This window comes from Sphingobium sp. B11D3B (genome assembly GCF_025961735.1).
Lineage (GTDB): Bacteria > Pseudomonadota > Alphaproteobacteria > Sphingomonadales > Sphingomonadaceae > Sphingobium.
This window is the reverse complement of the sequence record NZ_JAOQOF010000001.1, coordinates 285337-400679: the sequence shown is the minus strand read 5'-3', so window position 1 is coordinate 400679 and position 115343 is coordinate 285337. Positions and strand designations below refer to the sequence as shown.

104 protein-coding genes, 1 tRNA gene and 1 pseudogene (2 of these 106 only partly in view) are annotated in these 115343 nt (G+C 63.7%); 59 read left to right on the top strand and 47 right to left on the bottom strand.

Going from position 1 to position 115343, the window contains the following annotated elements; all coding sequences use genetic code 11:
• From M2333_RS01900 to M2333_RS01875, 6 genes and pseudogenes are all read left to right on the top strand, one after another.
• On the top strand, positions 1–1271 hold the 3' portion of the coding sequence (locus tag M2333_RS01900) for a UdgX family uracil-DNA binding protein (RefSeq protein WP_264612542.1). 121 nt of this gene lie to the left of the window's left edge; 1271 of the gene's 1392 nt are visible here — the last part of the coding sequence; its start codon lies beyond the left edge, outside the window; it ends in the stop codon at positions 1269–1271.
• Between the two features lie 320 nt (positions 1272–1591).
• Positions 1592–1927, top strand: a pseudogene (locus M2333_RS01895) (DEAD/DEAH box helicase); the annotation flags it as partial.
• Between the two features lie 147 nt (positions 1928–2074).
• The gene (locus M2333_RS01890) at positions 2075–4339 is read left to right on the top strand and encodes a TonB-dependent receptor (protein ID WP_264610690.1); all 2265 of its coding nucleotides are present in this window, start codon (positions 2075–2077) and stop codon (positions 4337–4339) included.
• Positions 4340–4344: 5 nt separating this feature from the next.
• Positions 4345–4914 carry a hypothetical protein gene (locus M2333_RS01885; protein ID WP_264572289.1) on the top strand — a complete coding sequence of 190 codons (570 nt, stop codon included), beginning with the start codon at positions 4345–4347 and terminating at the stop codon, positions 4912–4914.
• Positions 4911–6407: a PepSY-associated TM helix domain-containing protein gene (locus M2333_RS01880; RefSeq protein WP_264610689.1), complete on the top strand. Its 1497-nt coding sequence runs from the start codon at positions 4911–4913 to the stop codon at positions 6405–6407. The genes M2333_RS01885 and M2333_RS01880 overlap by 4 nt, the downstream gene beginning before the upstream one ends.
• A gap of 337 nt (positions 6408–6744) precedes the next feature.
• Positions 6745–7245: a phage baseplate assembly protein V gene (locus tag M2333_RS01875; RefSeq protein WP_264610688.1), complete on the top strand. Its 501-nt coding sequence runs from the start codon at positions 6745–6747 to the stop codon at positions 7243–7245.
• Positions 7246–7385: 140 nt separating this feature from the next.
• Here M2333_RS01875 and M2333_RS01870 read toward each other — a convergent pair whose 3' ends face one another.
• Positions 7386–7772: a winged helix-turn-helix transcriptional regulator gene (locus M2333_RS01870; protein WP_264610687.1), complete on the bottom strand. Its 387-nt coding sequence runs from the start codon at positions 7770–7772 to the stop codon at positions 7386–7388.
• A gap of 86 nt (positions 7773–7858) precedes the next feature.
• Between M2333_RS01870 and M2333_RS01865 the strand changes: the two genes are divergently transcribed.
• From M2333_RS01865 to M2333_RS01845, 5 genes are all read left to right on the top strand, one after another.
• Entirely contained in the window at positions 7859–8476 is a 618-nt protein-coding gene (locus M2333_RS01865) for an FMN-dependent NADH-azoreductase (RefSeq protein ID WP_264610686.1), read from the top strand.
• A 44-nt stretch (positions 8477–8520) separates the two neighbouring features.
• Positions 8521–9153: a DsbA family oxidoreductase gene (locus M2333_RS01860; RefSeq protein WP_264610685.1), complete on the top strand. Its 633-nt coding sequence runs from the start codon at positions 8521–8523 to the stop codon at positions 9151–9153.
• 1089 nt (positions 9154–10242) lie between these two features.
• Positions 10243–11619, top strand: coding sequence for an aminotransferase class III-fold pyridoxal phosphate-dependent enzyme (locus tag M2333_RS01855; RefSeq protein WP_264610684.1), 1377 nt, complete (start codon positions 10243–10245; stop codon positions 11617–11619).
• Complete coding sequence (locus tag M2333_RS01850) at positions 11606–12331, top strand: haloacid dehalogenase type II (RefSeq protein WP_264610683.1); 726 nt, start codon at positions 11606–11608, stop codon at positions 12329–12331. Before M2333_RS01855 ends, M2333_RS01850 begins: the two co-directional genes overlap by 14 nt.
• Before the next feature lie 28 nt (positions 12332–12359).
• Entirely contained in the window at positions 12360–12854 is a 495-nt protein-coding gene (locus M2333_RS01845; protein ID WP_264570976.1) for an Lrp/AsnC family transcriptional regulator, read from the top strand.
• 47 nt (positions 12855–12901) lie between these two features.
• Here the strand turns inward: M2333_RS01845 and M2333_RS01840 are convergent, their stop codons facing one another.
• Both M2333_RS01840 and M2333_RS01835 read right to left on the bottom strand, forming a co-directional pair.
• Complete coding sequence (locus M2333_RS01840; RefSeq protein ID WP_264570977.1) at positions 12902–13972, bottom strand: tartrate dehydrogenase; 1071 nt, start codon at positions 13970–13972, stop codon at positions 12902–12904.
• 29 nt (positions 13973–14001) lie between these two features.
• Positions 14002–15486 (bottom strand): NAD-dependent succinate-semialdehyde dehydrogenase, encoded by a 1485-nt coding sequence (locus M2333_RS01835; RefSeq protein ID WP_264610682.1) that lies wholly within the window; start codon positions 15484–15486, stop codon positions 14002–14004.
• Between the two features lie 175 nt (positions 15487–15661).
• Between M2333_RS01835 and M2333_RS01830 the strand changes: the two genes are divergently transcribed.
• Positions 15662–16006, top strand: a complete 345-nt coding sequence (locus tag M2333_RS01830; protein ID WP_264570979.1) for a tRNA-binding protein — start codon at positions 15662–15664, stop codon at positions 16004–16006.
• Positions 16007–16163: 157 nt separating this feature from the next.
• Here the strand turns inward: M2333_RS01830 and M2333_RS01825 are convergent, their stop codons facing one another.
• The gene (locus M2333_RS01825) at positions 16164–18704 is read right to left on the bottom strand and encodes a TonB-dependent receptor plug domain-containing protein (protein WP_264610681.1); all 2541 of its coding nucleotides are present in this window, start codon (positions 18702–18704) and stop codon (positions 16164–16166) included.
• A gap of 719 nt (positions 18705–19423) precedes the next feature.
• Here M2333_RS01825 and M2333_RS01820 point away from each other — a divergent pair.
• Together M2333_RS01820 and M2333_RS01815 are read left to right on the top strand one after the other, a co-directional pair.
• Positions 19424–21421 (top strand): NAD(P)/FAD-dependent oxidoreductase, encoded by a 1998-nt coding sequence (locus M2333_RS01820; RefSeq protein WP_264610680.1) that lies wholly within the window; start codon positions 19424–19426, stop codon positions 21419–21421.
• A gap of 47 nt (positions 21422–21468) precedes the next feature.
• On the top strand, positions 21469–22875 hold the full coding sequence (locus M2333_RS01815; protein ID WP_264610679.1) for an amino acid permease: 1407 nt from the start codon (positions 21469–21471) through the stop codon (positions 22873–22875).
• Between the two features lie 80 nt (positions 22876–22955).
• Here the strand turns inward: M2333_RS01815 and M2333_RS01810 are convergent, their stop codons facing one another.
• The 3 genes from M2333_RS01810 to M2333_RS01800 form a co-directional block, all read right to left on the bottom strand.
• Positions 22956–23321, bottom strand: a complete 366-nt coding sequence (locus M2333_RS01810) for a c-type cytochrome (protein WP_264570983.1) — start codon at positions 23319–23321, stop codon at positions 22956–22958.
• A gap of 11 nt (positions 23322–23332) precedes the next feature.
• A complete protein-coding gene (locus M2333_RS01805; protein WP_264610678.1) occupies positions 23333–23848 on the bottom strand; it encodes a hypothetical protein in 516 nt (171 codons plus the stop codon).
• Between the two features lie 123 nt (positions 23849–23971).
• The gene (locus M2333_RS01800) at positions 23972–24439 is read right to left on the bottom strand and encodes an Lrp/AsnC family transcriptional regulator (protein ID WP_264610677.1); all 468 of its coding nucleotides are present in this window, start codon (positions 24437–24439) and stop codon (positions 23972–23974) included.
• Positions 24440–24576: 137 nt separating this feature from the next.
• Here M2333_RS01800 and alr point away from each other — a divergent pair, with 137 nt between their 5' ends.
• Genes alr through M2333_RS01785 form a run of 3 tightly spaced genes read left to right on the top strand, consistent with a single transcriptional unit; the run spans position 24577 to position 27354 of the window.
• Positions 24577–25716, top strand: a complete 1140-nt coding sequence (gene alr, locus M2333_RS01795; RefSeq protein ID WP_264610676.1) for an alanine racemase — start codon at positions 24577–24579, stop codon at positions 25714–25716.
• Positions 25713–26969: a D-amino acid dehydrogenase gene (locus M2333_RS01790; protein ID WP_264610675.1), complete on the top strand. Its 1257-nt coding sequence runs from the start codon at positions 25713–25715 to the stop codon at positions 26967–26969. The genes alr and M2333_RS01790 overlap by 4 nt, the downstream gene beginning before the upstream one ends.
• 37 nt (positions 26970–27006) lie before the next feature.
• Positions 27007–27354, top strand: a complete 348-nt coding sequence (locus M2333_RS01785) for a RidA family protein (protein WP_264610674.1) — start codon at positions 27007–27009, stop codon at positions 27352–27354.
• A 387-nt stretch (positions 27355–27741) separates the two neighbouring features.
• Here M2333_RS01785 and M2333_RS01780 read toward each other — a convergent pair whose 3' ends face one another.
• Positions 27742–28056: a MarR family winged helix-turn-helix transcriptional regulator gene (locus M2333_RS01780; protein ID WP_264570991.1), complete on the bottom strand. Its 315-nt coding sequence runs from the start codon at positions 28054–28056 to the stop codon at positions 27742–27744.
• Between the two features lie 43 nt (positions 28057–28099).
• Between M2333_RS01780 and M2333_RS01775 the strand changes: the two genes are divergently transcribed.
• Positions 28100–29323, top strand: a complete 1224-nt coding sequence (locus M2333_RS01775; RefSeq protein ID WP_264610673.1) for a helix-turn-helix domain-containing protein — start codon at positions 28100–28102, stop codon at positions 29321–29323.
• Between the two features lie 15 nt (positions 29324–29338).
• Here M2333_RS01775 and M2333_RS01770 read toward each other — a convergent pair whose 3' ends face one another.
• The 8 genes from M2333_RS01770 to M2333_RS01735 form a co-directional block, all read right to left on the bottom strand.
• Positions 29339–30163 (bottom strand): SDR family NAD(P)-dependent oxidoreductase, encoded by an 825-nt coding sequence (locus tag M2333_RS01770; RefSeq protein WP_264570993.1) that lies wholly within the window; start codon positions 30161–30163, stop codon positions 29339–29341.
• Between the two features lie 38 nt (positions 30164–30201).
• The gene (locus tag M2333_RS01765; protein ID WP_264570994.1) at positions 30202–31077 is read right to left on the bottom strand and encodes a sugar phosphate isomerase/epimerase family protein; all 876 of its coding nucleotides are present in this window, start codon (positions 31075–31077) and stop codon (positions 30202–30204) included.
• A gap of 31 nt (positions 31078–31108) precedes the next feature.
• Complete coding sequence (locus tag M2333_RS01760) at positions 31109–33304, bottom strand: TonB-dependent receptor (RefSeq protein WP_264610672.1); 2196 nt, start codon at positions 33302–33304, stop codon at positions 31109–31111.
• A 163-nt stretch (positions 33305–33467) separates the two neighbouring features.
• The gene (locus tag M2333_RS01755) at positions 33468–34826 is read right to left on the bottom strand and encodes an aminomethyl transferase family protein (RefSeq protein ID WP_264610671.1); all 1359 of its coding nucleotides are present in this window, start codon (positions 34824–34826) and stop codon (positions 33468–33470) included.
• Between the two features lie 40 nt (positions 34827–34866).
• On the bottom strand, positions 34867–36258 hold the full coding sequence (locus M2333_RS01750) for an MFS transporter (RefSeq protein WP_264610670.1): 1392 nt from the start codon (positions 36256–36258) through the stop codon (positions 34867–34869).
• Positions 36259–36299: 41 nt separating this feature from the next.
• Positions 36300–36539 carry a lipoyl domain-containing protein gene (locus tag M2333_RS01745; RefSeq protein WP_264570998.1) on the bottom strand — a complete coding sequence of 80 codons (240 nt, stop codon included), beginning with the start codon at positions 36537–36539 and terminating at the stop codon, positions 36300–36302.
• Entirely contained in the window at positions 36536–37525 is a 990-nt protein-coding gene (locus M2333_RS01740; protein WP_264610669.1) for an alpha-ketoacid dehydrogenase subunit beta, read from the bottom strand. The genes M2333_RS01745 and M2333_RS01740 overlap by 4 nt, the downstream gene beginning before the upstream one ends.
• A 12-nt stretch (positions 37526–37537) precedes the next feature.
• Positions 37538–38548, bottom strand: a complete 1011-nt coding sequence (locus tag M2333_RS01735) for a thiamine pyrophosphate-dependent dehydrogenase E1 component subunit alpha (protein WP_264610668.1) — start codon at positions 38546–38548, stop codon at positions 37538–37540.
• A 472-nt stretch (positions 38549–39020) separates the two neighbouring features.
• On the opposite strand from M2333_RS01735, the gene M2333_RS01730 reads away from it, so the two are divergent.
• The 3 genes from M2333_RS01730 (at position 39021) to M2333_RS01720 (ending at position 41759) form a co-directional block, all read left to right on the top strand.
• Positions 39021–39848 (top strand): SDR family NAD(P)-dependent oxidoreductase, encoded by an 828-nt coding sequence (locus M2333_RS01730; RefSeq protein ID WP_264610667.1) that lies wholly within the window; start codon positions 39021–39023, stop codon positions 39846–39848.
• Between the two features lie 31 nt (positions 39849–39879).
• Positions 39880–40656, top strand: coding sequence for an SDR family NAD(P)-dependent oxidoreductase (locus M2333_RS01725; RefSeq protein ID WP_264610666.1), 777 nt, complete (start codon positions 39880–39882; stop codon positions 40654–40656).
• Positions 40657–40751: 95 nt separating this feature from the next.
• Entirely contained in the window at positions 40752–41759 is a 1008-nt protein-coding gene (locus M2333_RS01720) for an alcohol dehydrogenase catalytic domain-containing protein (protein WP_264610665.1), read from the top strand.
• A gap of 410 nt (positions 41760–42169) precedes the next feature.
• Here M2333_RS01720 and M2333_RS01715 read toward each other — a convergent pair.
• A tRNA-Ser gene (locus M2333_RS01715) sits at positions 42170–42259 on the bottom strand.
• A 143-nt stretch (positions 42260–42402) separates the two neighbouring features.
• Here M2333_RS01715 and hspQ point away from each other — a divergent pair.
• Positions 42403–42798, top strand: coding sequence for a heat shock protein HspQ (gene hspQ, locus M2333_RS01710; protein WP_264571004.1), 396 nt, complete (start codon positions 42403–42405; stop codon positions 42796–42798).
• Positions 42799–42843: 45 nt separating this feature from the next.
• On the opposite strand, the gene M2333_RS01705 is transcribed toward hspQ, so the two are convergent.
• Positions 42844–43683 (bottom strand): ABC transporter permease, encoded by an 840-nt coding sequence (locus M2333_RS01705; RefSeq protein ID WP_264610664.1) that lies wholly within the window; start codon positions 43681–43683, stop codon positions 42844–42846.
• Positions 43684–43817: 134 nt separating this feature from the next.
• On the opposite strand from M2333_RS01705, the gene M2333_RS01700 reads away from it, so the two are divergent.
• A complete protein-coding gene (locus M2333_RS01700) occupies positions 43818–44519 on the top strand; it encodes a GcrA family cell cycle regulator (RefSeq protein ID WP_264610663.1) in 702 nt (233 codons plus the stop codon).
• A 112-nt stretch (positions 44520–44631) separates the two neighbouring features.
• Here the strand turns inward: M2333_RS01700 and M2333_RS01695 are convergent, their stop codons facing one another.
• Positions 44632–45483, bottom strand: coding sequence for an outer membrane protein (locus tag M2333_RS01695; RefSeq protein WP_264585518.1), 852 nt, complete (start codon positions 45481–45483; stop codon positions 44632–44634).
• 353 nt (positions 45484–45836) lie between these two features.
• On the opposite strand from M2333_RS01695, the gene parE reads away from it, so the two are divergent.
• Both parE and M2333_RS01685 read left to right on the top strand, forming a co-directional pair.
• The gene (gene parE, locus M2333_RS01690; RefSeq protein WP_264579516.1) at positions 45837–47816 is read left to right on the top strand and encodes a DNA topoisomerase IV subunit B; all 1980 of its coding nucleotides are present in this window, start codon (positions 45837–45839) and stop codon (positions 47814–47816) included.
• A 96-nt stretch (positions 47817–47912) separates the two neighbouring features.
• Positions 47913–49352, top strand: a complete 1440-nt coding sequence (locus M2333_RS01685) for a L,D-transpeptidase family protein (protein ID WP_264610662.1) — start codon at positions 47913–47915, stop codon at positions 49350–49352.
• Positions 49353–49377: 25 nt separating this feature from the next.
• On the opposite strand, the gene M2333_RS01680 is transcribed toward M2333_RS01685, so the two are convergent.
• From M2333_RS01680 to uvrB, 10 genes are all read right to left on the bottom strand, one after another.
• Positions 49378–49647 (bottom strand): hypothetical protein, encoded by a 270-nt coding sequence (locus M2333_RS01680; protein ID WP_181560308.1) that lies wholly within the window; start codon positions 49645–49647, stop codon positions 49378–49380.
• A 5-nt stretch (positions 49648–49652) separates the two neighbouring features.
• Positions 49653–50213, bottom strand: a complete 561-nt coding sequence (locus M2333_RS01675) for a type 1 glutamine amidotransferase domain-containing protein (RefSeq protein WP_264610661.1) — start codon at positions 50211–50213, stop codon at positions 49653–49655.
• A gap of 150 nt (positions 50214–50363) precedes the next feature.
• Complete coding sequence (locus tag M2333_RS01670) at positions 50364–52367, bottom strand: TonB-dependent receptor family protein (protein WP_264610660.1); 2004 nt, start codon at positions 52365–52367, stop codon at positions 50364–50366.
• Positions 52368–52407: 40 nt separating this feature from the next.
• On the bottom strand, positions 52408–53031 hold the full coding sequence (locus M2333_RS01665; RefSeq protein ID WP_264610659.1) for an SCO family protein: 624 nt from the start codon (positions 53029–53031) through the stop codon (positions 52408–52410).
• A complete protein-coding gene (locus M2333_RS01660) occupies positions 53018–53488 on the bottom strand; it encodes a copper chaperone PCu(A)C (protein ID WP_264610658.1) in 471 nt (156 codons plus the stop codon). Before M2333_RS01660 ends, M2333_RS01665 begins: the two co-directional genes overlap by 14 nt.
• A gap of 67 nt (positions 53489–53555) precedes the next feature.
• Positions 53556–53942: a DUF2946 family protein gene (locus M2333_RS01655; RefSeq protein WP_413716516.1), complete on the bottom strand. Its 387-nt coding sequence runs from the start codon at positions 53940–53942 to the stop codon at positions 53556–53558.
• 91 nt (positions 53943–54033) lie between these two features.
• Complete coding sequence (locus M2333_RS01650; RefSeq protein WP_264573347.1) at positions 54034–55275, bottom strand: DUF445 domain-containing protein; 1242 nt, start codon at positions 55273–55275, stop codon at positions 54034–54036.
• Positions 55276–55406: 131 nt separating this feature from the next.
• Entirely contained in the window at positions 55407–58547 is a 3141-nt protein-coding gene (locus M2333_RS01645) for an efflux RND transporter permease subunit (RefSeq protein WP_264610656.1), read from the bottom strand.
• 98 nt (positions 58548–58645) lie between these two features.
• Positions 58646–59839, bottom strand: a complete 1194-nt coding sequence (locus tag M2333_RS01640) for an efflux RND transporter periplasmic adaptor subunit (RefSeq protein WP_264575285.1) — start codon at positions 59837–59839, stop codon at positions 58646–58648.
• Between the two features lie 288 nt (positions 59840–60127).
• A complete protein-coding gene (gene uvrB / locus M2333_RS01635) occupies positions 60128–62323 on the bottom strand; it encodes an excinuclease ABC subunit UvrB (RefSeq protein WP_264612541.1) in 2196 nt (731 codons plus the stop codon).
• Positions 62324–62554: 231 nt separating this feature from the next.
• Here uvrB and M2333_RS01630 point away from each other — a divergent pair, with 231 nt between their 5' ends.
• The 5 genes from M2333_RS01630 to M2333_RS01610 all read left to right on the top strand — a co-directional run bounded on the left by M2333_RS01630 (position 62555) and on the right by M2333_RS01610 (position 67424).
• The gene (locus tag M2333_RS01630) at positions 62555–63109 is read left to right on the top strand and encodes a DUF3617 domain-containing protein (RefSeq protein WP_264610655.1); all 555 of its coding nucleotides are present in this window, start codon (positions 62555–62557) and stop codon (positions 63107–63109) included.
• Between the two features lie 85 nt (positions 63110–63194).
• Entirely contained in the window at positions 63195–64034 is an 840-nt protein-coding gene (locus M2333_RS01625; RefSeq protein ID WP_264610654.1) for a 2OG-Fe(II) oxygenase, read from the top strand.
• Between the two features lie 125 nt (positions 64035–64159).
• Entirely contained in the window at positions 64160–64579 is a 420-nt protein-coding gene (locus M2333_RS01620) for a VOC family protein (protein WP_264610653.1), read from the top strand.
• A 69-nt stretch (positions 64580–64648) separates the two neighbouring features.
• Positions 64649–66526 carry an ABC-F family ATP-binding cassette domain-containing protein gene (locus M2333_RS01615; protein ID WP_264579525.1) on the top strand — a complete coding sequence of 626 codons (1878 nt, stop codon included), beginning with the start codon at positions 64649–64651 and terminating at the stop codon, positions 66524–66526.
• A gap of 16 nt (positions 66527–66542) precedes the next feature.
• Positions 66543–67424 (top strand): arylamine N-acetyltransferase family protein, encoded by an 882-nt coding sequence (locus tag M2333_RS01610; RefSeq protein WP_264610652.1) that lies wholly within the window; start codon positions 66543–66545, stop codon positions 67422–67424.
• A gap of 130 nt (positions 67425–67554) precedes the next feature.
• On the opposite strand, the gene M2333_RS01605 is transcribed toward M2333_RS01610, so the two are convergent.
• Positions 67555–67800 (bottom strand): GlsB/YeaQ/YmgE family stress response membrane protein, encoded by a 246-nt coding sequence (locus M2333_RS01605; RefSeq protein ID WP_181560320.1) that lies wholly within the window; start codon positions 67798–67800, stop codon positions 67555–67557.
• 172 nt (positions 67801–67972) lie between these two features.
• Here M2333_RS01605 and M2333_RS01600 point away from each other — a divergent pair, with 172 nt between their 5' ends.
• The 3 genes from M2333_RS01600 (at position 67973) to M2333_RS01590 (ending at position 71948) form a co-directional block, all read left to right on the top strand.
• Positions 67973–69496, top strand: a complete 1524-nt coding sequence (locus M2333_RS01600) for a fumarate hydratase (RefSeq protein WP_264594070.1) — start codon at positions 67973–67975, stop codon at positions 69494–69496.
• 25 nt (positions 69497–69521) lie between these two features.
• Positions 69522–70445 carry an EamA family transporter gene (locus tag M2333_RS01595; RefSeq protein ID WP_264610651.1) on the top strand — a complete coding sequence of 308 codons (924 nt, stop codon included), beginning with the start codon at positions 69522–69524 and terminating at the stop codon, positions 70443–70445.
• A gap of 90 nt (positions 70446–70535) precedes the next feature.
• Positions 70536–71948, top strand: a complete 1413-nt coding sequence (locus M2333_RS01590) for a methyl-accepting chemotaxis protein (RefSeq protein WP_264612540.1) — start codon at positions 70536–70538, stop codon at positions 71946–71948.
• A 4-nt stretch (positions 71949–71952) separates the two neighbouring features.
• Here the strand turns inward: M2333_RS01590 and M2333_RS01585 are convergent, their stop codons facing one another.
• Together M2333_RS01585 and M2333_RS01580 are read right to left on the bottom strand one after the other, a co-directional pair.
• On the bottom strand, positions 71953–73107 hold the full coding sequence (locus M2333_RS01585; protein ID WP_264610650.1) for a Bcr/CflA family efflux MFS transporter: 1155 nt from the start codon (positions 73105–73107) through the stop codon (positions 71953–71955).
• Between the two features lie 100 nt (positions 73108–73207).
• The gene (locus M2333_RS01580) at positions 73208–73759 is read right to left on the bottom strand and encodes a hypothetical protein (RefSeq protein WP_264610649.1); all 552 of its coding nucleotides are present in this window, start codon (positions 73757–73759) and stop codon (positions 73208–73210) included.
• A 533-nt stretch (positions 73760–74292) separates the two neighbouring features.
• On the opposite strand from M2333_RS01580, the gene M2333_RS01575 reads away from it, so the two are divergent.
• The 4 genes from M2333_RS01575 (at position 74293) to M2333_RS01560 (ending at position 77657) form a co-directional block, all read left to right on the top strand.
• The gene (locus M2333_RS01575; protein WP_181561483.1) at positions 74293–76161 is read left to right on the top strand and encodes a ribonucleoside-diphosphate reductase subunit alpha; all 1869 of its coding nucleotides are present in this window, start codon (positions 74293–74295) and stop codon (positions 76159–76161) included.
• A 261-nt stretch (positions 76162–76422) separates the two neighbouring features.
• On the top strand, positions 76423–76848 hold the full coding sequence (locus M2333_RS01570; RefSeq protein WP_264610648.1) for an OsmC family protein: 426 nt from the start codon (positions 76423–76425) through the stop codon (positions 76846–76848).
• Positions 76849–76956: 108 nt separating this feature from the next.
• Positions 76957–77301 (top strand): glycine zipper 2TM domain-containing protein, encoded by a 345-nt coding sequence (locus tag M2333_RS01565; protein WP_181560327.1) that lies wholly within the window; start codon positions 76957–76959, stop codon positions 77299–77301.
• 59 nt (positions 77302–77360) lie between these two features.
• Complete coding sequence (locus M2333_RS01560; protein ID WP_264610647.1) at positions 77361–77657, top strand: hypothetical protein; 297 nt, start codon at positions 77361–77363, stop codon at positions 77655–77657.
• 53 nt (positions 77658–77710) lie between these two features.
• Here the strand turns inward: M2333_RS01560 and M2333_RS01555 are convergent, their stop codons facing one another.
• On the bottom strand, positions 77711–78124 hold the full coding sequence (locus M2333_RS01555; RefSeq protein WP_413716467.1) for a low affinity iron permease family protein: 414 nt from the start codon (positions 78122–78124) through the stop codon (positions 77711–77713).
• Positions 78125–78293: 169 nt separating this feature from the next.
• Between M2333_RS01555 and M2333_RS01550 the strand changes: the two genes are divergently transcribed.
• The 6 genes from M2333_RS01550 to M2333_RS01525 all read left to right on the top strand — a co-directional run bounded on the left by M2333_RS01550 (position 78294) and on the right by M2333_RS01525 (position 83172).
• Entirely contained in the window at positions 78294–78617 is a 324-nt protein-coding gene (locus tag M2333_RS01550; RefSeq protein WP_264610646.1) for a hypothetical protein, read from the top strand.
• 177 nt (positions 78618–78794) lie between these two features.
• The gene (sucC, locus tag M2333_RS01545; protein ID WP_264571029.1) at positions 78795–79991 is read left to right on the top strand and encodes an ADP-forming succinate--CoA ligase subunit beta; all 1197 of its coding nucleotides are present in this window, start codon (positions 78795–78797) and stop codon (positions 79989–79991) included.
• Entirely contained in the window at positions 79991–80440 is a 450-nt protein-coding gene (locus M2333_RS01540) for a GFA family protein (protein WP_264604922.1), read from the top strand. The genes sucC and M2333_RS01540 overlap by 1 nt, the downstream gene beginning before the upstream one ends.
• Positions 80441–80489: 49 nt before the next feature.
• The gene (locus M2333_RS01535) at positions 80490–81236 is read left to right on the top strand and encodes an electron transfer flavoprotein subunit beta/FixA family protein (RefSeq protein ID WP_181560332.1); all 747 of its coding nucleotides are present in this window, start codon (positions 80490–80492) and stop codon (positions 81234–81236) included.
• A 107-nt stretch (positions 81237–81343) separates the two neighbouring features.
• The gene (locus M2333_RS01530) at positions 81344–82273 is read left to right on the top strand and encodes an electron transfer flavoprotein subunit alpha/FixB family protein (protein ID WP_264610645.1); all 930 of its coding nucleotides are present in this window, start codon (positions 81344–81346) and stop codon (positions 82271–82273) included.
• Positions 82274–82506: 233 nt separating this feature from the next.
• Complete coding sequence (locus tag M2333_RS01525; RefSeq protein ID WP_264610644.1) at positions 82507–83172, top strand: DUF1345 domain-containing protein; 666 nt, start codon at positions 82507–82509, stop codon at positions 83170–83172.
• Between the two features lie 325 nt (positions 83173–83497).
• Here M2333_RS01525 and M2333_RS01520 read toward each other — a convergent pair whose 3' ends face one another.
• Together M2333_RS01520 and M2333_RS01515 are read right to left on the bottom strand one after the other, a co-directional pair.
• Positions 83498–84283 carry a 3-hydroxybutyrate dehydrogenase gene (locus tag M2333_RS01520; RefSeq protein ID WP_181560335.1) on the bottom strand — a complete coding sequence of 262 codons (786 nt, stop codon included), beginning with the start codon at positions 84281–84283 and terminating at the stop codon, positions 83498–83500.
• The gene (locus M2333_RS01515) at positions 84280–85458 is read right to left on the bottom strand and encodes a patatin-like phospholipase family protein (RefSeq protein WP_264610643.1); all 1179 of its coding nucleotides are present in this window, start codon (positions 85456–85458) and stop codon (positions 84280–84282) included. The genes M2333_RS01520 and M2333_RS01515 overlap by 4 nt, the downstream gene beginning before the upstream one ends.
• A 194-nt stretch (positions 85459–85652) precedes the next feature.
• Between M2333_RS01515 and M2333_RS01510 the strand changes: the two genes are divergently transcribed.
• Positions 85653–86537, top strand: coding sequence for a neutral zinc metallopeptidase (locus tag M2333_RS01510; RefSeq protein ID WP_264610642.1), 885 nt, complete (start codon positions 85653–85655; stop codon positions 86535–86537).
• An 832-nt stretch (positions 86538–87369) separates the two neighbouring features.
• Here M2333_RS01510 and dksA read toward each other — a convergent pair.
• Positions 87370–87831, bottom strand: coding sequence for an RNA polymerase-binding protein DksA (gene dksA, locus M2333_RS01505; RefSeq protein WP_181560338.1), 462 nt, complete (start codon positions 87829–87831; stop codon positions 87370–87372).
• 262 nt (positions 87832–88093) lie between these two features.
• Between dksA and serS the strand changes: the two genes are divergently transcribed.
• From serS to rimO, 4 genes are all read left to right on the top strand, one after another.
• On the top strand, positions 88094–89371 hold the full coding sequence (serS, locus tag M2333_RS01500) for a serine--tRNA ligase (RefSeq protein WP_264610641.1): 1278 nt from the start codon (positions 88094–88096) through the stop codon (positions 89369–89371).
• On the top strand, positions 89371–90144 hold the full coding sequence (gene surE / locus M2333_RS01495) for a 5'/3'-nucleotidase SurE (protein WP_264571037.1): 774 nt from the start codon (positions 89371–89373) through the stop codon (positions 90142–90144). The genes serS and surE overlap by 1 nt, the downstream gene beginning before the upstream one ends.
• Before the next feature lie 103 nt (positions 90145–90247).
• Positions 90248–91306 carry a potassium channel family protein gene (locus M2333_RS01490; RefSeq protein ID WP_264610640.1) on the top strand — a complete coding sequence of 353 codons (1059 nt, stop codon included), beginning with the start codon at positions 90248–90250 and terminating at the stop codon, positions 91304–91306.
• A 66-nt stretch (positions 91307–91372) separates the two neighbouring features.
• Positions 91373–92743, top strand: a complete 1371-nt coding sequence (gene rimO / locus M2333_RS01485; protein ID WP_264610639.1) for a 30S ribosomal protein S12 methylthiotransferase RimO — start codon at positions 91373–91375, stop codon at positions 92741–92743.
• A gap of 160 nt (positions 92744–92903) precedes the next feature.
• On the opposite strand, the gene M2333_RS01480 is transcribed toward rimO, so the two are convergent.
• Complete coding sequence (locus M2333_RS01480) at positions 92904–93731, bottom strand: DUF3298 and DUF4163 domain-containing protein (RefSeq protein WP_264610638.1); 828 nt, start codon at positions 93729–93731, stop codon at positions 92904–92906.
• Positions 93732–93814: 83 nt separating this feature from the next.
• Here M2333_RS01480 and M2333_RS01475 point away from each other — a divergent pair, with 83 nt between their 5' ends.
• The 5 genes from M2333_RS01475 (at position 93815) to M2333_RS01455 (ending at position 98227) form a co-directional block, all read left to right on the top strand.
• Positions 93815–95215 (top strand): leucyl aminopeptidase family protein, encoded by a 1401-nt coding sequence (locus tag M2333_RS01475; protein ID WP_264610637.1) that lies wholly within the window; start codon positions 93815–93817, stop codon positions 95213–95215.
• A 92-nt stretch (positions 95216–95307) separates the two neighbouring features.
• A complete protein-coding gene (locus M2333_RS01470; RefSeq protein WP_264610636.1) occupies positions 95308–96213 on the top strand; it encodes a C40 family peptidase in 906 nt (301 codons plus the stop codon).
• Positions 96210–97136, top strand: coding sequence for an N-acetyl-gamma-glutamyl-phosphate reductase (argC, locus tag M2333_RS01465; RefSeq protein ID WP_264610635.1), 927 nt, complete (start codon positions 96210–96212; stop codon positions 97134–97136). Before M2333_RS01470 ends, argC begins: the two co-directional genes overlap by 4 nt.
• 241 nt (positions 97137–97377) lie before the next feature.
• Positions 97378–97908 (top strand): peptide-methionine (S)-S-oxide reductase MsrA, encoded by a 531-nt coding sequence (gene msrA / locus M2333_RS01460; RefSeq protein ID WP_264610634.1) that lies wholly within the window; start codon positions 97378–97380, stop codon positions 97906–97908.
• 97 nt (positions 97909–98005) lie between these two features.
• Positions 98006–98227 carry a hypothetical protein gene (locus M2333_RS01455; protein WP_264571045.1) on the top strand — a complete coding sequence of 74 codons (222 nt, stop codon included), beginning with the start codon at positions 98006–98008 and terminating at the stop codon, positions 98225–98227.
• A gap of 54 nt (positions 98228–98281) precedes the next feature.
• Here M2333_RS01455 and M2333_RS01450 read toward each other — a convergent pair whose 3' ends face one another.
• Together M2333_RS01450 and M2333_RS01445 are read right to left on the bottom strand one after the other, a co-directional pair.
• The gene (locus tag M2333_RS01450) at positions 98282–100084 is read right to left on the bottom strand and encodes a glycosyltransferase (RefSeq protein WP_264610633.1); all 1803 of its coding nucleotides are present in this window, start codon (positions 100082–100084) and stop codon (positions 98282–98284) included.
• A gap of 357 nt (positions 100085–100441) precedes the next feature.
• Positions 100442–101398, bottom strand: coding sequence for an L-threonylcarbamoyladenylate synthase (locus M2333_RS01445; protein ID WP_264610632.1), 957 nt, complete (start codon positions 101396–101398; stop codon positions 100442–100444).
• 164 nt (positions 101399–101562) lie between these two features.
• Here M2333_RS01445 and M2333_RS01440 point away from each other — a divergent pair, with 164 nt between their 5' ends.
• Complete coding sequence (locus M2333_RS01440; RefSeq protein WP_264612538.1) at positions 101563–102384, top strand: ATP-binding protein; 822 nt, start codon at positions 101563–101565, stop codon at positions 102382–102384.
• Between the two features lie 133 nt (positions 102385–102517).
• Here the strand turns inward: M2333_RS01440 and M2333_RS01435 are convergent, their stop codons facing one another.
• Together M2333_RS01435 and M2333_RS01430 are read right to left on the bottom strand one after the other, a co-directional pair.
• Positions 102518–103885, bottom strand: coding sequence for a PQQ-dependent sugar dehydrogenase (locus M2333_RS01435; RefSeq protein WP_264610631.1), 1368 nt, complete (start codon positions 103883–103885; stop codon positions 102518–102520).
• A gap of 73 nt (positions 103886–103958) precedes the next feature.
• Positions 103959–104141: a hypothetical protein gene (locus M2333_RS01430; RefSeq protein WP_181561599.1), complete on the bottom strand. Its 183-nt coding sequence runs from the start codon at positions 104139–104141 to the stop codon at positions 103959–103961.
• 240 nt (positions 104142–104381) lie between these two features.
• Here M2333_RS01430 and M2333_RS01425 point away from each other — a divergent pair, with 240 nt between their 5' ends.
• Positions 104382–104576: a hypothetical protein gene (locus M2333_RS01425; protein WP_264573379.1), complete on the top strand. Its 195-nt coding sequence runs from the start codon at positions 104382–104384 to the stop codon at positions 104574–104576.
• A 101-nt stretch (positions 104577–104677) separates the two neighbouring features.
• On the opposite strand, the gene M2333_RS01420 is transcribed toward M2333_RS01425, so the two are convergent.
• The 5 genes from M2333_RS01420 to M2333_RS01400 form a co-directional block, all read right to left on the bottom strand.
• Positions 104678–106363 (bottom strand): long-chain-fatty-acid--CoA ligase, encoded by a 1686-nt coding sequence (locus tag M2333_RS01420; RefSeq protein ID WP_264610630.1) that lies wholly within the window; start codon positions 106361–106363, stop codon positions 104678–104680.
• 125 nt (positions 106364–106488) lie between these two features.
• Positions 106489–107145 carry a DUF1013 domain-containing protein gene (locus M2333_RS01415; RefSeq protein ID WP_181561486.1) on the bottom strand — a complete coding sequence of 219 codons (657 nt, stop codon included), beginning with the start codon at positions 107143–107145 and terminating at the stop codon, positions 106489–106491.
• A 167-nt stretch (positions 107146–107312) separates the two neighbouring features.
• Positions 107313–108371 carry a glycosyltransferase family 4 protein gene (locus M2333_RS01410; protein ID WP_264610629.1) on the bottom strand — a complete coding sequence of 353 codons (1059 nt, stop codon included), beginning with the start codon at positions 108369–108371 and terminating at the stop codon, positions 107313–107315.
• Entirely contained in the window at positions 108368–109207 is an 840-nt protein-coding gene (locus M2333_RS01405) for a UDP-2,3-diacylglucosamine diphosphatase (protein WP_264610628.1), read from the bottom strand. Before M2333_RS01405 ends, M2333_RS01410 begins: the two co-directional genes overlap by 4 nt.
• Before the next feature lie 103 nt (positions 109208–109310).
• The gene (locus M2333_RS01400) at positions 109311–110291 is read right to left on the bottom strand and encodes an NAD(P)H-quinone oxidoreductase (RefSeq protein ID WP_264612537.1); all 981 of its coding nucleotides are present in this window, start codon (positions 110289–110291) and stop codon (positions 109311–109313) included.
• Between the two features lie 190 nt (positions 110292–110481).
• On the opposite strand from M2333_RS01400, the gene M2333_RS01395 reads away from it, so the two are divergent.
• From M2333_RS01395 to M2333_RS01380, 4 genes are all read left to right on the top strand, one after another.
• The gene (locus tag M2333_RS01395) at positions 110482–110682 is read left to right on the top strand and encodes a DUF1192 domain-containing protein (protein ID WP_181560355.1); all 201 of its coding nucleotides are present in this window, start codon (positions 110482–110484) and stop codon (positions 110680–110682) included.
• A 143-nt stretch (positions 110683–110825) separates the two neighbouring features.
• On the top strand, positions 110826–113156 hold the full coding sequence (gene clpA, locus M2333_RS01390) for an ATP-dependent Clp protease ATP-binding subunit ClpA (protein ID WP_264610627.1): 2331 nt from the start codon (positions 110826–110828) through the stop codon (positions 113154–113156).
• A 136-nt stretch (positions 113157–113292) separates the two neighbouring features.
• Positions 113293–113958, top strand: coding sequence for an alpha/beta fold hydrolase (locus M2333_RS01385; RefSeq protein WP_264610626.1), 666 nt, complete (start codon positions 113293–113295; stop codon positions 113956–113958).
• A 51-nt stretch (positions 113959–114009) separates the two neighbouring features.
• Positions 114010–114639: a glutathione S-transferase family protein gene (locus M2333_RS01380; RefSeq protein ID WP_264610625.1), complete on the top strand. Its 630-nt coding sequence runs from the start codon at positions 114010–114012 to the stop codon at positions 114637–114639.
• A 102-nt stretch (positions 114640–114741) separates the two neighbouring features.
• On the opposite strand, the gene M2333_RS01375 is transcribed toward M2333_RS01380, so the two are convergent.
• Positions 114742–115343, bottom strand: the 3' portion of a protein-coding gene (locus M2333_RS01375) for a Bax inhibitor-1/YccA family protein (protein ID WP_264610624.1). It continues 130 nt past the right edge of the window; 602 of the gene's 732 nt are visible here — the last part of the coding sequence; its start codon lies off the right edge, out of view; it ends in the stop codon at positions 114742–114744.

Genomic DNA, 115343 nt, shown 5'->3' with positions numbered 1-115343 from the left:
TGCGGGATTTGTTCGCGTCCAAAGACACGCCTGAGCCTGCTCCATCACCCCGCCCGGTCACGGCCAACAAGCGCTTCATCGAGTTGGCCCGCAGGGTGATCCTGCACAGCTCGGATACACGGTTGGCGCTGCTCTATCGCCTGTTGTGGCGCCTGCAAAGCGACCCGCACCTGCTTGAAAAGACGAGCGATGCCGATGTGCACGCCCTCACGCAGTTGGAGCGGCAGGTGCGCCGCGACATTCACAAGATGAGGGCGTTCGTGCGGTTCCGGCTGGCCCAGGATCCCGATGGAACGGACCGCTACGTGGCCTGGTTCGAGCCGGATCATGCCATCGTGCGCGCCAACGCCCCGTTTTTCCTAAACCGGTTTGCGGGCCAGCGCTGGTCCATCCTGACACCCGATCTCAGCCTTCACTGGGATGGCGCTCAGCTTGCGGAGGGGCCGGGCGCCGACGCCCGGGATGCCCCAGGCGAAGACGAGATCGAAGGGCTTTGGCAGCGTTATTATGGCTCCATCTTCAACCCCGCGCGGCTCAAGGTGGCGATGATGGTGAAGGAAATGCCTCGACGCTACTGGAAGAACCTGCCGGAAGCCGCCTTGATCCCTGCGTTGATTGCCGGCGCGCAGGCCCGCGAGGCCCAGATGGTCGATCAGGGCGCCGATCCCTTCCAGCGCCCGCCCCCGACGTCCCTCGGCGAGATTGCCGAGGGCATCTCGACCTGTACGGCCTGCCCGATCGGCTGCAACGGCACGCGCGCCGTCGCCGGCGAAGGGCCCGGCAACGCGCGGCTGATGATCGTGGGCGAGCAACCCGGCGATTTCGAAGAGCAGCAGGGCCGGCCTTTTGTTGGCCCGGCGGGACGGTTGCTCGACGGGCATCTGGAGACGGCGGGGTTCGATCGTGCCGAAATCCGGCTGACCAACGCCGTCAAACATTTCAAATTCGAGCAACGCGGCAAGCGTCGTCTCCACCAGAACCCGACCGCCGGGGAGATCGACCATTGCCGCTGGTGGCTCGATGCCGAAAGACGGATCGTTCAGCCAACGATCGTGCTAGCCTTGGGCGCGAGCGCAGGACGCGCCCTGCTGGGCCGAACACCCAGCATCGCCAAGGAGCGCGGCCAACCCTATCAGCTCGCGGACGGCAGCCAGCTCTGGCTGAGCGCCCATCCCAGCTATCTGCTGCGCCTGAGCGGCGAGGCGCAAGCGCGGGAACAGAATTTGTTCGCCCGCGATCTGGCGGCGGTCCGCGTGGCGCTGCAAGGTTGATGAGTGCAAGAGACGCGGTGCGACGGCCGCTGATGTTGCGCATAGGCCTGCGGAGATCGCTTGGAATAAAAAGGGAGCGGCGGCCATCGAACTAACCATCACCCGATCGCAGCGAATGCAAGCACCCAGAGGCGAAATCGGCAACGACGGAGGCGAGGGGCACGCGCCGTCGGCACCAGCGCTCATTTGTAAGTGGCGGAGAGGGTGTACGCCAAAATTCTATGTTATTTAAAGATTATTTCCTGGCTTGCTTTCATGGTCATAAAAATCGTCATAAATTGGCATAGTGCGTTGGCACTAGAGCGTTACGCCGCCTTCGGCATGAGCGCTTCGTTGCGACCTTCGCGTTTCATGAGACGGCATCAGGCACGGGCCATCGCAGCCGTGCGCGAGGATCTTGCCAGCGGTCGTCCAATGGACCGACTGATCATTGGCGATGTAGGCTATGGAAAGACCGAAGTTGCTCTCCGGGCTGTGGCATTGGCTGCCCTGCCGGGCATCAAGTCGTGGTCGTGGCGCCAATGACCGTGCTTGTGCGCCAGCACCTCGAAACGTTCGAGCGTCGCTTCGCAAGGCTGCGCGTCAAAGTCGCTGGCCTATCCCGACAGAACGAGCCGCTGCCTCAGGAAATTCATTCGGCGGGTTGCGTGTCCGGCTTTGAAGCGCTTGCAGTGCAAATCTGCTTCAGCGACCCCCATCCGATCTCGTTGTCGTAAAATTCAAACCGGACCGACATTCTTATTTGCGGTTGACTCGCATTAGCATTGCAAATACGCGCACCCCATCAAAACCGCGGGGGCATCATGAAAACCAACTGGCTGCTATCGACTTCACTGCTCGTCACGCTTGCGAACCCCTCGCCCGCCCGTGCTGAAGCTGTCGCACCTGTGGATGAGCCCGTAGAAATCATTGTCACCGGGGAGAAGACTTCGCGTAGCCTGCAGGAAACGACGGCCTCCGTCGGCGTCGTGACAGCCGCGCGCCTTGCCGATGAAAATGTCCTCACGATCCAGGAAATCTACCAGCGCACGGCGAATGTCTCCGAGACTTACGGTGCATCCGGTTTCTCGATCCGCGGCATCGACCAACGCGGCGTCTCGGGCGGCGGCGACGCAGCCACGGCGACCGTCTTTGTCGATGGCGCACCGGTTCAGCAGGATATTCTGTCCAATGGTCCGACGGACATGTGGGACGTCGCTCAGGTCGAAATCTTCCGGGGCCCCCAGTCGACAATTCAGGGGCTGAATGCGCTGGCCGGCGCGGTGCACATTCGTACCCAGGACCCCACCTTCAATTGGAGCGCCAAAGGTCGGGCGCTGGTCTCTTCATTTGACACCACCCAGTTCGCCGTTGCGGGTGGCGGACCGTTGGTTACGGACGAGCTGGCCTTCCGGGTCTCTGCCGAAAAGCGGGACTCTGATGGGTACATCTACAATCCGACTCGCCGGGCGCCTGAAAACCCGCTGGACTCGATCTCGCTGCGCGGCAAGCTCCTGTGGACGCCTTCAGCCTCGCCCGGCTTCGAGGCGCGGCTCAACTATCATCACTTCGAAACACAGGGTGGCTATCTGTTCGTCTACGTCGACCGGTCGAATGGCGATTATTTCGAGACGCGGACCAACCCCTCGGACTATCCCAACAGCAGCGATGTCAATAGCGACCAGATAACGCTGGATCTGCGCTACGATCTTGGCAGCGGCCTCTCGCTCAGCACGCTCGGCACCTGGACGGACACGAACTTCATCCGGAAATATGATGGCGATTCCTCGGCGGCCAGCACAGCCTATAGCGACATCGCAGGCGGGACGGAGACCTTCACCCAGGAACTGCGCCTCAATTATGAAAGCGGTCGACTAAGCGGGCTTGTCGGCCTGTTCTATTACAATCGCGACCAGTATCGGCAATCGCATCAGGTCACGCTCGTGCCAACGCCTGCCAGTACGATCGTCAGTGCACTCACGCCCAGCCTTGGTGCAGCAACAGCGCAGCAGGTGGCGGGAATCTACACCGCCGCGTTGCCAAATATTCCGGTCGACTACACGTCGGACTTTCCAACTCAGGTCGAAACCATGGCGCTGTTTGCGGATGCCCGCTACCGCGTGACCGATCGGCTGTCGCTGATCGGCGGCTTCCGCTACGATCATGAGCGAAACAAGATCGGCGGCGAGGCCGTGGCGAGCTTCGTCGGCACTTTGCCGAACCCGGCGCTGTATCCTGCACCTCTGAATGGCGCGATCGCAGCGCTGAATGGCTTTGTGCTCGGGTTGGTAAACGACGCCAATGGCTCGGCTCCCGTGGGAACGCGAAAGTTCAATGCATTTCTGCCCAAGGCCGGGATTGAGATGGGATGGACTCCAGACTTTTCCACCGCATTCGTGGCTCAGCGCGGCTATCGGTCAGGCGGTAGCAGCTTCAACACGGCGCGATCGCAGCTATTTGCATACGATCCGGAGTTTACCTGGAACTATGAGCTCTCTTTGCGTTCGTCCTGGCTCGACGGCCGGCTAACCGCCAACGCAAACGCCTTCTACATCGATTGGACCGAGCAGCAGACCACCGCCAATTTCGGCAACGGCACCTACGACACGCATACCGTCAATGCCGGCAAGTCGCACGTCTACGGGTTTGAGGTCGAGGTGGCGCATCGCGTCTCATCCGCCTTCGACTGGTATGCGAGCATCGGCCACACGCGCACGAAGTTCGATGAGTTTGTGACGGACGTCGGGTCGATCACCGACCTCTCGGGCCTCGAATTCCCCTATGCGCCCAAATGGACTCTTTCGGGCGGCGCCAATGTGCGGTTCGCCGATGGCTTCAATGCCAATGTCAACGCCAGCTACCGCAGCGCTGTCATGACGGATGTGTCGACCCCACAGGCGGAGAGCCGGGTCGGTGCCCGCACGCTCGTCAATGCGCGGATCGGCTATACCGCCGATCACTGGAGCCTGTCGCTCTTCGCCAACAACGTCTTCAACGAGAAATACGATCAGTACGTCAACGACTACACCGGTTTTGCCGTTATCGGCGCGCCGCGCAGCGTGGGTGTGGTGCTGGAAGCCGGGTTTTGAGTGACGTGGCATTTCCGGTCGTAATTGTCGCGATCATCGCCGGCAGCCTGGCTGGCTCATGGTCGCTGCGGCGCGCATGGCAGCTTAAAGCGGGCAAGGCGCTGTGGCGCCGGGCAGGCCTGGCATTGCTGGGCGCGACCCTGCTCTGGCCGGCGTGGACGCTGGGCGAGGCGCGGGGACCCTTTGTGGCCGTTACGCTCCTGTCTGTCACGGCGCTTGGCGTCATTGCCTCTGGATACACGCGGCGCCCGGCTCGCGCGCAACGCGCTAACCGGGAGGGGCTCGCACCCGAGCCCGCAGAACGGGCACCCAGCGCCTGGCGCACCACGTTGCGCTGGTCGCTCGCCGGCCCCATCGGCATGATCGCTGCAATGGGACTGGGGATCAGCTATGCCGTTTGGGCACCCGGCGAAATCCAGACGCGATTGCTGATCGGCGGTCTGATCGTGCCGCTGGCCTGGGGGGCAGCAATGGCATGGACCCTCGCCGATAGCCGCATTCTACGCGCCACCGCTGTGTTGGTGGGAACGTCCATTATCGGCTTCGGCGCTGCCATGCTGAAGGGACTGACATGACGACTAGCCAGACAAAGAAGAAAGGCGCGGGCTTCCCATCGCCGGATCTGGTGCGCGCAGTCCTCAAGGGGCACAGCGGCCTCGGCCTCGCTTTCGCCGCACTGCTTTACTTGATCTGCCTGACCGGCACGATCGCCGTGTTCGCCAACGAGTTCTATCGCTGGGAGAACCCGCAGGTCGAGCGCATGGAGACCATCTCTGGGGATGCCGTTCAGGCAGCCTATCGCGCTGCGATGGATCGCGCCAAGGGGCCCGTCGAACACGTCTACGTTCTGATGCCCAGCAAGGATCGGCCCTGGCCGACCGTGCGGATCGACACCGAGGATGGTACACGCACAACCTGGATCGTCGATAGCGAGGGGCGCATTACCGGAGCGTTGCGCGAAAGCTGGACCCATTTTCTCACCCGGCTGCATATCAACCTGCACCTGCCGCAACGCTGGGGTATTTTCATCGTGGGGCTGAGCGGCGTCGCGCTGCTCTCCTCCCTGATCTCCGGATTGCTCGCTCATCCCCGCATTTTTCGTGATGCCTTCCATTTGCGGCTCGGCGGCTCGCGGCGACTGCAGGAGGCCGATCTGCACAACCGCATCGGCGTCTGGGCTCTTCCCTTCCACGTCACGGTTTCGCTGACTGGCGCATTGCTGGGCCTGAGCACTGTCATCATCGGCGCGATCGGCCTTGCGGTGTTCCAAGGCGACACTGCCAAGGTCTACGCCATCTTTACGCCGCCCCATCCGGCCGAAGATACGCGCCCTGCCCCGCCCGTCGACTTGCGGCCACTGTTCGCGAAAGTGGCTGAACGAGAACCGGGTGCTCCGATCAGCTATCTTGTTGTCGAACATCCAACCGAGCAAGGCGCGGCCGTCATGTTCGAGGTTGAAAGCGGCACGACCCGCATCGCCAGCAACGATGTCTACGCCTTCGACCGCTCAGGAGCGCTTTATTACCAGCAGCAGGCCGCGCAGAATAATATTGGACAGCAGATTCTAGGATCGCTGGGCCCGCTTCATTTTGGGTGGTTTGGCGGCGGCATCGTCAAGATTGCCTATGGGCTGCTGGGTCTTGGCCTCACTTATCTTGCAGCGGGCGGGGTCCATATCTGGCTGGCCCGGCGGCGTGACAAGGGCAGGCCCGCCCCAGGCTGGGAACGTGTCTGGGCCGCAATCGTCTGGGGACAACCTCTGGCGCTGACATGCGCCGCCATCGCCGCGCTATTCACAGTAGTAGGAGCCGTGCCGATATGGACGTGGGGGACGATCAGCCTCGCGGCGCTGGCGGCAGCGGCTGTGGCCACGCCGGCGAGCTTGTCAGGGGTCGGACGCAATGGAACGGGCGCTCTGTTGATCGCCCTTGCAATCGGGCACGCAATTTTGTTCGGCGCCAATGACATGATGGCCCTGATCGTTGATGGTTCGCTCGCCCTCATGGGTGCAAGCTTGTTAGACGTTTCGTCGTACTCGCGGACACGCCTGCAGGTGAAAAGCGCGTGAACGATTGGCAGGTTTGGATGGCGGACTATGAAGGGCTGAATCCCCGATCGGCTAGCGTAATCCGTCGCTTCAACCCTCTCATACCCTCATCATTGTCGGACGGTCCCTCGCGGCTTCGTTAATGGCGGCCACATCAGGTAGCGCTCGGCGCCCTCGCTTCACCGTCTCAACCAATTTATAAATGTCGCTAAGGCCGATGTGCAGTAGATCTTACTCCGGTCTGCAGACGGTCTGCGGCATATTCAGGTCCGCAGCCTGTGATTGGCCGGTTCACGCGAGTTCGAACGAGCGCGCGAACTGATCATGCTGGCCCTCACTCCTAACGAAAGGCCGATCAATGCAGCTGACCCGCGCCAAAGTGACCGACGTCGACGATCCCGAAGGCCTTGGCCGAGTGCGGCTGATGCTGCCGCCGCCAAGATCGGAGTCCGGTTGGACGGACGTGGCATCACCGGCTGCGGGCACCGGCCCACGGCTTGGTGCTGCACCTGCGGTCGGCGACACTGCTTTGGTCGCGGCAGTTGACCGTCGTGGGCGCGATCTGGTGGTCATGGGCTTTTTATGGACTGCCGCCGAGCGTCCAGCCGGGAGCGCAAGCCTCCGCACACGCGATGGCCTCAGTGTCACCCTCGACAGCGCCGGCGATCGGCTTGTGCTGTCCAATGCCAGCGGCACCCAGCTGGTGATCGGCGGCGGCGCTACTATCACCATCACGGCCGACCGGGTGACGATCGATGCCGCTATTCTCGAGGCGTCAGGCACGGTGAAGTGCGACGCGCTGATCGCCAACAACGTTGTCGCCAGCAGCTATTCGCCTGGCTCTGGGAATATCATGTAGACTGGTCACGTGAGGCAGCTGCTGTCAGGCTAACGTGTCAGCCACGCGGGTCGTTATCTGACCATGATGAGGTCGCATGGTGTCAGTCTCCTAGCGACAGTCTTGCATGACTTCCGCAAAGATGATCATCGAATGTGATCCTAAACGTCCTTGCTCGCATCGTATCGGGTACGGGCGTTCTGGATGTTATCCTGATTGCTGTTCGCCCACATGGTGAGCGCCATGACGGGTGCGAGAAGTGACCCTCCAATATCGGTCAACTCATACTCCACGCGCGGCGGGATCGTGGGAAACATCGTCCGTTTGATCAGCCCGTCGCGTTCCAGTCCACGCAGGGTAATGGTCAGCATCCGCTGCGAGATGCCACCGATCCGGCGGCGCAGTTCGTTGAAGCGGACCGGCCCGTCTTTAAGCGTCGCGATGATGTATAGGCTCCATTTATCCCCGACGCGGTCGAGGATTTCCCGGACCATCCCGCAATCTTCCCCCTGAGTAGGGGTAGGAAAATCGATGTCACCTAGTGTCATTGCAGTGCCTTCTTGCGAGGAGCGATATGGTCACTTTATTAGTGTCGGTAACAAATAGTTACTACTATGTCTTCGCTGGAGTGACCATGACCAACATTCTCCTCGTTACGTCGAGTCCTCGTGGTGCCGAAAGCCTATCCACCCGTTTCGCGACCGAAATCGCACAAGGCCTCAGGACTCGCCAGGGCGGTATTTTTGTAACGCGCGACCTTTTGGGCAATCCCCCGCCACATATCGGCCCGGCCTATATCCACGGCCGGGTCGCGGCAGCCGAGGCGCGAACGCCCGAGCAGGTCGAGGCCGTGGGTATCGCCCAGGAACTGGTGGATGAAGTGAAGGCGGCTGACGTCATCGTGATGGGTTCGGGGATGATCAATTTCGGCTTGCCATCGTCGCTCAAGGCCTGGTTCGATCACATCACCTGGCCGGGCGTGACTTTTGGCTATAGCGGAGATGGTGCGCGGGGGTTGCTCACCGGCAAGAAGGTCTATCTCGTCACCGCCGCAGGTGGCGTCTTCTCGGAGGGCGAATGGGCCGCGTTCGATTTCCAGACCGGTTATCTGCGCCATCTTCTGGCTTTCATCGGCCTTACCGACGTCGAGATCATCCGCGTCGAAGGCACTGTCTTCGGGCCTGAAGCGGCCAAGGCCGCCATCGCTACCAGCGAAGAGCAGGTCCGCGCGCTCCTGGACAAGGCGGCCTGATCTTAACGGCGTCCGTCCGCTACGCCGATCCTAGGAATGATCTCATGCTACAAATCGATCTATTTACCGAGATCAGCTGTCCGTGGTGCTTCGTCGGGCATCACCGTCTCGACAAGGTTCTGGCGGAGCGCTTCCCCGAACTGGACGTGGATATCCGTCAGCACCCGGTTCTCCTGCTTCCTGATGCACCGCCCGAGGGCCTTTACATTCCCGATCTCCTGCGCTGGCGCTACGGCGCGACGGATCCCAAGGCGGCATTCGTCCGGCCCGAGGCGGAAGCGCGTGCATCCGGTTTCGATCTCGACCTGAGCCATCAGCTCTGGGCATATCGAACGCAGCCGGCGCACGGGCTCATCCTTGCGGCGCGCGAACGCGGGACGCAGCATCGGCTCGCGGTTGCGATCACCGACGCCTATTTTCTGAAAGCCAAAAACACCTCGGACGCCGATGTCCTAGCCGATATCGCCATGGCCCATGGGTTCGAGCGCCAGGAAGCCCACGCGATCGCGCTTGATCCCGAGCAGCACCGGCGCGTCGAGCAGGAGGCGGCTCAATCGGCAGCGGCCGGGGTCCGGTCCGTTCCACACTTTGTGTTCGGCGGGCGCATCGCCATCAATGGCGGACGAAGCGAAGACGAGCTGGCATCGGCCATCCGTCAGGCGGCGGGCATGACGTAGCCGAAGTCGGTCCCGCCTGAACAAGCCCATTCTTGAGCGCAAGGGACACAAGGTTGGCTGGCCGTCTCACGCGCGTCGATTCCTAACGAGAGCCAGCGACCGGCAACGTCTTCCCAATTACGCGGTGAGCGGCAGCATTCTGAAATGGCTCATCCTGGAAGGTCAGGCCCCTGCAAGAAACACCCTATATTGCTTGACCGCGCCGTTAGTTTGTCGGCCTGGATTGGGTTGAGCTCATCATGTCCATGGCGCGGTCGTCGCACCGCTACCAACGGCGGCAGAAGCGCTAAGGATGGCAAGGGTGGAAGGGACGGCATAGTTCCCAAACGAGGGCGCCGACCTGACCCAGGTCGCCGTCAGGGAAATGTCGAGGTTATCGAATAACGGGAACGCTCTGCCAAAGCAGCACGTTCTCGCGAAAACGTTCCAATTGGTGCATCCTCTCATGGGACATCAAATTCAATGGCATGGTTAACGTAAACTTTAAGATCCCTTGATGTTCGCCCTTCACCAGCGTGGCTGACACCATCTGCAAGGGATTTCGGGCATTTTCTTAAAAATCTAAAATGCGTAGCTCCTAGGGCGGCCGCGCTTTTGCTCGCTTCTACATCAGCCACTGCCATGGCAGTCGACGAGGCAGCTATTGTCAACCAATACACCGTTCGTCACACCGTGCGCTAACGACCGCTTAGTCCCAAACCTTGCCGATGAACTGCGTAAATGTTAAGTGGTTTCATCATAAACATTTGATATTTAACATAATTACTATTGTCGTATTTGTGCATTTGTAAGGCCAAGTTTCAATGGTCATCAGGCGATGGTCGGCTATGCCTACCTTCGGAAGAATCTGGCCGCAAGCGATCCCGGCCTCGCTCTAAGTTACGCGCAGCCATCCCGCGGGTGCCCCTGCGGCCACTGACGGCATGGTCTGCTGCCCACAACTCACGCAATTGGCGGCTTCTCATGAGTACGAAGCAGATTCCACTCCGCCGAACCGCAAAAACGGAAGATTAGGCGGCGCGGCACGGCGCAATCGGGATATGGCCGGGCGTCGTTAGATTAGGTTGGTGACATTCAAAGGAGATGTGAATGTCCCTCAATTCGCTCATCGAGTCAGATCGGGCGCACTGGATACACCCTGTCGCTCCATGGCGTGACCATGAGGAGCGCGGCGTAACTGTCCTGCGCTCTGGCAAAGGCGCCTATCTGACCGATATCGAAGGCCATGAACTGCTCGACGGGTTCGCCGGGCTCTGGTGCGTCAATGTCGGCTATGGTCAGGAGAGCATCGTTGCCGCAGCGGCCGAGCAGATGAGGCGCCTGCCCTACGCGACGGGCTATTTCCACTTCGGCAGCGAGCCGGCCATCCTGCTTGCCCAGAAGCTCGCCGAACGGGCGCCGGGCGATCTTGATCACGTCTATTTCACGCTGGGCGGTTCGGACGCGGTGGACGGGGTCATTCGCTTCATCCGCTATTATTACAATGCAACCGGCCGGCCGTCGAAGAAGCACATGATCGCGCTGGACCGCGGCTATCATGGCTCCTCAACCACCGGCTCAGGCCTGACCGGCCTGCCCTCCTTCCATCTCAACTTCGACGTGCCGGGGCCGACCCAGCATCATATCGCGCCACCGTATGCGTATCGGTCGGATGCGGCGAACGATGCCGAGTTGATCGCGCTGTGCGTGGCGGAGCTGCGGGCGAAGGTCGAGGCCCTGGGCGCGGAGAATGTCGCTGCCTTCTTTGCCGAACCGGTGATCGGTTCGGGCGGTGTTATCGTACCTCCCCGGGGCTGGCTCGCCGCCATGCAGGCGACCTGCCGCGATCTCGACATCCTGTTAATTGTCGACGAAGTGATCACCGGATTCGGCCGCACCGGCCCTCTGTTCGCCTGCGAACATGAGGGGGTTGAGCCGGACTTCATGACGGTCGCCAAGGGCCTGACGGCCGGCTACGTGCCCATGGGGGCGCTGTTCATGTCCGATCGCATCTATCAAGCCATCGCGGACAACACGCCCTCGGGCGTCCCGATCGGCCATGGCCAGACCTATTCCGGCCACCCGGTCAGCGCCGCGGTCGGCCTTGAAGTGCTGCGGCTGTACGAGGAAGGCGGCTTGCTCGCCAATGGCCAGAAGGCCGGCGCTCATTTCGGCACACGGCTTCAGGAACTGCGCGACCATCCGCTGGTGGGCGACGTGCGTTCGCTCGGCCTGCTGGCCGGTGTCGAGCTCGTCACCAACAAGGTGACAAAGGCGCGCCCCGCCAAGGAGCTCGCCCTGCCCGATCGCATGGCGCGGATCGGCTATAAGAACGGGTTGATTTTCCGGGCATTTGGCGATGGCATCATCGGGTTCGCGCCGCCAATCTGCATCACGGTTGACGAGGTCGACCTGCTGGTTGACCGCTTCCGCCAGACCCTGGACGAACTGCTTACCATCAAGGAGATCCGCGATGCGGTTGACTGATTTCAAGGCCCTTTCCTTCGATTGCTACGGGACCTTGATCGACTGGGAATCGGGCATGGTCGAGGCGCTGAGCGGCCTCATCGCGCGCGCCGGCGTGCAGCTCTCGCGCAACGAGATCCTACAGGCGCACGCGCGCCACGAGTCCGAGCAGCAGGCCCAGACGCCGGGCAAGCTCTACCGCGATCTTCTGCCGATCGTGTACAAGCGCCTCGCCGAGCAGTGGGGCATGCCGGTGACGGTCGAGGAGTGCGAGGAATATGGTCGGTCGGTGCGCGATTGGCCCGCTTTCGTGGATTCCCCTGGCGCGCTTCAATATCTCAAGAAATATTACAAGCTGATCATCCTCTCGAACGTGGACAATCGCACCTTCAGCTACAGCAATGCCCGGCTCGAAGTCGATTTCGACGCCATTTATACGGCCGAGGATGTCGGTGCTTACAAGCCGTCGGACGCAAACTTCGACTATATGAAGGCGCATCTGGCCGATCTGGGGCTGGAGGCCGGCGATGTGCTCCACACCGCGGAAAGCCTGTTCCACGATCACCTCCCCGCCAATCGGCATGGCCTGGCGAGCTGCTGGATCTTCCGCCGCCACGCGCAGGAAGGTTTCGGGGCGACCATGACCCCGGAAAAGGCCCCCGACATCGATTTCCGCTTCAATTCGATGGCCGACTTGGTGAAAGCTCACCAGGAAGAAATCCGCAACGGATAAAACCGCCCGAGGGAGGTCGCTCACGCCGATGATCAACGCGCCGAAGTTGGATCGTATCGACATCAACATCCTGGCCGAGCTGCAACGCAGCGGACGGATCACGAACGCCCAGCTCGCGGACAAGGTGGGCCTGTCACCAAGCCCTTGCCTCTCGCGGGTCAAGCGGCTGGAAACGGCGGGCTACATCTCCGGCTACAGCGCGATCATCAACCTCTCGAAGGTCGGCGGCAGCCAGATCGTGTTTACTTCCGTCACGCTAGGCGATCATCGCCGCGCGGACTTCGCCAAGTTCGAGCAGAAGATCGCCCAGTTCGAGGAACTGGTCGAGTGCCACCTCGTGAGCGGTGGCTTCGACTATATGCTGAAATTCGTCGTGCGTGGCATCGCGGAATATCAGGAGATGATGGAGGAGATACTGGAGAGCAATATCGGCGTCTCCAAATATTTCTCCTACATCGTGATCAAGTCCGCTGTCGTGCGCGGCCAGCCGCCGGTCAAGCTGCACGTTCCTTCAATGCGCTGACAGAGACAGCAAAGCTTGGATCGCCTCTCTTCCGAAGAGAGGGGTTGTCACGCCAACCGCTCTGCTACGGCCCTGCCGCATGTGGCGGTGTCCGCCTTCCCGCCCAGGTCGCGGGTTCGCAATTCATCCTGTGCCAGCACGTCCTCGATGGCACGCAGGACTGCATCGGCAGCCGCCTGCTCGCCAAAATGCTCCAGCATCAGCGCGCCGCACCAGATCTGGCCGATGGGATTGGCGATCCCCTGCCCCGCAATGTCCGGCGCGGAGCCATGGACCGGCTCGAACAGCGAGGGCACCGAGCGGTCGGGATTGATGTTGCCGCACGGCGCGATGCCGATTGTCCCCGTGCAGGCCGGGCCGAGGTCCGAGAGGATATCGCCGAACAAGTTGGAGGCGACCACCACGTCGAACCGATCCGGGTTCATCACGAACTGCGCGGCCAGGATGTCGATGTGATATTTGTCCGTTCGCACCTCGGGATAGGCCTGCGCCATCTCCTCGACGCGACCGTCCCACCATGGCATGGTGATGGCGATGCCATTGGATTTAGTGGCCGAGGTCAGATGCCGCTTAGGCCGCTTGCGCGCCAGATCGAAAGCATAGCGCAGGATGCGGTCGGTGCCGAAGCGGGTCATCACCGTCTCCTGCATCACGACTTCCCGGTCCGTGCCGGGGAAGGAGATGCCGCCGATCGCGCTATATTCGCCTTCGGTATTCTCGCGCACGATCATCATATCGATGTCGCCCGGCGCGCGGCCCGCCAGCGGGCAAGGCACGCCGGGCATCAGCCGCACTGGGCGCAGATTGACATATTGGTCATATTCCCGGCGGAACTGGATGAGCGAGCCCCAGAGCGAGACATGGTCGGGCACCGTGTCCGGCCAGCCGACGGCCCCGAAAAAGATCGCGTCGACATCGCCGATCTGCGCCTTCCAGTCCTCCGGCATCATCGCGCCGTGTTGGGCATAATAGTCGCAGCAGGCGAAATCATGCCATTGCTGCTCGATGGTGAAGCCGTGGGCCTTGGCGGCGGCTTCCAGCACCCGGATGCCCTCGGGCACGACTTCCTTGCCGATTCCGTCCCCGGGAATTACCGCGATCTTGTAATGGCGCGTCATATGCGTGCGCTGCTCCTGTCGGTCTGGTTTCAAGCCGCCGGTTTCAAGCCGGCCCAATGGAACGTCTTGATCTCGAGATATTCCTCAATGCCTTCCGCGCCGCCCTCGCGGCCGAGGCCGGATTGCTTGGTCCCGCCGAAGGGCGCCATCTCCATCGCCAGCGTGCCGGTGTTGAGGCCCACCATACCGAAATCGAGCGCCTCGCCCACGCGCCAGGCGCGGTGGAGATCATTGGTGTAGAAATAGGCCGCGAGACCATAAGGCGTGGCATTGGCGAAGGCGATCGCTTCCTTCTCATCCTCAAAGCGGAAGATGGGCGCGACGGGACCGAACGTCTCCTCGCTCGCGAGCAGCATCGTCTCGGTTGCACCGGTGAGAACCACCGGTTGCGTATAGCCTTCGGGAGCTTCGGCCGACGCCGCAATGCTGGCGCCATTGGAAAGCGCGTCCGCAATGTGCGCGGCGACCTTCGCCTTGGCTGCGGCGTTGATGAGCGGGCCAATGGTAGTGCCTTCTGCCGTGCCGGAGCCGACCCGCAACGCCGCCACGGCCTGCCCGAGCCGCGCGACGAAGGCATCGTGAATGCCCGATTGCACGAGCAGGCGATTGGCGCAGACGCAGGTCTGGCCGGCATTGCGGAACTTGCTCGCCATCGCACCTTCGACGGCTAGGTCAAGATCGGCATCGTCAAACACGATGAACGGCGCATTGCCGCCCAGCTCGAGGCTCAGCTTCTTAACTGTGTCGGCGCATTGCCGCATCAGCAGCGATCCCACCCGGGTCGAGCCGGTGAACGACAGTTTGCGCACGACTGGGCTGGCGGTCAGTGCCGCGCCAATGCTCTCGGGCAGGCCGGTCACGACGTTGAGCACCCCGGCCGGCAGCCCGGCTTCCTGCGCGAGCGCCGCGATTGCCAGGGCCGTGAACGGCGTCAACTCGGAGGGCTTCACGATCATCGTGCAGCCGGCGGCCAGCGCCGGCGCGACCTTGCGGGTGATCATCGCGGCGGGGAAGTTCCAGGGGGTGATCGCGGTGCAGACGCCGATCGGCTCCTTGCGCACCAGGATGCGGCGGTCGCGCGTGGGCGCTGGCACATCATGGCCCGAAACGCGGCGGCCTTCCTCCGCGAACCATTTGATGAAGGTGGCGGCATAGCGGATTTCCCCCGCCGCCTCGGGCAGTGGCTTGCCTTGCTCGGCGGTCATGATGCGCGCCAGATCGTCGACATTCTCCATCACCAGCGCATGCCAGCGCTCCAGGATCGCGCATCGCTCGCCCGCCGTGCGCGCGCGCCAGTCCGGCAGCGCCGCGTCCGCCGCCTCGATGGCGCGATTCGTATCAACGTCGTCGCATGCCGGCACCGTGCCAATGGCCACATCGTCCACGGGATCGGTCACCGTCAGCCGGCCACCGGACGACGCCGCAACCCACGCCCCGCCGATCAACGCACGCTCGATCAACAAGTCGGTCCTGACCAGCCCCGCAATGCCCCTTCCGGCCACAACTGCATTCATCGGCACACAACTCCTGTCTGTCGGCCGATTTTAGGGAGGCAGCGCACGGTCCGGCTGTTCGATTCTCGCAGGACGCGGCAGATCGGCCCGAAAATCCTGCCTGCTTCGGAATAAGATTGCGCGGCGGATGTGACACAGGCCACAGACCGAACGAACGACACAGGAAAGGAAGATCATGTCCGAAGCGAAGGATGAAGCCACTTATGACGACTGGCAGCGGCTCGACATCCGCGTCGGGACGATCCTCGACGTGCAGCCCTTTCCTCGGGCGCGCAATCCTTCCTACAAGGTCCAGGTGGACTTCGGCGCATTCGGTACGCGCTGGTCGAGCGCGCAGATCACCAGCTATGCACCCGAAGCGCTGATCGGCACGCAGGTCTGCTGCGTGGTCAACTTCGCCCCGCGCAACATCGCCGGCTTCCAGTCCGAGATCCTGATCCTCGGCGCGCGCGACACCGATGGCAACGTTATCTTGCTGACGCCTCGCAGCGCCGTGCCGATCGGGGAAACGGTGTTTTAAGCGGGCCTTGGCGCCCCTTTTCGGTCGAGCGAAGTCGACACACGAACGGATGTTGTAAAGAGCTAAATGCACGATGATCAATTGTGCGGGGGCCCCTCCTCAAACGCAAAGGGCCCGGGAGTTGTCTCCCGGGCCCCGCATCGCTCGGGGGGCGAACTCAGAATTTGAAGTTGAGGCGAGCGTAGTAGAAGCCACCCTGCCAATCGACGACCGAGTCCGTCCGGTAGATCCGGCCAGCCGTAGGCTGGAGCAGATCCGGCGCGGGATAGTGATCGAGGATGTTGCGCGCGCCGACGGAGATGGTGAAGCTCTCGTCGAACGTGTAGCTCGCCTCCAGATCGATCTGGGCCTGTGTCTTGAACGACTGGGTGGGATTGGCGACCGTCTCCGACGGCGCCGTGGCCATGGCCGTATAGGGACCGAACAGGTTGGCCCGCGCCATGAGCGAGACCGCGCCCATGCTGTGGACCGCCGACAGCGTCCCGCGCCAGCGTGGCGCCGCGTTGCGGAAGTTGTAGTCCTGATAGACGGTAAACAGCGACGGGATCTTGAGGCTCTCGATCTTGTACCAGTTGGCGTTGAAGCTGGCGGCGAAGTTGGTCTTCATGCCCCCGCCCCAACGATGGTCGTAGGTCAGGATCGCGTCGAAACCGCGCGTGTCGGAATCGAAGGCGTTCTGGAAGAAGTTGACGCTGGCGATGCTATCCGCGCCGACCACGCCCGCCGCGATCATCTGCGCCTTGAGCGCGTCCGTCACCGCGACATTGCGCGTCGAGTAGAAGGCGTCGCGGATCTTGATGATATAGCCGTCGAGCGAGAGGCTGAGGCCCGGCATCGGTGCCAGGGTCAGGCCCAGCGTGTAGTTGGTGGACTTCTCAGGCTCCAGTTCCTTCGCGCCCAGGAACTGGGACACGGGATTGGTGGCCGGGAAGAGGCCGGCCTGCGTAAACACGCCATTGACCGTTCGGATCGAGACCGATGTGGTATTGATGAGGCCCGGGGACGGCGCGTGGAAGCCCGTGCCGATCGAGCCGCGCATCGCGATGCCGGGCGTGAACTCGTAGCGGAAGGCCGCCTTGCCGTTCACCGTGTTGCCGAAGTTCGAGAAATGCTCGAAGCGGCCGGCAAGGTCGACGAACAGCCCCTTGATGGGATCGGTCGACAGTTCGAGATAGGCCGAGACGCTTTTGACACCCCAAGTACCGGCGGCCGAGGGCGGCACGCCGTTCACGCCGTTCGAACCGACCGGCAACACATTATAGGCGGGGTCAATGCCGGCAAAGCCATCGGCTGTGCCGGCCTGGTAATTGGCGCAGTTGATGCCCTTGTTGGTTGGCGCGCCGGGGTTCAATGTCCGGGTCGCCTCGTTGCAGAAATCGAACGGATCGGTCGCCGCGAACGGTCCCCCGCGATAGGAATCGAGCTCGCCCGGCCGGATCGTATATTCCTCGTTGCGATACTCACCGCCGAAGCTGACGACGAGCGGCGTCTCGAACGCAGCGACCGGGATCGAATAAGAAAGGTCGGCGTTCAGCGCGAGCTCGCTGTCGATGTAGGTCGAGGGCTTGAAGGAGCGCGGCGAGTTCGGGCCCAGTGAGGCATTAACCGTGTCAACGATCTCATAGGCCAGCTTGTCCCAGCCATAGCGTGCGCTGATGTCATAGCTCAGCGCATCGGAGGCGGTGGTGCCCTTGATGCCGGCGACCGCGCTCCAGTCCGTTACAACCCCGGAGAAGACAGGGCTAAAGCCGGCGGGGAAGATGTCTGTGAAGGAAAACACGCTGCCGTCCTGCAGTCGGACGGGCACGCCGTTCACCGGCTGATTATTCGCCGGGTAGCGATAATTGGCATAGGCCGAGCCCTTGGATCGCGAGAAGTTGCCGAAGGCATAGACCTGCGCAGTGTCACTGATGTCGATGCCCGAGTTGACGACGGCGCGGAACGCCTCGGTCTTGGGCTGGCCCCATTTCTGCAGCGGGGTGTCCAGATCGACCAGCGCGGCATAGGCCGGGTTCGCTGCCGCATAAGCGCGGGCGTCGAAGGTGGTGCTGGTATATTGGTTGGCCCGGGTAGTGTAATCGTCTCGGCTATATTGTGCCGTGACGTTGACGAAGCCGTTTTCCGTGAGCTTCATGCCGACATTGCCCGCGACCATCAGGCTGTCGCCGTCGCCCTCATAATATTGGCCGGCCTGGGCGGTCAGCGAACCGCCATGATTGTCGTCCTTCAGCATGAAGTTGATCACCCCGGCAATCGCATCCGACCCATATTGGGCGGCCGCGCCGTCGCGCAGTACCTCGACGGATTTGAGCGCGAGCGATGGGATGACAGCGGAATCAGCGCCTTGCGCGCCGGTGCCGGAAATGGCCACGCTGGCCGACTTGTGGCGGCGCTTGGAGTTCATCAGCAGCAGGGTCTTGTCTTCCGGCAGGCCGCGCAGCGTGATCGGGCGAACGAAGGTGCCGGTGCTGGAGTTGGGTTGGCGCGTAACGTTGAGGGAGGGAACCAGCGTCTGCATCACCGCGACGGTGTCGGTGCTGGAGATCTTCTCGATATCCTCCTGGTTGAAGTGATCGATGGGAACAGGCGAGTCCTGAACGGTGCGCGGGGTGCCGCGCACGCCGGTCACGACGATGTCCACGTCCGCCTCTCCCGAATTGTCTGCGGGAGCCGTCTCGGTCTGCGCGATCGCTGGCATTGCGAGCGTGAGCGCTAGAAGAGACGGGGAAGCGAGACCCAAGCGTTTCGCGAAATGCTTCATGAGAACCCCTTTTTGACCGTTGCTTATCTTTGCCCCGGATCGTCTGTTGTCCGGTGGAGGATGAGGCCCCGAAAGGCCGGCCGCCATGAGAGGAATAGTAAGGTCGGGCCCATGAGCGAGTGTTGCCGTTTTTTGACGGATCGCTGGAAGAATATGCCATCGCAGCGAGCGGCAGCAGGGCGATCAATCTGAAATACGTCTTTCGTCGTATATGACTCCATGGCCGGACGATGCAGCGCCGTCCCGCTTCTTGAGTATCTACAAGAACCGATATTTTCAGCGGGTTTCGGTCTATTGCATCCGGTACAAAGAATCCCGCGCGCGAGGGAAGCGGCGTGACGGTGGCCCGGCTGCGAGCAGGATCGCGCGCCTGTCCCGCAGGCGTGCGGGAGGCCTTTGCGGCAAAGGTCCCGCCACGAGCGATTCTGCGTGAAACGGCGAACGAAGACGTCCCTTTTCGGCATAAAATGCTTCGCCATGGCCCGCTTTCGGCAACATCGCGAAAATCGCGCTGATAGCGTTTGCTTTCCAGGCCCGGGGGGAGGATCGGGCGCTCCGCACAGGATCCAGCAAGGACCAGCGGTCAGCCTGGCGATCCTGAACAAGGGTTCGTCATGAAGGCGATGCTATCTTCCCGCTGCACGAAGGAATCATCTATGAGCGTTGGAGACAAGAATCTTGGAATGGATCGCCCGATCCAGCGGCGCGACTTCATTCAAGGCATGGCGGTCACGGCGGGGGGCGCCATGGCGGCCGCCAGCGCCAGCCCGGCCATCGCCGCAAAAGCCCGCGCAGCCGCCTTCGCCAATGCTGACGGCTCCGCCACTCCGGAGACCTACCCGCCACTGCGCACCGGCATGCGCGGCCAGCATCCCGGCGCATTCGAGGGTGCGCATGCATTGCGCGACGGCGAGAGCTTTCCGGGCGCGGAGGATACCAAGGAAAGCTATGATCTGGTGGTGGTCGGCGGCGGCCTGAGCGGCCTTGCAGCCGCCTATTTCTTCCGCAAGCGCGCCGGCCCCAATGCGCGCATCCTAATCCTCGACAATCATGACGATTTCGGCGGCCACGCCAAGCGCAACGAGTTCCTGTACAACAGCAAGCAGCTCATCTCGAACGGCGGCTCGTCCTATATGGTGGCGCCATCCAAATGGACCTATGAATCCATCTCGCTGATCCGTGAGCTGGGGATCGAGAAGGGCACCCCCACCGACCGGGTGGACGGCCAGCTCTACCGCTCGCTCGGCATGCAGCCCGCCACCTTCTTCCGCAAGCAGGTCTATGGCGCGGACAAGCTGGTGCCCGGCGGCACACCCACCAGTCCAACCGCGCAGTGGCTGGCACAGACGCCCTTTCCCAAGCAGGTGAAGGACGATCTGCTGCGGATCACCACTGCCAGCATCGACTATATGAGTGGGCTTACCCCAGCGGAGAAGACCGCCCGGCTGCAGGCTATGAGCTATCGCGACTATCTGCTGAACGTGGCGAAGGTGCATCCCGACGTCGTGCCTCTGATGCAGGGCATGTGGTGCCTGGGTGCCGATATGGGCACGGCCTGGTTCGCCTTCTTCCGCATGCGGCCCGGCTTTCAGGGCCTCGGGCTTGAGCGGCCGGCGCTGTCGCCCGAAAGCGAGGAGCATCGGCTGGACGATTTTTCGCTGCCGGCCGGCAACAGCGACATTGCCCGCCTCATCGTGCGCGCGCTCATTCCGGACGCCCTCGCGCCGGGCGATTTCGCGGCGGTCGAAACCAAGCGAGTCAATTATGCGGCACTGGACCGCGCACAGCAACCGACGCGGATCCGCCTGTCCAGCGTGGTCATCCGGGTGAAGCATGCCGCCACTGCCGGGCGCCTGTTCGATCCGGACAACAGCGAATGCGAAATCACCTATATGTCCGGCGGTAAGGCGAAGCTGGTTCGCGGCGCGAATGTGGTGCTGGCCTGCATGAACAATATCGTGCCCTATCTGGTGCCGGAGCTGCCGGAGGATCAGAAGACGGCGCTCCATGCAGCAGTCCGCGCCGTCAACCAGGAAACGAACGTGCTGTTCCGCAATTGGGAGCCCTTCGCCAAGCTCAAGACCAACGCCGTCACCTTCCCGAACAGCTTCTATGGGCGCATGAGCCTGGCCGCCCAGCGCTATTTGGGCGAGCTGGTGCCTTCGCGCACGCCGTCTGAGCCCATTGTCGTGAGCTTCGGTACCGGTGCCAATTCGGGCATTTGCTCCAACACCACCATGCTTGGCGAGCTCATGGGCGGATCGCCGCCCGAACCCGGCACACCGGCCGACGACCAGTTCCGCATGGCGCGGATGGGCCTGCTCCAGACGCCGTTCGAGCATTTCGAGCGCGCGATCCGGAGCCAGGCAGCTGCCGCGCTGAGCGGGACCGGCTTCGATCCCGCGCGGGACATCCTCGCTATCACGGTCAATCGCTGGGCGCATGGCTTCACAACCGGCCGCAATTCGCTCTTCGAGCCGGATAAGCTGGGCCAGACCTCTCCTGTCGTGACGGCGCGTGCGCCGTTCGGGCGGATCACCATCGCCAATTCGGATGCGGGTGGCGTCTCCACCGCCGGCACCGCCATTGACGAGGCGTTCCGGGCCGTGCGCGAACTCGAGCAGAACCAGATTGGCTTCTACGAACAGATTTGACGCGACGCCGGGCGATCACACATCGCCCGGCAGATAAAGGGGCAGACATGCGTAACTGGAATCGCCGCAAGCCGATGGCGCTCGACACGCTTTCATCGGCGCATCGCCTGCGCCCGACGCTGAGTTGGTGGCACCTCATCGCCCTGGGCGTTGGCGCCATCGTCGGTACAGGCATCTATACGCTGGTCGGCATCGGTGCCGGCCTCGCCGGTCCGGCAGTCATCCTGTCCTTCGCGATCGCGGGCGCGGTCTGTGCCTGCGCGGCGCTCTGCTATGCGGAAGTGGCGACGATGATCCCTGCATCAGGGTCAGCCTATACGTACAGCTATACGGTGATCGGCGAGCTTGTCGCCTGGATCGTGGGCTGGAGCCTCATCCTTGAATATTCGCTGGTTGTCAGCGCGGTCGCGGTCGGCTGGTCGGGTTATACCGCCGGCTTCCTCACCTCGCTCGGCATCCCCTTGCCCGCGGCGATCAGCGCCGGCCCTCATGCGGGCGGCCTGCTGAATGTGCCGGCGGTGCTGATCGTCTTCGCGGTGGCCGGGCTGCTCGCGCTCGGTACGCGGGAGAGCGCGGTCGTCAACGCCATCCTGGTGGTCGTGAAGATCGTGGCGCTGGTCCTGTTCATCGCCGTGGCCCTCCCCCATTATGACGCCGGCCAATTCCACCCCTTCATGCCTTATGGCTTCGCCGCGCATGACGTGAATGGCGTGCAGCATGGCGTGATGGCGGCAGCGGCGATCATCTTCTTCGCGTTCTACGGGTTCGATGCCATCTCGACGGCCGCGGAGGAAACCAAGAACCCCGGTCGCGACCTACCGATCGGCATCGTCGGCTCCATGCTCATATGCACAGCGCTTTATGTGGGCGTAGCGGCGGTCGCGGTCGGCTCCATGCCCTACACCACCTATGCCAACAGCGCAGAGCCGCTGGCGCTCATCCTGCGTTCGCTGGGTCAGGGCAAAGTCGCGGCGATCATCGGCGCGGCCGCGATCATCGCGCTGCCGACCGTGATCCTGGCATTCCTCTTCGGGCAGAGCCGCATCTTCTTCGTCATGGCGCGTGACGGGCTGCTCCCGGCGAAACTGGCCCGGGTCAATGCCCGGACCGGCACGCCGATCCGCATGACCATGGTCACCGCCCTGGTCGTGTCGGTGCTGGCCGGCCTCGTTCCGCTCGATGCGATCGCCGCGCTGGCCAATGCCGGCACGCTGGCGGCTTTCATCGCGGTGGCCGCCTGCATGCTGATCATGCGTCGCCGCGAACCCGATCGTGCGCGCATCTTCGCCACGCCGCTGCCCTGGGTGGTCGGCCCGCTCGCGATCATTGGCTGCCTCTATCTGTTCTGGAGCCTCCCCGGCACGACGAAACTCTTCTTCCTCATCTGGAACGTCGTCGGGCTGGTGATCTATCAGTGGATCGGCCGCCGCACAGACGCGGCGCCAGCCGCCTGACGGCAACGACCAAAAACCCGTGCTCCTGCCTCCGCGGGAGCACGGGTTTTTGCATTTCGCCGCCGCTCAGGCGGACCGACCTACTTCAGCGTTTTCAGATAGGCGATGATGTCCGCGCGTTTGCCATCGTCCGGCACGCTGATGGCCATCCGCGTGCCGGGCACGAGCTTGGCCGGCGCGGTCAGGAATGTATCGAGTTCCTTGGTCGACCATGTCCTGCCCCACTTCGCGAGCGCCGGCGAGGGAGCGGTCATGCCAGGCACGACGCCGGCCTTGCGTCCGACCACGCCCGCAAGGCTCGGCGCCAGCTTCTTCTCGCCGGGCTTCGTGCCGTGGCACACGGCGCATTGAGCAAAGGCCGCCCGGCCCTTGTCCGCCGACTGGGCGAGCAAGGGCGCGGATGACAGGGTGAGAACTGCACTCAGAACAAAGGTCGCGATACGCATCTGGTCTCCACTCAACTCAACAGGTTCCAGGGACGATAGATCAGGATATTGCCATCGTAGCTATAGGTCAGCGTCTTGCCGTCCGGCGAAATCTTGTAGGTCGCCTGCAGGTCGACCTTCCCGTGACGGGTCACGGTCAGGCTCAGCGTCGCGTCGTCGACTTTCCTCAGCGAGACGACATTATAGGCCAGGCCCCCGGCGGTACTGTGATATTCGATGCCGGGCGTGCCATCGACCTGCGCCGCCCAATGGCCGGAGGTAAGCGCGCCAGACGCTGTCAGCGTCGTGAATGATACGAGGATCTTGCCATCCTCCGTATAAGCGAAACTGCGGATTGCGGCCTGCGGCTTGGCGCCCTTGTAGGTGGAGGCTACAAGATCGACCTTCCACAGGCCGATGATGCCCGCGGGGGCCTGCTCCCGCGCATCGCGGAGTGACTGCGCCGGTTCGGCGGCCGAAACGGGCGATACGGAGAGGCTGGTCGCCATCATGGCTCCGGCGAGCAGGGTTCTGATCCAGGAATTCATACCGATCCTCCAGCAAAGGCCGCGCAGTAGCGGCAGAATATCGGGAAGAATATTCGCAGGGGTGCGCGACATTTTCTGCCGATTGCGCAGTGATGCGCGCGCGTCTCTGCGGGGAGGAGCCCGTCAGGGAGTGAAATTGCGGGATGTTAGCGCTCCGCCAGGCAGCACCTTGCGCATGGCAATGCTCGAATGGATGCGCGCGACGCCGGGCAGGCGCGAGAGGACGTTGGTATGCAATTCCTCGTAGGCCGCCGCGCTGCCCGTCGCGACGCGAATGCTATAGTCCGCATCGCCCGTCATGAGGTAGCATTCCCGTATCTCCGGATGTCGCCGCACCGCGCTCTCGAACCGGCGGAGATATTCCTCGGTCTGTTTCTCCAGCGTGATGCGCACGATCGCCACCGTCGCCTCATCTTCTTCCGGCAGCCCCACCACGGCCACATAGCCGCGGATCACACCTGATTTCTCAAGAATCCTGACCCTGCGCAGGCAGGCGGAAGGAGACAGGCCGACCGCTTCCGCCAGGCTCTGGTTGGAGATACGGCCATCGGTACGCAGCAGCCTGATGATATGTCTGTCGATCTTGTCCATGAACGTCGAAGCATATTGCGCACCGGCGCCTCTTTTCTACTGAATTCCGGCTTGAAACGGCAACTTCTGCATCTGTTGGGCAGAACATTCGAAGCGCCTGCTGATATCCCTTGTCACCATCAGGCCCGGGGTGACCAATGGACAATTCTGACAGTATCGAAGGCGCGATTCTGACGATCGACCTGTCCGCGCTGGTCGCCAATTATGCCCGGCTGCGCAATCGGGTCGCACCCGCCGAACTGGCGGCCGTGGTGAAGGCGGACGCCTATGGCTTGGGCGCAGGCATCGTGGTGCCCGCCCTCGTGTCGGCCGGGTGCAGCCATTTCTTCGTCGCGCATCTGGCCGAGGCGCTCGCCATTCGCCCGCTCGTGCCGGCAAACAGCACCATCTATGTGCTGAACGGGCTGACACCCGGCGCCGAGGCGATATGCGCGGACCATGCTATCGTGCCGGTGCTTAACAGCCTGGGCCAGGCGTGGCGCTGGCGCGATCTGGCCATCCAGCGCAAATGCCCACTATCCGCAATTCTGCAAGTCGACAGCGGCATGTCGCGCCTGGGCCTCTCCCCGGAGGAGGCCCGGCAACTCGCGGGCGACGCGCAGTTCCGCCGCTCGGTGCCGCTCCGCGCGATCATGAGCCATCTCGCCTGTGCAGACGAACCGCAAAATGCTGCGAACGATCGCCAGCGCACGCAGTTCGAGAAACTGGCCGAGCTGTTCCCCAACGTGGCCCGGTCACTCGCCAATTCCGGCGGCTGCCTGCTCGACAGCGTGTTTCATGGCGACATCGCCCGCGCCGGCATCGCGCTTTACGAGGCCGACCGTGCCGACGGCGCGGAGGCGCCCTTCGCCCCCGTCGTGCGGCTCGATGCCAGAGTGATCCAGCTCCGCACGGTGCCGGACGGCGCTGGGGTCGGCTATGGGCTCGACTGGCAAGCGCGCGGGGAACGGCGCCTTGCGACGCTATCGGTAGGCTATGCCGATGGCTGGCCACGCGCCCTCTCCAATCGCGGAGCGGCTTGGTCCGGCGGCGTCCGTCTACCAATCGCGGGTCGCGTGTCGATGGACAGCATGACCGTGGATGTGACGGCCCTCGCGCCCGGCGCGCTCGCGGAAGGCGATTTCGTCGAGCTGATCGGCCCGCACCAGCGCCTTGAACAGGTCGCGCGCGATGGCGGCACCATCGCTTATGAGATCCTGACGAACCTCGGCGCCCGCTATGCCCGGCACATCCTCCCCCTCGCCTGCCCGGCACCCCCATTGGAGACAATCGCATGAAGGTGCTGATCCTCGGCAGTGGCGTGATTGGCGTCACCTCCGCTTATTATCTCGCCAAGGCCGGGCACGAGGTGCACGTCGTCGACCGGCAGCCCGGCCCGGCGCTGGAAACCAGCTTCGCCAATGCCGGTGAAATCTCGCCCGGCTACGCCTCGCCGTGGGCCGCGCCCGGCGTTCCCTTCAAGGCGCTTAAATGGATGGTCTCGAAGCATTCGCCGCTCATCCTGCGACCCGGTCTCGATCCGGCGCGACTGCTCTGGATGGCGCAGATGCTGCGCAACTGCACGGGCGCGCGCTACGCGGTGAACAAAGCGCGCATGGTGCGAATCGCGGAATATAGCCGTGACAAGCTGATCGCCCTACGGGCCGACACCGGCCTTGCCTATGACGAGCGCATGCAGGGCACGCTCCAGCTCTTCCGGACCCAAGCGCAGATGGACGGCATCGCCAAGGATGTCGCTGTGCTGCAGGCCGATGGCGTACCGTTCGAGGTGCTGGATCGGGAGGGCTGCACACGCGCCGAGCCGGGGCTTGCCGATGTTTGCGGAACATTCGTCGGCGGCCTGCGCCTGCCCAATGACGAGACCGGCGATTGCTTCCTGTTCACCAACGCCCTTGCCGAGCTGGCGCAGAGGCTGGGCGTGCACTTCGACTATGGCACGGCAATAGACGGGATCGAGGTTGATGCGGACAGGGTGACGGGCGTGCGCACCAGCAAGGGATTCATGCGTGCCGATGCCTATGTCGTAGCCCTCGGCAGCTATTCGCCCGCCCTGCTGCGTCCGCTCGGTATCCGCCTGCCGGTGTATCCGGTGAAAGGCTATTCGATCACGGTGCCCATCGTCGACGAGGCCCGCGCGCCTGTCTCGACGATCCTCGACGAGACCTACAAGATTGCGATCACGCGTCTGGGTTCGCGCATCCGGGTCGGCGGCATGGCGGAGATCGCCGGGTTCGATCGCCGCCTGCGCCCCGCCCAGCGCGAGACGCTCCAACTCTCGCTCGGCACCCTGTTCCCCGGTGTCGCGGACATGGGCGCGGGAACTTACTGGTCGGGCTTCCGGCCGATGACGCCGGATGGCACGCCTGTGATCGGCAAGACGCGCTACGGTAATCTGTTCCTCAATACCGGTCACGGCACGCTGGGCTGGACAATGGCCTGCGGCTCGGCCCAGGTCGTCGCGGACATCATCTCGGCTCGACCCACGGAAATCGAGGCCGTCGACCTGGCCATTTCGCGCTATGCAGCCTGACGCCGCAAGCGATCATTTTTATCGACAAGGAGTAAGCATGAGCATCGAACGTCTCGATCAGGGCCCACGCATGAGCCAGGCCGTCATCCATGGCGACACCATCTACCTTGCCGGCCAGGTCGGTGCGCCGGGCGAGAGTGTCACTGCGCAGACGCAGGCCGTGCTGGCGCAGATCGAGGCGCTGCTCGCCCGCGCTGGGAGCGACAAGTCGCGCATCCTGAGCGCCACCGTCTGGCTCGCCGACATGGCCGACTTCGCCGAGATGAATGCCGTCTGGGATCGCTGGGTCGGCGGCAGGGACGCCCCAGCCCGCGCCACCGGCGAAGCCAGACTCGCCACGCCCGACTACAAGGTCGAGATCATTATCATCGCGGCGCGAGACTGAAGGCGCCGCCTCGGCCTTCGCTCACAACCGGCTGACAGCCTACTTTTGCATTTGACTCGCATTAGTGCGAAAATGCAGGCTCCTCTTGTGAAAATAGGGGGAACATGAATACGAATTGGTTGCTGTCCACGTCACTGCTCGTCGCGGACTGATCTGACGCAATCGACCGACGTTGAGACATTCCTGCCGATCGATGCTCGCAATGGAAATGTCCGGCTACGCCGAATCCGGTCATTCGTGTAGCGGGTTAAGCCTTCGCTATGGTGTTTAGGCTTAGGAATACTTCGACGAGTGGGTTTCAGTCAGTGGGGAGGCCAACTGGCGGCGAGGTGTCAGAGGGAACGAGGGCATCACAGTCATCCGTCCAGGCTTCCTGCGCGGTGCAGACTAGAGCTTATCGATCTGGTCAATCACCTTGCGCATCAATGAGAGGAGCTGCTCCCTCTCCTGATCGGATAACCCGGCGAGAAGCAGATCTTCGCGTTCTAGCGCCGTGGCCAGTAGCCGATCGTAGAGCTCGCGACCCTCTGCAGTCAATTCATAGGGCTTGGTGCGCCCGATGAACCGGCCGGCTTTAGGGGAAACATATCCTTCCGCCGCCAGCTTCGACATCGACCGGCTGACCGCGCCGGCATCCATCGCGATGAGATTTACGACCATCTGGGAGCTTGCCGTGCCCTGCGCATGGATCGACGCAAGCACGCGCCATTCGCCAATTCCGATGCCAAACCTTTCAAGATAGAGCTTGGAGGATGTTGCAGTCCAACGATTTGAAATCGTGCCTAAAAAAAATGGGAAATATGCACGGAGATCGAACGGGACGTTAGCCATTCCGAATGGCACCCGATTTAATTTGACATGTCAAATTATAAGTTCAGATTTGCCTCCTGCTAAGGACATTTCGAGGTCAGGCAGTGCTTCCTGGGAGCGCGACGACCGATCCCTAGGCAAGCTCAAGCGCCGCACGGACGCAAAATTGCGACGGCAAGAAGGAGAGAGGACGATGGTGTCATTACGCGAAGCGAGCGGCTCTGAGCGCGACGATCGCTGGGCCAGCACCGGCCTGTCGGACACTGGCGCCTTGTCCGCCTGGAACGACGTCATGTCCAGCAGTGTCGCTGAAATGTGCATCGATACCAACCATCGGGCGAACTTCAGGGCGCAATGGGTCCGGTTTGGCCTTGGGCCTATCGACATCAACAACTTCCGCACAGCCGAGCAGACGATTTCCAGAAGTCAGGCCATGGCGCGCCGGTGCTCCGAGGAGGTTTTTGCGCTGTCCTACATGCAGCAGGGCACGGCAGCATTGCGCCACGCCGGCATCGATCTGCATGTTCCGGAAGGCAGTTTTTGCATGGTCAGCCATGCGTCGCCCTACAGCTTCCAGTTTCCGCGCGGGGCAATAGCGTTGACGGCGCACATGCCGTCCTCCTGGTTGCGCCGCTGGGTGCCACAGCCCGAAGCGATGCTGGCCCGAACCTTCGACGCCAGTCTGTGGGGCGGCGCACTGGCGGCAATGCTTTCGGCTATCGACCAGAACGGACTTGAAGATGCGGCACTGTCGCGATCGTGCATTGCCGACCAGCTTGGTGCGTTTCTTGCGTTGATGAATGGCAATGTGACGACAGGCGAAACCTTGCATCAGGGCAAGCTCTTCCGACGCGCCATCCAGATCATGCGCGACCGGTTCGACGATCTGGAGCTTAGCCCGGCGACACTGGCAAGCGAGCTGAACATCTCCAAGCGCTATGTGCACAAGATCTTCGCGGGCAACGACACAACCTTCGGGGCGGCGTTGCTTGAGCTGAGGCTTTGTCGGGCAGCAGAGATGCTTACCGACCCGCGCTATGGCATCTATCGGGTCGCGGATGTCGCCTATGCCTGCGGCTTTTCGGATTCGAGCCATTTCGCGCGAAGGTTTCGGGATCGGTTCGGCGCGGCCCCGCTGCAATTGCGCAAGGGGCACTAAAGGGGGCCGCAGAGCCTATCCCTCGATACCGCGCAGCGAGACGCCGCCATCGAGCACGATTTCAGCGCCCGTCATGAAGTCGGATGCGTCGGAGGCGAGATAGAGCGCCAGCGGCTTGAACTGATGGGTCTCACCCATGCGGCCGAGCGGCACGCCAAGATCCCACACCGCGCGAACCTCCGGATTGTGGAGGACACCGCCACCGATATTGGTCACCACAGAGCCCGGCGCGATGGCATTCACCCGAATGCCGAAGGGGGCCAGCTCGCGCGCAAGCTGCCGCACGAGATGCTTCACCCCTGCTTTGGCGGGCATATAGGGCGTCGCGACGATCGGAACCGTGATTTCGGACGCGTTGGAACTGGTGGCGATCAGCGAGCCCCTGCGTCCATGCTTCTTCATCAGCCGGACTGCGTGGCGGAAGGTGAAGAACACGCCGTCAAGATCGATCGCGATGGTCTTGCGCCAGTCGTCCACCGAATAGGTGTCGATCTGGCCCGAGGCAGTCCGCTGGCCGTCAAAGCCCATATAGCCTTCGCCCGCCGCCATGCCGGCATTGGCGAACACAATGTCGATGGCGCCGAAGGCGGCTTCATGGTCGTCAAAGGCGCGCCGCACATCCTCGTCATTTGCCACGTCCATCCCCGCATGGCGGACTGTGAAGCCAGATGCCGCGAGGCGCTCGGCTTCCTTCGCCGCAGCCTCTTCATCCATGTCGGCAATCGTGACGCTGGCACCGCCCTCGGCGACGGCCTCGACATAGGCCAAACCAATGCCTGAAGCGCCGCCGGTAACCAGCGCGGATTTCCCCGCGAGCGAAAAGCGGTCGAGTAAAGTCATGCTGATCTCCAGTTGAGGATGGCCTGGCTCAGAAAGGCTCAGACGATCTCAGAGCGCGCTTCTGCGATGACCGTTGCGGTCTTGGCAAAGCTCACCTCGGCCATCCGGTCGAGCGGCCACTCCCTGAAATATTCGTGCATGACTTCCACGCCGATCGGACCATCATAGCCCAGGCTCCAGATCGCGCGGAGGAAGCCGACGATATCGAACTCGCCATCGCCCGGCAGGCGCCTGCGATTGATGACCGAATCCATGAAGTCGACCGGCTTGGCCAACACGCCATCGTTGATTTCGACGCCGATCAGGTCCTGCGGCGTAAGCTTCTCCACCAGATCGGCCAGCGTTGTCCCGGTACGGACCACGTGGAGATTGTCGATCATGATGCCGCCGTTCTTCGCCCCGGCGCCGCGCGTCAGCGACAGCACATGGTCGAGGCTGGGAAGGTGGGAAAATCCCGCCGGGAGCATCTCGAACAAGATCTTGGTGCCGCGCTCCGCGGCTTGCGCGCAAAGCGTGGCGAATTCCTCGGTCATCCGGTCCAGCGGCGTGCCGTCATTATCGAGGTCCGCCACCTTGATGTGGTTCGCCCCGAGTGCTTCGGCCGCATCGAGCAGCAAGGCGCGGCTCTCGTCGGACGCCGCGCGACGCTCTCCTGTGCAATACCAGTCGTTCAACCATTCGACTTCGATATGGGCGATGCCATTGGCCGCCAGCATCGCCTTGACCTCGGCAAAGCCATGCCGCTCGCGCAGGACGGCCAGATCGGAATGCCAGAAGCCCATCCCGGTAAAGCCCGCTCGCGACGCGCATTCAATGCGGTCGCGGATGTTGTGGTGGCACAGTTCCTGCACCACCGGTGCCGTGCCGGCCGCCAAGGTCCAGTATGATCCGAGGATATTCACATCGTTCAACATATCAGTTCCTTGGCGATCGTTGCAGCAGGGCTCAGTACCGATAGTCCAGCGCGATTCCGAAGATGCGGGGCGGATCGTAGCTGATGTTGATGGTGCCGTCGGACAGGGTCGAGCTGTAGGTTCCCACTGCCTTGTCGGTCAGGTTGGTGCCGAAGACCCGCACCGAGTAGTGATCGTCGGCGGAGGTCCAGGCCACGGCGGCGTTCAATTTCGCGAACGGCGCCTGGGACACGATGTTATTGGCCTCGAAGAAATAGCGCGACGAGTAGATACCCGTGGCGTTGAACGCGATCTTCGATCCGTCCGACATGTCCAGCGTGTAGGTGGCCGACAGGTTGCCCTGAAGGCGTGGCGCCTTGGGAATGCGGTTTCCGCTGGCATCGCCGGGGAAGGACGCCACACCGCCATTGGGGCCGGTGAACGGTGCGTTGGTGAACTCCTTGAACTGCGCGTTGGTGTACGCGAGGCTGCCCGCCAGATTGAAAGCCGGAGAGATGCGCGCATCGAAATCGACCTCGGCGCCGTAGATTCTGGCTGACGCGCCGTTGATGATCCCAGTCGCGGCGAGGCCGACCTTCTGCACCTGGATGTTCTTGTAATCATAGTAATAAGCCGCGAAGTTCATCCGCAGACGATTGTCCAGCAGGTCCGTCTTGAGGCCCAGTTCATAGGCATTGAGCGTTTCGGGCAGGAAGGCGGGATCGGTGGAAAATTGCGTGTTGAATCCGCCGCTCTTGAAGCCGGTGTTGAAGGAGGCATAAGCCAGCACCTCCGGCGAGAACCGGTGATCAAGCGACACCCGGAAGGTGGGCTTCTTGAACGAAATCTGGTCATGTGGGGTGGTCCCCAGCAAAACACTGGCAGGACTGCCGAACGCAATGGCCTCGGTACGGCCATCGATCTCGCGCTGTTCGTAAGTGTAGCGGGCGCCGACGGTGAGCTTTGTTTCGGGTGTCAGGCTCAGAGTGCCCTGGCCATAGCCCGCGAGCGATTCGGTCAACTGGTTGCCGAACAGCAGCACGGATTCAAACGGGCCAAACAGGTTGTTCGGCACATCCCGCGAGAAGACTTGCGAAGGATCATAGATGCCGCGGGCGCGGAAGTAATAGACGCCTGCCGTCCAGGTCAACGGACCGGCACCTCCGGACGAAAGCTGCAGCTCCTGACTGAACTGACGTTCCAGATCGACCAGATTGCCCTCGAAATGCGGCACCGGCGTGAAATCGATATCCCAGCGCAAATTGGTATTCGAATTGCGATAGGCGGTAATGCTGCTCAGGGTCAGATCGCCAATATCCTGATCGAGCTTGAAGCTGACACCCCAGTTGCGATTATCGACCCGGGGCACGGCATCGCCATTGAGATCCCATGGATCGCCAGGCGTATTGGGCACGCCGAGGAAAGTCGGAAGATTCGTGCCCGGGAACACCCGCTGGCCGTTGAAGGAATTGGCCATGTCCGTGAAATCGCCAATCAGGCGCGCGCGCGTGGTGTCACTCAGCTCGAACAGCCATTTGGACCGCACGCTGATATTGTGGATATTGCGATTCACCTTGTCGCCGGTCGGCACGTTCACGCCCCAGCCCCTGTCCTGCGTGCTGGCGGAGACGGAGAGATCGGCCGTGATGCCATTGGAAATGGCGCCCGCGACATAGGCATTGCCCTTTGTCGTGAGGTAATTGTCGACGCTGACGCCCAGCCGCAGGTCGAGATTGCGTGAGGGGTCGCCGGTGACGACCTGGATCAGGCCACCCGTCGCGTTGCGGCCGAACAGCGTGCCCTGCGGCCCCTTGAGAACCTCGATGCGGCTGATGTTATTGAAATCGAACAGTGCCGAGGTCGATGACGCATAATAGACCCCGTCAACGTAGATCGACACCGGCGTCTCGATGCCGGGGCCGATGGCCGTGCTGCCGACGCCACGCAAATAGGTGATCGCAAAGCCGACGGCACTGGAGACGCTCAGGCTGGGCACGACCTCGCCGAGCGCCTGCACGCCCTCGATACCGCGGATTTCCAACTGCGCCGCCGTCTGCGTTTGCACCGCGATCGGAACGTCCTGCAATCGTTCCTCACGGCGCTGGGCCGTCACGATGATGTCGCTTTCGCCTGCGGCGGGCGCGGCGGCCTGCGGCGCCGGTGAGTCGACGGCTTGCGCGACCGCATTGGTCGACACGCCACAGCAGAGCGAGGAAACGAATGCGATTCCAACAAATGACCTGATCATGGTTCTGGCCCCTCCGGACAGTCCTTGCGGACGTTATTATGTGTGGTTCTTGATAGGGTGTTTCGCGGCTGTCAGCGCGGGTGGCGACGCACGAAAATGCGCTCCACGGTGCACTGCCGCCTTCCCCCCCAATCGCCTGCACTCGGGAGGAAAGCGGTGTGACTCAACGTGACCGATATTCCTGAGCCGATGCCGAATAGGGCCAGGGAAGAACAGTGGCCCGCACATCCTTCTGGACATGGCGCTCGACACCCGGCTTGGACGATCCGCCACCGGGCTCGCCCCACAGGATCGAAACTTCCTCGCCCATCTCCGTGTCGGCGAGGGTAGCAAGCGAGATCCACTTGCGCTGCACGGATAGGTAGCAGGGATAGGTCGACAGGCCGACGCGCTTTCCGCCCTTTGTCACGCTATCATAGGGGTGCGCGGCATAGTGCGCATTCGGCATTTCCATGAACTTGGCGTTCGTGCCGTCCAGCAACTGGCTGGCGTAAATGGCGATGGCATCGTCTGCATTCCATTCCAGCGTGACCTTGCGGCGATGTGGCTGGTCGACCATCTTTTCCAGAGCCGAGCGGCCGATGAAGTCATGGTCGAATTTGATCAACCGTCCGTAGTCGAGATCCCAGGGCGAGAGATAATAATCCTCGATGTTGTCGGAGACGAAGCTGCCGCCGATGGAGGCGTTAGCTTCAAATCCATTGCCCGGCAGCCATTCCCGGTAGGCGCGCATATTTTCGCCCGAATAGATCGCCTGCAGCGGGGACGGGATCCAGCCCGCCTCGACCGCGCAGGTGCCGTAGGCCCGGCCGCCGACGAGCTTCAGCCCGAATTCGGCGCCCGCTTCGAGGATCTTGGCGCGGACATCGTCGCCCTCATCCCACGGCCCCCAGAATTCAAGGCCCGGCGCACCGGCGAAGGAGTGGGCCAGCGCTCTGGCCTTATGTCCTGCCACGGTGATTTCCGTCATCTGGAAGAATTTGGGCTTGTCGATCGGCCCGCCATTCAGCTTCTCCAGCAGCGGCCAGGCGTTGGGGCCTTGCAGCTCGAAGCGGTACGTTTTGCGCGGCTGCGGATTGGAGATGGAGCGCTCGTCCCGCTCGGTCTTTACGTCATAGCTGCCGGTGGAGGCGATGAATTCGATCCAGTTGGCCACGGCGGGGCGACCGACGATGTTCACCTTGTCATCTTCCAGCCCGAAGAGGATCATGTCGCCGATCAGATAACCGTCGTGGTTGCAGCAGATGAGCTGCTTGCCCTTGTTGCGGCCATAATTCTTGAACGAATTGACGCCGACCTCGGAGAGCAGCCTTATCGTGTCCGGCCCTTCGACATACAGGTCGGTCATGTGGAGGGACTGGTCCAGCAGGCCAACGGTTTCGTGCCAGGAGCGCTGCTCGTCGCGCCAGTTGGTATACTCGCTTTTGACCGGGTACTGATAGGCACCCACGCTCACATCGCGCAGCCATTTGGCGGGATTGCCGAGTTGGTCGATCTTGTCCTGAAGCGACTTGAATTGCATGACATCCTCCGAAGTAATTGATCAGTTAGCGTGATTTGTTTCAGGGCCGCGCCGGCATGGCGGCGTCATCGCCGCGTCCCGCGCTCACCTTGCGCAGCAGCAACAGGCCGCCGAACAGGAAGATCAGCCCGGCGGTGAGCCCCGCCCGCTGGCTGGCGAACAGCTGGGTGAGGACGGCAATCGTCAGCGGGCCGAGGAACGAGGTGGCGGTGCCCGACAGGGCGTAGATGCCGAATAGTTCGTTCAGCGATTCCCGGGGCGCGATCTTGGCCAGCATCGCCCGGCTGGAGACCAGTCCGGCGGTCACGAAGAAGGCGGCGAGCCCTTCGGCAAAGAAGAACGCCTTGTCCGCGATGCGCGGATACAGACTGCCGGTGGTATCGGGATCGGTGGCCATGAACAGGACGGTGTCGGGGCCGATTGTCACCAGAAGCAGGTTGGACACCACACAGCCAAGGATCGCGATCTGCAGGGCCGATTTCGATCCCAGCCGATCATCCAGAACGCCGCCGAAGAGCGATCCGCCCACCGCCACGACGCTGAGCACAAGGCCCATGACAGAGAGCTGGACACCGCTCCACCCGAGGACGCCCGAGCCGACCACGCCCATGAACATCATGAGGACGATGAAGCCCTCGTTGAACACCATGCGGGCGATCAGATAATGCAGCACATCGGGCATCGACCGCAGGCGCGTTATGGATCGACGCAGACGCTTCAGCCCGTCGCCCACCACCTTGCCGAGCGGCAGTTTGTTGGCCGCAGGGTCTGAAACCTTGAGCAGGATGGGCAGCGAGAAGGCCAGCCACCAGAGCGCCACGACCGGGGGCACGAAGCGCTCGGTTGGCCACGCGCCGTCGCCATGGACGAGGGTCCGGTCTGCCAGCAGATACGCACCGAACAGGATGATGCCGGCCCCGTTGGCCAGGGCGTAAGCCAGACCACTAACCCGCCCGAAGCGGCTTGAGGGCGCAACCTGGGGCAGCAGCGCATTGTAGAAGATGGACGACAGTTCGTAGCAGATATTGGCGACCACCAGCGCGGCGGCGATCAGCAGCACGCCACCGCCCAAATCGGGCCGTGCCAGTGTCAGGATTGCCGTCGCCGGTACCGCCACCGCGATACAGGCGAGTAGGAAGGGCTTTCTGCGCCCGCCCGCGTCGGCAATGGTGCCAAGCAGGGGCGCGCACAGCGCGACGCACAGCGCCGCCGTGGAGAGGATATAGCCCCACAGCGCCTGCCCCCACACCGGATCGCCCACCACCCGATTGGCAAAATAGGCGGAGAAGACGTAGATGTTGATGAGTACGTAGAATGGATTGCGGGCAGCCTCGTACAGCGCCCAGGCCATCTGTGTTCCGCGGGATTGCGTGGACGCGCGCGTGCCCTCTGCCGCGCCCGTTGTGGGCGCGGAGTGGATATAATCACTCATGGTGCAGTAATCCCGTTCGTCAGGTCGCCCGCGGCGACCGATCAGCCCACTTCAACAATGCATACCGCTTGTCCGACCTCGGCGATCTCATCCTCCGGCACGAGGATTTCGACCATCGTGCCATCGCCTGTCGCCTCGATCACTTGCGTGACCTTCTCGGTCTCGATCTCGTAAAGCGGTTCGCCTTCCTTGATCGGATCGCCCGGCTGCTTGTGCCAGGTCACGATCGTCGCCTCTTCCATGTTCATGCCGTAGCGCGGCAGCTTCAGTTTCACTTTCACGCCGTCACCCCACGCAATTCACCGCAGATTGAAAGGGCCGCAGTGACCACCTTGTCCTGGTTCGGGAAAACGGCCATTTCGGCCACGCCCGAATAAGGCATCGACACATTGGGAACGGTCACCCGCTTAATCGGCGCTTTCAGCGACGAGAAGCAGCTGTCGGCCATGAGCGCCGCAATGTGGGACGCGGCGCTGCAGCGATCCTTGGATTCATCGACCAGCACCAGTCGCCCCGTCTTGCGGACAGAGGCGGCGATACCCGCCTCATCGAGCGGAACCAGCGTGCGCGGATCGATGACCTCTGCGGATATGCCATGATCTTCCAGTGCGCGTGCAGCACGGAGCGCCGGGCGCACCATGGTGCCGATGGCGCAGATAGTCAGATCGGTCCCTTCACGGTGGACCGCAGCCTTGCCGAAGGGGACCAGATACTCGCCGTCCGGCACCTCGCCGCTGTCGCCGCCGCGCCCGCTCGCCTCAAGGAAGAAGGTAGGGTTGTTGCCCCGAATGGCCGTGGTGAGCAGGCCCTTGGCATCGGCCGGGGTCGCCGGCGTCGCCACGTTGACCCCGCCGATATTCATGAGCGTCGGATAGGGCGTGTCGGAATGCTGCGCGGCCAGCGACCGCCCGCCGCCATAGCCGGCGATGATGGTGATGGGGAGATTCATCTGCCCGCCGGTCATCATCCGCAGCTTCGCCATCTGGTGAGCGATCGCGTCCATGCCGGTGTAGACGAAGTTGCCGAACATCAGGTGCAGGATGACCCGCCGCCCTGCCGCCGCCGCACCGACGGCCATGCCGGTCAGCGAGGCTTCACAGATGGGGGTGTTGTAGACGCGGTCCGGTCCAAACCGGTTGTAGACCTCGCGGGTGTCGCCAAAAATCGCCAGCTCGACATCTTCTCCGAAGAGGATGATGTTCTTGTCGCGCTCCATCTCATCGAGGAAAACCTGGTTGATTGCCTGGATATAGCGTTGCTTTGCCATGATGATCTGTCCTCAGGGCCGCTGGCCGGAAAAGGTGATGTCGAAGACAAGCTCCGGATCGGCATCTTCGCTCTCCAGCGCGAAGGCGACCGCAGTCTCGATCTGCGTCAGGACGCGGTTGTTGACCTGATCGAGATCGCTCTGGGAGGCGCCGCCTTCCGCGAGCAGCCGGGTGGCAAAGCGCAGGATCGGATCCTTGTCGGGCGTCCGCCAGCCCTCGATTTCCTCCTGGGTGCGATAGGTGTAGCCACCCAGAAAGGCTTCCTCAGCCTCAAGATGGCCGTGAATGCGGTAGGTCTTGGTCTCGATTAAGCTGGGGCCGCCGCCAGCGCGCGCCCGGTCCACTGCCTCTGCCATCGCTGCCTGCACCGCCAGCACATCATTGCCGTCCACGGTGACCGCCGGCATACCGACGGCCCGGGCGCGATCGGTAAATTCGCCGGCCGTCACCCGGTCGGTGATGGTGAATTCGGACAGGCCATTATTCTCGAGCACCCAGATGACCGGGAAGCTCCACACCGCACTCATGTTGAGGCTTTCCATCAGCACGCCCTGATTGGCCGCGCCATCGCCGAACAGGCAGACCGAGACGGCGGCCTCCTTGGCGACCTTGATCCCCATGCCTGCGCCTGCGGCAATGGCGATACCGCCGCCGACGATGCCGTTGGCGCCGAGGATGCCCTTGCTGACATCCGCCACGTGCATCGATCCGCCCATGCCTCGGCAGATGCCGGTCCGCTTGCCCCAAAGCTCGGCAAACATGGCATTCAGCTCACCGCCCTTGGCCAGAAAATGGCCATGCCCGCGGTGGGTACTGGTGATGAAGTCGCGGTCTTCCAGCACGGAACAGACCCCAACGCCCGAGGCTTCCTGACCGATGTAGAGATGCACGCCGCCCGGCAGATTGCCAGCCTGTGCCTCCTTGCCGAGGCGCTCTTCCGCACGGCGGATCAGCAGCATCCGCTCATAGAGCGCCAGCCATTCGGCACGCCGCCTCTCGTCAACATTGGGAAGGTCGCTCACGCTTCTCTCCATTTGCATCCCCGTTTCGCCCACGGGCTTTTCGAGGCTTTTCAATTCACCGGACCGCGAATGGCAAATCCCGTGTCCGCGATCATAAACCGGACGCCCTATCGTTGCCATCCAGCTTACCGGTATCTCGCTGGACCTGTGCGTATGACGGAGAACAAACTTCGGTATCTGCGTGTATCCTACACCTTGGTCGGTCCGGCCCAGTCTTGCCCGAACTCCAGCTGGAACGGCTAAATACCGGGCTTTCCGTGCAAGATTTCGCGGAGTCATCAGCCTCCCGAACGCTGTCCTCCGCGCGCCGCAACGCCCATGGCGGACTTGTTATGAGCGGCCCGAGCGCGGCATATTGACGGAAGACCAGGTCGGTCCTGAGCAATGCCACGGTCTATGAGACGGGCGGCTCAGATCGGCACCATGGCATGGCGGTGGCAGATACGCCGCCTGACCGGAGAGGAGAGGCGCATTGAACTCCGTAACCAGCAAGTTCGACGTTGAGGGCCGTTCGGTGTTTGTGACCGGAGGTGGCGCGGGGCTTGGCCTCGCTTATGCCGAGGCGCTGGCCGAGTGCGGTGCAAAGGTCACCCTGACGGGTCGCAGCAGCGCCAATATCGAGGCTGAGGCCGCCCGGATGCGTGATCTGGGCTGGACGGTCCATGCCCATCAGCTCGACATTAGCGACGCCACAGCAGTAGCCGCCGCCATTGATGAGCATGTCGCGCGGTTCGGGAGCCTCGATGCTGTCTTTGCCAATGCCGGGATTGGCGATGGCCCGGGCTTCTGGGACGCAGCCCATCAACGGCGCGTGCCCCAAGGCGAGATAGAGAATCTGGCACAGTCAAGCTGGGCACGCATTCTCGACGTCAATCTCAACGGCACGGCCTACACCGTATCGAATGCCGCGCGCGCGATGAAGGTGCTGGGCCGGCCCGGGTCCATCGTCGTGACGTCATCTGTCGCCTCCACCATGGCCTTTCCGACGATCGCGACCGCCTACATGGTTTCCAAGGCGGCCGTCTCCCACCTAGTCCGGCAGGTCGCGCTGGAGCTGGCGGAATTCGGCATCCGTGTGAACGCAATTTCACCGGGCATGTTCGTCACCAACATCGGCGGCGGCTATCTGGCGGACCCGGCAGCCCGCGCGGCCATGGGTAAATATGTGCCGATGGGACACATGGCCGATGTCCACCAGATCAAGCCACTGGCGCTCTACCTGGCATCGGACGCGTCGGATTTCATGACCGGCGCGGAACTCCCCATCGATGGCGGGGTACTGCTCGGTGCCTTTAAGTGATCGGATGGAGGCCCCAGTCGGGGCGCATCGCATGAGCGTCACCTCACACGCCCAAACGCTGAGCGGAAAAACGGCACTCATCACTGGGGTGGCCGGTAATATCGGCCATGCCACGGCGCGGGAAATGGCAGCGCGCGGTGCCCGGATCATCGGCATCGATCATCCAGAGGCGGATGCCAGTGCCATCCAGCAGAGTTTCGCGGCCGACCCCTCCTTCGCGCTGATCCGCGCGGATGTGAGCCGAGAGGCTGACGTGAAGGCCTATGTGGAGGCCGCCCGGGCGCTGGCACCCAGCATCGACATCTTCTTCAACAATGCAGGCATCGAGGGACCGCAAGCTGCCATTACGGACTACCCGACCGCAGCATTCAGCAGGATCTTCGAAGTGAATGTGCTGGGCGTCTTCCTCGGGCTGAAATATGTGCTGCCGGAGATGCAGCGGCAGAAGAGCGGGGCGATCATCAACACCTCTTCCATCGCCGGACTGGTCGGGGCTGCCAATATGTCCGGCTACATCATGTCCAAGCACGCGGTCCTCGGCCTGTCCCGCACGGCCGCCCTCGAAGCCGCGCCGTTTGGCGTGCGCGTCAATTCAGTGCATCCCGGCTTTATCGAGAGCAGGATGTTGACCGACATCGTCCACCGGCTGGGCGCGCCGGATACCGATGCGTTTTCAGCGACTGTCCCCCTTAAGCGGCTCGGCTCCGTCGATGAAATTGCCAAGGCCGTCGCCTTTCTGGCGTCCGATGAGAGCAGTTACATGACGGGCCACGCGATGGTGCTGGACGGCGGGTTGACCGTTGGCTGACGCGACATGAGCGCCAATGACATCGATAGGGCGGGGGCCAGCCGCAGTGTCATCGTTTTGCGGCCGGCCTCGGCGAGAGACGAAAGGGCATATTTGTGAAAGCCGTTATCTTCCAGGCGCTCCACACGCCGCTGGCGTTCGAGGACGTTCCTGATCCCACGCCGGGCGAGGGCGAACTGGTGGTCCAGGTCGGGCGCTGCGGGATTTGCGGCAGTGATCTGCATATGACCCAGGATGCCGCTTATGGATGCAAGCATGGCGACGTTCTGGGCCATGAGTTCGCCGGTGAAGTGGTGGCGCTGGGTCGGAACACGCAGGGGCGCAAGGTCGGCGAGCTCGTCTCGGTCATCCCGCTCAAAAGCTGCGGCGACTGCGAACATTGTCGCAAGGGCGAAGTGCAGTGGTGCGCGTCATTCGGGCTGCAGGGTGGCGGCTATGCCGATTATGCCGTCACCCGCCCCAACCAGTGCGTGCCCTTACCGGCGGGGCTGACGCTGGCGGACGGCGCCATTATCGAGCCGCTGGCCGTAGCCCTGCACGGCGTGAACCTGTCGGGCCTGAAAACCGGTGACAAGGTACTGGTGTTGGGCGCAGGGCCGATCGGGCTTGCGGTGGCCTTCTGGGCCAAGCGGCTCGGGGCCGCCAAGGTGGCCGTGCAGGATATCTCCACCGCGCAGCAGCAGCGCGCGCACGATATGGGCGCGGACGTGTTCGTGGTGGACCCGCAGAACCCCGTTGAAAGTGCCGTGCAGGGTCTGGGCGGCATGGCCGACATCGTCTTCGAATGCGTCGGCGTGCCCGGCCTGATCGCGCAAGCCGTCGACCAGGTGCGTCCGCGCGGCACGATCCTGTTACTGGGCCTGTGCACCAAGCCGGACACGTTCAACTCCTTCGCCATGCTCGGCAAGGAAGTGCGCCTCGTTACCAGCGCCTTCTTCACCGTGCAGGAATATGAGGCCGCCCTTGCCGCGCTGGAACAGGGCGCCATCGCGCCCCGGCTAATGGTCACCAGCACCATTGCGCTCGCCGATACGCCCACGGTGTTCGAGGCCCTCAAACAGCGCGGCGAGCAGTGCAAGGTGCTGATCGCGCCGGACGTCTAGGCCCTTGCATGGGGGCGCTAGCCACAGGTCGGCGAGTTCGATGGTCGCTTGCCCGTCAGGTGCTCCGACTGCTTCAACTTGCCGCGCTGGAGCAGCGTCGGTTTTCAGGATCAGAGAAAGGCTCCCTTGACGGCACATATTGGGGCGCCGCCGCAAAGCGGTCTCGCGTTATCCGAATGACCGGTTCTAGCGGAAGCTGCCGGTCAAAGTCCCGCCGGCGAACGAGGCATTTTGGTCGTGTTCCGTCCTCTTTCCAGACATTGCCAGTCAGCATCTCCATCCCGAAACCAGCCGAGTTTGCACACGATCTACCACGAACGGAGACGGATGGCCCCTCTCTCGAAGCCCTCGGTTTTCCGAGAAAATTTGCGTTCGCGCTGGATCGGGAGCGATCACTGAGGTGCAGGAACTGGCGGAGAGGGTGGGATTCGAACCCACGGTACGGTTGCCCGTACACCGCATTTCGAGTGCGGCGCATTCGACCACTCTGCCACCTCTCCGCAGAGGTTTTCGCGTCGCAGTGCCCTGAGAGAGGGCGCCGCTGCGGTAGTCGAGCGCGCGCTGTTAGCGGATGATCGGGGCTTTGCCAAGCAGTCGGTGCGGGAAAACTTGCACTCGGTGCCAGCGACACTAAATCTGTCTCATGAATCAAGCCCAAGCCCGCAAGTCATTCTCTTCCGTGACGCACATTCCGACGATCAGTGCCGCCCATCGCGTGTCGCACGCGCATTTCGGCATTGGGGAGAAGGTCCGGCACCGCCTGCTGGGGTTTCGCGGGGTTGTGTTCGATATCGATCCGGTGTTTTCCAACAGCGAGGAATGGTATGAGGCCATTCCCGAGGCGATGCGGCCGGAGCGAGACCAGCCTTTCTACCATCTGTTCGCGGACAATGGTGAAGCGACCTATGTCGCTTATGTGAGCCAGCAGAATCTGGTGGCCGACGGAACCGACGAGCCGATCGATCATCCCGCTGTCACCGCCTTGTTCGGCGAGCATCGCGGCGGGCATTATGCGCTCGACCCGAGCTACTGGCACTGAATGACTGCGGCGCCTCGGCTGTTGCAGCCGGGGCTACGCCTGTCTTCAGGATTTGATCCGCCACCCCCGCCGTAGCCCGATATAGCAGACGGCGGCCAGCACGAGGTTAAGCGCGAGCAGGAGCGCCGCGCCGACCGCGATGGGCGAATCAGCCGCGGCGAGAAAGCCATAGCGGAAGCCCGAAATCGCGTAGAAGAACGGATTGACGTGGCTGATCGCCCGCATGATCGGCGAGACATGATCCATCGAGTAGAAGGTGCCGGAGAGCAGCGACAGCGGCGCGACGAGGAAGTTGGTGACGGCTGCGGCATGATCGAACTTCTCCGCCCAGATGCCGGTGAGAATGCCGAGGAAGCCCAGCATCGCCGAGCCGGCAATGCCGAAATAGATGACGGCCCAGAGATGATGCGGGGCCACATGGACGCCCGGCCAGGCCAGCATTGCCAGCCAGATGGCGCCACCGACAAAGGCCGCACGGGTCACCGAGGCCGCGACGAGGGCGAACAGCAATTCCCCGGCGGAGAAAGGCGGCATGAGATAATCGACGATGGTGCCCTGCAGCTTGCCGGCGAGCACCACGGTGGCGGTATTCTGGAAGCTATTCTGCACCATCGCCATGATGATGAGGCCGGGCGCCACGAAATCGGCGAACGGCACGCCCATTACCATCAGGCCGCCACGCCCAAGCGCGACGGTGAAGATGATCAGGAACAACAGGCTGGTGAGCGCCGGCCCCCAGATCGTCTGCAGATGCACCTTGAGGAAGCGGCGGACTTCCTTGAGGTAGAGCGCCTTCATCCCGGACCAGTTGACGCCGTGGATGACGGGAACGCCCGGTTCATGACGAATGAGCGGTTGGGTGTGCGAGGAAGCAGGTTCGGCCATGAAACTGCCCTATCGCGTCCCACCCGCAGCAGCAATGGCGCAGCGATACTGTGCCGCCCGGCTTTGTCGATGACAGGCCGTTTGACCTTTGGGCCATGGATGCCCATATGACCCGATCATTTGAAGGAATAGGCATGTCCTGGACAGACGAACGCATCGATCAGCTCCGGCAGATGTGGGAGCGCGGCATGACTGCGAGCCAGATCGCTGAAGAGCTGGGCGGCGTGAGCCGCAACGCCGTGATCGGCAAGGCGCACCGCCTTGGCCTGCAGTCGCGCCCCTCCCCCGTGAAAGCGGCGGACTCCAGCCGCGCTGCTGCGCCGCAAAGCCGCAAGGCCGCGCCTCCGCCGGCACCCGCCGCACCCAAGGCGGAAGCCGCGCCGGCGCCCGAGCCGCGCATCACAAAGCCGCAGCCCAAGGCGCCGCCGGTGGTGGAAGCACGGCCGCAGCCGCCCGTCGCGGCCCAGCCTGCTGCCGACGCCCCGCCGCCGCCTCCCCAGCCCCGGATCGTCTCGGTTGGCCCCGGCGGCTTCCTGCGGCAGGGGCCGGGCGAGATGCAGCAGCCGATTCCGCCGGCACCGCCGCGCCGGCTGGTTCCGGCCAAGCCCAGCCCGGAAATCGCGGACAAGACCAGCCTGCTCGATCTCAACGAGAAGATCTGTAAATGGCCGATGGGCCATCCAGGCGAGCCGGACTTCCACTTCTGCGGTGAAAAGGTGAACCCTGGCTTCCCTTATTGCGTGGAACATTGCGGGCGGGCCTATCAGGCGCAGCTGCCGCGTGGCACGCGCCGTCCCCCGCCGCCCATGCCTTATGGCGGCCCACGGGTGCGCTGAGGCATCAAGCGATGACATAAAAAAGGGGCCGGTTTCGGCCCCTTTTCTATATCTGGCATTCCAGTGCGACATACACCCTCCCGCCTTATGAAGCGGGAGGGCGCAATCGATCTTAGAAGCGGAAGCTCGCCGTCGCGCGAACGGTGTGATGATCGAACACATCGTTGGTGCGCTGGATGTCGGTGAAGCCAGCCGGCGTGATCACAAACGGGTTCGTCAGCGAGGGCGGCGTGCCCTGGCCGGCGCGAACCGTGTAGCCATCCGTGTTGAAGCGGGTGTAGCGATACTGCACGCCGATCGAGAAGTTCTGGCTCACGCGCTGCTCGATGCCGCCGCCAGCGGTCCAGCCCCACTCGTCCGCGCTTTCGTTGGACTCGGTGAAGGTGTTGAACGTGTTGGTGGTGGCGAAGTTGTTCTTGATCTTGGCGTAAGCCACACCGCCGGTGCCGTAGATCAGCGTGCCGGTGCCGAGTGCCAGACCGGCGCGCAGACGGGCATTGGCATCCCAGTCAATCCGACGCGACAGCACATAGCTGGCGGGAGTGGTGCTGAAGCCGCTGACCGAGTTACCGATCATCGTGCGACCGCCTTCGATGACAGCGCCGACGACAAAGTTGCCCATCTGCATGTCATAACCGGCATGGACACCCCAGGCGACGCGACGATCCTTGTCACCGGCACAGGAGCCGGGCGTGGCACCAAGCGCGCGGCCGCGGCAGAAGCCGGGCGCGAAGGCATTGCCGGGGACAGCCGTGGAAACGGTATCGCCATAATTGCCGTCATTGTTGGTGTCGAAGGTCAGCGTCTCGAGCGTGTCGCGGTCATAATTGGGCTGCCAGGCCATGCCGAGCGAGCCACCGACATACGGACCGGTCCAATCACCCGCGCCATCCTGCGCCAGAGCCGGAGCGGCCAGCAGGCCTGCCATGGCGGTAGTGAGCGAAATGAGAGCGATCTTTTTCATACAATAAATCTCCTGCCTCTGAACTGGCTGGCCGCAATACGTTCACCCCCTCGAATTGGTTTCGCGAACTCACTCACAAAATTCTGTTAACCACGACACCTGTCTCTTTTTTGTAACGCTTTGGCCGCGAATATTGCTGCCAGATGAACGAAACGGTCGCGATTATTGATTTTGCGTACTTCGTTGCTCACAAAGCCGTCTGCATCTGCAGGCTATTCTATTGCATTTTGGCCGCGGTGCGGCGCTGCGATGATCGATCCGCTAGAGCGCTCGGGCGCCGACATGGTTCCACCACCCGCCGGATAAGATCACGCCGCTTGCGCCCGTGACTCCGCTGGCCCTATAGTTCCCGCATGTCCGACAACCTGTTCGACCAGAACATCGCCCGCACAACCGAAAGCTACGACGCCTCCGCCATCGAGGTGCTGGAGGGGCTGGAACCAGTGCGCCGCCGCCCCGGCATGTATATCGGCGGCACGGATGAGCGCGCGCTGCACCATCTCGCCTCCGAAGTGCTCGACAATGCCATGGACGAAGCGGTCGCCGGCCACGCCACCCGCATCGAGGTGACGCTGGAGGCGGGCAACCGGCTGACGATCACCGACAATGGTCGCGGCATCCCGGTGGACCCGCACCCCAAATTCCCCGGCAAGTCGGCGCTGGAGGTCATCCTCACCACCCTGCACTCGGGCGGCAAATTCTCGGACAAGGCCTATGCGACCTCGGGCGGCCTGCATGGCGTCGGCATCAGCGTGGTCAACGCGTTATCCGCGGACACCGAGATCGAGGTGGCGCGCAATCGCGAACTGTTCCGCCAGCGCTTCTCCAAGGGGCACCCTGTGGGTCCGCTGGAGAAGGTGGGCGCGGCGCCCAACCGGCGGGGCACCAGCGTCAGCTTCACGCCGGATAGCGAGATTTTCGGCGAACTGAAGTTCAAGCCCTCCCGGCTGCACCGCCTCGCCCGCTCCAAGGCCTATCTCTTTGCCGGTGTGGAAATCCGCTGGAAATGCGATCCGGCCATCATCACGGATGACACACCCGCCGAGGCGGTGTTCCAGTTCCCCGGCGGCCTGTCCGATCATCTGCGTGAGCAGCTGGGCAATCGCGAATGCGCGACAGCGGAGTTCTTCCGCGGCACGCAGGATTTCCCGGACGGTGTCGGGCGCGTGGAATGGGCCATCGCCTGGCCGCTCTGGTCCGACGGTTCCACCAGCTGGTACTGCAACACCATCCCCACCCCGGACGGCGGCACGCACGAGACCGGGCTGCGCGGCGCGGTCACCAAGGGCATCCGCGCCTTTGGCGAGCTGGTCGGGCAAAAGAAAGCCAAGGACATCCAGACGGACGACATCATGTCCGGCTGCGAGCTGATGCTGAGCGTGTTCATCCGCGATCCGCAATTCCAGAGCCAGACCAAGGACCGGCTGACCAGTCCCGAAGCCGCGCGGCTGGTGGAAGCGGCTATGCGCGACCATTTCGACCATTTCCTCACCGACAATATGGACCGGGGCAAGGCGCTGCTCGGCCATGTGCTGGAGCGGATGGACGAGCGCCTGCGCCGCAAGCAGGAAAAGGAAATCAAGCGCAAGACGGCGACCTCGGGCCGCAAGGTCCGCCTGCCGGGCAAGCTGACCGATTGCTCGTCCGATGACCCCGAGGGCACCGAACTGTTCATCGTGGAAGGCGACAGCGCCGGCGGCAGCGCCAAGCAGGCGCGTGATCGCAAGACGCAGGCGATCCTGCCGATCCGCGGCAAAATCCTGAACGTTGCCTCGGCCACCTCTGCCAAGATTCTCGCCAATCAGGAAATCGCGGACCTGATCCTCGCTATCGGCTGCGGTACGCGGAAGGACTGTAACCCGGACAATCTGCGCTATGAGCGCATCGTCATCATGACCGACGCCGATGTCGATGGCGCACATATCGCCACCTTGCTGATGACCTTCTTCTTCCAAGAGATGCCGGAGCTTGTGCGCCGGGGCCATCTCTACCTCGCCCAGCCGCCGCTCTACCGCCTCGTGGCGGGCGGCAAGAGCTGGTATGCGGCGGACGATGCCGCGCTCGCCAAACTGCGCAGCGGCGAGCTCAAAGGCAAGAAGCTGGAGGTCAGCCGCTTCAAGGGCCTGGGCGAGATGAACCCCATGCAGCTGCGCGAGACCACCATGGACCCCAAGAAGCGCAAGATGATCCGCATCACGCTGCCGCAGGAATATGAGGAGCGCGCGGGCGTGAAGGATCTGGTGGACCGGCTGATGGGCACCAATCCCGCGCATCGCTTCGCGTTCATTCAGGAGAATGCCGCGCAGGTCGATGAGGACGTCATCGACGCCTGAGCCGGGCGAGCCCACGGAATTTCGCGCCTGAAACCGCCCGAACGGGAGCGTTATCCCGCGCCTCGCGTTTCCCTACCAAGCAGTCGGGAGACATATGTGCGCACTGGAATTTTTGGATCATCGTTGCTGGCGATCGCGCTGCTTCTTTCGGGTTGCGATAAAACAAAGGACAATCAGGATCAGGCCGGCGTCGCGCTGGAAGACATGCAGTGGAGCGACGAGGCGACCGATCAACTGAACGAAGCGCTGGCCCAGCGAGCCGCCCACGGGCTGGATCAGAAGGATTTCGGCCTCGCAGGCTCGGGTGAAAAGGCCGGCAATGCGGAGCTAACCAAGGCCGCGCTCGCTTATGCGCAGGCACTGGCTCGCGGCGCGACTGACCCGACCAAGCTGTATGAAATCTACACCGTCCCCCGCCCCTCGCCCGACCTTCGCGCCGGGCTTGCGCAGGCCTTGCGGGAGGGCAAGGTCGGCGCGTGGCTGGCCAGCCTCGCGCCGCAGGATGCAAGCTATCGCAAGCTGTCCGAGACCTATCTCGCGCTGCGCAAGCAGGGCAATGGCGCCAGCACCGAAATTCCGGCAACCAGCGCGCCGCTCAAGCCCGGTGAGAGCGATCCCCGCATCCCGGCCATAGTCCGGCAGCTCGTGGCGACGGGTTATCTCGACAAGGCGAATGCCAGCACGGACACGCGCTACACTCCGGCAATCGCCGCCGCCGTGCGAGCCATGCAGGCGGACTATGGCATCACGGCCGACGGGGTGATCGGGGATGATGCACTGAAGATCATCAATCTGTCCGACGCTGACCGCGCCCGCGCCATCGCGGTGAACATGGAGCGGATGCGCTGGCTCGAGCGCACGCCGCCGGCGACGCGCATCGATGTGAACATCGCCGCAGCCCGGCAGAGCTACTGGCGCGATGGCAAGCTGGCTGATGTGCGCCGCGTGATCGTGGGCGAACCGGACAGGGAAACACCGATGCTCGGATCGCCCATCTATCGCCTCGTCGCCAACCCCACCTGGACCGTGCCCCGCTCCATCGAAGAGAAGGAACTGGCCGGCAAGGGCGCAGACTATCTCCGCCGCAACAACATGGCGCGGAAGGACGGCTGGATCGTCCAGCAGCCCGGGCCGAAGAATTCGCTCGGACTGGTCAAGTTCGATATGAAGAATGATCACGCCATCTATCTGCACGACACGCCGGCCAAGCAACTGTTCGATGACGTACAACGCCAGCGGAGCCATGGCTGCGTGCGCGTGCAGGATGCGCTAGGCTTCGCCGATATGATCGCGCGGGATGAAGGCGTTGCTGCTGAATGGCAGAAGGCACGCGAAACCGGCAAGGAGAGCTTTGTCCCCCTGCCCCGCGAAATCCCGGTGCGGCTTCTCTACCAGACCGTGATCTTCGACGATGCCGGCGATCCGGTGGTCCGCGACGATCCTTATGGGTGGAACAACCCCGTCACCGCCGCGCTGGGCTTCGGCTCGGGGTCGGAGCGACGGGTGCGGGGCGACCGCGGCGACATCGGGCCGTGAGCCGTGCGATGCCAGGCGGTTTGGGCTAGCCTTCCGCCCGGCGCCGGCCGGGCCGCAGCAGGTAACGCCACACCCCGACGAGATTGATGACGAGCAGCACGATGTTCTGCACGCCGATGCCTTCGCTCTCCGGCTGAAGGAAACCCCAGCCGATAAGCGCCATGGAGCTGGTGACGAAAATCACCATCGCCCATCCCGTCCATAGCCTGCCGAGATTGAGGGACACGATGAGCGCGGCCAGCGTCGCCGCGGCCGCGCCATAATATTGCAAGGCTGTCAGCAAGCCGTCAGACATGCAGGTCAGGCCGCATCGACATGACGACCTTCATCAAATTCCTCGATGATCTTGGCACAGAAGGCATCCAGATCATCCGGGGTGCGGCTGGTGACGAGGCCATTGTCGACGACCACTTCCTCATCCACCCAATCCCCGCCGGCATTCTCGATATCTGTTCTGACGGTGGGGTACGAGGTGAGCGTGCGCCCCTCGACCACATCTGCCTCAACGAGCAGCCACGGACCGTGGCAGATCACGCCGATGGGTTTGCCAGCCTCGGCGAAGGCGCGAACCAGATCGACGACATCGTCATCGCCGCGCAGCTTGTCCGCGCCGACGCTGCCGCCGGGGATGATCAGGCCGTCGAAGTCATCGACGGACACATCGGCAACCGCGCGATCCACGGTGTAGGTGCCGCCGGGGTCGAGATCATTATTGTTGGTCTTGGCTTCACCCGTCTCGATGCCGATCACGGTGACGGTGGCGCCCGCCTTGGTCACGGCATCGCGGGGTTGAACGAATTCGGGCTCTTCCGTGCCGCGCGGCGCGATGAGGATCGCGATGGATTTGCCTTCCAGACTCATGGGGTCTCTGCCTTTCGTTGCGTTTGGGGATATTCCGGACAACGCACCGGCAGGCGTTCCGAGCCCGAAGGACGTGCAAGACAGGCTGAACCGAACCAATCGTGCGCCGGCGGCATAGCAGTTCTCCGCCCCCGGCGCCCTCATTGAGCGTTAGAAGCGGGCGCGGACGCCGCCGTACACCGCACGGCGCTCGACCGGATAATAGATCGCCGACGTTCCGGAGGCAGAGATCACCGCCGAGATGTCGCCGATGGCCTTCTTGTCGGTGATGTTCCGCACGTCGAGGAACAGATCGACGCCACGGGTGAGCGTCGCCCCTGCGGTCAGGCCGAGCAGCGCATAGCCGGACGTGCGCGTGCTGTTCTCATAATCCGCGAAAGCCCCCTGCGGCACCCATTCGAGATTGGGCGCCACGTTGAGACTCGCCGTGCCTATCCGCACTTCGCTGCGCAGGACATGGAGCGGCACCACCGGCAAGCGATTATTCTGGAATTTCGCGTCGTTGACGAAGTGGAAGTCCGAATATTGCCAGATTTGGCGCAGGCGCAGCCATGGCGTCGGCGCGAGGTTGACGGCGGCCTCGATGCCGCTGTGCCGGGTGCGATCCGCGTTGAAGGTCGCGGCGGGGATGGTTGTGTTGTTGGGCGTATATTGCAGCATTTCATTGTCGAGATCGGCGCGGTAGGCGGTGATGTCCCAGCTCACCATGCCCGTCTGCCCGCGCGTGCCGATCTCCGCCGTCCAGGCCGTCTGCGGGGCGATGGCCGCAATGAGCGTGCTGACCGGCGGCATTCCCACACTCTGGAACACCTCGCTAAAGCCCGGAAATTCCGCCGAGCGACTGTAGTTGGCAAAGAGCTGGATGTCCGGCGTCGGCTCGATGAGCACGCCGAACTTGGGCGAGAATTCACTGAAGGCGAGGCGCCCGCTCTGCCCCGTGGAGAGCAGCACGGTGCGCTTGCGGAAGCCATCGGCATAAATGCCGCCGGCAACCAGCGTGACGCCCGGCACCGGCTGCAGGCGCGCCTCGCCATAGACATTGGCGGTGCGCGCGGTCTGATCGGCGTCGAAGGTCAGCGCCCCGCGTTGGCCATTCACATTCCGATACTGGCGCGCCCGCGTTTCGCCATGGCGGAACTCGCCGCCCAGCGTGAAGGACAGAATGCCGGCATCATGATCCAGCCGGGCAAAGACGCCCCGGTCGGTCGATTTCTGATCGATCACCTCGAAAATCGGGTGGAACAGATCCTTCATGTTGAGGAAGGCCCCGACATCGAGCCGGGTCTGGCCCCAATCGAAGCGGGTGCGGTTCTGCAGGCGGATCGAGTCGATATCCCGCCCCTGATCGCCGCTGAAATTGCCTTTTTCCGGATTATTTAGAACATCCGTAGCGGTAAGCGCGCCGGGCAGATCCTGCCGAATGCGGTTGAGGCTCGCATAGAAGCGCGTGGTCACAACATCGGACAGGGCAAGGCCGACATTGCCATGGACGCGCATGCTCTCACGATGGGCGTGCTGGCGGTCGCCATCCGAGCTATCCGCGCTGACGCCGACCCAGTAGTCGGCGGGGCCACTGGTGCCGCCATAGGCCGCCAGTCCCCGGACTGTCTCGAAGCTGCCGGCATCGGCGCGCAGATACAGGCCCGGCGCGTCCTTGCCCGTCGGCGTCACGCCATTGATCGCGCCGCCCAGCGTGCCCGAGCCGAAGCGCAGCGCGTTGGCGCCGCGATAGACTTCCAGCCGCTCGAAGAAGATCGGGTCCAGCTCCTGAAAATCGCCATTGTCATCGGCGAGATTGATCGGCGCGCCATCCTGGAGCAGCGTGATGCCCCGCATGTGGAAACCGCGCGAGAGGCCCGAGCCGCGGATGGAGAGGCGAACCTCCTGCCCATAGCGGGGCTGGGTGTAGATGCCGGGCGAAAAGGCGAGCGTATCGCGCAGTGAGACGATGGTCTTGTCGGCATAATCCTCGTGCCGGACGACATCGGTGCCGCCCGGCGTGGCGCGGGCGAGCCGCTCGGCTTCCTGCGTCTGGGACTGGCCCACGACGATGATGGTGCGCTCGCCATCGGCGGCGGCATCGGCGGCCTCCTCGGCAAAGGCGGGCGTGGCCATGGCGAGCATGGTTGCGAGAGCGATAAAGGACGTTTTCATGATGATGTCTCCCCCCGTTTGGGGTCTGAAATGTGGTGGGTCAGGCGATCAGGCGGCGAAGTTCGGCGAGGGCCGCATCTTCGCTGTCCTGATCGCTCAGCAGGGATTGCAGGCGCCCGTCGCGATCCATGAGGATGACGAAGGCGCTGTGATCGATGGTGTAGTCGCCGCCCTCGAGCGGGATCTTCTGGTAGAAGACCCGGAAAGACTTCGCGGCGTCGGCAATCTGCGTTGGTGAACCGGTGAGGCCGAGAATGGGCGTGCCGAACAGATCGACATAAGCACCCACATCGGCCGGCTTGTCATGGCCGCTATCCACCGAGACGAAGACGATGCGGAACTTGTCCCCATCCTTGCCCATCGCCTTGCGCAGATGCGCCATGCGGCTGAGCGTCGTCGGGCAAATATCCGGACAGCGCGTAAAGCCGAAGAAGATCGCATAGGGCGTGCCCTTGAGCGTCTGCGCAGTGACCGGCTTTCCATCCCTGTCGACCAGCGAGAAATGCCGGCCGACATCGGCCGGCGCCCCCGCTATCACTTGCGGTGGACCTTGGGTGACGAACCGTAGGGCCAGCAGAATACCAAGGCCAAGGGCAGCGAGCGCCACGAGCAGCCAGAGCCACAAGCGAATGCGAGCCAGCCGGCGCGGATCAGTGTCCGCCATGGCTGCCTCCATAAGTGACGGCCTCGACGGCGAACGAGACCTGCACCTTGCCGACGCGGGCGAAGTCGAGCGTGACGGGAATGGTCTCGCCGCGCACCAGCGGGCGCTTGAGGCCCATGAACATGATGTGGAAACTGCCCGGCTTGAGCGTCACCGAGCCGCCGGCCGGGATCGGTAGGCCGTGCTTGAGCGGCCGCATCCGCATGACACCGCCCTCCATGCTCATGCTGTGGATTTCAACGCGGGTGGCGACCGGCGTGCTGCCGCCAGTGAGGCGCTCATCCGCACGGGCGCTGTTGGTGATGGTGAGGAAACCGCCACCCGCAGACTGGCCCCGCGCGGTTTCCCGCGCCCAGGGTCGATCGATGATGAGGCCGTCCTTCTTGACGCCCTGCGCGGTGGCAGGTGCCACCAAAGCTGCGGCGAAACCCGCCGCGATCATGATAGGAATTTGCATTGTGAAGCACTCCGACATGCCCGCGCGTAACGACGCGCCGGCAGGACCGACAAATCAGCTCAGACTGTCAGGCGTTGGCCGGAGGGCCGCGTAATGGGGGACGGAGATAGGTCTCATGCCGAGGCAGCCGCAGATCGGTCTGCAGCAAGGCCGTCGCGAAGATGAACGCCAGCGCGGCTTCGAGCACGACCGGATCGGTTGCGGCGAGCGCCTGAGCCGTCAGGCCCCCGAAGGCGCAGGTCTGATCCGATTGGGTCTGCGGCGTTTTGTCCTTGCCCTCGACGGGAATGTGCAGCGTGATCGGCCCGGCCCCGCCGGACGAGCACAGCTCGACGGTGAGCGACTTGCCACTGACGACGGGCATGAAGCCCGCCGGCATCAGCGCCTTGAATAGCAACGCGAGGCCGAGCAGCGTGGCAGCCCAGCAGCGGTGCGAATGAACAAGGCGGCGCATATGCAACACGGCCGCGCTCCTAATCCCCTCGGCCGCATTTGTCACCCACGAACGGATAAAACCTCACGGCGCGCGAGAAGGGGCGGATTTTCTAGAACAGATAGCTGAGGCTGTGCAGCGTGAGACCGACCAGGCCGCCGACCAGGGTGCCGTTGATCCGGATATATTGCAGATCGCGCCCGACCGCATTTTCCAGTCGCCCGGTGATCGTCCGCGCATCCCAACTGCGGACGGTTTCGGAGACCAGCAGGACGATGCTGTCGCCATAGCGCGCCGCCGTGCCGACCGCGACGCGCCGGGCGAAACGATTGACCACATGTTTGAGCGCGGGATCGTCACGGAGCGTTTCGCCAAGCTGGCGCACCACCTCGCCCATCCGGCCGGCGAGCGCCGCCTGCGGATCACGCGCGGCGCGCAGCATCGCCTCACGCGCGGCCTGCCAGATACCATCCAGCCAGCGCTGCATGGCCGGGTTGGCGATCATCTCGTCGCGGATGCGGTCGACACGCGCCTGCATCTTGGGGTCGGTCTGGAGATCGTCCGCAAGGGTCGCCAGCCCCTCCTCCACCTTGGAGCGCAGCCGGTGCTCCGGGTCGTCCGCGGCCTCCTGCAGCAGCCTGTCCAGCCCGTCGATGATCTTGTTGGCCAGCGTCTCATCGAGCCCGGTGAAGCGCATGATCTTGCCCGAGCGCTCATGCACGATTTGGCGGATGAGCTCGCGATTGGCTTCCAGCGTCCGCGCGCCCCAGCGGATCAGCGCATCGAGCACCGGCTGGTGGCGCCCGTCCTTCATGGCGGCGGCGAGCAACTGGCCCAGCAGCGGCGCGGCATTGAGCTGCCCGATGCGCTGGACCAGCACGCCCTTGAGCATCCCGCCCAGCCGCTCGTCATCCAGCGCTTCCAGAGAATCGGCCAGCAAGCGGGAGGCGCCTCGGCGCAAGCGTCCATCACCGGCAGCCGGCGCCGCCAGCACGCGCCCGGCCGCGCCGGCGACATCCAGCCGCCCCATGCGGCGGGCGACGACGGCGGGCGTGAGGAAATTGTCGCGCAGGAAGACGGCCAGCGTATCGCCGATGCGATCCTTGTTGCGGGGGATGATCGCGGTGTGCGGGATCGGCAAGCCCAGCGGATGACGGAACAGCGCAGTAACCGCGAACCAGTCGGCCAATCCGCCGACCATGGCCGCTTCCGCAAACGCCCGGACGAAGCCCAAAGCCGGATGCAGGTCCTCGAACCGACGCGCCGACACATAGGCAATCGCCATCACGACCAGCAACCCGGTCGCAATGATGCGCATCTGCCGCACGCCGCTATGGACGGGAACCTTGATCATGCGACGTCTCTAGCCGAGTGCTGCCCCTGGGTCATCCGGCAAGGCATCGCGCGGCAGGTCCATCCCGGCACGCGAACCAAGCCGCTGCCGGAAGAAGTCCCGCCAGCGACAAGAGTTCCTGAAACCCCTGCTTATTCGGCTGGCTGAGCGGCCTCGCCCTTGCCGTCATAGGTCAGCACCCGGCGGCGCAGCCACGGGCCGATCCGTTTCTCGACGCCATCGGCGAGGCTGAACGCCGCCGGCACGATCGCAAGGGTGAGCAGCGTCGAGAGGATCAGGCCGCCGATTACGGTGATGCCCATCGGCGAGCGCCAGGCGCCATCACCCGTGAGCGAGAGCGCGGTCGGCACCATGCCGGCGGTCATGGCGACCGTCGTCATCACGATCGGCTGGGCGCGCTTGTGGCCGGCTTCCATGATCGCCTCGAACTTGGGCACGCCCTTGTCCATCTCCTCCAGCGCGAAGTCGATCAGCAGGATCGAGTTCTTGCCGACAATGCCAAGCAGCATGAGCAGGCCGATATAGACCGGCAGCGAAAGCGGCTCGTTCATCACCAGCATCAGCAGCAGGCCACCCAGCGGCGCCAGCGCCAGCGAGCACATGTTCACCAGCGGCGAGATGAAGCGCTTGTAGAGCAGCACCAGCACCGCGAAGACCAGCAGCACGCCAGAGGTCACGGCAATGACGAAGTTCTGGATCAACTCCTCCTGCCAGCGATCGCTGCCGACAGCCTGATTGCTCACGCCCTGCGGCAGGTTGCGCATGGTCGGCAGCTTGTTGATCGCCTCCATGACAGGACCCTTGACCGCGCCCTGCGCCAGATCCGCACCGACGAAGATGCGGCGCTGCTGGGCATAACGCTGAATGGAGGTCGGCCCGGAGCCGAAGCTGATCTCGGCGACGCGGCTGAGCGGCACGGTGCCGCCGCCCGCCGTGGGGACAGGCAGGTTCTCGATGTTCGAGAGGTCGCGCCGCGCCGATTCCGGCAGCATGACCCGGATGGGCACCTGGCGATCCGACAGCGAGAACTTTGCGCTGTTCTGGTCGATATCGCCTAGCGTTGCGATGCGGATCGTCTGGCTGAGCGCCGAGGTCGTAACGCCAAGCTGCGCAGCCAGATCGAGCCGCGGACGGATGATGAGCTCCGGCCGCTGCATGTCGGCATTGACGCGCGGCGCCACCACACCCGGCAGGCTCTTCATCTCTTCGGCAACCTTCGTCGCCGTCTCTTCCAGAAGCGCCGGGTCAGAGCCGGAGAGCATCACAGAAATGTCGCGTCCCGTGCCGAACCCGCCCTGCTGGGACGCGAACGAGACGCGCGCGTCCGCTATTTCCGCGAGACGCGGCGCCAGTTCGCGCTCGAACTCGATGCTGGTCCGCTTGCGGTCCTTCTTGAGCGTGATGAAGATACGGGCATTGCCTTCGCCGACGTTCGCCATGGCGGTATCGACTTCCGGCTGCTTGTTCAGCAGCTCGGTCACCTGATCCGCAATGGCCTCGCTCTGCCGGAGCGTGGTGCCCGGCACTGCCTCGATATTGATCCGGCTGAAGTCCTGATCGGCATTGGGCTCGAACTGCTTGGGCATCGAAACGAGCAGGATGACGGTCAGGGCGAAGGCCGCCAGACCAAAGCCCATCATCCAGACGCGATGATCGAGGAAGCGTGCGCGAATTCGCCGCCCCAGCCCGCCGCCACGGGCATAAGCCTTGGCCTTGCGATCATCGAGCGCCCAGCCAAGCAGGCTCATATAGCGATCCATGAGCCAGCCCTCGCCATGCTTCTCCTCGCCATGATGTTCGAGGAAGTAAGCGGCGACCAGCGGCGTGATCATGCGCGCGACGGCAAGGCTGATCAGCACGGCGATGACGACCGTAAAGCCGAAATTCTTGAAGAACTGACCGGTGATGCCGGGCATCAAGGCGACCGGGAAGAACACCGCGACGATGGACATCGTCGTTGCAACCACCGCGAGGCCGATCTCGTCCGCCGCGTCGATGGAGGCCTGATAGGCCGTCTTCCCCATGCGCATGTGCCGCACGATGTTCTCGATCTCCACAATCGCATCGTCGACGAGCACGCCGGCCACCAGACCGAGCGCGAGCAGGGACAGGGAGTTCAGGTTGAACCCCATCAAATCCATGAAATAGAAGGTCGGAATTGCCGAGAGCGGAATGGCGATCGCGCTGATCACGGTGGCACGCCAGTCGCGCAGGAAGATGAACACCACGATGACGGCGAGCACCGCACCCTCGATGAGAGCGTGCATCGAGCTGCTATACTGGCTCTTGGTATAGTTCACGCTGTTGAAGCGCTGGTAGAAGCGAATACCGGGATTTTCCGTCTCAAGCTGCTTCAACACCTTGAGCGTTTCATCGAAGACGCTGACGTCCGATGCGCCCTTGGCGCGCTCGATGGAGAAGTTGACGACCTGCTTGCCGCCGACCTTCGCCAGGCGCTTTTGCTCGCCATAGCCATCGGTCACGCTGGCAATGTCCGCCAGCAGGATCGTGCGGCCGTTGCCCAGCGATATCTGGGTCTGGCCGAGGCTGTAGGCATCCTGCGCATTGCCCAGCACGCGCACCGACTGGCGCGAGCCGGCGATCTCCGCCTGGCCGCCCGCCGCGTTGACGTTCACCTGACGCAGCGCCTGATTGACCTGCGACGCCGTAACGCCGAGCGACTGCATCTTGGCCGGATCCAGCGTCACGCGGATTTCGCGATCGACACCGCCACCGCGCCCGACGCGGGCCATGCCTTCGATGCCGAGCAGGCGCTTGGCCACCGTATCGTCGACGAACCAGCTCAGCTGTTCGATCGTCATGTCCGAGGCCTGGACCGAGAAAAACGCGATCTCGGCACCGCCCACTTCGACCTTCTGGACGAAGGGCTCGAGAATGCCATCGGGAAGATCGCTGCGAATCTGGTCGACCGCGTTCTTCACTTCTTGGGTAGCGACGTTGGAATCGACGCCAATCTGGAACTGGACGAAGGTCTGGCTTGATCCTTCGCTGGCCGTCGACTGGATTTCATCGACGCCATTGATCGACCGCACCGCCGCCTCGACGCGCTGGGTGATCTGGGTTTCGATTTCCGTCGGCGCGGCACCCGGCTGCGTGATCGTGACGTTGACGGCCGGAAAATCGATGTCCGGATTGTCCACGACGGCCATGCGGCTGAACGCAATGATGCCCGCCAGCAACAGGCCGATGAAGAGCACGATCGGCGGCACCGGATTGCGGATGCTCCAGGCCGATATGTTGCGAAGACTCATCTCGTCTGTCCTGCCAATCTAGCGTGTGACGGCCGCCACAAGCAGCGGCGCCCTGTTAGACGTCGTCCGTTAGACGTCGCCCTGTCAGGCGTCGCCGGTCAGCCGCCAGCCCTTCCGTCCGTTGCACTCTTCGCGAGCCGGGGCTTGACCGTCTCGCCCGGGCTGAGGAAGCCGCCGGCATAGAGCACGACACGCTCCGAACCATTGAGCCCCTGCACCACGGCGATGCCCCGCGTTGTCACGGCGCCCGTCTTCACCGACCGGCGCTCGACCTTATTATCTTTGCCGACGACGTAGACATAGCTGCCCTTCGGGTCGCTCTGGATCGCGGACTCCGGCAGGACTGCTGCCGACACGCGCTCCATGGCAATCTCCGCATTGGCGAAACCACCAGGACGCAGCGCGGCATTATAAGGCACGGCGATGCGGACGATGCCCTGGCGCGACGTCTGGTCGATCACCGGCGCGATCTGCCACACGCGGCCCTCGAAGCTCTGCGTCATGCCGACAGGCGTCACGCGTGCCACGGCGCCTTCGGACAGCAAGGCCAGCTCGTCTTCGGAGAGCAGCGCCTTCATTTCCATTTCGCCCGCGCGCGCGATGCGGAACAGCACGGCACTGCCGCCGGAGACGACCTGACCCGGCTCGACCGAACGCGTGAGCACCAGCCCTGCGGCCGGCGCGCGAATATCCAGCCGCCCGACCTGCGCGCGCATCTGGTTGAGCTGCGCCACCGCCACATTGACCCGGGCCACGGCAGCATCGCGCGTCGCGGTCTTCTGGTCGATGTCAGCGCGGGACACGAACCCGTCGCTCACCAGCGCCTTGGCGCGATCAAGATTGTTCTGGGCCAGCTTGGCGTCGGCCCGAGCGACCTGCACGGACGCTTCGAGCTGGGAAATCTGCTGGGCCTGCACCGAGCGTTCGATGGTCGCGAGAATCTGATTCGCGCCAACCCAGTCGCCCGGCTGAACATGAACGGCGACCACGCGGCCACCCTCGCCGACCACGCCGACGGGCATATCCACCCGCGCTGCCAGCGAGCCGGTAGCATTGGCGGTGCGCGTCACGGCTTCCTGCGCGGGCACAGCGACGGTGACGATTGCCACCTGGCTGACTTGCTCGCCCTGATCGCCCGAACCGCCGAAGAATCGATAGGCCAGCATCGCGATAACCGCCAACGCGACGAGCGCGCCAACAACCAGCAGCAGGCGCCGCCGCTTCTGCCGACTCTCGGCCTCTTCCGGGTCCACACTGGACACGCCGTATTTCATGTTCGCTTCATAGTTCATGAGTTTCGCCGCCTAGGCGCCCCTTAGCTCGAACTGTATTACATGAATAAGTCACTATCGACAAGCGGGATTATACCCACCTTCTCGCAGCCGCAACACCCTGTGTTCACTTCGCTTTCTAAGCTGAAGACCTTACAGGACAGCAGCATGAATGAACGCTGAGCAAAAGCGATGCTTGGCGGATGCGCCTGCATGAAATCCGAGTGTCGCAGCGGTGCCGGCTTGTAGACTTCGTCTACTTGCTGTCAAACGAAATTGAGCCGCGAAAAGTCTCCACCGCTTGTGAGGCTAGCGCCCCATTTTTCGCTGCGTCTTGCCATAGCGCATCTTGCGCGTGCCGGGTTTGCCCTCCGTTGCGCGGCCAAGATAGCGCCCGGCATTGGCGGTGACCTGCTGATCGACAGGGAGTCCCAGTTCCTCGGCTTCCAGCTTGCGGATCTGGTCGCGCAGGCGGCCGGCTTCCTCGAACTCGAGATCGGCGGCAGCGGTGCGCATCTTCTTTTCGAGATCCTCGATATAGGCGCGCAGATTATGGCCGACCATGTGCGGCGCATCGTCGAGGCCGGTGTCGACAGTCACCTGATCCTTGCTGGCGACATGGGCGATGATATCGCCGATCTGCTTCTTCACGCTTTCCGGCGTGATGCCATGCTCCAGATTATAGGCGACCTGCTTCTCGCGGCGACGGTTCGTTTCGTTGAGCGCGCGCTCCATCGAGCCTGTCATGCGGTCAGCATAGAGGATCACACGTCCATCCACATTGCGGGCGGCGCGGCCGATCGTCTGGATGAGGCTGGTTTCCGACCGCAGAAAGCCTTCCTTGTCGGCATCGAGAATGGCGACGAGGCCGCATTCGGGAATATCCAGGCCCTCGCGCAGCAGGTTGATGCCCACGAGCACGTCATAGACGCCCAGGCGCAAGTCGCGGATCAGCTCGATGCGCTCCAGCGTCTCGACATCGCTGTGCATGTAGCGGACCTTGAGGCCTGCCTCATGCATGAACTCGGTCAGATCTTCGGCCATGCGCTTGGTGAGCGTGGTCACCAGGGTGCGGTAGCCCTTTTGCGCGGTCAACTTGGCTTCATGGATGAGGTCGTCCACCTGATCCTCGACCGGCTTGATCTCCACCGGCGGATCGATGAGGCCGGTCGGGCGGATGACCTGCTCGGAGAAAGTGCCGCCGGTCTGCTCCATCTCCCAGTTGCCGGGCGTGGCGGAGACGCTGACCGTCTGCGGGCGCATCGCGTCCCATTCATTGAAGCGCAACGGGCGGTTGTCGATGCAGCTTGGCAGGCGGAAGCCATATTCGGCGAGCGTCACCTTGCGGCGATGATCGCCCCGCGCCATCGCGCCGATCTGCGGCACGGTCTGGTGGCTCTCATCCACGAACAGGATCGCGTTTTCCGGCAGATACTCAAACAGAGTCGGCGGCGGCTCACCCGGCAGGCGGCCGGTGAGAAAGCGGGAATAATTCTCGATGCCCGCGCAGGAACCCGTGGCCGCGATCATCTCCAGATCGAAATTGGTGCGCTGCTCCAGCCGCTGCGCCTCCAGCAACTTACCCTCCTCGACCAGCTCCTTCAGCCGCTCGGTCAGCTCATGGCGGATCGCCTCCATCGCCTGCTTGAGCGTCGGGCCGGGCGTGACGTGGTGCGAATTGGGGAAAACCTTGACGTAATCGAGGCTCGCAGCCTTCTTGCCGGTCAGTGGATCAAACTCGACAATCTCCTCGATCTCGTCGCCGAAGAAGCTGATCCGCCAGGCATTATCCTCATAGTGGCTCGGGAAAATCTCCAGATTGTCGCCCCGAACGCGGAAGTTGCCGCGCGCGAAGGCGGCATCGTTGCGCTTATATTGCAGCGCCACGAGCTTGCGGATGATCTCGCGCTGATCGGCGCTCTCGCCCTTCTTGAGGCTGAAGGTCATCGCCGAATAGGTTTCGACTGAACCGATACCGTAAATGCACGACACGGACGCGACGATGATCACGTCATCGCGCTCCAGCAGCGACCGGGTCGCCGAGTGGCGCATCCGGTCGATCCCCTCGTTCACGCTCGACTCTTTCTCGATGTACGTATCCGAGCGGGGCACATAGGCCTCGGGCTGGTAGTAATCATAATAGCTGACGAAATATTCGACCGCATTGTCAGGGAAGAAGCTCTTGAACTCCCCATAGAGCTGGGCGGCGAGGATCTTGTTCGGCGCCAGCACCAGCGCGGGGCGCTGCACCGCCTCGATCACCTTCGCCATGGTGAAGGTCTTGCCCGAGCCGGTGACGCCGAGCAGCACCTGATCCTTCTCGCCAGCCTCGGCCGCCTCGACCAGCTCGGCAATGGCGGTCGGCTGATCGCCGGCCGGCTGATAATCGCTCACCAGCTTGAAACGCCTGCCGCCCTCCGCCTTTTCCGGGCGTGCCGGACGGTGGGGAACGAAGGACTGGTCGGTCTGGGGTTCAGCCAGACTTGTGCGGATTTGGATCGCCATAGGGGGAATATGGCGATTGTGGCCGCCGGCGGCAATGGGGCGGAAGAACAAAGCGGGATCGACGATGACTTGGCCCGCCATCATGATATGGGGTGAGCATCAGTCAGGCTTTGCGGCCGATCCGACCCCCCGCGCCTTATTCTCGGGCTTGCCCCGCGCAGGCGAAACCTCCATCACCGGCCGGACGAGCTTGGGCACACAGGTGCCGGGCCTTGCGACGAGGATATGCCCATGCGCGCAGTTTTTCTGATCACCCCTACCCTTCTTGTCCTCTCCGGCTGCAATAGCGGCCCGAATGTCTCGGCAACGAACGCGACGCCCGAGGAAGTGCAGCAGCAAGTGGCGGCTGCTGGCGGCGATGGCGTCATGGTCAGCCCCGGCCGGTGGGAAGGCCAGATGACGGTGCAGGAGATCGAGATGCCCGGTCTGCCGGCCGAAGCGCGTGATCACATGAAGGCGCAGATGGGCGCCGGGCGAAGCTTCACCAGTTGTGTGACCGAAGAGGATGTGAAGGAGCAGAAGGCCTTTTTCACCGGCGAGCACGACAAGAGCTGCAAATATGATCACTTCACGATGAAAAATGGTAAGATTTCCGCGCTACTCAAATGCGATGGCGGCGCGCAGGGCCGCATGGAAATGAAGATGGACGGCGAATATGCCCCCGACCGCTACCGGATGGAAATGGCCTCAAAGGCCCAAGGCGGGGACGCCGCAGGCGAGATGACGATGAAGATGACAGTAGATGCCAAGCGGGTCGGCGCCTGCAAGGGAGACGAACAGGGCTGACGATCCGCGTTTGAACGGCCTTTTTAGACTCGCGGGGGGGCATGCACCCTGAGCGACATCAAACGAGCAATGCAGTGGGGAAGTGATGGCAATACTCACGCCAATCGAGAATGAAGGTTATATTCACTTCGACGAGGATGCCAGCAAGCAAGCGGGCACCGAGCTCGCTGAAGCTTATCAGACTGGCGCGCCCTTTCCTCACATCGTGATGGAAGAATTCCTGCCGATGCCATTTCTGCGCAGCTTGCTCGGCGAGTTTCCTGACACAAGCGACAAAAGCTTCTTCGATCGCGACCAGGAGCGGTTCAAGGTGCAGCTTCCGCCAAGCCAGATTCCCGGCGCTCGACTGCGCAATCTTGTCACAGAGCTGAACAGCCCGGCCGTGCTGCGCTTCCTGCAGGCGCTGACCGGCATCAAGGGGCTCATTCCCGATCCATATTATATGGGTGGGGGTTTGCACGAGACGCGCAGCGGCGGCCATTTGGGCGTTCATGCCGATTTCAACATTCACAAGCCCCTCAAGCTTGAGCGGCGCCTCAACCTGCTGATCTATCTGAACGACGACTGGCACGATGATTGGGGTGGCCATCTTGAACTGTGGGACAAAAAGATGACGAAGTGCGAACACCGGATCGCGCCGGTGCTCGGACGCGCAGTCATTTTCAACACGTCGCTCGACAGCTTCCATGGGCAGCCCGACCCCGTTCGCTGCCCCCCTGATCGCGCACGGCGATCCATTGCCACCTATTACTACACCGCGAGCGAAGAGGGGCTGACCAAACTCCCGCAGCGGACCACAGTCTTCAAGACGCGGCCCGGCACGACCGACCGGGAGGATCTTGCTGTCCGGTTCGACCATTTTCTGAGAGACTGGGTGCCGCCGCGCCTCTACCCCTTTGCAACCAAGTTCAATCGTTTCAAATGAAGCTGCGGTACGGCAAGGCCGCATCAGCGGGAGATCGTCTGTCGGGTCGACCTGGATTTGCCGTTGGTCGGCCTTTGACAGCAAGAAACGGGATCGCCTGACGGCATCCCGGCGGAGAGGCACCCATGATCGGCTACACGACGGTGGGCACCAATGACCTGCAGCGCGCCATGGCCTTCTATGATGCGCTGTTCGGCAGTGTCGGCATCCGGCGGTTGCTGGAGCTGCCCCATATCGCGGCCTGGGGCGCCAGCTGGAGCAAACCGATGTTTGGCGTCGCCAAGCCGTTCAATGGCGGACCGGCGACCTCCGGAAACGGGGCGATGGTCGCCATGGGCCAGCGCACGCGGGAGAAGGTGCGGCGATTGCATGGCAAGGCCATCGAAATGGGCGGGGTGGATGAAGGCCCGCCTGGTCTGCGTAGTGCCGATGGGAGTCAGGCCTTCTACGCCGCTTATGTGCGTGATCTCGATGGGAACAAGCTCTGTTTCTACTGCGTTGGCCCCGGCGAGGGGGATACGGAGACGGCCGCGCGGACCGGCTAGATCCGCAAACACGGCCGGCTGTCAGAATTTTCCGGGCGACCTGCGCTGCGCTTGTGCTAACGGCGCGCCATGCTGACCATCAATGATATCACCGTGCGGCTGGGGGGCCGTGTCATTCTCGATGCCGCGAGCGCCGCCCTGCCGCCGCGGTCGCGGGTCGGCCTGATCGGCCGCAATGGCGCCGGCAAGTCCACCCTGATGAAGACGATCATCGGGGAACTCGACCCCGATGGTGGATCGGTCGACATGCCCCGTGACACGCGGCTGGGCTATATCGCGCAGGAAGCGCCGAGCGGCAGCGCCACGCCGTTCGACACCGTGCTCGCTGCCGATACCGAGCGCGCGGCGCTGCTGGTGGAGAGCGAGACGTGCGAAGATCCGGACCGGCTGGGCGACCTGCACGATCGCCTGATCGCCATCGATGCCTACACCGCGCCCGCGCGCGCGGGCCGCATCCTCACGGGCCTCGGCTTCGATGAAGAGATGCAGAACCGGCCGCTCGACAGCTTCTCGGGCGGGTGGAAGATGCGCGTCGCGCTGGGCGCCCTGCTCTTCTCCGAGCCGGACCTGCTCCTGCTCGACGAGCCATCCAACCACCTCGACCTCGAAGCGACCTTGTGGTTGGAGAGCTTCCTCAAGGAGTATCGCGGCACGGTGCTGGTGATCAGCCACGAGCGCGACCTGCTCAATAATGTCGTGGACCACATCCTGCATCTGGAGGGTGGCAAGATCACCCTCTATCCAGGCGGCTACGATGCCTTCGAGCGGCAGCGCGCCGAGCGGCTCGCCCAGCTCGAATCGGCGCGCGAAAAGCAGGCGGCAGAGCGAGCCAAGCTGCAGGATTATGTCGCGCGCAACAGCGCCCGGGCCAGCACGGCCAAGCAGGCGCAATCACGGGCCAAGGCCCTGGCCAAGATGCAGCCCATCGCCGCTGCGCTGGAAGACCCCAGCCTCTCTTTCGACTTCCCCGATCCCGAAGCGCTGCGCCCGCCGCTCATCACGCTCGATATGGCGGCAGTCGGCTACAATGAGACCCCGATCCTCCAGCGCCTCAATCTGCGCATCGACCCCGATGACCGCATCGCGCTGCTCGGCAAGAACGGCAACGGCAAGACGACGCTGGCCCGGCTACTCGCCGCGCAGTTGCCGGCCATGGAAGGCGCAATGAACGCCTCGGGCAAGATGAACGTCGGCTATTTCACCCAATATCAAGTGGAAGAGCTGGATACGGAAGACACACCGCTGGAGCACATGACCAGGCAGATGAAGGGCGCCACGCCCGGCGCGGTGCGGGCGCAGCTTGGGCGGTTCGGCTTTTCGGGCATAAGGGCGACCCAGAAGGTCGGGTCGCTCTCGGGCGGCGAACGCGCGCGGCTGGCGTTGGCGCTGATCACCCGCCACGCGCCGCACCTGCTGATCCTCGACGAGCCGACCAACCACCTCGACGTCGATAGCCGCGAGGCTCTGGTGCAGGCGCTCAACAGCTATTCCGGCGCGGTGGTGATCGTCAGCCACGACCGGCACATGATCGAGCTGGTCGCCGACCGGCTGGTGCTGGTCGATAGCGGACTGGCCCAGCCTTTTGACGGCAGCCTTGAGGATTATACCGACTTCGTTCTCGGGCGCGGTGCCAGTGCCCCGGCGAAGGAGAGCGGGTCCAAGAACGACCGCAAGGCCGATCGCCGCGCGAATGCCCAGGCACGGGAGCGCTACAAGGCGCTGCAGGCGGCCGTGAAGAAGACAGAGAAAGCGCTGGCCGATCTCACCGCCGAGCGCTCGCGGATCGATCTCGCCCTGTTCGATCCGGCAAAGGCTGGGCCGCAGGAAAAGGACCGGACGATGAGCGAACTGATGCAGCGGCGCGCCAAGCTCGACGGCGCCATTGAACAGGCCGAACAGAGCTGGATGGAAGCCAGCGAGGCGCTCGATAGCCTCGACGCGGCCTGACCGGGGCGAGCCTGCCATGACCGCCGCCGCCCGCCTCGACGCCTATCTGGCCCGCCTCGGCCTTGAGTCCGCGCCGGCGCCCGATGCCGACGGCCTCGCCATTCTTCAGGCGGCGCAGCGCCGGCGCATCGCGTTCGAGAATCTGGATGTCCGCCTGGCCCGCCCGATCCTGATCGATGGGGACAGCGTGTTCGACAAGCTCGTCACCCGGCGGCGCGGGGGCTATTGCTTCGAGCAAAACCGGCTGTTTGCCGACATGCTGGGCACGCTTGGCCTGCCGGCCAGGCCGCTGCTCGCGCGGGTGTTGCTCGGCGCGGCGCCCGGCGACATCCCGCCGCGCACGCATACGCTGTTGCTGCTTGAGATCGAAGGCCAGCCTTGGGTGGCCGATGCCGGATTTGGCGGCAGTTTCGTGCCGCCCCTGCCCTTGCAGGACGGCGCCGAGGCCACGACGCCCGACGGGGCCAGCCATCGCCTGCGCCGGACCGGCCAGCCCGGCGACGTCCTCGGCGAATGGCTGCTGGAGCGCGCCGGCCCGACGGCCTCTACCGACGGGCGCAGCGCTGAGACCGACGACTGGCAACCACAATATGCGTTTCACCTCGATCCGGTGGCACCCATCGATCTGGAGCAGTGCAACCACTGGACCTCCACGCGGGCGGCCTCGCGCTTTACGACCCTGCACATTGTCAGCATCGTCCTGCCCGACGGCTTTGCCGCGCTGACCGAGCGTGATCTGTCTATCGCGCGTGGGCCTATTCGCGAGGTGCGCGAAATAACCACGCCGGAAAAGTATCGCGTGGGCCTGGCGGATGTCTTCGGGCTCACCCTTGCGCCGGATGACGTGGCCGCGCTGCCCCTGTTTGCGCCACTTAACAGTTCGAGCGCGGCCGAATAATCGGCGTTACCCCTTACCGATGACGCGGTGCTCCTGCGGAAGCAGGAGCCCAGGGCGGCGGGGGACAACGGTTGTGCCCTGGGTTCCTGTTTTCACAGGAATACAAGGCGGTTCCTAGGCTTGACCGCGCCTAGCTCAATGATCGCACGATGAAGATCAGCAGCATCCCACCGAGCACGGAGCCGATGAAGCCGACCGGGCGGAAGTTGCCGCTCTTGCCATCCATCAGCCCCGCGACGAAGCCGCCGATGATGCCACCGCCGATGCCGAGCAGGATCGTGGCGATCCAGCCGAGGTCCACGGCGCCGGGATAGAAGAAGCGCGCGAAGACGCCAACGATGAGGCCGACGACGATATAGCCGATGATCCGGAACATAGATGCATCCTTCCTGCCTGCGGCGTCATGAGCGCGCGCCGCTGAGCGGTTATTGCGCGGATCGGCCGGCGCCGCAACGGCGTCGAGCGCTTGCCTGCGCAGGGCAAAGGCGTATAGCGCGCGGCATCCAAACCGCCTTTCCTTGCCATTTGCCGGGAGTCTCACGCGCGCCATGACCGTGACCATCAAGACCGCCGACCTGATCGAAAGCGTCGCCGATGCGCTTCAGTTCATCAGCTATTATCACCCGATGGATTATATCCGCGCGCTGGGCACCGCCTATGAAGCCGAGCAAGGCCCGGCCGCCAAGGACGCCATTGCGCAGATCCTGACCAACAGCCGCATGTGCGCCGAGGGCCATCGCCCGATCTGCCAGGATACCGGCATCGTCAACGTGTTCGTGAAGTGGGGCATGGATTGCCGCCTCGACGACACCAGCAAGTCGCTGCAGGAGGTCGTCGACGAGGGCGTGCGTCGCGCTTATCTCAACCCCGAGAACAAGCTGCGCGCATCCGTGCTGGCCGACCCCGCCTTCACGAGGCGGAACACCAAGGACAACACGCCCTGCGTGCTGCATGTCGAAATGGTGCCCGGCCATCATGTCCATGTCGATGTCGCGGCCAAGGGCGGCGGCAGCGAGAACAAGTCCAAGTTCAAGATGATGAACCCGGCTGACAATATCGTCGACTGGGTGCTTGAAATGCTGCCGCAAATGGGCGCCGGCTGGTGCCCGCCGGGGATGCTCGGCATCGGCATCGGCGGCACGGCCGAGCATTGCGTCCACCTCGCCAAGAAGGCGCTGATGGAGCAGATCGACATGGCGAGCCTCAAGGCGCGCGGGCCGCAGACGGATATCGAGGCGCTGCGCATCGAGATTTTCGACAAGGTGAATGCGCTCGGCATCGGCGCGCAGGGTCTGGGCGGGCTTGCCACGATCCTCGACGTCAAGATCCTCGACGCGCCCTGCCATGCCGCTGGCAAGCCAGTGGCGATGATCCCCAATTGCGCCGCCACGCGCCACGCGCATTTCTCGCTCGATGGCTCCGGCCCGGCCTATCTGGAAGCGCCCAAGCTCGATGAATGGCCCAAGGTGGACTGGAAGCCGAGCGCCGAAGCGATCCGCGTCGATCTCGATGCGCTCACGCCCGAGATGGTGCAGAGCTGGAAGCAGGGCGACCGCCTGCTGCTCAACGGCAAGATGCTCACCGGCCGCGATGCCGCCCACAAGCGCATTCAGGACATGCTGGCGCGCGGCGAGCAACTTCCGGTCGAGTTCAAGGGTCGCGTCATCTATTATGTCGGCCCTGTCGATCCGGTCGGCGAGGAAGTGGTCGGCCCGGCTGGCCCCACGACCGCGACCCGCATGGACAAGTTCATGCGCATGATGCTCGACCAGGGCCTGCTCGCCTGCGTCGGCAAGGCCGAGCGCGGCCCGGCGGCGACCGAGGCGATCAAGGAGGCCAAGAGCGCTTATCTGATGGCAGTCGGCGGCGCGGCCTATCTCGTCGCGCGGGCGATCAAGGGCAGCAAGGTCGTCGGCTTCGAGGATCTGGGCATGGAAGCGATCTACGAGTTCGAGGTGCAGGACTTCCCCGTCACCGTCGCGGTGGATAGCGAAGGCAACAACGTCCACCAGCTCGCGCCGCTCGTTTGGCAGGAGAAGATCGCCCGGGAAGGCCTGCTGGAGAAAGCATGAACCTGACCCGGCATAGGGCGCAGCGTTGATTTCTTCGCCGATCTGGCTGCCGGCGACGCTGCTGGCCGGCCTGCTTCAGGCGTGGCGGACGGCCGTGCAGCGGCGCGTCGGGCAGATGATGTCCGTGAATGCCGCTGGCCTTGTGCGCTATCTCTACGGCCTGCCCTTCGCGGCAGCGCTGATGCTGGGCTATCACGCCCTGCTGCGGGACGGGCTGTTCCCGGCCTTCTCCAGCGCCACCGTCATCTATAGCGCATTGGGCGGACTGGCGCAGATACTGGCGACGAACTTGCTGCTGATGGCCTTCCATCATCGCAATTTCGTCGTCGGCACCGCCTACTCCAAGACGGAAGCCGCGCAGGGCGCGCTACTCTCCATTCTGCTGCTGGGCGAGAGGCTGAGCCTGCTGGCCTGGATCGGCATCGCCATTGGCGTGGTGGGCGTCATGCTGCTCTCGACCGGCGGCAAGCGGATGAGCGCGGGCGATTTTCTGCGCGCGCTTGGCCAGCCCGCTGCGCGCTACGGAATCGCATCGGGCTTCTTCTTCGCGCTCACCGCGATCGCCATTCGGCGCGCGACGATGGACGTGACCACGCCCGACCCTATTTCGGCCGCGCTGACGGTGCTGGTCATCACCGTTGCGCTGCAGACGGTGATGCAGGGCGGCTACCTGCTGTGGCGCGAGCCCGAACAGGTGCGCCGGGTGTTCGAGACATGGCGCGTCTCGGGGCAGGTCGGCTTTCTGTCCGCGCTCGGTTCGGCCTGCTGGTTCACCGGCTTTGCGACGGCACCGGTGGCGCTGGTGCGGATCGTCGGCCAGAGCGAGGTCGTGTTCACGCTCAGCTTCGCGCATTTCTATCTGCGCGAGCGCCTGCGCCGGAGCGAAGTGATCGGCCTGCTGCTGGTGGTGAGCGCGGTGGTGCTGGCGCTGCTCGGCGCCCAAGGTTGACGCGGCGGCTCTTAATACCGCACTGCACAACGTCATTTTAACCGCTTGTTCCTAAACCGCCCTTTGAGCGGGAGACAAAAGCGCGTGAACATGACGAACCGGCTGGAAACGACGATCTTACATGTCGCCGAGCATACCGGCGCGCTCGGCCTGCGCACGCTCGACCTGCAGGTGGACATTGCCGAGCTGGCCGACCGCGTCACCGATCAGGCATCCATGCTCGAAACGCTCGAAGATGCCGCGATCGCGCTGGGCCAGATGGGCGATGACGTAGGCGACAATGCCGATCAGGCCCGCGCGCAGGCCAGCACCGCGCGCAAGGTGGTCGATGATTCGAGCACGCAGCTTGCCTCCGCCTCGCAGAATGTGCTGGATCTGATCGATCAGGTCTCCCGCATTCACGAGCGGCTGGACGGGTTCAATCTCGCCCTTGCCAGCGTGAGCGACACCAGCAAGGTGATCAGCGGCATTGCCGGCCAGACCAACCTGCTCGCGCTCAACGCGGCCATCGAGGCCGCCCGCGCCGGCGACGCCGGACGGGGTTTCGCGGTGGTGGCGGCGGAAGTGAAGAAGCTGGCACAGGAGACGGCCCTCGCCACGCAGCAGATCGAAGGATCGATCCGCGAATTGCGCAACGAAGCGCAGACCATGCTCGATCGAATCGCTCAAGGCGCGGAAAAGGCCAATGGTGCCCACGCCGCCTCGGGCGAGATCGCCGCGCTGGTCGCGCGGTTGCGGGATCTGATCCTCGGCCTCTCCGGCAACAGCGAGGCGGTGTCGGCCAACATCCACGCTATCCTCGGCTCGGTCGGCGAAATCCGCACCGGCCTCTCCGACCTCGCCGATGCTTCCATCGACAATGCCATCGGCCTCCAGCGGCTATCCACGCGCGTCATCGACGTGAGCGAGGACACCAACCAGCTGCTCCAGTATCTCGCCGAAAGCGGTGTCGACATCCCGGATTCGCCTTATATCCGCTTTGCGTCCGAAGCGGCGGCGGCCATGGCCTCTGCCGTCGAGGAGGCCATCGCAGCCGGCGAGATCACGGCCGATCAGATCTTCACGGACGATTATGAGCCGCTGGCGGGCAGCAATCCGCCGCTGTTCAGCCATCCTGCCCAGCCTCTGATCGCGCGGATCGCGGCAGGCTGGCGGGAGGGTGCGCGGCAGTTGCCGGGGCTGGTCGGCTTCAACTGCCTCGACCGCAATGCCTTTTGCGCGCTTGCTCTGTCCATACAGGGGATGGAGCAACCGTCAGCGGCCCTGGAGCAGGCGAGCGATCAGGGCCAGCAGGGGCAGATGCTCAATGCGCCCCACATGCGCGCGCTGGCGCGGACGACCCGGCCGTTCACCGTGCGGACAAGCCGGCGCCCGCTGGCGCAGGGCAGAAGCGGGCTGTTCAAGCAGGTGGTGGCGCCGCTCTCCATTGCGGGCCAGCATTGGGGCGTCATCGAACTGATCTATCAGCCGCCGCTGGCTGCGCCGCTCACCATCGCAGCCTGAAGGCTCAGCCGCGTTGGCGCGGCACCAGATGCCAGGCGCACACCGTCGCCATGCCGCCGCAAACCATCAGGGCCAGAGCGAGCGAAACCGGCTCTCCTGCTGTCACGCGCGAAAAGATCGCCACGATCAGGCCGGCCAGCGCGAGCTGGACGAAACCCAGCAAGGCCGAGGCCTGACCGATGCTGTGCGGATGGGTGGACAAGGCGCCGGCCTGCGTCTGCGGCTGCACGATGCCCCAACCCATGGTATAGAGCATCTGCGGGATCACCAGCGCGACCCATATGTGCGGCCACACAGAGACGGCGAGCAGCATGAGCAGCGGCCCGGCCGCCTGAAACAGCACGCCGACCCGCAAGGTGCCATCCACGCCCAGGCGACGGACGAGACGATAGGATAGGAAATTGCCGGCGATGAACCCGGCCGTCGCCAGCGAGAGCATTGCCGCATAGCCGGCAGCCGAGACGCCGAGATAATCGATGATCACTTGCGGCGCGGCGGAAGAAAACAGCAGGATGCCGCTGTAAGCAAAGGCGTTCGCGATGATGTAGGCCATCAACGCGCGCGACCGGGCAAGGCCTGACAGGGTGCGGAACAAGGCGCGCAGATCAAAAGGGAGCCGCTCTTCGCGTGCCAGTGTTTCCGGCAAGCGCAGGGTCGTCACGATGACCAGCACACCACCCATCACGGCCAGCGCGACCAAGGGCGCACGCCAGCCGCCTGTCGCCACCAGAACGCCGCTGATGAGTGGTGCCAACGCGGGAGTGAACCCCATGATAATGCCGATCAGCGCCAGAGCGCGTGCGGCATCCTCCCGGCCAAGCTGATCGCGGACCATCGTGCGGGCCAGCAGCACCGCTGCGGCCGCCCCGACGCCCTGCAGCGCACGGGCAGCAAGCAGCATCGGGAAGCTCTCCGCAAATGCCCCTAACAGGCCGGCCAGCGTAAATAGCAGCAACCCGCCGATAACCACCGGCCGGCGGCCCAGCGCATCCGCGCACATGCCGCCCAGCAGCTGCGCGATAGCGAAGCTGATCACGAACGCGCTCATCGCCGTCGGCATATGAGTGGGGTCGGCGCCGAGGCCGCTCGCAATGGCCGGCAAAGCGGGCGAGACGCCCTCGATTGCCGCGGGCAAGGTCGCCGTCAGCGCGGCCAGCAACAGGACATGCCCGAGCGGAAGGTGCGAGGGGGCGGACGCGCTTTGCGCCGCGACGCCGGGCGCCGCCTTGGAAGGATGATCGGTCAGAATGGGGGTCCGTTCAACTGTTGCCGGGGCCGTTCAGCTTGCCGAACCGCGCCTCGAAGCCGGCAGTGTCACCGCGCGCAAGGAAGCCGGCTTGCTCCACCCAATTGTCGCGCACGATGCGGCCCTTGAACGTGCCCAGATTGGCATCGACCGTCGCGATGTCCGCCGCGTTCCAGCCGGCGATCTGGTCGAAGCGGGTAATCCCGAGCTCCGTCAGCAGCGCAGCGAGCTTTGGCCCGACGCCCTTGAGCAGGCGCAGATTGTCCGGCGCGCCCACGGCGGCAGGGATGCCGATGGCGTTGGGCGTTGTCGCCGCCGGGGCCGGGGCTGCGAGGGAGTCATCCGGGATCGGTGTCGTCGCGGCTGCGGCCGTCTGCGGTTCCGACTTGCCCTCGAACTTATGCGCGACCTCTTCGGCGATGTTGCGTGCCGCTTCCGTCACCGCGCCCACGGTGGTGGCCGAGGTATCGATATGGTCCGCCGCTCCGAATCGTGACCGGAAAACCCACACCAGCAGAATGATGAGCGCGATTGCGCCGATGATCATGATGATGCCTTGGGACATGCCGACAATCCTCTGTGCCTGACTCTTCGCCCGATCCATAAGGCGGCCTCGGCGGATTTGCCAGCATCACGAGGGCGCGCATTCGGTGCACGTCGCCAGGCCCGTCCCGATGGCCGGCCTTTTCCACATCTTTATTTTTCCGGCCCGCTTTCTGCGCTTGCTTTCCGGCAAGCCCGCGCAGGACCGCGCGTCGCTGCACTGCAGCATAAGCAGACATCGCCCAACCGAGTCATTTCGTCGATGAAATGCGGCCCCGCGATCGCCATTATACCTTGCATCCGCAATCATCTGTGGCACTATCAATAGTGTTAGGGGTCCGGGGGCTACGCTATAGATTGTGCTTCGTGATGTTCTGGATAGCGCGCCAAGGCGCGTAACCCGGCGGAAGTTCCCGCCGACATCCGAATTTGAGGTCTCTCCGGCCAAGGCTTGACGAAACCGAACGAAGCAAGAACATTGGGGGTTGAATCATGGAGTTTCGGGATTTGCAGGCGGAAGGTTTGGCAGAAGCAACGCTGGCCAGCGAGGGCATCATGGAGACTGTGCGGACAGGCGATGCGCCTGAAAAGGCGCCCAAGAAGGCGGCAGCATCGAACACCATCGACGCCCGCCGCTTCGATGTGGTGACCGATTCCACGCGCGATGCCCTGCTGACGGAGTTCGGCAAGGAGACGCTCAAGGATCGCTATCTGCTGCCCGGCGAATCCTATCAGGATCTGTTCGCGCGCGTTGCTGCGGCTTATGCCGACGATGAGGCGCACGCCCAGCGCATCTACGATTATATCTCCAAGCTGTGGTTCATGCCCGCGACGCCCGTACTCTCCAATGGCGGCACCGGGCGCGGCCTGCCCATTTCCTGCTATCTCAACAGCGTGGACGATAGCCTGGAAGGCATCGTCAACACCTGGAACGAGAATGTCTGGCTCGCCTCGCGCGGTGGCGGCATCGGCACCTATTGGGGCAGCGTGCGCGGCATCGGCGAGCCGGTCGGCCTCAACGGCAAGACCAGCGGCATCATTCCCTTCGTCCGCGTGATGGATTCGCTCACCCTCGCGATCAGCCAAGGCTCGCTGCGGCGCGGCTCGGCGGCCTGCTATCTGGACGTCTCGCACCCGGAGATCGAGGAGTTCCTCGAAATCCGCAAGCCATCGGGCGACTTCAACCGCAAGGCGCTCAACCTGCATCATGGCGTGCTCATCACCGATGAGTTCATGGAAGCGGTGCGTGAGGGCGCCGAGTTCCAGCTGCGGAGTCCCAAGGACGGCAGCGTGCGCGCCACCGTCGATGCGCGCTCGCTTTTCCAGAAGCTGGTCGAGACGCGGCTGGCGACCGGCGAGCCCTATATCGTCTTCTCGGACACGGTGAACCGGATGATGCCCAAGCATCATCGCGACGTGGGCCTGAAGGTCTCCACCTCCAACCTCTGCTCGGAAATCACCCTGCCGACCGGCAAGGACCAGTTCGGCGAGGATCGCACCGCCGTGTGCTGCCTTTCGTCGCTCAATCTGGAAACCTGGGACGAGTGGAACGGCGACAAGATGTTCATCGAGGACGTCATGCGCTTCCTCGACAATGTGCTGCAGGACTATATCGACCGCGCCCCGGACGAGATGGCCCGCGCGAAATATTCCGCCGGCCGCGAGCGGTCCGTTGGCCTCGGCGTGATGGGCTTTCACAGCTTCCTGCAGGCGCGCGGCATCTCATTCGAAGGCGCCATGGCCAAGAGCTGGAACCTGCGCATATTCAAGCATATCAACGCCAAGGCCAATGAGGCCTCGATGGTGCTGGCGCAAGAGCGCGGCCCCTGCCCCGACGCGGCCGATCAGGGCGTGATGGAGCGCTTCTCCTGCAAGATGGCGATCGCCCCCACCGCGTCGATCAGCATCATCTGCGGCGGCACTTCGGCGTGCATCGAGCCGATCCCGGCGAATATCTACACGCACAAGACGCTCTCGGGCAGCTTCATCGTCAAGAACCCCTATCTCGAGAAAATCCTCGCGGCGAAGTCCAAGGATTCGACCAATGTGTGGAACTCGATCCTCGAGAAGGGCGGCAGCGTGCAGCATCTCGACTTCTTGACGCAGGAAGAGAAGGACACGTTCAAGACCAGCTTCGAGATCGACCAGCGCTGGCTGCTCGAGCTGGCCGCCGACCGCGCGCCGTTCATCGATCAGGCGCAGTCCTTGAACCTGTTCATCCCGGCCGACGTGGAGAAGTGGGATCTGCTGATGCTCCACTTCCGCGCCTGGGAGCTGGGCGTGAAGTCGCTCTATTATCTGCGCTCCAAGTCCATCCAGCGCGCCGGCTTCGCGGGCGGCGTGGAGGCGGACAACACAGCCGAGCTCAAGAAGATCGAGCTGGGCGAGTCCACCGATTATGACGAGTGCCTCGCCTGCCAATGATCCCCCGGATCATCGGCACGTTCCGGCTCGGCACTCTCGCCTGCCAGTAAGGAGCGGGCATCGTCCACTCAATCGATCCCATATGGGCCGGAGCGCATGGAGTCTCCGGCCCATATCTTTGGCGGGCGACGCCCCGCCTCCATGCATTGTCGCCAAATCCTCCAGCAAAGATGGTACGATCTGGCACGCCGCCCTTTAGGCAACCGAGCGCGGGGGGCGTTCGTTCAACGATATTGCGCAACGCGTTCAAGGAGACAGCATATGACCACCCGGACAGCATCGGCTCAATATGAAGGCATGGGCAAGGCCGGCAAAGGCCGCCTCACCACCCAATCCGGCGTGCTCAAGGAGCAGCCCTATGGCTTTGGCACCCGGTTCGGCGATGAGCCAGGCACCAATCCCGAGGAGCTGATCGCGGCGGCCCATGCCGGTTGCTTCACCATGGCGCTCTCCTTCGCGCTGGAGCGCGCCGGCTATGCGGACGGGTCGCTCGACACCAAGGCTTCGGTCAAGCTCGAACAGGGCGACGGCGGCTTTACGATCACCCGCTCGGACCTGGTGGTGGAAGCCACCGTCCCCGGCATCGACCCGGATGAGTTTGCGCGGATCGCGGAAGAGGCGAAGAAGACCTGCCCGGTCTCGAAGCTGCTCAATGCCGAGGTGACGCTGGAACATCGCCTGAGCTGATCCGGCACGCGAGCGCGCAGCAGGACAGGTTCTGCGAGCCGTCGGAACAACCTCGCCTTCCAGCCGTTATCTCTGCCAACAAGGGCAGGACGACAGAAAGGCAAGGACATGACTTTCGCAGGATTTCGCACACCGGCCATCGCGCTCGCAGCCGCGACCATGACCCTCGCAGGGTGCAGCGACATGGGCCTTGGCGGCGGCCCCGGCTACGCCTCGAACAATGATGGCTATGTGCTGGGCGCCAATGACCCGATCTACCGTGACGACCGAGGCGGCTACTATTGCCGCAAGCCGGACGGCACGCGGGGCGCGATCATCGGCGGCCTTGCCGGTGGCGTTCTCGGCAACATCATCGCGCCCGGCGGCAGCAAGACGATCGGCACGATCATCGGCGCTGCGGGTGGCGCCGTGGCTGGTCGAGCCATCGAACGCGGCGAGGTGCGCTGCCGTTAAGGCTTGCCGGTCGACGCCGTGACAGCACTTCGCAACATTTTGCAAATCAGGAGAGCATCATGCTGAAAACATTTTTCTATGGAGCGGTCGCCGCCTTCATCGGCTCGAAGCTCAAGAAGATGAACGATGAGGGACGCCTCGAGCCGTATAAGGATCGCGCCCGCAAGCGCGCTCAAGAGCTGAAGGACAAGCTGGCGGAACATCGCCAGACGTCCGAGACGGATACGGCCCGGCAGGGGATCGGCAAATCGCTGTCGTCCGGCAAGGCGCAAGCCAATGCTTCGGCGTCGCCGGATGTTTCGAAGCCCGCAAAGGCCCATCCCTGGCCGGTCGATCCACAGGCCATGCCGAGCTAAGCGCTCAGTCCTCCACATAAAACGGGCGCCCGAATGGCGCCCGTTTTGCTTTGTCAGCGCCGCTCGATCAGCCTGTTCAGCTCGACTTGGCGCTGGGCGATCAATTCCGGCACCGCGTCGATTTCCTTCTCCAACGCATCGCGCAGGCTGCAAATCTGCGCATCGGTGAGATGCTCGATTCCGATATAGCCATTCTGCGCGGACTCGATGGCGCGGATAAGCTCGTCCAGCTTGACCTGCATCGCGCTCGCGTCGCGGTTCTGGGCATTCTGGATCAGGAACACCATGAGGAAGGTCACGATGGTCGTGCCGGTGTTGATCACCAGCTGCCAAGTATCGGACCACTGAAAGAGCGGCCCGCTGATCCCCCATATGACGATGATGCCCAAGGCGAGAACGAAGGTAAATGGCTGGCCCGTCCAGCTCGCCATGCGGCTGGCGAAACGGGTGAAAAACATCTCGATCATGGTGCGCATTCCAGCAGGGAGGATGCGGCGGATGTGTAACCGGTCGGGGCCGGGCTGACCAGCACGCAGGCACGCACACCGAGGCTGCTGCGCCCGCCTGTGCGCCAAGACAGAGCAGCCGAAACGCAGGCTCTAGGCATGAGCCGCCTGGCCGGCTAATCTCCCGCGCATGAAGCTCACCTCCGCCCGCGCGCTTGCCGCCCTCGCCCTGCCCGCAGCCATTTTGTTGAGCAGCTGCGCGACGCCGGAAAGTCGCATTCGCACAGGGCTCGTGCGCGCTGGCCTCAGCGAGCCGATGGCCGGCTGCATGGCGCGCACCCTCACGGATCGCCTGAGCAATGCGCAGCTTCGCCGGATCGCGACGCTGACCGATGGACGCGGCATCGACCCCAACCGGACGACGGTGAGCGAAATGGTCCGCCACCTGAGTACGCTGGGCGATCCAGAAATCCTGCGGGCGGCTACAGCATCGGCCATTAGCTGCGCGATCTGACGCACAGACCTGACGTCTTCCAGCCAATCAGACTTGCGACGCCCTGCTCCGAGGGGGCACTGGTCCACGTGTAAATAGCGTATCCGAACCGTCGATTTTGCAACTTTGCAAATTACGCCGGCGTCGGCTTGGGCTATGGCGCGGCCAACCTCTTCTCAGGCTCAGGATACTGCACCCATGAACATCCATGAATATCAGGCCAAGGAACTGCTCGCGAAATTTGGCGCCCCCGTCCCCGCCGGCCATGCCGCGCTGACCGTGGCGGAAGCCGTCGAGGCCGCCAAGTCGCTCCCCGGCCCGCTCTATGTGGTGAAGGCGCAGATCCACGCGGGCGGACGCGGCAAGGGCAAGTTCAAGGAGCTGGGTCCGGATGCCAAGGGTGGCGTGCGGCTGGCCAAGACGATCGAGGAAGTCGAGGCGCATGCCAAGGACATGCTCGGCAACACGCTGGTGACCATCCAGACCGGTGAGGCCGGCAAGCAGGTCAACCGCCTCTACATCACCGATGGCGTCGACATCGAAAAGGAATTCTACCTCGCCCTCCTCGTGGACCGCGCCAGCGGCCGCATCGCCATGGTCGCTTCGACCGAGGGCGGCATGGACATCGAGGAAGTGGCGCACTCCACGCCCGAGAAGATCCACACCATCACCATCGACCCGGCGACCGGCTTCATGCCGCATCATGGCCGCCGCGTGGCTGCCGCGCTGGAGCTTTCCGGTGATCTCGCCAAGCAGGCCAGCAAGGTCGCCGGCGCGCTCTACAAGGCGTTCCTCGGCACCGATGCCAGCCAGATCGAGATCAACCCGCTCGCCATCGCCGGCGGCAAGATCCAGGTGCTCGACGCCAAGGTCGGCTTCGACGGCAATGCGCTGTTCCGCCACCCGGACCTGATGGACCTGCGCGACGAGACCGAGGAAGACCCCGCCGAACTGGAAGCGAGCAAGTACGACCTCGCCTACATCAAGCTGGATGGCGACATCGGCTGCATGGTCAACGGTGCGGGCCTTGCCATGGCGACGATGGACATCATCAAGCTCAATGGCATGTTCCCGGCCAACTTCCTCGATGTGGGCGGCGGCGCCTCCAAGGAGAAGGTGACGGCGGCGTTCAAGATCATCCTCTCCGACCCGGCAGTGAAGGGCATTCTGGTCAACATCTTCGGCGGGATCATGCGCTGCGATATCATTGCCGAGGGCATTGTCGCAGCGGCCAAGGAAGTGAATCTCTCGGTGCCGCTGGTTGTGCGGCTTGAGGGCACCAATGTGGCGCAGGGCAAGGAAATCCTCGCCAATTCCGGCCTCGCCATCGTGCCGGCCGACGATCTGGGCGATGCCGCCAAGAAGATCGTGGCCGAGGTGAAGGCACTGGCCTGATGCAGGGCGCGGCAGAGGGCGGTTGCCGTTGTGGCAAGCTGCGCTTCCGGGTGACCGGAGCGCCGCTATTCACGGCGGCCTGCCACTGCCGCGGCTGCCAGCTGATGACGGCGAGCGCCTTCTCGCTGAGTAGCTGCTATCTCTCCACCGGTTTCGAGGTAATCGCCGGGGAGCCGGTGATCGGTGGATTGCACGGGGCAACCCGGCATTTCTTCTGCGACCATTGCCTGAGCTGGGTGTTCACGCGGCCGGACGGCATGGACGAGATCGTCAACGTGCGCACGACCCTGCTGGACGTGCCACCGACGGACCCACCCTTCCTCGAAACCTATACCTCGGAAGCGCTGCCCTGGGCGGTCACGAAAGCCAGACACAGCTTCGAGACCTTCCCGCCCATGGAGCAGTTCCAACCCCTCATGGCGGAATTCGCCAGTCTCGCGCACGGTTGACGTTAACGTGAACGTCAACTAACATTTGAATGTCTTAAGGAGAGCGCAGATGAAAATCCTCGTCCCCGTAAAACGGGTGCTCGATTACAATCTCAAGCCGCGCGTGAAGGCGGACGGGTCCGGTGTGGACCTTGCCAACGTCAAGCTGAGCATGAACCCCTTTGACGAGATTGCCGTCGAGGAAGCCATTCGCCTGAAGGAAAAGGGCGTCGCGACCGAGATCGTCGCGGTCTCCATCGGCGAGGCGAAGTCGCAGGAGACGCTGCGCACGGCACTGGCCATGGGCGCGGACCGCGCGATCCTGATCACGCATGAGGGCGTGGCCGAGCCGCTGGCGGTGGCCAAGCTCCTGAAGGCGATTGTCGATGAGGAGCAGCCGGGGCTGGTGATTCTCGGCAAGCAGGCGATCGACGATGACAGCAACCAGACCGGCCAGATGCTCGCCGCGCTGCTCGGCTGGGCGCAGGGCACCTTCGCCAGCAAGGTCGAGGTCTCGGGCGATACGGCGAACGTGACGCGCGAAGTGGACGGCGGGCTGGAAACGGTGGCGCTCAAGCTGCCGGCCATCGTGACGACCGATCTGCGCCTGAACGAGCCGCGCTATGCCTCGCTGCCCAACATCATGAAGGCCAAGTCCAAGCCGCTCGCGCAGAAGACGCCGGCCGACTACGGCGTGGACATGACGCCGAGGCTGACGACACTGACGGTGACCGAGCCGGCCAAGCGGCAGGCGGGCGTGAAGGTGAACAGCGTCGATGAGCTGGTGGAGAAGCTGAAGGTGCTTGGGGTCGCCTGAGCGACCGATCACTTTTCCGTTCGTGTCGAGCGAAGTCGAGACACGCCGCGCACAACGCTTCTCGACTTCGCTCGAAGCGAACGGGATGCGGATGAAGGGACAGGATAATGAAGACACTGGTTCTGGTCGAGCATGACAATGCCACCCTCAAGGATGCGACCCTGCCGGTCGTGACCGCCGCTGCCAAGCTGGGCGAGGTGCATCTGCTGGTCGCAGGCAAGGGCTGCGCCGCCGTGGCCGAGCAGGCCGCGAAGATCGCGGGCGTGACCAAGGTTCATCTCGCCGACGACGCCGCGTTGGAGCATCAGCTGCCGGAGAATGTCGCGCCGCTGATCGTCGATCTCATGGGGCATCACGACGCCTTCCTTGCGCCTGCCACCACCACCGGCAAGAACATCGCGCCGCGCGTCGCCGCCTTGCTCGACGTGATGCAGATTTCGGACATCATCGCGGTTGATGGGCCGGACACGTTCACGCGCCCGATCTATGCCGGCAACGCCATCGCGCAGGTGAAGACGAGCGACGCCAAGCTGGTGATCACCGTGCGCGGCACCGCCTTCGACAAGGCGGCGCCCGAGGGCGGATCGGCCCCGATGGAGGCCGTGTCCGGCACCGGCGATGCCGGCACCGCGCGCTTCGTGTCCGCCGAGGTGGCAGCCTCGGAGCGGCCTGAGCTGACCAGCGCCAAGGTGATCGTTTCGGGCGGTCGTGGCGTCGGCAGCGGCGAAAATTACAAGGCGCTCATCGAGCCGCTGGCCGACAAGCTCGGCGCCGCCGTCGGCGCCTCGCGGGCGGCGGTGGACGCGGGCTTCGTGCCCAATGACTATCAGGTCGGCCAGACCGGCAAGATCGTGGCGCCGGACGTCTACATCGCCGTCGGCATTTCCGGCGCCATCCAGCACCTCGCCGGCATGAAGGACTCCAAGACCATCATCGCCATCAACAAGGACGAGGATGCGCCGATTTTCCAAGTGGCCGACGTCGGACTGGTGGGCGACCTGTTCCAGATCGTGCCGGAGTTGACGAGCAAGCTCTGAGGCGCGGGTTGCATTAGGCGGAATGCGGGCGTCATTGGATGCGCCCGAATTCTGCGGAGCCAAGCCGTACTCTGCTAAAGTTCCTAACCTTGGCGCATAGAAGGGCCTGGACGTGACTTGGGTTGTAGAACGGGAAAGTCAGGGATTGGTAAGCCCGAAAGGCGATGCGCGCCGGCGCTAGCAGATGAAGAAACAAGGTTCGGCAGGCAATTTCGCCCGCTATAGTCGCACCGATGGCTCTTGACCTTGGACGGCGCCTTGCGCCCATACGCTTCCTCGCTTTTGCGGCGATCCTGCTTGTCAGCCTGCCGCTGCTGCATCCGGTCTTGGGCTGGCGTCATGCCATGATGGCGGGATTCGATATCGCGGCCGGCATCTTTCTGCTGTCCGTCTGGCCTTTGCTGGCCCGCGCCGGGCCGGATCAGATGCGCCAGTCGGCTGCGCGGAACGATGCCAATCGCACCTTGCTGCTGGGGATCACCGGCGCGGTCTCGCTGGTGGTGCTCGTCGCAATCTTCTCCGAACTTGAGAACCGGCACGATCCCGGCGTCGAGGCCATGGCGCTGGTCATCGCCACCCTGGCGCTGGCGTGGATCTTCTCGAACATGGTCTACGCGCTCCATTATGTCCATATGTTCTACGTGCGGAGCGAGGGCGACACAGATGACGAGGGCGGCGCGGACGCGCGCGGCTTCGACTTTCCCGGCACCAAGGAGCCGACCTATTGGGATTTCGTCTACTTCAGCTTCACGCTGGGCATGACGTTCCAGACCTCGGACGTGGCGGTGACCTCCACCTCGGTCCGGCGCGTGGCGACGATCCACTGCCTCGCCGCCTTTGTCTTCAATCTGGGCGTACTGGCCTTCACGATCAACGTGCTGGGCGGCAGCGGTAACTGAGCCCGTCGCGTCGGCTGCGACACATTGATACAAACTCCGCCGATTGCGACAAAGTCTCGTGACAAGTGGGGGCTATACAGTCCTCATCAGCGTTACTCTCCCACGGCGCTGATACTCTCCCACAGTCCCCGACGGCCCCTCCCTCCCCCAGGGAGGGGCCAAGGACGTTTGGGGGTAAGCCCCCCCCGTTCCCCACCACAACTAAAATTGCGATTAGTGCTCCTGCGCAGGCAGGAGCCTAGGGCGGCAAGGACATGCGGCTGCGCCCTGGGCTCCTGCCTGCGCAGGAGCACGCACTTCTATCTAGCTGTCGTAATTCTAGCCCTCAGGCAGCGGTCCAGCCGCCATCCACGCTGATGTTCGCGCCGGTAATGTTGCTCGCGGGATCCGAGCAGAGGAACATCGCGATGGCGGCGACCTGCTCCACCGTCACGAACTCCTTGGTCGGCTGGCCAGCCAGCAGAACATCGTTGATCACCTGCTCGCGCGTCATGTTGCGCGCTTTCATCGTGTCCGGAATCTGGCCCTCGACCAGCGGGGTCCAGACATAGCCCGGCGAGATGCAGTTGGCGGTGATGCCAAAGGTCGCCAACTCCAGCGCGATCGTCTTGGTGAAGCCGGCAAGGCCGTGCTTGGCCGTCACATAAGCCGACTTGAACGGCGAGGCGACGAGGCTATGCGCAGAGGCGGTCTGGATGATCCGGCCCCATTTGCGCTGCTTCATATAGGGCACGGCAAGCCGGGTGGTGTGGAAGGCGGATTCCAGATTGAGCTTGATGATGAGGCTCCACTTGTCGAGCGGGAATTCCTCAACGGGCGCGACATGCTGGGTGCCGGCATTGTTGATGAGGATGTCGACGCCGCCAAAGGCCTCCGCCGCCTGCGCCATCATCGCCTCGATCTCCTCCGGCTTGGTGAGATCATGGCCGGAATAGATCGCCTTCGCACCACTCGCCTGCTCCAGCGCCAGCCGCTCCTTCTCGATGGCGTCTGCATCGCCAAAGCCGTTGATGACGAGGTTGACGCCCTCGGCCGCCAGCGACTTGGCATAAGCAAGGCCGATGCCTGATGTGGAGCCGGTGATCAGCGCTGTCTTGCCCTTCAAACTCATGCCTGCTTCTCCTTGATCTGACCGGTCAGCGCGAGGTCGAAGGTTGCGCTGCGGCCACTGACGATGTTTTCCGCGATAAGCTGGGTCCCGTGCGAGAGCACGGCGGCGACGGCAGCATCGCCCTGCGCCCAGTGATCCAGCATCGTGCGGCGCGAAAACTCGAAATCGCGCGCGCCGCTGTGCCAGGCGCGCAGGCGGTGGATGAGATGGATGATGTTGACCGATCCTTCCTCGATCATCCCCGCCAGCCGCCGCGCCTCGGATGTTTGGGCGACGTCCTGCGGCAAGCGATCCAGCAGCGCGCGGATCGCCTCATGCTCCCGCCGGGTACGCAGGAAGCGGTCCGTCACCTGCCGGGTGCGGCTGGAATATTGAATATCCTTTTGCCGCGACCAGACATCGCTCATTTCGCGCGGCAGCGGCCCTTCTGCCGGGAAGAGATCGACCTGGAAGATCAGCAGATCACCGGACTGGTGCTCGAGGACATGACTGAGCGGGGTATTGGAGACCAGGCCCCCATCCCAATAATGGCGGCCGTCAATCTCCACCTGCGGGAGTCCCGGCGGCAGGGCACCGGAAGCCATGACATGGCGGGCATCGATCCGGCCCCGCCATTGCGGGTCCTGATTGTCGAAATAGACGAAATTGCCGTTCTCGATATCCACTGCGCCAATGGAAAACCGCATGGGACCGTGATTGACCCGGTCCCAGTCGACCAGCCCGTCCAGCGTCTCGCGCAAGGGCGCCGTGTCGTAATAGCTGATCGCTTCCGTCGTGCCGGGCGGCGCCCATAGGGGCTGCAGAAAATGCGGGCGGAAGAAACCTGGTACGCCCCCGAGCAGCACGGCGCCGGCGGCGGCGAGATGTGCGCCCTCGCGCAGATGATCGTCCTCGGGCAGGCAAATGTTCGGTAGGCCGCTGCTGACGAGAGTCCAGAACTCGGTCAGACGCGTCACCCATTGATCGGGCGTGTTGCCGGCGATGATGGCGGCATTGACGGCGCCGATGGAGATGCCCGCGACCCAGTCGATCCCGATGCCAAGCGCCGCCAGCCGCTCGATCACGCCGGCCTGATACGATCCCAGCGCGCCTCCGCCCTGGAGGACCAGTGCGACCTGATCGGGCAAAGGGAGCGGCGCATGGCCGCCGCGGCGACGCGGAGTCGGCATATCCATGGTGCGATGCAATATCCCATTCCCCGGCCGTCCACCAGCGCCGAGCGGGGACCGGATGTCGCGATCCCCACAGAATTGCCGGGGCGTTGGGATAGTTCCTAGCCTTGTTGCATTTCACCGTCGCAGCGGGGAGAATTTCCCGACACATCGATCATGGCGTGATCATGCAAGCACGCGCTGGGGAAGGGACGAGAATGCGGCTCGACGACGAACGGGAAAGCAGCAACTACGAGATCCAGCGTGGCGGCGGGGGCGGTTTCGGCGGCGGGGGCGGCAATCTGCTCGGCATGTTGCTGCCGATGATCGGCAGCCGCTTCGGCTGCGGCGGGGTGGTAATCGCGCTCGCCGTGTTCGCCTTCATCAGCTTCAGCGGCGGCGGGCTGCTGACCGGCGGAGATACCTCCCAGCCGGCGACCGAGCAGGGCGCTCCTACGGGTCAGGAGGGAGAGCTGACACAGATGCAGAGCTTCTCGCTCAAGGTGCTCAACACCACCGAACGGGTTTGGGGCGATCTCTTCCGGCAGAGTGGCCAGACCTACAAGCCCACCATCCTCTCCTTCTACGCGCAAAGCGGGCGCTCGGGCTGCGGGGCGGCGCAATCGGCCATGGGACCATTCTACTGCCCGCTCGACGAGAAGATTTATCTCGACACGGATTTCTTCCGGGAACTGCAGCAGCGCTTCGGCGCGCCGGGCGACTTCGCCCAGGCCTATGTGATCGCCCATGAAGTCGCGCATCATGTCCAGCATCTGGAGGGCCGACTGGATGATGTGAACAAAAAGCAGCAGCAGCTGGGCGAAGCACAAGCCAATGCGCTGCAGGTCCGCATCGAGCTGCAGGCCGATTGCTACGCAGGGGTGTGGGGACGCCGTACCGGTCTGATGGAAACTGGCGATCTTGAGGAAGGCCTGCGCGCTGCCGCCGCGATCGGCGATGACACGCTGCAGAAGGACGCCGGGCGCCGGCCGGTGCCGGACAGCTTCACCCACGGCACCAGCGCCCAGCGCGTGGCTTGGCTGCGTCGGGGCTACGACTCCGGCGACCCTGCCCAGTGCGACACCTTCAGCGGCGACATCTGATCGTCGAAGCGGGCAGGTGATTCGCGAACAAGGGCGACATTGCATTCGATTGCAATGTTCAGCTAGGAGCAAGGCGCCCTCATCCATGATCAGAAAATGGCGGGTTTCTTTGAATTTTTTTCGCTTCTTTGAGGCGATCCCCGGTTGATTCCGTCACCTCTCGCGGGCGCGAGATAAAACCCAGCGGTGAGAGAGATGAAGAAGGTTTCCCCTCCGGCGAAAATTTTTTCTCTTTTAGATCAAAGGCGTATATCTAAATTACATTTTTGCATCAGCGAGTTTCGTTTTTCGCACTTGCAGCAAAAAAAGGATGTGCTATTTAGAAACTGCCTTTCAGGCATCCTCTCCTAAGACTCAAGGGGCCGATCTCTCACGAGGTCGGCCCTTTTTTTTTGTATAAAACTGCATTAGGCAGGCCCGTCTCCATCGCTCTTACAAGATTACTTCGGAGAGGGAGCCGCCGGGAAGACCGGCACGGGCGACGGGACAAAGCGGAGGATCGAGCGCTTAGAAGCAGCTCTCCTCCGCTTTTTCGTTTCTGGACATTGGCGCGAGTATAGATGCAGCAGAATCCTGCTGTCATTGCGGGCTGACTGCCGTAGGCGGGTGTGAGCGCGCGGGTTAGGGCACAAGGATGCTCCCCGAGCGAAGGCGGCAGCCCGGCACCGTTGACAGCCTCGCGAGAGAATAGAAAGCCCGCGAGCACTGAACCGCGCACGCGCAATCAACGCTAGTTGATCAGTCAGGAAGGCAAGCGGCCGAACGCCGCTCATCGGCGGCGCGCCCTGCGCAGACATGCAAGCTATCGGGAGGAGAGCTGCCAGTCGTGTGATCAATCGTCGCGGGAGACTTTTTCCTGCCGTTCGTGGCGCTCCTGCGCCTCGACGGTCATGGTCGCGATGGGGCGGGCTTCAAGGCGACCGAGCGAGATGGGCTCACCGGTCACTTCGCAATAGCCATATTCGCCATCGTCGATGCGGCGCAACGCGGCGTCGATCTTCGAGATGAGCTTGCGCTGGCGATCGCGGGTGCGCAGCTCGATGGACCAGTCCGTTTCGCTGGAGGCGCGATCGTTGAGATCGGGCTCGCGCAGCGGTTCGCTCTGCAGCGTGGCGAGCGTGCCCTCTGCCTCGGCGAGAATTTGCTTTTTCCAATCGAGCAACCTGCGGCGGAAATATTCCAGCTGCAGCGGCCCCATAAACTCTTCGTCTGCGGAAGGCCGATAGCCCTCGGGAAGATCGATCCCCGAGCCTTTCGAGCCGTTTTTATCCGACGAATCTGCAAGCGAGGCCATTCACTTCTCCGCGTCGATCAAGTCGCCGATTTCCGGCGCTCTCGCGGCGCCTATAGAGCGCAGCCGAGAGTGAAACAAGCACTGTTTCCCGCGCATTGAACGATGACTGAACAACGGCCGAATCCGCCATGAATCGGCGGCCGAACGAGCCGATTACCGCTGCCCTCGCCAAGCTTGGGCGGCGGTGCCAGTCGCGTCCCCACCACTGGGAGATCGCTGGCCGCTTGATCGGCCATGGCGCGCGGGGCATAGGCGGTGCGCCATGCATGATATCAAAGCCATTCGGGACAATCCCGCCGCCTTCGACGCCGCCCTCGCCCGCCGTGGTATGGAGCCGGTCGCCGCCTCCATCGGCGAGGAGGACACGCGCTGGCGCGCCGTCGCCACGCAGGTGCAGGAAGGCCTCGCGCGACGCAACGAGGCCAGCAAGGCCATCGGCCAGGCGATGGCGAAGGGCGACAAGGAGACAGCCGAGGCGCTGAAGGCGGAGGTCGCGACACTCAAGACCAGCCTGCCCGAGCTGGAGGCGCAGGAGAAGGCGCTGGCGGAGGCTGTGCAGAGCCACCTCGCCGCCATTCCCAATCTGCCCGCCGCAGACGTGCCCGATGGCGTCGATGAGGCGGGCAATGTGGAAGTGCACCGCTGGGGCACGCCGCGCAGCTTCGACTTCACGCCGCAGGACCATGCCGATTTCGGTCCCGCGCTGGGTCTCGATTTCGAGGGCGCGGCTGCCATGTCCGGCGCGCGCTTTGCGGCGCTGCGGGGGCAGATGGCGCGGCTCCACCGGGCGCTCGCGCAATTCATGCTCGACCGGCAGACGGAGACCAATGGCTATACCGAGGTCAATCCGCCGCTGCTGGTGCGCGATGAGGCGGTGTTCGGCACCGGGCAGTTGCCCAAGTTCGCCGAAGACCTGTTCCGCACTACGACCGGCCACTGGCTCATCCCCACGGCGGAAGTCAGCCTCACCAATCTCGTGCGCGAGCAGATTTTGACCGAGGCTGCGCTGCCGATGCGGTTCACGGCGCTCACGCCCTGCTTCCGCTCGGAGGCGGGATCGGCCGGACGCGATACGCGCGGGTTCATTCGCCAGCACCAGTTCGAGAAGGTCGAGCTGGTGGCGATCTGCACGCCCGATCAGGCAGCGGCGGAGCATGAGCATATGCTCACATCCGCCGAGGGCATTCTTGAGGCGCTGGGCCTGCCCTATCGCCGGATGCTGCTGTGCGCGGGAGACATGGGCTTCTCGGCCACCAAGACCTTCGATCTGGAAGTCTGGCTGCCGAGCCAGCAGACCTATCGCGAGATCAGCTCCGTCTCGACCTGCGGCGACTTTCAGGCCCGGCGCATGAATGCCCGCTACCGGCCTGAGGGTGAGAAGGGCACGCGCTTCCTGCACACGCTCAACGGATCGGGTCTCGCCGTGGGGCGGACGCTGGTGGCGGTGCTGGAGAATTACCAGAATGCCGATGGCAGCGTGACCGTGCCTGAGGCGCTGCTACCCTATACCGGCGGCCTCAAAGTGCTGACGCCGGCCTGATGCGCATCCTGCTCACCAATGATGACGGCGTGAACGCGCCCGGCCTCAAGGTGCTGGAAAAGATTGCCCGCTGCTTCTCCGACGACATCTGGATCGTCGCACCGATGGAGGAGCAATCAGGCGCCGGGCATAGCCTGACACTCTCCCGCCCGCTGCGCCTGCGCCAGCATGGCGAGAAGCATTATAGCGTCTCCGGCACGCCCACCGATGCGGTGATGATGGCGGTGGGGCATCTGATGAAGGACCAGAAGCCCGACCTGCTGCTCTCCGGCGTCAATCGCGGCGCCAATCTGGGCGAGGACGTGACCTATTCCGGCACCGTCTCGGCGGCGATGGAAGGCGCGATCTCCGGCGTGCGCTCGATCGCGCTGAGCCAGGTCTACTCGCGCGAGGGGCTGGGCGACAGCATTCCGTTCGAGGCGGCCGAGGCCTGGGGCGAGCGGGTAGTCCGTGCGCTGCTCAAGCAGGATGCGCTGGAACGCACACTCATCAACGTGAACTTCCCGGCCCTACCCGCCAGCGCGATCAAGGGCATCAAGGTCGCGCGGCAGGGCTTCTACGACATCGACCGCACCCGCATCGTGCCAGGCACCGATCCGCGCGGTTATGATTATTTCTGGTTCGGCCTGCACCACAGCGACTCAGCACCGGAAGCAAGCGACCTCGCGGCGGTGGCGGAGGGTTATGTCTCTGTGACGCCGCTGCACTACGACCTGACGCACTATGAATTGCTGACGGCGCTGGAAGCGGGGCTGGCGGGGGCCGGGGAATAACGGCAGTGGTCTGAAGCCCCTTCTTGGAAGATGAGGGGAGAAGGTTCACCCCTGCCCCCACCTCGCCTTGCACCCTGCCCTCCCCGCTGGCACAAGGCCGGTGATGTTCCAGCGCGACGATCCCCGCGTGCCGCCGCGCGCCTTTTTGCGACGGCGCTCGTCCCTGCCGGTCTGGGCGGACCTCGCGTGGCGGGTGGGTGCGATCCTGATCCTCGCGACCTTTGTTCTGATGGTTCACTGGTTCGAGCGGGACGGGCTGCGCGACAATCTCGACGGGGAGGTCAGCTTTGGCGATGTCGTCTACTTCACCGCCGTGACGGTCACCACCGTGGGTTATGGCGACATCGTGCCGGTCACGGACCGCACCCGGCTGTTCGAGAGCATCTTCGTTACCCCGGCGCGCATCTTCGTCTGGCTGATCTTTCTTGGCACGGCCTATCAGTTCGTTTTCCGCAATGTTTGGCACAGGTGGCGCATGTCGCAGATCCAGAAGTCCCTCACCAACCACATCATCGTCGCCGGCTTCGGCACGAGCGGTTCCGAGGCGGTGCGGGAGCTGGTGGCGCGCGGCACCGACCCACGCTGCATCGTCGTCATCGAGCGCAGCGACGAATCACTGGCGCTGGCCGAGGCTGCTGGCTGCAACATCCTGAAAGGGGATGCGACGCGCGACCAAACTTTGATGGACGTGCGCGTTCAAGAAGCGCAGGCCATGATCGTCTCGGCCGGACGCGACGACACCTCGATCCTCGTGACGCTGACGGCTCGCCACCTCGCGCCCGATATTCCGTTGAGTGTCGTCGTGCGGGCGCCGGATAATGAGTCGCTCGCCCGCCAGGCGGGTGCGACGACGGTCATCAACCCGGTCAGTTTCGCCGGATTGCTGCTCGCCGGTTCCTGCCAGGGCGCTCATATCGCCGATTATATGGCCGATCTTGCGGCATCGGGCGGGCGCGTGCAGCTGCGCGAGCGACGGGTCGCGCAGGCCGAGGTGGGCGAACCGCTGAGCGCGATCCAGACCGGCTTGGGCGTGCGCCTCTATCGTGCCGGGCGCGCCTATGGCTTTTGGGAGCCAGAGGCTGCGATGCTCTATGCGGGCGACATGATCATCGAGATCATTCCCAACGACGGCGAAACACCGCCCAGCCCCAACCCGGCGTAACGCGTCAATGGACCGTGCGGGACGACTCGCCTTTTGCTTGCCGGCGCCTTATATGCGCGCGCAATCATGGCATTGAAAATTCCCGACGCGCCCAAGGTGGGCATGGTCTCGCTCGGCTGTCCCAAGGCGCTGGTCGATTCAGAACGTATCCTCACCAAGCTGAGGAGCGATGGTTACGCCCTGTCCCCGGACTATGATGGCGCGGACGTGGTGCTGGTGAATACCTGCGGGTTCCTCGACAGCGCCAAGGAAGAAAGCCTCGAGGCGATTGGCGAAGCCATCGCCGAGAATGGCCGCGTGATCGTCACCGGCTGCATGGGCAATGAAGCCGAGCTGATCCGCGCCCGCTTCCCGGAGGTTCTCGCCATCACCGGGGCGCATCAATATGAGGATGTGGTCAATGCGGTGCATGATGCCGCGCCGCCCGTCCCCAATGCCTTTGTCGATCTGGTGCCCGAGGGTGGCCTCAAGCTCACCCCGCGCCATTATGGCTATGTGAAGATCAGCGAGGGCTGCAACCACAGCTGCGCCTTCTGCATCATCCCCGATTTGCGCGGGAAGCTCGCCAGCCGGCGGATCGACGCGGTGCTGCGCGAGGCGGAGAAGCTGGTCGCGGCGGGCACCAAGGAACTGCTGATCATCAGCCAGGACACCTCTGCCTATGGCGTGGACGTGCGCCATGAGGAGCGGCTGTGGAAGGGCGAACCGGTCCGCACCCACATGACCGACCTCGCCCGCGCGTTGGGCGGCCTGCGCACGCCGCAGGGCGAGCAGCCCTGGGTGCGGCTGCATTATGTCTACCCCTATCCGCATGTCGACGCGGTGATCCCGCTGATGGCGGAGGGGCTGCTGACGCCCTATCTCGACATTCCCTTCCAGCACGCCGCGCCCAATGTGCTGCGCGCCATGAAGCGCCCCGCCAACGAGGCCAAGGTGCTGGAGCGCCTGCGCGGCTGGCGGGAAATCTGCCCGGATATCGCGATCCGCTCCAGCTTCGTCGTCGGCTTCCCCGGCGAGACGGAAGCGGACTTCCAATATCTGCTCGACTGGTTGGAGGAAGCGCAGCTCGACCGCGTCGGCGCCTTCCGCTTCGAGCCGGTGGAAGGGGCGCAGGCCAATGCCCTGCCCGACCATGTGCCGGACGAGATTAAGGAAGAGCGCTTCCAGCGGATCATGGACGCCTGCGCGCGGATTTCAGCAGCGAAGCTCGCCGCCAAGATCGGCCGGACGCTGCCTGTGATTATCGACGAGGTTGGCGAACCGGATGAGGACGGCAGTGTGGGGGCGACCGGCCGCAGCCAGGCTGACGCGCCGGAGATCGACGGGCATGTCTATCTGCGCGATGTGGATCCGGGGCTGTCGGCGGGTGATTTCGTCTCGGTCGAGATTGAGGATGCGGATGAGCACGACCTGTTTGGCGTACCGATTTCGGTCTGACGAAGCTTTCCAGCCTCCCGTTCGTGTTGAGCCCTTCGACTGCCCGCAGGCGGGCGCTCAGGATAAACTTCAGCCGTTAGGCTGAAGTCGAGACACGGGAAGAGCGGTGCTTGTGTGTCTCGACTTCGCTCGACACGAACGGGAGGTGGGGATTGCGGGCCTACTGTGCCGCCGCGAAGGCCTCCTTCCAGGCCGGTTTCACCGCGCCCAGCACTGCCGCATCCACCGGCACTTCGATCTCGTAGATCCCTTCCGCATAGGGTCCGGCCTCATAGGGCATGATCACGAAGTGGAGGCGGTTGAGCGCGCCGCCACCTGACGTCGCGGCAATGATCGTCTGCTTGGTTGGATCGACACATTGGTCGAATTCGGGGATCGGGCTGCCCTCGCCGCTGCCGACCGGCTCGCCGCGCCGCTTGGTGCGCTCGGCGTCCAAAGCCGCGCAGAAGCGGTCTTTAACGGCGCGGCCTAGCGCAGCAATGTCGAACAGGTCGCTGGCCTCCAGCGCCTTGTTCCCAGCCTTGTCCCAGTAGAGCACCTTGACCAGTGGCATGCCGTGCGCGCCGCCCGTATAGCTATAGCCTTCGCTGCGCAGAACGAGCAGCGTCGGCACGTCGGCTGCCACGGACCAGTCCTCGGTGTAGCTATAGCCACGGAAGGGATAGCCGGCTTCCTTTGCGGAGGCTTCTTCTGCCCGGATGCCGTCCTCCGTTTCCTTGCGCTGCTTCTCCGCGCTCTCTTGCAGCATGGCATCGAGCGGGGCGATGGCCGCCGCCGCGGCGGGCCAGCTGACGCGAAATTCGGATTCGCCCTTGGTGAACGCCACCGACTTGCCCGCCACGGCATTGGCCTGCATCGCATTGGCGGGCTCGGCTGCGTTGGCCGCATTTTCTACCGGCGCCTGCATATTGTTGGCGACGGTCTCATTGCCGCAGGCGGCCAGCGCGATGCAAAGGCTGAGCAGAGTGGCGGTCTTGATGGGGGCCATGGGGCAATCCTTTCACGAATGGGGCGAGCCTAACGGATCAGCCGGCGCTTGCCGAGGCCCCTTGCGCACTCTAACCCTGCATTATGACGGACCCAGCCGATCTCGTGCGCCCCGACACGGGCCAGACCGCCCATCTCATCCATCTCATCGATGCCGCCAGCCATGAGCAATGGCTCGCTGGACGGACCGAGCGGGAACGCGCCGCGCTCGTGGCGCAGAATTACCAGCCAAAGGCCTATGCCCACGCCATCATGCCCGGGGAAAAGCCCGATGGTTGGAGCGTGGTGACATATGTCGCCAATGTCGAATCGCTCTCCAGCTGGTGCCTTGCCAAACTGCCGGGCGTGCTGCCCGCCGGAACCTATCGCTTGGCCGAGCGGGAGCCCGGCCCAGCCATCTTCGGCTGGATGACGGCGCAATATCGCTTCGAGCGCTACAAAGCGAAGCCGGCGGCCAAGGGGCCTTGCGTTCTGCTCACCGGCCAGCCCGGCGCCATTGACGGTGCCGCCGCGCAGGCCCGCGCGACGGCGCTGGTGCGGGATATGGTCAATACACCGACAGCCGAAATGGGCCCGGACGAGATCGAGGCGCAGACCCGTGCGGTTGCCGAACGCCATGGCGCCACCATGACCGTGACGCGGGGCGATGCGCTGGAATCGGGCTATCCGATGATCCACGCCGTCGGTCGCGCGGCAGACCGCGCCAATGCGCCCCGCCTCATCGAGCTGGTCTGGGGCCGTGAGGAGCATCCGCGCATCGCTTTGGTCGGCAAGGGGATCACCTTCGATACCGGTGGCCTTGATATCAAGCCTGCATCGGGCATGCGGCTGATGAAGAAGGACATGGGGGGCGCGGCCCATGCGCTGGCACTGGCGGATCTCGTAATGGGTGCGGGCCTGCCGGTGCGCCTGCACCTGCTGCTGCCGGTCGCCGAGAACGCCATCGCTGGCAATGCCTTCCGCCCCGGCGATGTGCTGCGCAGCCGCAAGGGCCTGACCGTGGAGATCGGCAATACCGATGCAGAGGGACGGCTGGTGCTCGGCGACGCGTTGACGCGGGCCGGCGAAGATAAGCCCGAACTCATTATCGACTTCGCGACGCTGACCGGTGCGGCGCGGGTCGCGCTCGGCCCGGACCTGCCTGCGCTGTTCACCAATGACGATGCGCTGGCGGCCACGCTGGCCAGCTGTGGCAGCGACGTGGACGATCCGCTGTGGCGCCTGCCCCTTTGGGCGCCCTACAACGACCTGTTCAAGAGCGACATTGCGGACCTCTCCAACAGCGGCGAAACCCCGTTTGCGGGGGCCTCGACGGCGGCGCTGTTCCTCCAGCGCTTCGTGCCGGACAAGACCCCGTGGGTGCATTTCGACACCTTTGCATGGCGGCCGACCGCCAAACCGGGCCGCCCCAAGGGCGGCGAAGCGCTCGGTTTGCGCGCGACCTTTGCCATGCTGCAAAAGCGCTACGGACAGTCGGGGGATTGAGCGATCCGGGCGTCTGCGCCGGGGGGCCGGGATGCACCGTTGCGGTCGGGTATCCCTTGACCTTTCGGCCTGTTTTGCCGCAGGGGGCGCCGATGAAACAGACCATCGCCGGGACTAGCGTGGCGTCGTCGCCCGAACGCAAGAGCGTGAAGCTGGACGGGACATCCCGCAGCTACGATCCGCGCGTGCGCGCGATCCGGCCCGATCTGGCCGATGTGGCCCTCGCCGATCTGTATTTCGCGCCCCATTATGCCGCGCCCGTGCCCCGCGGTTGCGTCGTGGCCGCCACGATGCTGCGCGCCGCCCCAGATGCCGCCGCGAGCGCCGTGAGCGAGCTGCTCTATGGCGAGAGCTTTCACATGCTCGATGCCCGCGCCGGCTGGGCCTGGGGCTATTGCGGCCATGATCATTATGTCGGCTATGTGCCGCTGGATGCGCTGGGCGAACCTGTCGAGACCAGCCATGTCGCACACGGCATCACGCCGTTGTTCGCGGCGGCCGATATCAAATCCTCGGTGCAGATGCTGCTGCCCGCCGGTGCCAAACTGGCGGCTACGGTGCAGGGCGATTTTCTCGCCATCGCCGAAGGATTTGTCCATCAGCGGCACGTCCGCACTCTCGCGGATGTCGAGAGCGACTGGGTTGCCGTCGCGGAGCGCCATCTGGGCGCGCCCTATATATGGGGTGGCCGGGGCCTTGGGCTCGATTGCTCGGGGCTGGTGCAGATCGCTCTGGCTGCCTGTGGTATCAACGCACCGCGCGATACCGACCAGCAGGCCGAGGCCATCGGCGAGGCGCTGGGCGACAATGCCGCGCTCCGACGAGGCGACATCATCTTCTTCCCCGGCCATGTGGGGCTGATGGTGGATGGCGAGCGCCTGATCCATGCCAATGCCCACGCGATGGCCGTGACCATCGAGCCGCTGGACGATGTCGTCGCGCGGCTCCGCGACACGCATGAGCAGCCGGTGACAGGCCGGCGCAGGATTACGACATGACAAAGATTTTCATTGACGGCGCCGCCGGGACCACCGGCATCCAGATCCGGGACCGGCTGGAGGGGCGCAGCGAATTCGATCTCATCACGCTGGGCGATGCCGCCCGCAAGGACGATGGCGCGCGCGCCGAAGCGATCAACGCCGCCGATATCGTCATCCTCTGCCTGCCCGACGACGCGGCGCGCCAATCCGTGCAGATGATCGCCAATGATCGCACGCGGGTGATCGACGCCTCGACGGCGCATCGCGTGGCCGATGGCTGGGTGTATGGCATGCCGGAAGTTTCCGGCCATGATGCGGTCGCGCAAGCCCGTTTCGTGAGCAATCCCGGCTGCTACTCGACCGGCTTCATCGCACTGGTGGCGCCGCTGGTGCAAGCCGGCATCATCCCCGCCGAGACGCAGCTCACATGCAACGCCGCCTCCGGCTATTCCGGCGGCGGCAAGGCCATGATCGCCGAATATGAGGGCGCTGATGGCGCGCCGAGTGCCTTCCGCACCTATGCGCTTGGCCTAGGCCACAAGCATGTGCCCGAAATGCAGGCCCGCTGCGGCCTGACGCATCGCCCGCTGTTCGCGCCGGCTGTCGTGCCGGTCTATTCCGGCATGATCGTGGACGTGCCGCTGCATAGCGATCTGCTGACCAATGGCACGGATGCCCGCGCCATGCGCGCAGCACTGGCCGAGCATTATGCAGGCTCGCCGATCATCAGCGTGGCGGATGGCTATGAGGCTGCGACGCTCCCCATCGAGTTGCTGCGGGACAAGGACATCATGCGCCTGTTCGTCTTTGCGGACGAAAACAGCGCGCAGATCCGACTGGTCGCGGCGCTCGACAATCTCGGCAAGGGCGCATCCGGTGCGGCCGTGCAGAACCTCAACCTGATGGCGGGCCTGCCGGAGACGACGGGGCTGCGCCTTTAGGCAACGGCCAGCGGATTCCCGTTCCCGTTCCCGTTCGTGTCGAGCGAAGTCGAGACACTTTGCCACTGTGCTTGACGTGTCTCGACTTCAGCTTGCAGCTGAAGTTTATCCTGAGCGCCCGCCTGCGGGCAGTCGAAGGGCTCGACACGAACGGCAGGTTGACTGGGCGCGCCCCTTTGCACCCCGCCACCGACTTCCTATCTTTGAGGCAACACACCCCTCCTCGAAAGGACGCCCCCTCATGAGCGCGACTGCTACGCTGGCCGGCGGCTGCTTCTGGTGCACAGAAGCGGTCTATCAAAATCTCGCAGGCGTCGAGTCCGTCGAGAGCGGCTATATCGGTGGCAGCAAACCCAACCCCACTTATGAGGAGGTCTGCTCGGGCAGCACGGGCCATGCCGAAGCGATCCGCATCACTTATGATCCGGCCGTGATCGGTTATGGTGATCTGCTCGATATCTTCTTCGCCACGCATGACCCGACGACGCTGAACCGGCAGGGAAATGACATCGGCACCCAATATCGCTCGGCGATCTTCCCGCACGATGCCGAGCAGGAGGCTGAAGCACGCGCTGCCATGGGACGGGCACAGGCGGACTGGCCGAACCCTATCGTCACGAAGATCGAGCCGCTGGCCACCTGGTATCCTGCCGAAGATTATCACCAGCAATATTGGGATCGGGTCGGCGACCGGAACCCTTATTGCATGGCGGTGATCCCACCCAAGCTGCAGAAGCTGCGCAAGGGCTTTGCCGACCGCCTGCGAAACTGAGGGGAAACGGCGGCCATTCCGGCGCAGCAGGCTTGCGCGACGGCGGGAAGCCGCTCAGACAAGGCACCTGTCCCTGATGGACATTGGAGAGGCTGCCATGGTTCGACCTGCCCTGCTGATCGCCGCGAGCGTGCTTGGACCGCTCACCCTGCAGGGCTGCGTCGCCCGCACGGCCTATAAGGTGGCCAAGGCGCCGGTCGATGCCGGTGCGAAAATGGCTGACTGGGCAACGGTCAGCGGCGACGAAGCGGATCGGGAACGGGGTCGCGAACTTCGGCGCAAATGCAAGGCGCGCTACGACCCTTATTATTGCGAATGAGGCAGGAGGGCGGGAGGGCAGGATTAGCCGCCCTCCCCCGCGATTTCCAAAAACTCAGCTTTCCCAGACGCGGCTGACGGCGACGCGCGCATCCCGCGGAATGTAGCGCGGGCGAGACGGCCTGGGCGCCGGGCGGGAGGCACGAATGGCCGTCGCCGCCATCAACGGTGCACAGAAGAAGCGCAGGGCCAGCGACACGAAGCCGATAAAGCTGAGGAGCGCGACGCCCGTGCCAAGCAGCCCGATGGCAAACAGGCAGAGCACCGCCACGGCGAGCGACGCGCACCCTGCGATCGTCTCTGGCCGGGTCGCTGCAAAGGGCGATTCGTCGGCCAGTCCGGCGAACTTGGGCGTACGTCGCCAGGCGAGCGGGCGATTCGAGAGGCCGGCAATGCCTGCCACCAGCACGACATAGCTGAGCGATGCGCGGGCGATCTCGCCCCACACCATGGCGCCAGTGTCATAGCAGCCGGACAGGCGATAGCGATGCACGAGCCGCACCCACCATGTCGCCGCACCGATGAGCATCAGCAGACCGGCGATGGACGGCACCTTGACCGGCTCCATAGCGCCGATGGCCAGCCCAACGACCATGGCAAGCATGCCGCCCACGCTGACGACGAGCGCGGCCAGCGTCTGCAGCGGCGCGAGGCAGCGCACGACTTCCAGCAATTTGGTCCAACCCGGCAGCGGCGCGGCAAAGGGCGCCGGCAGGAACAGGCGCCAGTGACGGCGCAGCTGCTGCACCGGACCCGCCGTCCACCGGAAGCGCTGCTTCTTGTAATCGTCAAAGGTCTCGGGGATCAGGCCGCGGCCAAAGGTCTCGCCGAAATACAGGCCCTCATAGCCGACCTTGCGCAGGCGCACGGAGACTTCAGAATCTTCCGTGAGGCACCATTCCGCCCAGCCACCGGCTTTCACCAGCGCATCCTTGCGCATCAGGCACATCGTCCCGATGGTGAAGGCGCCGCCATATTCGCTCACGCCGGGGTAATCGACCTTGTTGACCGGCATATATTCCCAGTAGCAGGCGCTCAGATAGTCATTGCCCTCATAATCGCGATAGTCGTGCGGCGTCTGGATATAGCCGAGCTTCGGATCGGCGAAGAACGGCAGCAAGCGCGAGAGGAAGTCGTTGCGGGAATAATAGTCGGCGTCGATCACGCCGATGATCTGCGCATCTGAGGCGGTCTGCTCGAGCAGGAAATTGAGCGCGCCGGCCTTGGCGCCGGGCAGCGGATCGACATGGAAGAAGCGGAAGCACTCCTTACCCAGCTTCGCATTGAGACGCGCGCAATGGGCTTCCAGCGGCCTCCAAAGAGCTTCGTCCTTCGTATTATTATCGCAGACCAGCACCTCGAAATTATCATAATCCTGCGCGGCGAGACGGTTCATCGTCTCGATCACGATCTCGGGCGGTTCGGCATAGCAGGCTAGATGCAGCGAGACCTTGAGATGCGCGGCTGCAGGATCGGATGAGGGAATCGCCACCGGCAAGCGCCAGCGCTCATGCGTCAGCACCGCTTCGCGCGCTACGCTGGCGATGAGATTGGCAAGGAAGGCGAACAGCGTCAGCCCGAGCGCGGCGAAGGCCAGCACCATCAGCAACGGCGGCAGACCGGCTTCGAGAATGAACAGCGTGCCCCACAGGCTCGTCATCACGCTGCCAAGCCCCGCGCCGGTCAGCCAGAGGATGCCCGGCATGCTGAAACGCACGAGATAATAGCGCGCGATGGCGACCAGCGTGATCGCGGCGAGGAAGATGGGGATGACCGAGCCGATCTGCCAGGTCACCAGCGCCGTGGCGAAAAGCGCGCCGAACGAAGCGCCCAAAAACTCGTGCACCTCCTCGGACACTGGCCGAGAAATACGATGCGGCGCAGAAACGGCACGAAGTGTCAAAAGTGCAGCCGCAAGTGTAAAAAATGCAACGAAGATCAACGAAGAATCGAGATCAACTCTGGATAAGGCGATCAATTATTCAGTCCTCCGTTTACTGCCGACACGCCAACTGGATTTGCCGCGTCCGTGCATAACGCATGGATTTGACAATCGAGCCTTCACGAACTCTTCAAAAACCGCAAACCAGCCAGCGGCAAACCGTGCATGAGCCGCCGCTGCCTGCCACATGTGCGAGATTCGCGAGGATGGCCAGCGGTCGATCGCCCCCGCCCGTCCCGCATATTTTCGACCGACTCACTGCTCAGGCCGACCTCACGCAGCCGCGCGCCGCAGACGATCGTTGATGGCAAGGCCGAGCCCTTCAGACGGGATCGGCGCCACCGAAATGCGCGCCGCTGCGCTCTCGTCTGCTTCGTGCAGAGCGGCGAACAGATGCGCGGCGGCTTCGATCAGATCACCGCTCGGGCTGAGGTTGCGCTGGGATGGTCCCGGACCGAAACCAATGTGGAAGCTGCCCGGCGCAGGGTCCGTGCAGTTGAGCATCAAGGGTTTGGATGGCGCATAATGGCTTTCGAGCTGGCCGGGTGCGGTAATCCCTGCACTGGCTGCCGGTGCGCGCACCGGTCGTCCGGTGATCGCTTCGAGGCGCTCCGGGGTCACGGGGCCGGGCCGCAGCAGGATGATCGCATCGTCAAGCGGCTCGACGATGGTCGATTCCACGCCATCGCTGGCTGGCCCGGCATCGAGGATGAACGGGATACGCCCGCCAAGGCTGGCCAGCACATGGCTGGCGCGGGTCGGGCTGATCGCGCCGGAGCGATTGGCCGAGGGGGCGGCCAACGGCACGCCCGCCGCGTCGATGAGCGCGCGCATTGCCGGATGCGATGGCAGCCGCACCGCCAGCGTGGGAAGACCGGCGCTGGCGAGCCCGGCGACGGGGCTATCGGGACGGCGCGGCAGGACCATAGTCAGCGCGCCGGGCCAGAATGCCTCGGCCAGCGCCTGTGCCATGGCGTTGAACGACACCAGCTGGCGCGCCATCGCAACATCGCTGACATGGACGATCAGGGGATTAAAGGACGGGCGACCCTTGGCCTCATAGATGCGCGCCACGGCGAGATCGTTGGTCGCATCGGCGGCGAGACCGTAAACCGTCTCGGTGGGCACGGCGACCGGTTCGCCGGCCATGATCAGCGCGGCGGCTTCCGCCAGCCCGGCGCTGTCATAGGCGCGAATACGCGTTTCGAGGGACCGGGTGGCGCGGGACATGTGCGGCCTATAGCCGCGCCGCGTGACACATTGAAGCGGCATGATAGCGTGGCGGCGACGGGGCGGAGACCGGTGCCGCCGGCCTTCGCGTCTTGACCTCGCGGGAACGGCCCGCCACGGCTCAATCCATGATGACCGAGGGAAATGCCATGTCCACACCGTCCATGGACGATGCGCTCGCGCGGATCGCCGCCGCGCTCGAACGGCTTGCGCCGAATGCCGCCGCCACCCCGGACCTGGAAGCGCATCCGGCCTATCGATGGGATGGGAAGATGCTGGTGCCTATCGAGGGCTTCGAGCCGATCGACTACGCCCTGCTGACCGGCATCGACGCGCAGAAAGAGGCTTGCCTTGAGAATACCCGTCGCCTCGCGCGGGGCCATGCGGCGCACGACATTCTGCTGTGGGGTGCGCGGGGCACGGGCAAGTCGGCCACGGTCGCCGCCTGTGTCGGCCAGGTGCAGAAGGAAGGGCTTCCGCTCGCGATGGTCGAGATCGCGACGGACGATCTGCGCAGCCTCGCAACGCTGTTCTCGCTGCTGCGCGCCGCCCACCGGCCGATCGTCCTCTACATCGACGACCTTGGTTTCGACGGTGACTTCGGCGCCGATGCACGAGCGCTGCGCTCGCTGCTGCAGGGTGGCGCCAGTGCGCGCGGGAGCCATGTGCGGCTCTATGCGACCTCCAACCGACGCCACATCGTGCCGCGCTCCATGGGCGAGCAGGATGACCCGATCAACCCCCGCGACGTCGTGGACGACCGGATGGCCCTATCCGACAGGTTCGGCCTGTCGCTCGGCTTCCATGCGCTCGATCAGGATGCCTATGTCGCCATCGTGCGCCGCTACGCCGCCCGCTATGACCTGGACGTCGATCCACTGGCCGCGATCCAGTGGGCAACCCAGCGCGGCAGCCGCTCAGGCCGGGTCGCCTGGCAATATGTGGTGGAACTGGCGGGCCGGGCGGGCATTACGCTCGACCGCTGAACGACCGGGCGGGGCGCTGCTATAAAGGCCGTGCTCTTGCGAAAGCAGGAGTCCAGGGCGCGGCCGAGGAGCTGAGCCGCCCTAGGCCCCTGCTTTCGCAGGAGCACCGGGTCCGATCATTTGCGTGAAGGGCTCAGGAGGCGGGCGCGCGCTCCGGCGTCGGCGCGGCGGCCGGTCTTGCGGAATTGCTCACACGCCAGATAATCCCGCCGACATCGTCACTGACCAGCACCGATCCATCGGCGGCGACGAGCACGTCGACCGGCCGACCCTGCGCCTGCCCGTCCTTGTTGAGGAAGCCGGTGAGAAGATCGACAAGCTTGCCCTGCGGCCGGCCGCGATCGTCAAAGGCAACATAGGAAACCTTGTAGCCGCTGGGCGGTTTGCGGTTCCAACTGCCATGCAGGGCCACGAAGGCCCCCTGATTGAACGGTGCGCCAAGCGCGGACCCCGGCGTGAAGGCCAGGCCCAGTGGCGCCGTGTGCGTGCCCAGACCAAAGGCCGGGCGGCGGGTATATTCGCGCAGATCATCGCGCTGCGGCTGCACGCGCCGGTCGACATAGCCGCCCCAGTAATTCCACGGCCAGCCGTAGAAGGCCGCGAATTCCACGTCGGTCATGTAATCCGGCACGAGGTCCGAGCCCAGCATGTCCCGCTCGTTGACGACCGCCCAGAGCGAGCCGGTCCACGGGTTCCAGGCCAGATCGGTGGGGTTGCGCAGGCCGCTGGCGAAGATATTCGCCTCGCCCTTGCGCGGATCGATCTCCAGAATAGCGGCGCGATAATCCTCCGCGTCCAGCCCGTTCTCGGCGATATTGCTGTTCGAGCCGACGCCGACATAGAGCTTGCCGTCGGGGCTTGCTGCAAGGCTACGCGTCCAGTGATTATTGGGCGCATTGGCGGGAAGATTGGCGACCTTGCGGCCTTCCACGGTGATCCGCGTTTCGCCCAGCTTGTAGGGGAAGGCCATCAGGCTGTCGGTGTTCGCGACGTAGAGCGTCTCGTCGATCAGCGCCATGCCATAGGGCGAGTTCAGCCCTTCCAGCAGAACATGCCGTTGCTCGGCAATGCCGTCGCCATTGGTATCGCGCAGCAGCGTGATGCTATTGGCGGACACGCCGCCAGCGCCGGCAAAGCCGATCAGCTTGCCCATGATCCAATCCTGGATGCCACCGGCTTTGCGGGGCGGGCTATTGGTCTCCGCCACCAGAATGTCGCCATTGGGCAGGCGCAGCATCTGGCGAGGGTGATCGAGACCGGCTGCGAAACGCTGCACGACGAGACCACGCGCGGCCACTGGCGCGGCGCCATCGGCCCACCCCACCGGCTTGGCGATCATGACGGTGGGGAGGATCTGCTTGCGCGCTGGCGTGAACTCGGGCTCACGCCCTTCAAGCGCGGTTTCCGGCAGGCGCGCGACATCGGGGCGCGACAGATAATAGAACACGCCACCCGCGATGAGGATCAGCGCGGCGAGTGTCAGCAGGATGATCTTTTTCATGGCGACGATCTTACGGCTGCGCCTGCCTTGACGCAACAAGCCGAGCGGGCATGCGCGCCCTTATCTGCGCGGATCAGCCCCGGCCCTTCAGCCAGATCGCGACAGCCACGATCACCCCCAGCGCAAGCCCGGCCAGAATGCCGATCGAGGGCTGCCCGGTCGCGATGCCGACGATCGTGCCAAGGAGAATGAGGCCAGCCAGCGGCGCACCGCCGCCCATGGGTGATTTGTCGCCTGGAGAATTCGGATCGGTCATGTCACGCCCATGCCATGTCCCGCGCCGCGATGCCAGCCGAACAAGCCGGCGGTCTTCGTCGTGCCGTAACTGGACAGATTGCTCCCGCGCGGGACTTGGTTAAGCCGTGCTTAGCCAGCGTGGGGCGTCCGGCGCGGATTGAGGGCGAAGCTGGCACGGTCCGTGAATGGATACAGCTGGACCAGAATGACTTGATTTTGCGGGGGCAAGGGATTCGAATTTTGAATGCATCTTCCGATCATGGTCGACCGTCGGAGTTACGACGACGCCACCGCATTGATGCGCATTTTCGGCGATCACGCGGGCGTTGAAGCGGCCCAGCGCGCAGATCGCAGCCGCGATGTCGGCAACCACATCCGCTTCTGCCACTGGAGAGAGGTGGAGCGCGTCCTGTTTCTTCTCCAGGTCCAACATTGCGTGGGAACCGTCCATTGACAGCCGCGTTGAGGGAATGATGCGGCTCCCCGCAATTGCCGCTATCATCTCTCCCGGCTCATCCCTCAGTCCCCCCCAACGATGAGCCGGGAGAGAAACCCTCAAACAAGCCCCGCCTTGGCCCGCTCTTCCGCGACGAGTTCCTTGCGCGAGAGCTTGCCGACCAATGTGCGCGGCAGGCTCTCACGGATTTCGACCGCGCAGACGCGCTCATGCTTGCCGAGCTGCGGATTGAGCCAGTCCTTGAGACGCTCGCCGTCGATGTCGTCCTCCACCTCCGGCCGCAAGGTCACGAAGGCCTTGGGCACCTCCCCGCGATAATCATCGGGAATGCCGATCACGAGCGCTTCCCGAACGGCGGGATGGCGATACAGCACGTCCTCCACCTGGCTGGGGAAAACTTTGAAGCCACCGACCGCTATCATGTCCTTGATGCGGTCGACCACGCGGAAATAGCCGTCTTGATCGATAGTGCCGACGTCACCGGTGCGCAGGAACCCATCGACGAAGACCTCCCGATCGGCATCCGGATTCTGCCAATAGCCTTGCATTCTTTGCGGGCCGTCAAAGGCTATCTCGCCGGGTTCCCCCGGCTGGGCAAGCCGGGACGGGTCTTCCCGGTCGAGCAGGCGCACGCGCGTGCCGGGAATGGGCTGGCCGATCGAGCCGGTCTTGCCCGGCCCATCATAAGGATTGGCCGAGACGACGCCGCTGCTCTCCGTCAGCCCATAGCCTTCGACCAGCCGCGCGCCGGTGGTCGCCATGAACCGCTCCTTGAGTGGCAGGGGGAGCGGCGCGCCGCCGGAAATACAGACGCGCAGGGAAGAGAGGTCCGCTTTGGCGAGATAGGGACTGTCCAGCAGAGCCTGGAACATGGTCGGCACCCCGGGCAGCGAGGTGACGCGGGTCCGCTGGATCGCTGCGATGACCTGACGCGCATCGAACCGCGGAAGAATGACGATCTCGCCGCCGCGAACGACTGTGCGATTGAGCACCGCAGTGTTGGCGAACACATGGAAGAAGGGCAACGCACCCAAAATGCGGTCCTCAAGGGCATGCCAGGGATCGAGCAGGTCGATCTGCCGCGCATTGGCCGAGAGGTTCTGGTGAGTGAGCATCGCGCCTTTAGGCCGCCCGGTGGTGCCACCAGTATATTGCAGCAAGGCAAGGTCACGCAGCGGATCGATCGACGGCAGGCTGGAGGGATCATCGCCCAGCAACGAGCCGAACGAGAGAATGCGCGGATCGGAGGGGACATGGTCATCGGCTGACCGCTTGAACAGGCGGTAGAGCAGGGATTTGCCCAGCGGCAGGCCACCGGCGACGGAGCCGACCACCAGCCGGTCAATGCAGGAGCAATCCAGCACGGCGCAGGCATTGCCAAACAGGGGTTTGGCGGAGATGGTCACCAGCAGGGTCGTCCCGCTGTCCTCAGCCTGATGCGCCAGTTCCTCGACCGTATAAAGCGGCGAGAAATTGACCGCGATGGCGCCGGCCATCATCGCGCCATAATAGGCCACGACGTAGTGCGGGACGTTGGGGAGGTAGAGGCCGACCCGATCGCCGGGCTGGACGCCAAGGCCGATCAGCCCGGCCGCGAAGCGCCGTGCATTGCGGTAGCACTCGGCATAGCTGAACTTGCGCCCGTAAAAATCAAGCATCGGGCGGCTGCCGTCCTGCTCCACGGCAGATCGCAGCATCTCCGGCAGCGATAGCGGGGCAAAGTCCTGCGCCCACGCAACGGGGTGATCATAATGGTCCTGCCAGGCGGGTTTTTCGCTCTCCATACGGAGAGGCTATGCGATCCCGCGTGGCAAGGCAACGCCATGCCGGGCGACGCTACGTCGCCCGGATGAATGCTTTTGATCACAGTGTAAATTCGACCCCGAACGCCCCGAATCGGGGCGCAAAATCAGTCTTCGCGGGGGCGGCTCGCGAACAAAGCGGCTTCCTCCGCCAGCATCGTTTCAGACGCGCGGCGCTGTGCGTCCTCGCGCTCCTGACGCAGTTCGGCGATCAGCGCCTCACGGTCGCCATCGAGACGGTTGTCGGTCGGCGCTTCGATGCCGGCCTTCTTGGCCGCCTTGGCCACCAGTGCATCCAGCTCACGCTGCGAGCACAGACCCAGCGTCACCGGATCCTTGGGCTGGATGTTGCTGATATTCCAGTGCGTCCGCTCGCGGATCGCCTGGATGGTCGTGCGCGTCGTGCCGATCAGCTTGCCGATCGCGCCGTCCGAAACCTCGGGATGGTGACGCAGAATCCAGGCGATGCCGTCCGGCTTGTCCTGACGCTTGGAAACCGGCGTGTAGCGCGGTCCCTTGGTGCGGCGGACCGGGTCCGGCCCCTTGAGCATCTGCAGCTTGTAATCGGGGTTCTGCTCACCCTTGTGGATTTCCTCCACCGAGATTTCATGCGCACGGACCGGATCACGGCCGGTATATTTCGTGCCGGCGGTATCGTCCGCGATCGCCTGCACCTCGAGGATGTGCAAACCGCAGAATTCCGCAATCTGCTCAAAGCTGAGCGCAGTGTTGTCGACCAGCCAGCTGGCTGTGGCGTGGGGCATGAGCGGCTGTGCCACGGGACAAGTCCTTCTGTGCAAAATAGAAGGGCCACCCCTCACGGGATGGCCTTGATGGTCGCACAGATAAGCTATTCCGGCTGGATCGGCAAGCGTTCGCGCGCGTCGCGGCCCCCGAGGGGGCGAAAGACCGTTCGGCCCTTACAACGGGCTCAGGCCGCGTGTGCCAACGCCGGGGCGTCGAGCCAGTGCAAGCTCTCGAGGAACTGCTCCGCGCTGCGCCGCCAGGTGAAGCCGCGCGCATGCGCCGTGCAGGCCGACGGAGAAAGCTCCAGCGCCTGCGTCACGGCGCGCGCGAGATCCTCATCCATCGCGCCGGTCTGTGCTGTCAGCACGTCGACCGGGCCGGTGACCGGATAAGCCGCCACTGGCGTGCCGCAGGCGAGCGCCTCGATCATCACCAGCCCGAAGGTGTCGGTGCGACTGGGAAAGACGAAGACATCGGCAGCCCGATAGGCCGAGACAAGCGCCTCGCCGCTCAACATGCCGAGGAAGTGAACGCCGGGATGCCGCGCCTCCAGCGACGCGCGCGCAGGCCCATCGCCCACCACGACCTTGCTGCCGGGCGTATCGAGCGCGAGGAAGGCCTCGATATTCTTCTCCACGGCGACACGGCCGACGTGGAGAAGGATCGGCCTCGGCAAGCCGGCAAGCGCGGGATGCCCATCCCCTAGCGGCGAGAATTGCGTGAGATCGACGCCGCGCCCCCAGTGATGCGTGTGGCGGATGCCGGCGCGATGCAGTTCGGCGCGCACGGACGGCGTTGCTGTGAGCACCGCTTGCGCCGCCCCATGAAACCAGCGGAAATAGGGCCAGAACCAGTCCGCCGACAGGCCCGTGCGCCGCTCGACATAATCAGGGAAATTGGTGTGGAATGCCGTGGTGAACGGGCGGTTGTGGCGCAGGCACCAGCGCCGCGCGGCCAGACATAGCGGGCCTTCGGTCGCGAGATGAATCGCATCCGGCCCGAACGCCGCGATCATGCGGGCAATCGCTCCCGGCGCGGGCATCGCCAGCCGAATTTCAGGATAAGTGGGGCAAGGCAGCGTGTGAAAGCGATCGGGCGCGATCACCTCGACCACATGCCCCATGGCGATAAGTTCTGCGCGAACCGCCTGAAGCGTGCGCACGACGCCATTGACCTGGGGCGCCCAGGCATCGGTGACGATGAGGATGCGCCGGCGGGTCGGAGCAGGCCCGTGACCGCTCAAGCGGCAACCTCCAGATCATCCGCAGCGGCGCCTAGGGTGCGCGCTTCCATCACCTCGGCCCAGTGCAGGATTTCCATCCGCCCATCATGATGCTCGACAAGCGCCGTGCATCCCTCCACCCAGTCGCCATCATTATAATAAGTGATGTCGCCAAACTGACGGATTTCCGCCGTGTGAATGTGCCCGCAGACGACGCCATCGACCCGCCGTCGTCCCGCCTCATGCGCGACGATCTCCTCGAAGCGCGTGATGAACGCCACGGCATTCTTGACCTTGTGCTTGGCGATCTTGGAGAGCGACCAATAAGGCAGGCCCAGCCAGCGGCGGACCTGATTGACGCGGCGATTGAGCGCCATCAGCGCGGTGTAGGCGGCGTCCCCAACAAAGGCGAGCCAGCGATGGGCGAGCATGACCGTGTCGAACTCATCTCCATGCAGCACCAGCAGCTTGCGGCCCTCTACGGTCGTGTGGATCATCTTGCGGCGGATCTCGACGCCGCCAAAGCTCATGCCGGTGAACTGGCGGAAAATCTCGTCATGATTGCCGGGGATATAGATGACGCGCGTGCCGCGCCGCGCCCGCTTCATAACGCGCCAGACCACATCGTTATGGGCGGTCGGCCAGTAGACGCGCTTCTTGAGCTGCCAGCCATCGACGATGTCGCCGACCAGATACAGCGTGTCGCTGTCCACATTGTCGAGAAAATCGACAAGCATCTCGGCATTGCACCCCTTGGTGCCGAGATGGATGTCGCTGATCCAGATCGTGCGGTAGTGGGCGCGCGGATGACCGCTGCGGACAGCCCGCTCCTGCGCGATTGAGCTGATGGCGTTCATGGCATTTCGACCCCCGGGGACACCATTTCCCCAAGCGGGCTCTAGCCGAACAATGTGACAGTTTTTCTGGGAATATGACGGATTTGCGTCACTCGTCGGCCCTTCACCGCACCTTCAAGACGATCTTTCCGAAGTGCCCGCCCGCTTCCATCAGCGCATGGGCTTGCGCGGCTTCGCCGAGCGGGAAGACGCGGTCCAGCGCGGGACGCAGCGCGCCCTCCTCCGCCATCGACCAGACCGTGCGGCGGATTTCATCGACGAGCAGGCCTTTGAAGCCCGCGGTCCGCGCCCGCAATGTGGAGCCGGTGAGCGTCAGGCGGCGCATCATGATTTTGGGAATGAACAGGTCGGCCTTGGCCCCACCCAGCACTGCGATGGAGACATGCCGGCCGTCCTCCGCCAGGCACTCCAGGTTGCGCGGGAGATAATCGCCGCCCACCATGTCCAGCACCGCCGTCACGCCCTTGCCATCCGTGATGCGCTTCACAGCTTCGACGAAGTCCTCGCTGCGATAATTGATCGCATGGCCAGCGCCCCATTCGAGCGCGGCCCGGCACTTGTCGTCACTGCCACAGGTGACGATCGTCGTGATCTCGAACAGCCGGCATAGGGCCACGGCCATGGTGCCGATGCCGCTCGTCCCGCCATGGATGAGCACGCTGTCGCCGTTCACGATGTAGGCGCGCTCGAAGAGATTGTGCCAGACCGTCATCAATGTCTCAGGAATTGCGGCCGCTTCTTCCATCAAGAGCGCCGGTGGAATGGCGAGGCATTGGGCATAGTCGGAGCAGGCATATTCGGCATAACCGCCGCCCGCGACCAGCGAACAGACGCGTTCGCCGATCACGTCAGGGCCTATCCCCTCACCCACCGCCACAATGGTTCCAGCGACTTCCAGCCCCGGAAGCGGGGAGGCGCCGGGCGGCGGCGGATAGCTGCCTTGCCGCTGCAGAACGTCCGGGCGATTGACGCCTGCCGCCACGACCGCAATGAGCACTTCGCCTTGCGCGGGCACCGGCAGGGGAACCTGAACCTCGGTCAGCACATCCGGCCCGCCTGGCTCCCGAATAGCAATGGCGCGCATGGTCTCGGGCAGGTTCGTCACCTTGGCTTGCTCCCCCTGGCTGGCCGTGATCGGCCCTACGTCTAGAGTCCGGTGCGAAAAAGACCAGCCCGGAAAGCAGGATAGACGGATTGAGATGGCCCCTTCGGGCATGCCGAGGCTTCTGCCAAGCCCGGTTGACTTGCGCGGACTTTGGCGCAAGCATGTCGCCATGGATTTCGACGACGCCTCACCCCGGGCGCGGCCCGGCGACCTGATTGCACAGCTGATCCGTGAAGATTTGGATCGGCTTTCGGTCGATGAGCTCGATGAACGCATCAGCCTTCTTTCAGCCGAAATCGAGCGCACCCGCGCCAAGAAATCGAGCGCGGTTCACCACAAGGCAAGCGCTGAGGCGCTATTCAAGAAATGAGGAGAGCGGAGGCAGGATCGCCTTCTGGCGCATATCGGCCTCCGGCAAATCGGTGGATGACAGAGCGGCCCTTGAAGGCAGCTCGCGGCGTGCCGACATTGACCCTAACGCGACCCTCTCTCGGGCCGCAGGAGTAGAACGATATGCCCTCTTTCGCGTCCGCCCTCGAAACAACTCTGCACAATGCCCTGGCACATGCCACGGAGCGCGCGCACGAATATGCGACGCTCGAGCATCTGCTGCTGGCGCTGATTGACGATGAACATGCCGCAAAGGTCATGCAGGCCTGTGGCGTGGATCTTGGTGAGCTTGGCGACACGGTCACCCATTATCTCGATACTGAACTGGAGAGCCTGAAGGTCTCCGGCGGCGTCGACCCCTCTCCCACCAGCGGGTTCCAGCGCGTCGTCCAGCGCGCGATCCTTCACGTCCAGTCTTCCGGCAAGGAAGAAGTGACCGGTGCCAATGTGCTGGTGGCTTTGTTCTCCGAGCGGGAGAGCTACGCCGTGTATTTCCTGCAGCAGCAGGACATGAGCCGCCTCGACGCGGTTTCCTATCTCTCGCACGGCGTCGGCAAGGGCGCTGCCTCGCCGGAGCCGGCCAAGCCGGCCCAGGCCGAGGAAGAGAAGAAGCCGGAGGCCAAGAAGAAGGAAGGCGCGCTCGACCAGTTCACCGTCAATCTCAACGAAAAGGCGAAGGAAGGAAAGGTCGATCCGCTGATCGGACGCGATTCCGAAGTGGATCGGACGATCCAGATCCTGTGCCGGCGTTCCAAGAATAACCCGCTCTATGTGGGTGATCCGGGCGTGGGCAAGACGGCCATTGCCGAGGGTCTGGCGCGCAAGATCGTCAATGGCGAAGTGCCCGACGTGCTCAAGGAAGCGGTGATCTACTCACTCGACATGGGCGCGCTGCTCGCCGGCACGCGCTATCGCGGCGACTTCGAGGAGCGGCTGAAGGCCGTCGTCACCGAACTGGAAAAGATGCCGCACGCGGTGCTGTTCATCGACGAGATCCACACGGTGATCGGCGCCGGCGCGACCTCAGGCGGTGCCATGGATGCCTCGAACCTCCTGAAGCCTGCGCTGTCGGGTGGCGCGATCCGCTGCATCGGCTCAACGACCTACAAGGAGTTCCGCAATCACTTCGAGAAGGACCGCGCGCTGCTGCGTCGCTTCCAGAAGATCGATGTGAACGAGCCGACCGTGGATGATACCGTGAAGATCCTTATGGGCCTGCGCTCGGCCTTCGAGGATCACCACTCGGTCAGATACACGCCCGATGCCATCAAGGCGGCGGTGGAGCTTTCGGCGCGGTACATCAATGACCGCAAGCTGCCGGACAAGGCGATCGACGTGATCGACGAAGTCGGCGCGATGCAGATGCTTGTGCCGCCCTCGCGTCGCAAAAAGATGATCACGCCCAAGGAGATCGAGGCCGTGATCGCCACGATGGCGCGCATCCCGCCCAAGACCGTGTCGAGCGATGACAAGAGCGTACTGGAAACCCTCCAGACCGATCTCAAGCGTGTCGTCTTCGGGCAGGACAAGGCCATCGAGGTGCTCAGTTCCGCGATCAAGCTGTCTCGCGCCGGCCTGCGTGATCCGGACAAGCCGATCGGCAACTATCTTTTCTCCGGCCCCACCGGCGTCGGCAAAACGGAAGTTGCCCGCCAACTCGCCACGCTGCTCGGCATCCCGCTCCAGCGCTTCGACATGTCGGAATATATGGAGCGGCATTCGGTCAGCCGCCTGATCGGCGCGCCTCCGGGCTATGTGGGCTATGATCAGGGCGGCCTGCTTACCGATGCCATCGATCAGAATCCGCATTGCGTGCTGCTGCTGGACGAGATCGAAAAGGCCCATCCGGACCTGTTCAACATCCTGCTGCAGGTGATGGACAACGGGCGCCTGACCGATCACCACGGCAAGACCGTCGACTTCCGCAACGTGATCCTGATCATGACGACCAATGCCGGCGCGTCCGACATGGCGAAGGAATCGATCGGGTTCGGGGAATCGACGCGCGAGGATGTGCAGGAAGAGGCCGTGAAGAAGCTCTTCACGCCGGAGTTCCGCAACCGCCTCGATGCGATCGTGCCCTTTGGCTATCTGCCGTCTGAAGTCGTCGCCCGCGTGGTCGACAAGTTCATCCTGCAACTCGAGCTTCAACTGGCCGATCGCGATGTGCACATCACGCTCGACGACGAAGCCCGCAACTGGCTCACTGCCCGCGGTTACGACAAGCTGTACGGCGCCCGTCCGATGGGTCGGCTCATGCAGGAGAAGATCAAGCAGCCTCTTGCCGAGGAACTGCTGTTCGGCAAGCTCGTGCACGGTGGCGAGGTTCACGTCCGCCTCAAGGACGATGCTCTCACCTTCGAGATCACGCCTGCAGCACCCAAGCGCAGCAAGGGGAGTGCCACGCGCAAGGCAAAGAGCGGCCCTTCCGAGGTCTCAGAACCGAAGAGCTGAACACCATCGACGGCACAATTCATATAATCTCGACCGGCCCCGGGCAGTTGCTCGGGGCCGGCTTGTTTTCAGGATATCCGCATCACCATGAGAATGGCCGGGATCGCTCAGGCGTGATCAGGCGTTGAAACCCATCGTGCAGCCGACTGTCATCCTTATTCATGGCTTTGCCGGATTTGCGGTGATGAACCGCCCCCTCGCTGCCGTGCTTCGCAGCACCGGCTATCAGCCCGTCGATCTGAGTTACGACAGTTGGCGGCTGGACCTCGAGGGCATATGCAAACTGCTCGGCCCACGTCTGGAAAAGATTGATAGAGCGGGTAGCCCGGATCAGCCTCTCCACATCGTCTGCCATTCCATGGGCGGTCTGGTCGCCCGCGCGCTCATCAAAGCGCGGCGCCCGGCGCGGCTGGGCCGGGTCGTCATGTTGGTAACCCCTAACGCTGGCAGCGAGATAGCCGACACATTGCACCGTTATGCTCTGCTGCGCCCGATCCTCGGCAGGGCAGCCCCGGCCCTGGTCACGCAGCGCCCCGCAGAGATCACTGCAATGCTGGGTGAGATCGACTATCCGGTGGGCATCATCGCCGGCGACCGCCCGATGATGCGCTATGGCGCGTCACGCCTTCTGCCAGGGCCGAGCGATGGCAAGGTCAGCGTGGCCTCGACCAGATTGAAGGACGCGACTGACCATATCGTCCTCCCGCTCTCCCATATGCTGCTGCCCTATCACCCGACCGCCCACGCCCAGATAAAGCATTTTCTGAGCGAAGGACGCTTCGCCCATAAGGCAGGGCTTTGACGAAACCCTAAATTTCGTTCATGATACGTTCCAGTCACTGGGGAGACGATCATGAGCCAAATTCAATTCTACACCAACCCGATGTCGCGCGGGCAAATTGTCCGCTGGATGCTGGAAGAAGTCGGCGTCCCGTACGAAACCCACCTGCTCGACTACCAGACCGAGATGAAAGGCCCGGCCTATCTGGCCATCAATCCGATGGGAAAGGTGCCCGCCGTGGTGCACGAAGGAGCGGTCGTCACAGAATGCGCCGCAATTTGCGCCTGGCTGGCGGATCGCTTTCCCGAAGCAGCGTTGGCCCCGCCCCTGGCCGATCGGGCTGATTATTATCGCTGGATGTTCTTCGCGGCGGGGCCGCTGGAAGCGGCTGTGACGAACCGTGCACTGGGTTTTGTCGCTGAGCCTGGTCGGGCAAGGACTTTGGGCTATGGCAGCTTCGAGCAGACGATCGACACCTTGGAAAGCTCGCTCCGGGACAAGACGTTTATCTGCGGAGAGATGTTCACGGCAGCCGATGTTTATGTCGGATCGCATATCGCCTGGGGGCTGCAGTTCGGCACCATCCCCTCCCGACCGATTTTCTCGGACTATGTCGCCCGTCTTGAGAGCCGACCGACCTATGTGCGCGCGAAGGAAATCGACAATGCGCTTATCGCGCAGGCGCAGTCGGGCAAAGCTTAATCCAGACTCAGTTCCAATGCATTCGCTCGGGCTAGTTTAATAAGAAAAAAGGCCGGGAGGATATCTCCCGGCCCTTCTGGTCAATAAAAGAACCCGACGCGATCAGTCGCGATTGCCCAGGAACTGCAGCAGGAACGTGAACATGTTCACGAAGTCCAGATACAGGCTCAGCGCGCCCATGATGACGGCCTTACCCATCATGTCGGACCCGGCAACCTGGAAATACAGGCTCTTGAGGCGCTGCGTATCATAGGCAGTCAGGCCGGCGAAGATCAGGACACCAAGGATGCTGATCACCAGCTGAAGCGCTGTCGACTGCACGAAGATGTTGATCACCATGGCGACCAGAATACCGACCACGCCCATGATCAGGAACGTGCCGAAACCGGAGAGGTCCTTCTTGGTCGTATAGCCGTACAGGCTCAGGCCCACAAACGCCGCTGCCGTGGCGAAAAATGTCTGCGCAATCGAGACACCCGTGAACACCAGGAAGATCGACGACATGGAGAGGCCCATGACGACGGCAAACGCCCAATACAGTGCTTGCGCGGTGCTCGTCTGCAGCTTGTTGATGCCGAAGCTCAGCACCATCACGAAGGCCATCGGGGCCAGCATGATTACCCAGCGCAGCGGGGTTACCAGCAGCTGAGCTGCGAAGCCGGAGCTAGCAAACAACAGCGCAACGATACCCGTGACCAGAACAC

Coding starts and splice junctions, on each gene's coding strand:
- M2333_RS01620 (WP_264610653.1), top strand. CDS start 64,160: ATGATCGGCTACACGACGGTGGGCACCAATGACCTGCAGCGCGCCATG.
- M2333_RS01535 (WP_181560332.1), top strand. CDS start 80,490: ATGAAAATCCTCGTCCCCGTAAAACGGGTGCTCGATTACAATCTCAAG.
- M2333_RS01740 (WP_264610669.1), bottom strand. CDS start 37,525: ATGGCAAAGCAACGCTATATCCAGGCAATCAACCAGGTTTTCCTCGAT.
- serS (WP_264610641.1), top strand. CDS start 88,094: ATGCATGATATCAAAGCCATTCGGGACAATCCCGCCGCCTTCGACGCC.
- dksA (WP_181560338.1), bottom strand. CDS start 87,831: ATGGCCTCGCTTGCAGATTCGTCGGATAAAAACGGCTCGAAAGGCTCG.
- M2333_RS01750 (WP_264610670.1), bottom strand. CDS start 36,258: ATGAGTGATTATATCCACTCCGCGCCCACAACGGGCGCGGCAGAGGGC.
- M2333_RS01760 (WP_264610672.1), bottom strand. CDS start 33,304: ATGATCAGGTCATTTGTTGGAATCGCATTCGTTTCCTCGCTCTGCTGT.
- M2333_RS01650 (WP_264573347.1), bottom strand. CDS start 55,275: ATGATCAAGGTTCCCGTCCATAGCGGCGTGCGGCAGATGCGCATCATT.
- parE (WP_264579516.1), top strand. CDS start 45,837: ATGTCCGACAACCTGTTCGACCAGAACATCGCCCGCACAACCGAAAGC.
- M2333_RS01570 (WP_264610648.1), top strand. CDS start 76,423: ATGACCACCCGGACAGCATCGGCTCAATATGAAGGCATGGGCAAGGCC.
- M2333_RS01530 (WP_264610645.1), top strand. CDS start 81,344: ATGAAGACACTGGTTCTGGTCGAGCATGACAATGCCACCCTCAAGGAT.
- M2333_RS01590 (WP_264612540.1), top strand. CDS start 70,536: ATGACGAACCGGCTGGAAACGACGATCTTACATGTCGCCGAGCATACC.
- M2333_RS01515 (WP_264610643.1), bottom strand. CDS start 85,458: ATGGATATGCCGACTCCGCGTCGCCGCGGCGGCCATGCGCCGCTCCCT.
- M2333_RS01700 (WP_264610663.1), top strand. CDS start 43,818: ATGTCCTGGACAGACGAACGCATCGATCAGCTCCGGCAGATGTGGGAG.
- M2333_RS01845 (WP_264570976.1), top strand. CDS start 12,360: ATGATCAACGCGCCGAAGTTGGATCGTATCGACATCAACATCCTGGCC.
- M2333_RS01770 (WP_264570993.1), bottom strand. CDS start 30,163: ATGACTTTACTCGACCGCTTTTCGCTCGCGGGGAAATCCGCGCTGGTT.
- M2333_RS01600 (WP_264594070.1), top strand. CDS start 67,973: ATGACCGTGACCATCAAGACCGCCGACCTGATCGAAAGCGTCGCCGAT.
- alr (WP_264610676.1), top strand. CDS start 24,577: ATGGACAATTCTGACAGTATCGAAGGCGCGATTCTGACGATCGACCTG.
- M2333_RS01660 (WP_264610658.1), bottom strand. CDS start 53,488: ATGCAAATTCCTATCATGATCGCGGCGGGTTTCGCCGCAGCTTTGGTG.
- M2333_RS01725 (WP_264610666.1), top strand. CDS start 39,880: ATGAGCGTCACCTCACACGCCCAAACGCTGAGCGGAAAAACGGCACTC.
- rimO (WP_264610639.1), top strand. CDS start 91,373: ATGGCATTGAAAATTCCCGACGCGCCCAAGGTGGGCATGGTCTCGCTC.
- msrA (WP_264610634.1), top strand. CDS start 97,378: ATGAGCGCGACTGCTACGCTGGCCGGCGGCTGCTTCTGGTGCACAGAA.
- M2333_RS01435 (WP_264610631.1), bottom strand. CDS start 103,885: ATGAAAAAGATCATCCTGCTGACACTCGCCGCGCTGATCCTCATCGCG.
- M2333_RS01560 (WP_264610647.1), top strand. CDS start 77,361: ATGCTGAAAACATTTTTCTATGGAGCGGTCGCCGCCTTCATCGGCTCG.
- M2333_RS01420 (WP_264610630.1), bottom strand. CDS start 106,363: ATGGAGAGCGAAAAACCCGCCTGGCAGGACCATTATGATCACCCCGTT.
- M2333_RS01445 (WP_264610632.1), bottom strand. CDS start 101,398: ATGTCCCGCGCCACCCGGTCCCTCGAAACGCGTATTCGCGCCTATGAC.
- M2333_RS01550 (WP_264610646.1), top strand. CDS start 78,294: ATGAAGCTCACCTCCGCCCGCGCGCTTGCCGCCCTCGCCCTGCCCGCA.
- uvrB (WP_264612541.1), bottom strand. CDS start 62,323: ATGGCGATCCAAATCCGCACAAGTCTGGCTGAACCCCAGACCGACCAG.
- M2333_RS01890 (WP_264610690.1), top strand. CDS start 2,075: ATGAAAACCAACTGGCTGCTATCGACTTCACTGCTCGTCACGCTTGCG.
- M2333_RS01790 (WP_264610675.1), top strand. CDS start 25,713: ATGAAGGTGCTGATCCTCGGCAGTGGCGTGATTGGCGTCACCTCCGCT.
- sucC (WP_264571029.1), top strand. CDS start 78,795: ATGAACATCCATGAATATCAGGCCAAGGAACTGCTCGCGAAATTTGGC.
- M2333_RS01875 (WP_264610688.1), top strand. CDS start 6,745: ATGCAGCTGACCCGCGCCAAAGTGACCGACGTCGACGATCCCGAAGGC.
- M2333_RS01575 (WP_181561483.1), top strand. CDS start 74,293: ATGGAGACTGTGCGGACAGGCGATGCGCCTGAAAAGGCGCCCAAGAAG.
- M2333_RS01415 (WP_181561486.1), bottom strand. CDS start 107,145: ATGCCCCACGCCACAGCCAGCTGGCTGGTCGACAACACTGCGCTCAGC.
- M2333_RS01395 (WP_181560355.1), top strand. CDS start 110,482: ATGGATTTCGACGACGCCTCACCCCGGGCGCGGCCCGGCGACCTGATT.
- M2333_RS01490 (WP_264610640.1), top strand. CDS start 90,248: ATGTTCCAGCGCGACGATCCCCGCGTGCCGCCGCGCGCCTTTTTGCGA.
- M2333_RS01665 (WP_264610659.1), bottom strand. CDS start 53,031: ATGGCGGACACTGATCCGCGCCGGCTGGCTCGCATTCGCTTGTGGCTC.
- hspQ (WP_264571004.1), top strand. CDS start 42,403: ATGAATCAAGCCCAAGCCCGCAAGTCATTCTCTTCCGTGACGCACATT.
- M2333_RS01640 (WP_264575285.1), bottom strand. CDS start 59,839: ATGAACTATGAAGCGAACATGAAATACGGCGTGTCCAGTGTGGACCCG.
- M2333_RS01400 (WP_264612537.1), bottom strand. CDS start 110,291: ATGCGCGCCATTGCTATTCGGGAGCCAGGCGGGCCGGATGTGCTGACC.
- M2333_RS01670 (WP_264610660.1), bottom strand. CDS start 52,367: ATGAAAACGTCCTTTATCGCTCTCGCAACCATGCTCGCCATGGCCACG.
- M2333_RS01800 (WP_264610677.1), bottom strand. CDS start 24,439: ATGGACAAGATCGACAGACATATCATCAGGCTGCTGCGTACCGATGGC.
- surE (WP_264571037.1), top strand. CDS start 89,371: ATGCGCATCCTGCTCACCAATGATGACGGCGTGAACGCGCCCGGCCTC.
- M2333_RS01840 (WP_264570977.1), bottom strand. CDS start 13,972: ATGACGCGCCATTACAAGATCGCGGTAATTCCCGGGGACGGAATCGGC.
- M2333_RS01580 (WP_264610649.1), bottom strand. CDS start 73,759: ATGTCCCAAGGCATCATCATGATCATCGGCGCAATCGCGCTCATCATT.
- M2333_RS01405 (WP_264610628.1), bottom strand. CDS start 109,207: ATGAACGCCATCAGCTCAATCGCGCAGGAGCGGGCTGTCCGCAGCGGT.
- M2333_RS01860 (WP_264610685.1), top strand. CDS start 8,521: ATGCTACAAATCGATCTATTTACCGAGATCAGCTGTCCGTGGTGCTTC.
- M2333_RS01655 (WP_413716516.1), bottom strand. CDS start 53,942: ATGCGCCGCCTTGTTCATTCGCACCGCTGCTGGGCTGCCACGCTGCTC.
- M2333_RS01835 (WP_264610682.1), bottom strand. CDS start 15,486: ATGAATGCAGTTGTGGCCGGAAGGGGCATTGCGGGGCTGGTCAGGACC.
- M2333_RS01870 (WP_264610687.1), bottom strand. CDS start 7,772: ATGACACTAGGTGACATCGATTTTCCTACCCCTACTCAGGGGGAAGAT.
- M2333_RS01565 (WP_181560327.1), top strand. CDS start 76,957: ATGACTTTCGCAGGATTTCGCACACCGGCCATCGCGCTCGCAGCCGCG.
- M2333_RS01855 (WP_264610684.1), top strand. CDS start 10,243: ATGTCCCTCAATTCGCTCATCGAGTCAGATCGGGCGCACTGGATACAC.
- clpA (WP_264610627.1), top strand. CDS start 110,826: ATGCCCTCTTTCGCGTCCGCCCTCGAAACAACTCTGCACAATGCCCTG.
- M2333_RS01785 (WP_264610674.1), top strand. CDS start 27,007: ATGAGCATCGAACGTCTCGATCAGGGCCCACGCATGAGCCAGGCCGTC.
- M2333_RS01680 (WP_181560308.1), bottom strand. CDS start 49,647: ATGTCTGACGGCTTGCTGACAGCCTTGCAATATTATGGCGCGGCCGCG.
- M2333_RS01820 (WP_264610680.1), top strand. CDS start 19,424: ATGAGCGTTGGAGACAAGAATCTTGGAATGGATCGCCCGATCCAGCGG.
- M2333_RS01555 (WP_413716467.1), bottom strand. CDS start 78,124: ATGATCGAGATGTTTTTCACCCGTTTCGCCAGCCGCATGGCGAGCTGG.
- M2333_RS01810 (WP_264570983.1), bottom strand. CDS start 23,321: ATGCGTATCGCGACCTTTGTTCTGAGTGCAGTTCTCACCCTGTCATCC.
- M2333_RS01475 (WP_264610637.1), top strand. CDS start 93,815: ATGACGGACCCAGCCGATCTCGTGCGCCCCGACACGGGCCAGACCGCC.
- argC (WP_264610635.1), top strand. CDS start 96,210: ATGACAAAGATTTTCATTGACGGCGCCGCCGGGACCACCGGCATCCAG.
- M2333_RS01805 (WP_264610678.1), bottom strand. CDS start 23,848: ATGAATTCCTGGATCAGAACCCTGCTCGCCGGAGCCATGATGGCGACC.
- M2333_RS01510 (WP_264610642.1), top strand. CDS start 85,653: ATGCGGCTCGACGACGAACGGGAAAGCAGCAACTACGAGATCCAGCGT.
- M2333_RS01480 (WP_264610638.1), bottom strand. CDS start 93,731: ATGGCCCCCATCAAGACCGCCACTCTGCTCAGCCTTTGCATCGCGCTG.
- M2333_RS01850 (WP_264610683.1), top strand. CDS start 11,606: ATGCGGTTGACTGATTTCAAGGCCCTTTCCTTCGATTGCTACGGGACC.
- M2333_RS01605 (WP_181560320.1), bottom strand. CDS start 67,800: ATGTTCCGGATCATCGGCTATATCGTCGTCGGCCTCATCGTTGGCGTC.
- M2333_RS01830 (WP_264570979.1), top strand. CDS start 15,662: ATGTCCGAAGCGAAGGATGAAGCCACTTATGACGACTGGCAGCGGCTC.
- M2333_RS01815 (WP_264610679.1), top strand. CDS start 21,469: ATGCGTAACTGGAATCGCCGCAAGCCGATGGCGCTCGACACGCTTTCA.
- M2333_RS01610 (WP_264610652.1), top strand. CDS start 66,543: ATGACCGCCGCCGCCCGCCTCGACGCCTATCTGGCCCGCCTCGGCCTT.
- M2333_RS01525 (WP_264610644.1), top strand. CDS start 82,507: ATGGCTCTTGACCTTGGACGGCGCCTTGCGCCCATACGCTTCCTCGCT.
- M2333_RS01880 (WP_264610689.1), top strand. CDS start 4,911: ATGACGACTAGCCAGACAAAGAAGAAAGGCGCGGGCTTCCCATCGCCG.
- M2333_RS01455 (WP_264571045.1), top strand. CDS start 98,006: ATGGTTCGACCTGCCCTGCTGATCGCCGCGAGCGTGCTTGGACCGCTC.
- M2333_RS01380 (WP_264610625.1), top strand. CDS start 114,010: ATGAGCCAAATTCAATTCTACACCAACCCGATGTCGCGCGGGCAAATT.
- M2333_RS01520 (WP_181560335.1), bottom strand. CDS start 84,283: ATGAGTTTGAAGGGCAAGACAGCGCTGATCACCGGCTCCACATCAGGC.
- M2333_RS01695 (WP_264585518.1), bottom strand. CDS start 45,483: ATGAAAAAGATCGCTCTCATTTCGCTCACTACCGCCATGGCAGGCCTG.
- M2333_RS01825 (WP_264610681.1), bottom strand. CDS start 18,704: ATGCCAGCGATCGCGCAGACCGAGACGGCTCCCGCAGACAATTCGGGA.
- M2333_RS01865 (WP_264610686.1), top strand. CDS start 7,859: ATGACCAACATTCTCCTCGTTACGTCGAGTCCTCGTGGTGCCGAAAGC.
- M2333_RS01430 (WP_181561599.1), bottom strand. CDS start 104,141: ATGACCGATCCGAATTCTCCAGGCGACAAATCACCCATGGGCGGCGGT.
- M2333_RS01630 (WP_264610655.1), top strand. CDS start 62,555: ATGCGCGCAGTTTTTCTGATCACCCCTACCCTTCTTGTCCTCTCCGGC.
- M2333_RS01425 (WP_264573379.1), top strand. CDS start 104,382: ATGGTCGACCGTCGGAGTTACGACGACGCCACCGCATTGATGCGCATT.
- M2333_RS01645 (WP_264610656.1), bottom strand. CDS start 58,547: ATGAGTCTTCGCAACATATCGGCCTGGAGCATCCGCAATCCGGTGCCG.
- M2333_RS01440 (WP_264612538.1), top strand. CDS start 101,563: ATGGACGATGCGCTCGCGCGGATCGCCGCCGCGCTCGAACGGCTTGCG.
- M2333_RS01765 (WP_264570994.1), bottom strand. CDS start 31,077: ATGTTGAACGATGTGAATATCCTCGGATCATACTGGACCTTGGCGGCC.
- M2333_RS01470 (WP_264610636.1), top strand. CDS start 95,308: ATGAAACAGACCATCGCCGGGACTAGCGTGGCGTCGTCGCCCGAACGC.
- M2333_RS01615 (WP_264579525.1), top strand. CDS start 64,649: ATGCTGACCATCAATGATATCACCGTGCGGCTGGGGGGCCGTGTCATT.
- M2333_RS01625 (WP_264610654.1), top strand. CDS start 63,195: ATGGCAATACTCACGCCAATCGAGAATGAAGGTTATATTCACTTCGAC.
- M2333_RS01705 (WP_264610664.1), bottom strand. CDS start 43,683: ATGGCCGAACCTGCTTCCTCGCACACCCAACCGCTCATTCGTCATGAA.
- M2333_RS01675 (WP_264610661.1), bottom strand. CDS start 50,213: ATGAGTCTGGAAGGCAAATCCATCGCGATCCTCATCGCGCCGCGCGGC.
- M2333_RS01755 (WP_264610671.1), bottom strand. CDS start 34,826: ATGCAATTCAAGTCGCTTCAGGACAAGATCGACCAACTCGGCAATCCC.
- M2333_RS01540 (WP_264604922.1), top strand. CDS start 79,991: ATGCAGGGCGCGGCAGAGGGCGGTTGCCGTTGTGGCAAGCTGCGCTTC.